This is a genomic window from Actinokineospora pegani, from assembly GCF_009745975.1.
GTDB lineage: Bacteria > Actinomycetota > Actinomycetes > Mycobacteriales > Pseudonocardiaceae > Actinokineospora > Actinokineospora pegani.
The window spans coordinates 1-112,679 of the sequence record NZ_WHOL01000113.1; the positions used below are offsets into that span (position 1 = coordinate 1).

The window sequence follows — 112,679 nt, forward strand, 5'->3', positions numbered from 1 at the left end:
ATCTCTCCCGCCACCCGCCCCCTCGTCCCCGCCCGGCATCGTTCCCGGCTCGGGTGGGCGGGTGCCGGTGCGGAGTGGGCTGAGTGCTCGAGCTTGATCTCTCCCGCCACCCGCCCCCTCGTCCCCGCCCGGCATCGTTCCCGGCTCGGGTGGGTGTCGGTGGTCGGCCGTAGGTTGACGGCGTGGCTGTGACCAAGACCCCGAAGTCGTCCTACCGCTGTGCCGAGTGCGGGCACGGTGTGGCCAAGTGGTTCGGCCGCTGCCCGGAGTGCCAGGCGTGGGGGACGCTGGAAGAGGTCGGCGCCCCGCGACCCGGGCTGGCCAGGGTCGCGGCCGGGGCGCCGTCCGCCCCGGCGCGGCCGATCAACGAGGTCGACGTCGAGGCCGCGCGGGCGGTCCGGACCGGTGTCTCGGAACTGGACCGGGTGCTCGGCGGCGGTGTCGTGCCGGGGGCGGTGGTGCTGCTCGCCGGTGAGCCCGGCGTCGGCAAGTCCACGCTGCTGCTCGAGGTCGCGCACCGCTGGGCCGAGGTCGTGACCAACGGGCCCACCCTGTACGTGACCGGCGAGGAGTCGGCGGGCCAGGTCCGCCTGCGCGCCGAGCGCACCGGGAACGTGCACCCGGAGATGTTCCTGGCCGCCGAGAGCGACCTGTCGGCCGTCCTCGGCCACGTCGACGCGGTCAAGCCGGGCCTGCTCGTGGTCGACTCGGTGCAGACGATGGCCTCGCCCGCCGTCGACGGGGCCGCGGGCGGTGTGACCCAGGTGCGCGCGGTGACCGCCGGGCTGGTCTCGCTGGCCAAGGAGCGCGCGCTGCCGGTGCTGCTGGTCGGCCACGTCACCAAGGAGGGCTCCATCGCGGGCCCGCGCGTCCTGGAGCACCTGGTCGACGTCGTCCTGCACTTCGAGGGCGACCGCCACTCCTCGCTGCGGATGCTGCGCGGGATCAAGAACCGGTTCGGCGCCGCCGACGAGGTGGGCTGCTTCGAACTCGTCGAGGGCGGCATCGTCGGCGTCCCCGACCCCTCCGGGCTGTTCCTCAACAAGCGCGAGACCGGCGTCGCGGGCACCGCCGTCACCGTCGCCGTCGAGGGCAAGCGCCCGCTGCTCGGCGAGGTCCAGGCCCTGGTCTCCCGCTCCCACCTCGGCACCCCCCGCCGCGCCGTCAGCGGCCTCGACTCCGCCCGCGTCTCCATGATCATCGCCGTCCTGGAGCGCAGGGGCGGCATCCGCTTGGGCGACTCCGACATCTACACCGCGACCGTCGGCGGCATGAAGATCCCGGAACCCGCCGCGGACCTGGCGGTCGCCCTGGCCGTGGCCACCGCCGCCCGCGACGTCGCGCTGCCCCCGGACCTCGTGGTGCTCGGCGAGGTGGGCCTGGCGGGCGAGGTCCGCCGCGTCACCGGGGTCCGCACCCGCCTGGCCGAGGCGATGCGGCTGGGCTTCAGCAAGGCCCTGGTGCCCGCGGATTCCGGGGACCACCCGCCGGGGATGCAGGTCCGAGAGGTGGCGGACCTGGCCACGGCGATGAACAACCTGGCGGTACTCAGGTCCTAAGAGGACACAAACCGCTCGGTCCCTCCTCCCGGGGCAGCACCCTGGGAGGAGGGACCGCGGCGGTCAGTTGGACAGCAACTGGGCGCAGCGGATCAGGCCCAGGTGCGAGTACGCCTGCGGGTGGTTGCCCAGCGAGCGCTCCGCGATCGGGTCGTACTCCTCCGGCAGCAGGCCCGTCGGCCCCGCCGCGTCGACGATCTGGGCGAAGAGGTCCTCGGCCTCCGGGCGGCGACCCGTCAGCAGGTAGGCCTCGATCATCCAGGCGGCGCAGAGGTGGAAGCCGCCCTCGTCGCCGGGGAGGCCGTCGTCGCGGTGGTAGCGGTAGACGGTGGAGCCGGTGCGCAGTTCGGCCTCGGTGGCGGTGACCGTCGAGACGAAGCGGGGGTCGGTGGGGTCGATGAGGCCGACCATGCCGATCAGCAGGGTGGCGGCGTCGAGGTCGGTGCCGTCGTAGGCGGTGGTGAACGACTTGATCTCGTCGTTCCAGCCGTTGGTCAGCACGTCCTCGGCGATCTGGGCGCGCAGCGGCTCCCAGGACGGCTCGAACTCGCGGCCGTAGGCCTCGCCGAGCTTGATCGCGCGGTCGATCGTCAGCCAGCACATGACCTTGGAGTACACGTGGTGGCGCGGGCGGTGCCGCTCCTCCCAGATGCCGTGGTCGGGCTCGTGCCAGCGGCGGGAGACGGCCTCGGTCATCGCGCACACCATCGCCCAGTCGCCGTCGGTGAGCGAGCCGCGCGCCTCGGACAGGGCCATCACCAGGTCGACGACCGGGCCGAACACGTCGAGCTGGACCTGCTGGTTGGCCAGGTTGCCGACGCGGACCGGCCGCGACCCGGCGTAACCGGGCAGCGTGTCGATCACGGCCTCCGGGCCCAGGGTGGTGCCCGCGATCGTGTACAGCGGGTGCAGCCGCTCCGGCCCGGCCACGGTCTCCAGGACGCCGTGCACCCAGCCCAGGAACGCCTCCGCCTCCGCGGTCGAGCCCAGCGACACCAGGGCCTTGGCGGTCATCGACGCGTCGCGCAGCCAGCAGTAGCGGTAGTCCCAGTTGCGGACGCCGCCGATCTCCTCCGGCAGCGACGTCGTGGCCGCGGCCATGATCGCGCCGGTCTCGCTGTGGCAGAGCCCGCGCAGGGTGAGCGCGGAGCGGGCCACCAGCTCCTTCTCCACCGGCGGCAGCACCAGCGTGTCCAGCCACTGCGACCAGTACCCGCCCGCGCGCGCCTTGCGCTCGGCCTCGGCCAGCGGGTGCGGCGACAGGTCGGCGGTGCCGCAGCGCAGTTCCAGCTCCACCGGCCGCTCCGGGGACAGCCGGATGACCGCGCGGGCGGTGTCCCACATGCCGTCGGAGACGATCTCCCAGGTCACACCGGGGGAGCGCAGCGCGATCGGGTCCGAGGTGCCCAGCACCCGGATGCCGTCCTCGGCGGCCTCCAGCCGGACCTGCACCTGCCCGAACTCCGGGCGCGGGGCGAACTCGACGACGACCGACGAGGTGCCGGTGAGCACCCGGGTCAGCTCGGTGCGGTACTCGGCGGAGTCGTGGTCGAGGTAGTCGGTGACCAGCAGGCCCGACCAGCGGGTCTCCACCGTCATGGTGCCCGGCAGGTAGCGCTGGCCCAGCGGCAGGCCGCCCTTCTCCGGGGTCACCGAGAAGTGGCCCGCGGTCAGGCCGCCGAGCAGGTCGGCGAACACCGCGGCCGAGTCCGGCTCCGGGTGGCACAGCCAGGTCAGGCGGGCGTCCGGGGTGACCAGGGCGACCGACCGCTCGTTGGCCAGCATCGACAGCCGCTCGATCGGCACGGCCTGCTCGCCGTAGAGCCAGTTGCGCCGCTCCTCCAGCAGGAACGCCAGCATCGTGGAGACCGAGGTCGGGTCGTCGATGCGGTACCCGGCCAGGGTGGCGCCGTCGCCGACCTTGACGCCCAGGTCCGGGCCGGAGAGCCGGGCGAAGGCCTTCTCGTCGGTCACGTCGTCGCCGACGAACACCGCGGCGGTCGCGCCGACCTGGTGGCGCAGCACGTCGAGCGCGTGGCCCTTGTCGGTCTGCACCACGGCCAGCTCGACCACGGCCTTGCCCTCGGTGACCTCGACGCCGTCCCAGGCGCACGGACCCGACCGGACGAGGTCGAGCACGCGCGCGGCGGTGGCCTCGTCGGCCCGGCGCACGTGCACGGCGATGCTGGCGGGCTTGACCTCGAGCTGCACGCCTGCCGCGCCGTCGACGAGCTTGTCCAGCTCGGCCTCGACGCGCTGGTGCAGCGCGCGGGCGCCCGCGTCGAGCGCGTGCACGAAGCCCACGTCGAACTCCGAACCGTGGCTGCCGACCAGGTGCACCTCGGAGGGCAGCCGCGACAGCGTCGCCAGGTCGCGCAGCGCCCGCCCGGAGATCACCGCCGTCGTGGTCTCGTGCAGACCGGCCAGCGAGCGCAGCGCCCCCACCGACTCGGTGTGCGGGCGCGCCTTCTCAGGGTCTTCCACGATCGGGGCAAGGGTGCCGTCGTAGTCACAGGCGACCAGCAGGCGCGGGGTGCGCGCGAGCTGAACGATCGCCCGGCGGAGGTCGGCGGGGAGGGCCTCGGCGGTCAACGCCATCTCCTTGGGGACATCGGTGTCAGGTGGACGGGCGCGCTAGTGGCCATGCTCCGGGTCCAGTGCGTCCAGGAACGAGCGCGCCCACCGGTCGACGTCGTGGGTCAGCACTTGTCGCCGCAGCGCGCGCATCCTACGGCGACCCTCGGCTGGATCGATCGTGAGGGCGGCGAGCATGGCTTTCTTGACACCGTCAAGATCGTGCGGGTTCACCAGGAAGCTGCTGGTCAGTTCCGCGGCCGCACCAGCGAACTCGCTGAGCACCAGGGCGCCGCCGAGGTCGTGGCGGCAGGCGACGTACTCCTTGCACACCAGGTTCATCCCATCGCGCACCGGCGTCACGAGCATGACGTCGGCCGCGGCGAAGAACGCCGCGAGCTCCGCGCGGCCCACCGATTGGTGCAGGTAGTGCACGACCGGACGCCCCACCCGGCCGAACTCGCCGTTGATCCGGCTGACGATCTGCTCGATCTCGCCGCGCATCCGCTGGTAGTGCTCGACCCGCTCGCGGCTGGGGGTGGCCAACTGCACCATCGCGACCTCGGACGGGTCGATCCGGCCCTCCTGCAACAGCTCCTGCAGCGCGAAGAGCCTGCGATCGATCCCCTTGGTGTAATCCAGCCGGTCCACGCCGAGGATGATCTTCTTGGGGTTGCCGAGGTCCTGCCGGACCTGCTGGGTGCGCGCGATCGTCTCCTTCTTGCGCGCCAGGGAGTCCAGCCCGGCCGAGTCGATCGAGATCGGGAACGCGCCGACCCGCACCGCGCGGTCGTCGAGCTGGATCACACCGGGCCGGGTGCGCACGCCGACCGCGCCCCTGGACGGCTCCAGGCCGAGCAGCCGCCTGGCCAGCCAGAGGAAGTTCTGCGCGCCACCGGGCCGGTGGAAGCCGACCAGGTCCGCGCCGAGCAGGCCGCGCACGATCTCCGCGCGCCAGGGGAGCTGCATGAACAGCTCGGTCGGCGGGAACGGTATGTGCAGGAAGAAGCCGATGCGCAGGTCGGGGCGCAGCTCGCGCAGCATCGAGGGCACCAGTTGGAGCTGGTAGTCCTGGATCCACACCGTGGCGCCCTGGGCCGCGACCTTCGCGCACGCCTCGGCGAACCGGTGGTTGACCTTGACGTAGGCCTCCCACCAGCTCCGGTCGAACACCGGCGTGGCGACGACGTCGTGGTAGAGCGGCCACAGGGTTCCGTTGGAGAAGCCCTCGTAGTAGTCGCGCACCTCGGTCGCGCTGAGGGCGACCGGGTGCAGCCGCATCCCGTCCTCGACCAGCTCGTCGAGCTCCACGTCCGCCACGCCCGGCCAGCCCACCCAGGCCCCGCTGTGGCTGCGCAGGAACGGGGCCAGCGCGCTGACCAGGCCACCGGGGCTGTGCTTCCACCGCTGCGTCCCGTCGGGCAGCCGTTCCAGGTCGACGGGGAGGCGGTTGGCGGCGACGATGAAGTCCGCGCCGTCGGTTCCGGCGCCGTTTGCGCTGCTCACGATGACCGAGCCTCCTGTCGAACCGGACCGGGTGGGGTCTTAGAGGCTAGTCGGCGCGCGCGGACCCCGCGTCCTGCGAGCGGGGACGGCGCTGCGTGCCATCTGTCACGTGGCCGCTCACTCCAGCCTGCGGCGCGTCGGGCGGAGGGGGCCGGACATGCGCGGGCCGGACAGCCTGCGCTCCAGCCTGCCCAGGCCCGACCGCACGGGCTGGGCCAGGTACTCGCCGAGGACCACGCCCGCGGCCAGCGCCAGCGCGATGGCCGCGGCGATCATCAGCGTCGGCAGGCCGGACACGGTGCGCTCGACGGCCAGTTGGTAGAGCGCGCGGTAGGTGGTGATGCCGGGGAGCAGCGGCACCATGCCCGACACCGCCACCACCAGCGGCGGCATCCGCAGCCGCCGCGAGATGACACCGCCACCGAAGCCGATGATGACCGCCGCCCCGGCCGAGGCCGCGATCGGGCCCGCGCCGGTCAGCGACAGCGTCCCGTAGCCCGCCGCGCCGATGCCGCCCGCCAGCGCCGAGACCAGCAGCGCCTTGGGCGTGGCGTAGCTGGCCAGGCCGAAGCAGCCCGCCGCCGCCGCCCCCGCGAGCGCCTGCACCGGCAGCCGCACCGCGCTGGGCGGCAGCGGGTCGGCCAGCGGGGTGTACTGCATGCCCAGCGCGGTGGCGACGTTGAGCGCGAGCACCACACCCGCGATCAGCCCCGCCGTCATCATCGACACTTCCATGGTGCGGCCCGCGGCGGTGACGTTGTACCCGGTGATGGCGTCCTGCACCGTCGACACGACCGACAACCCGGACAGCAGCACCGTGATCGCCGCGGCCACCAGCAGCGTCGGCCGGGCCGCGGGCACCAGCCCGCTGACGAACAGCGCCAGCGCCCCACCGGTCGCCAGTGCCCCGCCGACCACCTGCTGGAAGAAGAAGGGGAGCGCGCGCTTGTTCAGCACTCGCCCCACCCGGTCCACCACAGCGGTGATCAGCCCCGCGAACACCGCCATCAGCGGCGCCCCGCCGATCAGGACGGTGATCGCCACCGCCATCCCGGCCCACGCCGCCGTCGCCACCCACCGCGGGTACGGGTGGTCGGCCGAGGTCAGCCCGTTCAGCTCGATCTGCGACTCCTCGGCGGTGATCCGCTGCCCGGTGATCTTCCGGACCAGCACCTCCACCGCCTGCAGCCGCGTGTAGTCCAACGACCTCGACCGCACCACGCGCACCGACGTGATCGGGGCCTCCTCGGTCCCGCGCCAGCAGGTCACCGTGATCGAGGTGTAGATGACGTCCACCTCGCAGTGCGGCAACCCGAAGGCCTCCGCCACCGCGATGATCGTCGCCGTGACGTCCGAGGCCCCCGCCCCCGACGTCATCTGCACCTCCCCGATCCGCAGCGCGAGGTCGAGGACGAAGTGCACGGTCCGCTCCGCGGGCAGCGCGGGCCCGATCACCACATCCGCGTCCAGCGGCGAGACCACGTCGGTCGGCGCATCGCCGTCCGCCCCGCCTGCCTTGCCGTACTCCCCGCTCCCCCCAGCCCCCACCCGCCAAGGCGCCACCCGACCCCAGCGCCCGAATCGCAACCCCACTACGCCTCCCATCCGCTCACCGATCGGGTGGTCTCACCACAGCTCCCCAACGACCGTGTCCGATCCCGGCCCGCCCCGCAACCTCGCTCCCACCTCGCTTAGGATGACCCTCGACACCCGGTGGGTGTCGTGCCGCTATAGCTCAATTGGCAGAGCACTCGCCTTGTAAGCGAAAGGTTCGGGGTTCAAGTCCCCGTAGCGGCTCAATGCCTGCTCAGTCTCCTCCCACGACCAGCCCCGCTCCCAGGCCGAAATGCTCCTTTCGTCACCGTCACCGCCGCGTGCGGGAGCAGTTCTTTAACGCTTCGCCACGACAACCAGGGCTCGGGTATCGCTGACCGGTCACGGTGTGCAACATTCCGTGTGTTCTGGCGAAGTGGTCGGCGGTCGTGTGGTGGAGGTTGGCGTGAGTGTTCCGGTCGTTCGGGTGGGGGCCGCTACTGATGTGGGGGCGGTGCGGGCTGCCAACGAGGACGCGTTCCTGGTGACGGGGAGCGTGTTCGCGGTGGCCGACGGGATGGGCGGGCACGCGGCGGGGGACGTGGCCAGCGCGATGGCGGTGCAGGGCCTGCGCGGGCTCGACGCCGAGGTGGTGCGGCGGCCGGATGACGTGCGGGCTCGGTTGGTGCGGGTCAACGCCGACATCGTGGGGGCTTCGGTGCGCGATCCGGCGCAGGCCGGGATGGGCACCACCGTGACCGGGATCTGCCTGGTGGACTTCGCGGGGTCCGCGCACTGGGTGGTGTTCAACATCGGGGACTCGCGGGTCTACCGGTACGCCGGGGGCGCGTTGTCGCAGTTGACGACGGACCACTCGGAGGTGGCGGAGTTGATCGCGGCGGGGGAGTTGACCCCGGAGCAGGCGGCGGTGGACGTCCGGCGCAACGTGGTGACGCGGGCGCTGGGGTCGCACGTGGCGCCGGAGCCGGACCTGCTGGTGATCCCGCCGGGCGAGGGCGACCGGTTCCTGTTGTGCTCCGACGGGCTGACCGGGGAGGTGTCCGACGAGGTGATCGCCGAGGTGCTGGCGGGCGTGGCCGACCCGCAGGAGGCCGCCGAGCGCCTGGTGTCCGACGCCGTGGCGGCGGGAGGGCGGGACAACGTCACCGTCGTGGTGGTGGACCACGTCCCCGGGGCGGCGTCGGCCTGAGTCCGTCCACGGTGAACAGCACGCGAACCTGCGTGAGTTGACCGGGCCGTTATCGGGTTCGCGCAACATCTGACCCGCGCGGTGTGATTGACCGGGGTGACAAGCCGCGGTGGTCGTTCCGGACAGGGGAGACATCCTCGGGCTGGTGGCGGGCGACAACACCGACGCCTCCACCGTTCCCCCACCCAACCGCGTCCACCCCCCAGCTCCCGCCCGTCGTGGCCTTCATCCTCACCTGGATCGTCCTACCCCTGGCGATCACCGCCCTCGCCGGTGTCCTGGTAATCGCCTCGAAAGCCCTCCGCCGCAGCCGAAGGCGCACTCGGGGGACCTCCGTCGCCCGCGTCGCCGCAGGGTGGCGGGACATCCCCGACCGAGCCCGAGACCTGGGCAGGACAGTCCCCAAGGCCTCGCCCACCCCGAACAAGCCCGCGCCCTCGACGACCACGCGGTCCTCCCCCGGCGACGCCACGGTATTCGGCAGACCACGCTGCGGAGACATTTTGGTCCACTGTGGAGTCATTCCGCCGCCGAATGGGCGTCCACACCGACCGCCTCGCCCGCCTGCGCTGCGAACCTTCCGCTAACCCAGGAACAGAGCCGCCCAGCAACGCCAGTGTTGAGCGGCGAACTGCCCCCGGGGCCGCCTTGGAAATCCCAGGCGCTAGCGCAGGCTCACCACTACCTTCCCCTTGGCGTGTCCGACCTCCACCGCCGCCACGGCCTTCTCCGCGTCGTCGAAGTCCAGCACGTCCTCCACCTTCGGGTCGAGCTTCCCCTCGGCCACCAAGGAGGCGACCGCGTCCAGCACCCGGGACGTCCCGTCCCGCTCGACCAGCACCCCACCGAACTCGGCGGCGGTCGCCGGATCGCCCGCGGTCACCAGCTTCCCGCCGTCGAGCACCGGCGCCACCGCGCGCAGCCCGTCGCCGCCCGCGAGGTCGAAGATCGCGTTCACGGCGGGCATGACCTGGTGCACCCGCTGCACCACGCCCGGCCCGTACTCGACGAACGTCGCGCCCAGGGACTCGACCAGCTCCCGCTTGTCGGCGCCCGCCACGCCGATCACGTTGACGCCGCGGTCTCGCGCGATCTGCGCCGCGGCCACGCCCACGCCGCCGCTGGCGCCGTTGACCAGCAAGGTCTGACCTTCGCTGAGCCCGAGTTGCTCCACCGCGTCATAGGCCGTCGCGCCCGCCACGGGCAGCGTCGCGGCATCGGTGAACGACACCTTCGGCGGCTTGTGCGCGGTGCCTGCCGCGCTCAGCACCGCCAGTTCCGCGAACCCGCCGGACGACGGCGCCGTGTACCCGAACACCTCGTCGCCCTCGGTGAAGCCGCTGACGTCCTTGCCCACTCCCCGCACGACGCCCGCGACCTCTTGGCCCATCGTGGCCGGGAACTCGACGTCGCCCGCGAACTCGCGCATCAGCCCCAGCCGTGTCTTCCAGTCGACCGGGTTCACGCCCGCGGCCACGACCTCGACCAGCAGCTCGCCGGGCAACGGCTCCACCGCGTCCAGCTCTAGGAACTCCTGGACGTCGGCGCCACCGTACTCGCGGAAGCCGTATGCCCTCATGGTCTCTCCTCCTCGCTCGATTGCTCCGAACAGGCGTACCCAGCCGGTTCGGGTCCAATCGGTGAGGACGGGCGAACGGCCCCGGAGCTGGGGGGACCGCCGGGGCCGTTCACCCCCTGCATCGCGCGCAAGCCGAATCTGTTTCGCCTTGGTTCGAACCCCAGGCCGAGGAGGGGCGTGTGCACGACCACGACCCACCAGAGGAGCCCGCGGTGTGGGGGTCAGCGGTGGGCGTCGGCGGGGGCGGCGCAGCGGTGGCGGCCGAAGGGGACGACCAGCGGTGTGCCGGACAGCGGGTCGCTGATGACCTCGCAGCGCAGGCCGAACACGTCCTCGACCAGGGAGGCGGTGACGACCTGCCTCGGGTCGCCCTCGGCGACGACCTCGCCCGACTTCATCGCCACGACGTGGTCGGCGTAGCGGCTGGCCTGGTTGAGGTCGTGCAGGACCATCACCACCGTGCGCTCGCCCGCGTGGTTGAGGTCGGCGATGAGGTCGAGGACATCGATCTGGTGGGCCAGGTCCAGGTAGGTCGTCGGCTCGTCGAGCAGCAGGTACGGGGTGTCCTGGGCCAGGGCCATGGCGATCCACGCGCGCTGGCGCTGCCCACCGGAGAGCTCGTCGACGGCGCGGTCGGCCAGGTCGGCCATGTCCGTGGCGCCCAGTGCCAGGGCGACCGCGTCGGCGTCCTGCGCCGACCACTGCCGCAACCAGGTCTGGTGCGGGCTGCGGCCGCGGGTCACCAGCTCGCGCACGGTCATGCCCTCGGGCGCGGTGGGCGCCTGCGGCAGGATGCCGAGCTTGCGCGCCAGCTCCCTGGTGCGCATCCGGTGCACGTCCTGGCCGTCGAGGTGCACGACCCCGGCGGTCGGCGACAGCAGCCGCGACATGCCGCGCAGCAGCGTCGACTTGCCGCAGGCGTTCGCGCCGACGATCACGGTGACCTTGCCCTTGGGCACGACCAGGTCGACGCCGTCGATCACCGTGCGCTTCTCGTAGGCCAGTCGCAGCGCCTCGGCGCGCAATCCGTCCGTCATCGCATCCTCCGCCGAGCGTCCTGCGCGGGCCCGGCGGGACAACCGGGCCTTGGGCGAGCACTGAAGTGAGGTTAGCCTAACGAAAGGCCTGCCCCCCGGTCCCGCTGAGGAGAGTCAATGCGCGTGGTCATGTTCGGCTTCCAGACCTGGGGGCACCGCACCCTGCGGGCGCTGATCGAATCCGAGCACGAGGTCGTCGGTGTCGTCACCCACCCCAAGAGCGACGGGGTCAACGAGCGCATCTGGGGCGACTCGGTCGAGGACCTGGCCACCGAGCACGGCCTGCCGATCATCTTCCGCGAGCGGCCGGTGGACGAGGAGCTGCTCGACGAACTGCGCGCGCTGGACGCGGAGATCTTCGTCGCGGCCAACTGGCGCACCTACATCCCGGAGTCGGTCTTCACCCTGCCACCGCGCGGCACCCTCAACATCCACGACTCGCTGCTGCCCGCCTACGCCGGTTTCTCCGCGATGATCTGGGCGCTGATCAACGACGAGCCCGAGGTCGGCGTCACCGCGCACATGATGGACGCCACCCTGGACGCCGGGGACATCGTGCTCCAGCGCGCCTTCCCGGTCGGCCCCCGCGACACCTCCGGCGACCTGGTGCTCAAGTCGATGGACCTCTTCGGGCCCATCACCGTGGACGCGCTGGCCCTGATCGCCGAGGGCCGCCAGGACTTCCAGAAGCAGGACCGGACCAAGGCCAGCTTCTTCCACAAGCGCGCCGAGGAGGACCTGCGCATCGATTGGACCTGGTCGGCCGAGGAGCTCGACCGCTTCGTGCGCGCCCAGTCCGCCCCGTACCCCAGCGCCTTCTGCTTCCACCGGGGCAAGCGCCTGGAGATCGTCACCGCCGAGGTCTCCGCCGCCGTCTACGGCGGCACCCCCGGGCGCATCTTCTACCGCGAGGGCGACGGCGTGGCGATCGTCGCGGGCCCGGAGGCGCGGCGGGGCCGCGGCAGGGGGCTGCTGGTCAAGTCCGTCCGCACCGAGTCCGGCGAGGTCGTCTCGGCCGAGAAGTACTTCAAGCACATGGGCGGGTACCTCACCTCCCGCCCGTGACACCGCCGAACGGCCCAATGACCTGGTGTTTCCGGTGCGGCAGAACACAATCCGGTGCGCTGGGGGGACTCCCAACGGCGGTTCGTTTAGGTTAGCCTCACCTACGTTGAGCGTCGGTTACGGGAAAGGGTCTGGTGTGAGCAGCGAGGTGCGTGAGGTGCACGACCTGGTGGGCATCGGGTTCGGACCGTCGAACCTGGCCCTGGCGATCGCCGTCGACGAGCACAACCGGCGCGACCCGGGCGCCGCGCTGAACGCGGTCTTCCTGGAGCGGCAGGAGTCCTTCGGCTGGCACACCGGCATGCTCATCCACGACGCCACCATGCAGGTCTCGTTCCTCAAGGACCTGGTCACCATGCGCGACCCGGCCAGCGACTTCAGCTTCCTGTGCTACCTGCGCGATCGCGGCAGGCTGGTGGACTTCATCAACCACAAGACGATGTTCCCGCTGCGGACCGAGTTCCACGACTACTTCGAGTGGTGCGCGGCCAGGGTCGCCCGCCAGGTCCGCTACGGCCGCGAGGTCATCGCGGTCCGTCCGGTCGAAGTGGACGGTGAGGTGACCTGCTTCGACGTGGTGGCCAAGCAGGGCGACACCGCCGTGACCTACCGGGCCAAGGACGTCGTCGTGGCGACCGGCCTGCGGCCGCGGCTGCCCGCGGACGCGATGCCCTCCGAGCGGGTGTGGCACAACATCGAGCTGATGCACCGCAAGGACGCCCTCGTCGCCGCCGACCCCGAGCGGGTGCTGGTGGTCGGCGCCGGGCAGTCCGCGGCGGAGACGGTCGCGGAGCTGCACTCGGTGCTGCCCAACTCCACCGTCACCGCGGTGTTCGCCCGCTACGGCTACGCGCCCGCGGACGACAGCCCGTTCGCCAACCGCATCTTCGACCCGGCCGCCGTCGACCACTTCTACTCCGCGTCCGACGACGTCAAGCAGATGCTGCTCGACTACGCCCGCAACACCAACTACTCCGTCGTGGACATGGACCTGATCGAGGAGCTCTACCGGCGCGAGTACCGGGAGCGGGTCAGCGGCAAGCGCCGCCTCGACATCCGCAACGCCTCCCGGGTCACCTACGCCCGCGAGACCGACGAGGCCGTCTACGCCACCGTCGAGTTCCTGCCGACCGGCGAGGTCGAGACCCTGGAGTGCGACGCGGTCGTCTACGCCACCGGCTTCCTGCCCAGCGACGTGTTCACCCTCCTCGGCCGCGCCGCCGCGGTCTGCGAGCGCACCGAGGACGGCAAGCCGGTGCTCGGCCGCGACTACCGCATCGCCACCCAGCCCAACGTCAGCGCGGGCATCTACCTGCAGGGTGGCTCCGAGCACATGCACGGCATCACCAACACCCTGCTGTCCAACACCGCTGTGCGCGCGGGTGAGATCCTGGCGTCGGTCCTCGCCCCCGCCCGGGCCGAGGAGGCCGCGCCGGAGCTGGTGACCACCCCGTGACCGCCCGGCTCACCACGGTGGAAGGTGGGGCAGGGGTGAACGGAGTCCCAGCGCCATGGGTGCGCCGCTACACCAGGCAGCCGGGCGCGAGCCGGGTGGTGCTCTGCTTCCCGCACGCCGGGGGCGCCGCCAGCTCCTTCCGGGGCTGGGCCGACCACCTGCCGCCGGACACCGAGCAGTGGGTCGTGCAGTACCCGGGCCGCGAGGACCGGATCGCCCACCCGGTGATCGACGCGATGGACCCCCTGGTCGACGCGGTCGTGACTGAGGTCGTGCCCGCGCTGGCCGCGACCGGCGCCCGGGTGGTGCTGTTCGGGCACAGCATGGGCGCGTCGGTGGCGCACGAGGTCGCGCTGCGCGCCGCCGCCGAGCGGCCCGGCCTGGTCCAGCGCCTGGTGGTGTCCGGGCGGCCCGGGCCCGCGACCCAGCGCGCCAAGCACGAGCCGGTGCACCTGCGCGACACCGCGGGCTTGCTGGACGCGCTCGCGTGGCTGGGCGGCACGGTGCCGGAGGCGCTGGCGAACCCGCAACTGGCCGAGCTGCTGCTGCCGGTCATCCGCAACGACTTCCAGCTCATCGAGCGCTACCGCGCGAGCCGGGGCGTCCTCGACATCGACGTCGTCGCCATCACCGGCGACGACGACCCGTCGATGCCCGCCGAGGCCGCCGACGACTGGCGCGCCGCGACCACCGGCGCGTTCACCCGCCACACCCACCCCGGCGGGCACTTCTACCTCTACGACAACCTGCCGGAAGTCGTCGCCGAGACCCTCGGGTGACCGGACGCCGGTAGATTCGCCGCATGGCGACACTGGTGTCATTCCACGCCCACCCCGACGACGAGTGCATCAACTGCGGCGGCGTGATGCGCAAGGCCGCCGACGAGGGCCACCGGGTGGTCCTCGTCGTGGCGACGAGGGGCGAGGTGGGCGAGATCGTCCCCGGCGTCCTCGAGCCGGGTGAGCAGCTCTGGGAGCGCCGCGTGCGCGAGACCCACACCGCCGCCGAGATCCTCGGCGCCGCCCGCGTCGAGTTCCTCGGCTACGTCGACTCCGGGATGATGGGCGAGGCCACCAACTCGGCCGACAACACCTTCTGGACCGCCGACGTCGAAGAGGCCGCCAACCGCCTCGCCGCCATCCTCGTCCAGGAGTCCGCCGACGTCCTCACCGTCTACGACGACAACGGCGGCTACGGCCACCCCGACCACATCCAGGTCCACCGAGTGGGCCTGCGCGCCGCCGAACTGGCCGCGACCCCCCGCGTCTACCAGGCCACCTCCAACCGGGACCACCTCAAGGCGGGCTTCGCCGCAGCCCGGGCCGCGGGCGTCGAGGGCCTCCCCGCCGACGACTTCGACGACCTCGACATGGGCAAACCCGCCGCTGAGATCACCACCGCCGTGGACGTGTCGGCCTACCTCCCCGTCAAGCGCGCGGCGATGCGCGCCCACGCCTCCCAGATCGCGGAGGACTCGTTCTTCCTGGCCCTGCCGGACGAGGCCTTCGCCTTCGCCTTCGGAACGGAGTGGTTCATCCGGGTGGGCGCCGCCCCCGGCATCGCCGAGACCGACCTCCTGACCGGACTCTGAGCCAACCCCGGCTCCTGTCTCCGGAGCAGTGTGCCCAGCCGAAACCGCTGCGCCGCAACGCATCCACCCCAACGAGCAGCGCCCGCTGATCCCCCGGCCCGAGAACCCGGCGCCCGCTCGTCGTGCCCGCGACGCCCTCCGGGAGGTACCGTCAGAACGACATACCGGTCACGCGGCGCAGTGAGACCGCACCGCAGCGCAGCGGCTGCCCGCCGAACAGCCGCAGCAGCGGACTCAAACCATGAACACGGTCACAGGGTAACCCAGGGTTAACACACCCGTTGGTCAAGTACAACCGTACTGTTGGGCTTTTCACCCAGTTTTTCGGCTTCTCGCAGGTAACACCGCAGGTCGTCCGGGTGCATCGCTCGGCGGCAGTGGAACATCCTGTTACGTTCTCAAGGTATGTCCGGGATGACGAAAAACCACTCGATCGAACGGCCGTCCACTGAGGACGGCTCCGACCTGTGGCGAGTTGCCCGCGACTCGCGAACACTCGACCTGAACTCTTCCTACGCCTACCTGCTGTGGTGCCGCGACTTCGCCGACACGTCGCTGGTGGTCAAGGTGGACGGGGCGGTCGTGGGCTTCGTCATCGGCTTCATCCGCCCGACCGAGCCGGAGACGGTCGTCGTGTGGCAGATCGCCGTCGACGCCGACCAGCGCGGGCGGGGGTTGGCGGCGAAGCTGCTCGACCGGCTCGCCGCCGTGCTCGTCCCCCGCGGTGTGCGGAACCTGGAGACCACGATCAGCCCGGACAACGCCGCGTCCATCGCACTGTTCACCGCCTTCGCCCGCCGACAGGGCGCCGCCATCGACCGCACCGAGTTGTTCGGCGCCGGGCACTTCCCGGACGCGCACGAGGCCGAGGACCTGTACCGCATCGGTCCACTCGAGGCCCGCGTCCCCGCAACCGTCTGAGCCGCGGGCTCACTGGTCGACAAGACCGCGCAGGAAATCGCCAAGGGGAAACGGAGATCTTCGCATGAGCGTGTTCACGAAACTGGAGTCCGAGGTCCGCAGCTACTCCCGGGGCTGGCCGGTCACCTTCGACCGCGGCGTCGGCAGCGTGCTGCACGCCGAGGACGGGACCCCCTACCTCGACTTCTTCGCGGGCGCCGGGGCGCTCAACTACGGGCACAACAACCCGGTGCTGAAAAAAGCCGTCATCGACTACATCGAGCGCGACGGCGTGACGCACTCGCTCGACATGCAGACCGTGGCCAAACGGGACTTCCTGGAGACCTTCGACGAGAAGGTCCTCAAGCAGCGCGAGCTGGACTACAAGATCATGTTCCCCGGCCCGGCAGGCGCCAACGCCGTCGAGGCCGCGCTCAAGCTGGCCCGCAAGGTCACCGGCCGCGAGTCGATCGTCAACTTCACCAACGCCTTCCACGGCATGACGCTCGGCGCGCTCAGCGTCACCGGCAACTCGATGAAGCGCGGCGGCGCGGGCGTCCCGCTCGTGCACGCCACGCCGATGCCGTTCGACAACTACCTCGACGGCCAGACGCCGGACTTCCTGTGGTTCGAGCGCCTGCTCGACGACAGCGGCTCCGGCCTCAACGAGCCCGCCGCCGTGATCGTCGAGACCGTGCAGGGCGAGGGCGGCATCAACGTCGCGCGCGTCGAGTGGCTGCGCGCGCTGTCGGACCTGTGCAAGCGCCACGACATGCTGCTCATCGTCGACGACGTGCAGATGGGCTGCGGGCGCACCGGCCCGTTCTTCAGCTTCGAGGCCGCGGGCATCAAGCCCGACATCGTGTGCCTGTCCAAGTCCATCGGCGGCTACGGCCTGCCGCTGGCGCTGACCCTGCTGCGCCCCGACCTCGACGTCTGGGAGCCGGGCGAGCACAACGGCACCTTCCGCGGCATCAACCCCGCCTTCGTCGCCTCCACCGCCGCGCTCAACGAGTACTGGGGCGACGACCGGCTGGAGAAGTCGACGCTGGCCAAGGGCGAGCAGGTGCAGCGGGTGATGACCGAGATCGCCGAGGCGCACCCCGAGCACGCCCTCAAGCCCAAGGGCCGGGGCCTGGCCCGCGGTCTGCAGTTCGTCGACGGCGAGACCGCGTCCGCGGTCTGCGGCGCGGCGTTCGAGCGCGGCCTGCTGATGGAGACCTCCGGCCCCGACGGCGAGGTCGCCAAGGTCATGCCCCCGCTGACCGTCACCGACGACGAGGTCGAGCGCGGCATGGGCATCCTGGCCGACTCGGTCGCCACCGTCCTGCGCTGACCGGCGCGCTCGCGCCGGCACTGCCCGAACGAGAGGGAAAAGCACACGTGATTGTCCGGACGCTGGATGAGATCACCGACACCGACCGCGACGTGGTGACGCCGAACTGGCGCAGCAAGCGGATCGTGCTCGCCGGAGACGGCGTCGGGTTCTCCGTGCACGAGACCGTGCTGAAAGCCGGTACGGTCAACGACTTCTGGTACGCCAACCACATCGAGGCGGTGTTCATCACCGCCGGTGAGGGCGAGCTCCTGGACAAGGAGACCGGCGAGGTGCACCAGCTCAAGCCAGGTTCCATCTACGTGCTCAACGGCAACGAGAAGCACCAGGTGCGCCCCAGGACCGAGATCCGCACCGTGTGCGTGTTCAACCCCCCGGTGACTGGCCGCGAGGTCCACGACGAGCACGGGGTCTACCCGCTGATCGTCGAGGACGCGGTCTCGTAGCGAGCACCACCGCGCCGCCACCACCGCCAACCCGCGGTCCTCGACACAGGTCGGAGACGATGTCGGGCGGGGGCGAGGGGGTGCGCGGCAGGACAGATGAAAGGAGTATTCGTGACTGCTCTGGACACCAGGACTGACAGCGGGACCGATAGCGCGACCCAGGACAAGTACCTGACCCGCACCCCGTACCAGCTCGACCCCGTCGAGCGCGTCGACCCGACCGTGTGGTCGGGAGTCGACGGGCCGATCGACAGCGCGACGCTGGCGGCGCACGACAAGAACGGGTACTCGGTCTACCAGGACCTGCTCAGCCCTGGCGAGATCCAGGCCTACCGCGACGAGCTGTCGCGGCTGGCCGCGGACCCCGCGCTGCGGGGCGACGAGCGGACCATCGTCGAGCGCTCCACCGACGAGGTCCGCTCCATCTTCGAGGTGCACAAGATCAGCGACCTGATCGCCGAGCTGGTGCACGACCCCCGCGTGCTCGACCGCGCCCGGCAGGTTCTCGGTTCCGAGGTCACGGTGCACCAGAGCAGGGTCAACTACATGCCGGGTTTCAAGGGCCGGGGCTTCTACTGGCACTCGGACTTCGAGACCTGGCACGCGGAGGACGGCATGCCCGTGCCGCGAGCGGTGAGCATGTCGATCGCCCTCACCGACAACTACCCGTTCAACGGCGGGCTGATGGTGATGCCCGGCTCGCAGCGCACCTTCGTGCCGTGCGCGGGGGAGACCCCGGACGAGCACTACAAGGCGTCGCTGACCGAGCAGGAGATCGGTGTGCCCAGCCACGAGCACATCACCGCGCTCGCCTCGGTGCACGGGATCGACCAGTTCACCGGCCCGGCGGGCTCGGCGCTGCTGTTCGACTCGAACCTGATGCACGGTTCGGGCAACAACATCACCCCGTTCCCCCGGTCGAACATCTTCGTGGTGTTCAACAGCGTGCAGAACGCTCTCGTCGAGCCGTTCGCGGCGTCCGCGCCACGCCCGGAATTCATCGCCTCGCGACAAAGCGCTCCGCTGTCCAGGTGACCCACCTGTTATCTGGCGAGTGCGCGCTGTTATGTTGGTAACGGCCGGGGCCGCGCGTCCCGGCGCTCCACCACCGCTCGACCGGTGCCATGGCGGGGTTCCCGCTCGGGGTGGGTCCTGTCCAGGAACCGGTCGCGCTCGTGGAGTCCGGCCCCGTGGCCGCCGATATCGGGATCGGCGGCCACGGGGCCGAACCCGTTTTGGCGGCCGGTGACAACTGCGGGCGCCCATTCCCACTAAATCGCCTCCGCGCCGCCGGCGTCCCACCGAGCCGGGGAGACGGGTGGTGGTGGAAATCCCCGCGGTGATTAGGCCGTTGGGTTGACTCCGCCCACAACTACTGCCTGAAGGCGAGGCAAGCTCTAGGTTTGGGCCGGGGAGGAAGCCCGGACGGGGGTGGTGGGGATGGCGCACGAGTGGATCTCGCGCGGGGAGTCGACGAAGCCGGTGTTCTGCGTGCTGGGACCGGTGGGGGTGGTGGTCGGCGACCGGGCGGTGGTGCCGGGCGGGCCGGGCATCGGCGGCCTGCTGGCGATGCTGCTGCTCGAGCCCAACCAGGTCGTGCCGGTCGAGCGGATCGTCGACGTGCTGTGGGACCACGAGCCCCCGGCGACGGCGCGCACGATCGTGCAGGGCTACATCTCGCGGCTGCGCAAGTGGTTGTCCACAGTGGATGCCGAGGGCAGTACGCGGATCCAGACCAGCGGCGCGGGCTACCGGCTGGCCATCGACGAGGCGCAGATCGATGTGGCGCTGGCCAAGCGGCTGCTGGCCGACTCGCGCGGCAAGCCCGCCCGCGTGCGCGCCGAGCTGCTGGGCAGGGCGCAGTCGCTGTGGCGCGGCCCGGAGCTGTCCGACATCGCGGGCCGGGTGCGCGCGCCGGAGCTGGGCGAGCTGCGGCTGACGATCATCGAGGCCAGGCTCGACGCGGACCTGGAGCTGGGCCGCCACGACGAGGTGATCGGCGAGCTGGTGGCGCTGGTCGACACGCACCCGTTCCGCGAGCACCTGGTCGGGCAGCTCGTCCTCGCCCTCTACCGCTCCGGGCGCCGCGCCGCCGCGCTCGAGTTCTACCAGCGCTTCGCGCACCGGGCGGCCGGTGAGCTGGGCCTGGACCCGGGCCCCGGCCTGCGCGAGCTGCACAGCAGGGTCCTGCGCGACGACACCACCCTGCTCGAACCCCGCCCCGCGCCGGTGGTCACGCCCCGGCTGGGCGTGCTCGTGCCCGCGCAGCTCCCGCCCGCGCCGTCCGGCTTCACCGGCCGGGGCGAGGACCTGGCGTGGCTGGACCGGCTGTGCGCCTCCGGCGACGGCATCGCGCCCGTCGTCGGCGTGCTCGCCGGGGCCGCGGGCGTGGGCAAGTCCTCGCTCGTGGTGGTGTGGGGGGCCCGCTCGGCGGAGCAGTTCCCCGGCGGCACCCTGTTCGCCTCGCTCAACGGCTTCGACCCGGTGCACCAGCCCGCGGACCCGGCGGCCGTGCTCGGCCGCTTCCTGCTGGCCCTCGGGGTCGCCCAGGAGGACGTGCCGGAGGCCCGGGCCGACCGGGTCGCGCTCTACCGCACGCTGCTCGCCGAGCGGCGGGTGCTGGTGGTCCTCGACGACGCCCGCGACTCCGACCAGGTCCTGCCGCTGCTGCCCGGCGCCAGCACGTCGGTGGTGCTGGTGACCAGCCGCCGCAGGCTCGACGGGCTGCTGGCACTGGGCGCGCGGCTGCGCGTGGTCGACCCGCTGGCCCCGGCCGAGGCCGAGGCGGTGCTCGCCGACGCGGGCGCCGACGTCGCCGCGCCCAAGCTGGCCAGGCTGGCCCAGCTCTGCGGGTACCTGCCGCTGGCGCTGCGCATCGTCGGCGCCCAGCTCACCGGCAGTCCGCAGTGGTCGGTCGACGAACTGGTCGAGCGGCTGGCCGACGAGCGGACCAGGCTGGGCGCGCTGCGCGTCGCCGACACCGACACCGGGGTGCGCGCCGCCCTCGACGTGACCGTGGCCGCGCTGCGCCCGGACCTGGTGGCCGCGCTGCGCGCGCTGGGCGCGGTGCCGGGGCGGGCGACCGGTCCGCACCTGGTCGCCGCGCTCACCGGGACCGAGGTGGGCACCGCCCGCGAGCACCTGCGCGCGCTGGCCGCCAGCTTCCTGGTCGGCGAGCAGGCGCGCGACGCCTTCGGCGCCCACGACCTGGTCCGCCTCTACGCCCGCGACCTGGTCGCGGACCGCGCCGCCGCGCTCGGCGACGTGCTCGACTTCTACCTGGCCGCCGCCGACACCGCCCGCCGCCACCTGCGGGCCGCGGCCGACGGCCCGCGGATCGCGGTCCCCGCCGAGCTGCCGCTGCCGTCGCTGCCCGACCGCGACGCCGCGCTGGACTGGTTCGAGGCCGAGTGGCCCAACCTGCTGGCCGCGCTGGCCAAGGGCGCCGAGCTGGACCTGCACGACCGGGTGTGGCGGCTGGCGCGGCTGTGCGGGGAGTTCCGCCGGACCCGCCCGCGCCGCGACGACTGGGAGTGGCTGATCGGCCTGGGCCTGGACTCCGCGCGGGCCGCGGGCGACCGGCGCGGCGAGGTGTGGCTGCGGCTGAGCCGGTGCGTGCTGCTGAGCCGCTTCGGGCTGGAGGCCGAGCTGCTCGCCGACGGGGAGCGGGCGGTCGTCGTCGCCACGGAGCTGCGCGACCCGCTGCTGATGACGATGAGCTTCAACACCGTCGCCAGCGCCCACTACGGCCAGGGCAGGCTGGCCGACGCGCTCTCGGGCTACCGCAAGGCGCTGGAGCTGGCGACGGCCGCCGACTACCGGCTGGGCGAGGCCAACCTGCACAACAACATCGCGCAGGTGCACCGGATGGCGGGCGAGGCCGAGCGGGCCGTGCGGCCGCAATCGCTTGCGGTGGCGATGTACCGGGAGATCGGCGACCTCGGCTTCGTCGGCCTCGCCCTGGCCAACCTGGCCGAGCTCGAGCACCAACTGGGCAGGCCGGAGCCCGCGCGGGCGCACGCCGCCGAGGCCATCTCGCTCGCGGTGGACAACGAGCTCGGCCTCACCGAGGCGTTCGCCAGGGAGGTCATGGCCCGGCTGCACGAGGACGACGGCGACACCGAGGTCGCCCGCGCCGAGCTGACGCGCTCGCTGGAGCTCTACCGGGCCGCCCAGTCGCCCGCCGCGGCGACCGTCCAAGAGCGACTGGGGAAGCTCACTGGTCAGCCGTCCGTTTAGCGAACAGTTAGCCGACGTCCCAGTCGGACTGGAAGAGTTTTCCCCGGGCGCCGATCTCGCTGTCGACGGCGCCCGGGTGGCGACGAGTGGGGGCGCGCCACCGCAGGCCGGCCGGTGACACCCGGGGGGAGTGTCCCGGCCGGTCCGCACATCCGGGAACTCCGTCTAAGGAAGCGACTGTTCGCCCGCTACAGCGACGCCGTCCCGTAGGGCTGCAACTCCGGGCGCTTGGGCAGCAGACCGTCCCCAAGGGACTCCCCGCGGATCTGGCGGGCCACCCAGGGCAGCAGGTGCGTGGTGGTCCACGTCAGATCGTCCTGGCGCATCCGCAGCCAGGGCTTGGGCTCCTCCGGCGGCAGCGGCTCGCGCCAGTCCTCGGTGACCGGGATGCCGAGCACCTCGGCCGCGCGCAGGGCGATGCGCCGGTGCCCGTCGCTGGAGAAGTGCAGGCGGTCGTCGCACCAGGCCCGCTTGTCGTGCAGGACGTCCATCGACCACAGGTCGACCACGCGGGCGCCGCGGCGCTCGGCGATGGCGTGCAGGTGGCCGTTGTAGATGCCCACCTTGCCCCGGACGCGGCGCAGCAGCGGCTGCACCTTCGGGTCCGGCCCGGTGAACAGCAGCACCTCGGACCCGGCCGCGCGCAGCCGCGCCACGGCGCCGTCGAACATGCTCGCGACCTCGTCGACGTCGGAGCCCGGGGTGATCAGGTCGTTGCCCCCGCCGCAGATCGTGACCAGGTCCGGCGCGTTCTCCGCGGCCAGCGGCACCTGCTCGTCGACGATCTCGCGCAGCATCTTGCCGCGCAGCGCCAGGTTCGCGTACTGGAACCCGGGCCGCTGCCCGGCCATCGCGCCGGCCAGCCGGTCGGCCCACCCGACGCAGCCGCCCTCCGGTCCGTCGTCTCCCATGCCCTCGGTGAAACTGTCCCCGATGGCGACCCAGCTCTCCCACCCGTGCACAGGCACGGCCCTCCCTCGCTTCGCCTTGGAATCTCCTCCGGTTGCCCTACTCAACCAACTCGACAGTCTGCACTGGCATTCCCCGCCCGTGCCATGATCGTCCGGCGGCGCGGTCGGATCAGCTTAGGAAACGGGACCGACATAGACCACCCGTTTGACGGGGAACGCATGAGTATGGCCCCCTCGCCCCGCTCGCCCGCGCCCGGAGTCGGGCGACGCGAACCCGCCGCCACGGTCCGGCGTCCCGGCGGGGACCGTTTCGGCCCGTTCGGGATGTCCAGCCCCGAATGCGGTGGCCCGGAGGCGCGACGGCGCGGACCCCGGACAGAGCGGCCGGGCGATCGCGGTCGTTTCTGTTTCCCCTCAACGGTTCGCGCAGGCCCAAGGCGCTGGGCGGCCCGGCGTCCGGGACCGGGCCGCTGTCCCCGCAGAGCCGCGCCTGACCTGGTGTGACCGTCCCTGAGCAGCGCAAACGTTTGGAGCGGCAGCTCAACGGGATCACATCCCACATGGGCTACCTAACCCGGCGTCCGTGCGGCAGGCTGGGACCGTGACCGCTCCCACCGATTCGCTCGCCGACCTGCTCGGCGGAAAGCGAGGCGCGCTCGACGTGACAGCGCCGCCGCTGGCTTTCGCGATCGGCTGGCTCGCCGCCGGGCAGTCGATCGGCTGGGGTTCGGTCGTGGCGCTGGCCGTGGCGGCAGGCATCGCGGTGTGGCGCTTGTCACGTGGCGAGAAGATCGTGGCCGTCCTCGGCGGACTCGGCGCTGTCGCCGTCGGCGCCCTCATCGCCCTCTACACCGGCCGCGCCGAGGACTTCTTCCTCGTCCAGTTGTTGTCGAACGCCCTCAGCGCCCTCGCCTTCGCGCTGAGCATCCTCGTCCGCTGGCCGCTGCTGGGCGTCATCGTGGGACTGCTGCTGGGGCAGAAGGCCCGCTGGCGCCGCGATCCCGCCCTGGTGCGCGCGTACGGCAGGGCCAGTTGGGTGTGGACGGGGCAGTACCTGCTCCGCGTGCTCGTCTACGGCTACCTGTGGTGGTCGGCCCAGGTGGTCGCCCTGACCGTCGCCAGGGTCGCCATGTCCTGGCCGCTGTTCGCCGTCGTCCTGGCGGTGAGCGCGCTGGTGCTCCAGCGCAGCCTGCCCGAGGGCCACCCCGGCATCCGACACCCGCGGGCGGCCCGGGACTGATCAAGCCCCGTCGACCGGGTGCGGCATCGTCCCGAACGCCATCAGCCCGGCCAGCCAGGCCGCGCCCATCGCGCCGTCGTCGGCCGCCCGCGTGCTGTGCGCGCCCAGCAACTCCCGCAGCCGCGCCCCGACCGGGTTGTCGTCGGCGGCCACCGACCCCGCCAGGACGACCGGCCCCGACTCCCACGCCGCCTCGGCCTCCGTCGCCAGTGCCAGTGCCGCGCGTTCGACGATGTCCCCGGCCACCGGGTCCGCGCGCAGCGCGGTGACCAGCGGCGCGAAGGTGGCCAGGTGCACCGGCGGGTTGGTGTTGCAGGTGTGGATCAGCGTCCCGAAGTCGGCCACGCCCGCCTGCTCCAGCACGGCGGTGGGCAGCGCCCCCAGCGGCAGCCCGGACTGCAGCGCCCGCAGCGTCGCCCGCACCGCCTCGCGGCCGATCCAGTGCGCCGAGCCCTCGTCGCCGAGCAGCCAGCCGAAGCCGCCGCAGGTGCGCGCGCGGCGGCGGCCGGAGATGCCCATGGCGATCGAGCCGGTCCCCGAGATCACCACCGCGCCGTCCGGCGCGGCCGTCCCGGAGGCGAACGCCACCTCGGCGTCGGTCAGCACCAGCGGGGCCGCGGTCAGGCCCGCGCGGGCGAAGGCGGTGTGGAACAGCGCGGCCACGCCGGGGTCGACCAGCTTCGACGAGCCCGCCATGCCCACCACGCAGCCCTCGGCCGCCGCGCCGCGCAGCGCGCTCGCGATCGCCTCGCCCATCCTGGCCGCGGCGACCTGCGGCGGGTGCGAGTTCGGGTTGGCCCCGCCCGCCTCACCGCGGCCCAGGACCGCGCCCGCCCGGTCGACGGCGACCGCGCGGGTCCGGGTGCCCCCGGCGTCCACGCCGACGACCACGTCCGTGTTCACCCGATCCCCCCATTCGTGACTGGGCCGTTTGGCGTAACATCTGCCGTGCCCGCTCCGTTAAACCCCCTCGACGGAGCGGGCACCTTCTTGTCCGACGCCGCCGAGCGCGCCGGGGCCCGGCTCGACCGAGACCTCCCGCACCCGCAACTCCTCGTCGCACCCCGCGCAGCGCACCACCGCGTGCGTCGCCTGCCCGCAACCCCGGTGGCGCAGCACCGCGGGCGCGCCCGCGCCGCCGTCGAGCCACTGGTCGCCCCAGCGCATGATCGCGGCCAGCGCGGGGAAGAAGTCGCGGCCCATGTCGGTCAGCGCGTACTCGTGCCTGGTCGGGCGCTCCTGGTACTGGACGCGCCGCAGCACGCCCGCCTCGGTCAGCCGGTCCAGCCGCTCGGCCAGGGTGTTGCGGGCGATGCCCAGGTCGGCCTGGAAGCGGTCGAACCGGCGGGTGCCCAGGAACGCCTGCCGCAGCACGAGCAGCGTCCACTGGTCGCCGAGCAGGTCCATGGTCCTGGCGACCGAGCAAGGCCACTGCGCGAACGACGTCCTCCGCATCCGGGCAGTCTAGGCCGAGTCGACCGCGCTCAGCGGGTCCGCGTGACCTTGTCCAGCCCGCGGGGCTGATCCGGGTCGACCCCCCTGGCCAGCGCGAGGCGCAGCGCCAGCGACTGCACCGGCAGCACCTCGAGGATCGGCGCCACCTCCTCGGCCGTGCCCGGCAGCGGGATGTGCAGCGACTCCACCGCCGGGCGCAGCGAACCGACGCTGATCAGCTCGGCGCCGTGCGCGCGCACCCGCGGCAGGACCTCGCCCAGCGCCGTCCCGCCCGCCCCCGCGCTGCTGATCGCCAGCGCCGCCGTCTCGCCATCGATGGCGGCGACCGGGCCGTGCAGCAGGTCGGCGCCGCTGTGGGAGCGGGCGGACAGGTAGCTGGTCTCGGCCAGCTTGAGCGCGGCCTCCGCGGCGGTCGCCGACGAGTAGCCGCGGCCGGTGGTGATCATCCGGTCGACGAACCGCAGGCGCTCGGCGGCCGCGCCGGTGGCCGCCGCGGTGGACTCGAGCGCCTCGGCGGCGAGGTCGCCCAGCGCGGCGGCGTGCTCGCCGTCGCCGCCGCGCACCGCGTCGACCAGCAGGTACAGCGCCATCAGGGTGGCGCTGTAGGTCTTGGTCGCGGCGACGGCCAGCTCCGGGCCCGCGCCGATGTCGACGGCGAGCTCCGTGGTCCCGGCCAGCGGGGAGGCGGGCGTGTTGGTGACCGCGACGGTCAGCGCGCCCTGCTCGCGCGCCGCGCGGGTCGCCTCCACCAGGTCGGGGGAGCCGCCGCTCTGGCTCACGGCGACCCAGAGCACGCCCGACAGGTCGGGCCGCGCGCCGTAGAGGGTGGTCGTCGAGGGGGAGACCAACCCGCACGGGAGCTGGAGCAGCACCTCGCACAGGTACTTCGCGTACAGCGCGGCGTGGTCGCTGGACCCGCGCGCGGCCAGCAGGACGAAGCGCGGCGGGCGGGCGGAGATCCGCGCGGCCACCTCAGCCACCGCTGTCCGCTGCCGCGCCGCGGCGGACAGCAGCCCCGGCTGCTCGGCGATCTCGGCCCGCATCAGCCGTCCCGGCTCGTCCGCCATCCGTCCGCTCCTCGTGTGGGTGACCAGTGCAGGGAGAATAAGGTCTAGACCAATGTTACCAGCGTGCCACGCGTCGCGGGGGTTTGATCGCCCGTCGGGCGCCGGGCAGGGCATCCTGTAGGTGGACACACTTCTTGAAGGGACACCCATGCTCGAGACGTCCACGACCGACGCGTCGGACACGGTGGCGCGGGTGCAGCGCGAGCCCAAGTACTGGGGGCTCAAGCGCCACCTGCTCGACCTGCTCGGGTCCCTGCCGCCGGGCTCGCCGATCCCCACCGAGCGCGCGCTGGCCACGGAGTTCGACGTCTCCCGCACCACCGTCCGCCAGGCGCTGGCCGAGCTCACCGTCGAGGGCCGCCTGCTGCGCGTGCAGGGCAAGGGGACCTTCGCCGCCGAGCCCAAGGTCGCCCAGCGGTTGCAGCTTTCCTCCTACACCGAGGACATGCGCGCCCAGGGCCGCGAGCCGTCGTCGAAGCTGCTCGAGGTCTCCGAGATCACCGCCGAGGCCGACCTGGCCCGGCTGCTGGCCGTGCGCCCCGGCGCGAAGGTGCTGCGCCTGCACCGGCTGCGCCTGGCCGACGGCGAGCCGATGGCCGCGGAGACCACGCACCTGCCGCTGGGCCGCTTCCGCGGCCTGCGCCGCCACGTCAGCGGCGGCGGCTCGCTCTACGAGGTCCTGCGCGAGAAGTTCGGCGTCGAGATGGGGCACGCCGAGGAGACCATCGAGACCGCGCTGGCCGGACCGCACGAGGCCGACCTGCTCGGCGCCGACGTCGGCATGCCGATGCTGCTGCTGTCGCGGCACTCCTTCGACACCGAGGAGAAGCCGGTCGAGTGGGTGCGCTCGGTCTACCGCGGCGACCGGTACAAGTTCGTCGCCACGCTGAACCGGCCCTGAGCGCGCCCGGTGGAGCCCACCCGATCGGCTGAGCCGCTGCGCTGGGGCACCCCGGCCGCGCGGGCGGTCCTGGCCACCACGGTCCTCGGCTCGGGCATCGTCATGCTCGACGGCAGCGTCGTCAACGTCGCGCTGTCGCGACTGGGCGAGGACCTGGACGCCTCCGTGGCGGGCCTGCAGTGGGTGCTCGACGGCTACCTGCTGGCCCTGGCCGCCCTGATCCTCGTCGCGGGCTCGCTGGGCGACCGGTACGGCCGCCGCCGGGTGTTCGTCGTGGGGGTGGCCTGGTTCGGCGCGGCGTCGGTGCTGTGCGGCCTCGCGCCGTCGGTCGAGGTCCTCGTGGCCGCCCGCGTGCTGCAGGGGGTCGGCGGGGCGCTGCTGACCCCGGGGTCGCTGGCGATCCTGCAGTCGTCGTTCCAGCGCGCGGACCGGGCGCGGGCCATCGGCGCGTGGTCGGGGCTGGGCGGCATCGCCGCGGCCGCTGGTCCGCTGGTCGGCGGGCTGCTGGTGCAGCTCTGGTCGTGGCGGCTGGTGTTCCTGGTCAACATCCCGGTGGTCGTCGTCTGCCTGTGGCTGGCGCTGCGCCACGTGCCCGAGAGCCGCGACGAGTCGGCGGTCGGGCACCCGGACGTGCTCAGCTCGGTGCTGGGCGCGGTCGGGCTGGCCGGGGTCACCGGGGCGCTGGTCGAGGCCCCCGCGCGCGGCCCGGATTGGCTGGTCGTCGGCGCGGCGGCGGCGGGCGCCGCGGCACTGGCGGCGTTCGTCGTCCGGCAGCGGCGCGCCAGGCGCCCGCTGGTGCCCCCGGTGCTGTTCGCCGACCGCACGTTCGTCGTCGCCAACCTGCTGACCCTGGTCGTCTACGCCGCGCTGGGCAGCGTGCTGGTGCTGATGGTGCTGCAACTGCAGACCTCGCTGGGCTACGGGCCGACCGCCGCGGGCCTGGCGGGCCTGCCGATCACGGTGATCATGCTCGCCCTGTCCGCCCGCAGCGGCCGGGCGGCGGCGCGGCTGGGCCCCCGCTGGTTCCTGGTGGTCGGCCCGCTGCTGATCGCCGCCGGGATGCTGCTGCTGACCCGCGTGGGCCCCGGCTCGACCTACCTCGGGTCGGTGCTGCCCGCGCTGGTGGTCTTCGGCCTCGGCCTGGCCGCCGTGGTCGCCCCGGTGACCGCCACCGTCCTCGCCGCCGCCCCCGACCGGTACGCGGGCGTGGCCTCGGGGGTCAACAACGCCATCGCCCGGACGGGGAACCTGCTGGCCATCGCCGTGCTGCCCGCCGCGGCCGGGCTGACCGGCACGGCCTACCTGGACCCGGTGGCGATGACCGCCGGGTGGCGCACCGGGTTGGTGATCTGCGCCGTGCTGGCGGTCGCGGGCGGCGTGGTCGCCCTCGGGGTGCGGGGCAACGTGCTGGCGGGGGAGCCGGTCAGCCGATCAGCTCCCGGGTGAGACCGGGGTCCATGTTGCCGCCGCTGACGACCGCCACCGTCGTGCCGCCCGGCAGCTCCGCCGCGCGGTGCAGGTAGGCGGCGGTGGCGACCGCGCCGCTGGGTTCGACGACCAGGCGGGCGCGGCGGGCGAGCACGCCGACGGTGTCGCGGATCTGCTGCTCGGTGACGGTGACGATGCCGTCGACCAGGGCTTGCTCATGGGCGAAGGTCAGCGCGGAGGGCTGGCTGCGCAGGCCGTCGGCGATGGTCCGGTTGCGCTCGGCCACCGGCCACTCGGTCAGCCTGCCCGCGGCGAGGCTGGCGGCGGTGTCGGCCGCCAGCTCCGGCTCCACCGCCCAGACCTGGGTGCCCGGGGACTTGGCCTTGATCGCGGTGGCGACGCCGGAGATCAGCCCGCCGCCGCTGACCGGGACCAGCACCACGTCGGCGTGCAGGTCGGCGGCGATCTCCAGGCCGATCGTGCCCTGGCCCGCGATGACGTCCGGGTGGTCGAACGGCGGGATGAGCGCGGCGCCGGTCCGCTCGGCGATCTCGGCCGCGGTCGACTCGCGCTCGCCGACGGCGGAGAGGACCACCTCGGCGCCGTGCGCCCTGGTCGCCTCGACCTTGACCTTGGGCGTGTCGACCGGGACGACGATCCAGGCCCTGATCCCGAACATCCTCGCCGCGTAGGCCACCGCCTGCGCGTGGTTGCCGCTGGAGTAGGCCACCACGCCCCTGGCCCGCCGCTCGTCGGTCAGGTTCGCGACGGCGTTGTACGCGCCGCGGATCTTGAACGCGCCGATCGGCTGCAGGCTCTCCGGCTTGAGCCACAGTGGACGGTCGGGGTCCGCCCACGGGCAGGGCAGCAGCGGCGTGCGCACCGCCACCCCGGCGATCCGGGCGGCGGCGGCTTCAACGGCTTCGACGGAGACCAGTTCCACAACTCCATACTGCCGCACCCCGCAATGTCTACTGTGGATCAACGGTGTCATGCTCGTCACGTTCGGTGAACAAAAGCGGGCGCTCGGACGTCGTGCATGGGGAGTGCCGACAAGCGGAGCAGTGCGAAGTACAGCGTGGGGAACGGGAGTATGAGCGACCAGAAGGAGAAAAAAGAGGGCATCCGCCCGGCGCAGGTCGCCGCGGCGGCCTTGGCGGCGGCGACGGCCGCCGTGCTCGGATCGACACTCGGAGTAGCCGGAACGGTGGTCGGCGCCGCCATCGCCAGTGTGATCAGCACCGTCGGGGGCGCGGTCTACCTCAAGTCGCTGGAGCGGACCAGGGCGGGTGTGCAGACCGTGACGGCCAGGGTGACCGGTCGGGGGACGGTCGTCACCGAGACCGTCACCACGACCGTCGACGCCGGGGAAGACGGGCCCGAGTCCGACGCGGAGCCCCAGACGCAGCCGCCGTCGAAGCGCAGGCCCAAGGCCCTGGCGCTGGTGGCGGGCGGCGTCCTGGTCTTCGCGCTCGGCATGGGCGTGGTCACCGGCTTGGAGTTCCTGCGCGGCGAGTCGCTGGCGGGCGGCTCCAACACCACCGTGGGCGGACTGGTCGGCCGCAAGAACCCGGTCACGACCACGGTCGTGGTCCCGCAGGAGCAGACCCCCGAGACCGGCAGCGCCCCCGAGACCGCCGAGCGCACCACGACGGAGACCACCACGGTCACCGAGCCCGCGGAGCCGACCGAGGACTCGACCACGACAGCCCCGCCGAGCACCACGACCACCAGGCCCAGCGCGCCGTCGCCGTCGTCCGCCGCACCGACCAGCCCCGCGCCGTGATCAGCCGCGCAGCGCCGCCGCGAGTTCGGCCGCGGCGGCCCGCGGATCGTCCGACTCGGTGATCGCGCGGACCACCACCACCCGGCTCGCGCCCGCGGCGGTGACCTCGGGCAGGCGGTCGGCGTCGATGCCGCCGATGGCGAACCAGGGCCGGGTCGGCGCGGTCTCGGCGGTCGCGCTGACCAGTTCGAGCCCCGGCGCGGCCCGGCCGGGCTTGGTCGGCGTCGGCCAGCAGGGCCCGGTGCAGAAGTAGTCGACGCCCGGCTCGGTGCTCGCGGCGATGGCCTGGGTGAGGTCGTGGGTCGACCGGCCGATGGCCACGTCCTCGCCCAGCACGCGCCGGGCGGCGGCGACCGGCAGGTCGTCCTGGCCGAGGTGCAGCACGTCGGCGCCAGCGGCCAGGGCGACGTCCGCCCGGTCGTTCACCGCGAGCAGGGCGCCGTGCGCCGCGCACAGCTCGGCGATCACCGCCAGCGCCCGCAGCTCCGGCCCCGCCTCCAGCGGCGCGCCGCCGCGCTTGTCCCGTAGCTGCACCACGTCGACCCCGCCCGCCAGCGCCGCGTCGACGAAGTCGGCGAGGTCCCCCTGCCCGCCTCGGGCGTCGGTGCACAGGTAGAGGCGGGCGTCGGCGAGGCGTCGGCGGATCTGGTCGCCGTCAAGTCCGGGCATGGGCTTGAAGGTAGTACGGTGGGGGCTGGTCGCACGGGAGCCCGGGTCACGGGCTGAGAGGGAGCTGAGCTCCGACCGTCGAACCTGATCCGGGTCATGCCGGCGCAGGGAGCGTGGATGTGATGGACGAGCAGCGGATCGCCGTCGTCGGTGGCGGCGTGGTCGGGTTGGCCGTCGCCTGGCAGGCGGCGGTCGAGGGCATGCCGGTCACCGTGGTCGACCCGGACCCGGTCAGCGGCGGCGCGTCGTGGGTGGCGGCCGGGATGCTGGCGCCGGTCACCGAGTCGTGGCCGGGGGAGGAGCACGTGCTCGCCCTCGGCGCGGAGTCGCTGCGCCGCTGGCCGGGCTTCGCCGAGGACCTGCACACCCCGCCCGACCTGCGCACCGAGGGCACCATCGCACTCGCCCTGGACGCCGCCGACGCCGCGGACCAGTCCCGCCTCGCCGACTTCCTGGCCTCGCTCGGCCGCGAGGTCCGCAAGCTCAGCGGTCGCGAGGTGCGGGAGCTGGAACCCGGGGTGGGGGCCGTTCGCGGTGGCCTGCTCGTCCCCGGGGACCTGTCCGTCGACAGCCACCTGCTGCTGCGCTCCCTGCGCGAGTCGGCCGAGCTGGCCGGGGTGGAGTTCGTCACCCAGCGGGCGGAGTCGGTCGGGGACGGGGGCGTGACCCTCGCCGATGGCTCCACCGTGGAGTGCCGGGAGGCGGTCATCGCGGCCGGTGCGTGGAGCGCGGGGCTGCACCCGGCCCTGGACGGCCTGGTGCACCCGGTCAAGGGCGAGATCCTGACCCTGCGCGCCCGCCCCGGAGCGCTGCCGCCCCCCACCCGCACCCTGCGCGCCCGCGTCGAGTCCCGCCCGGTCTACCTGGTCCCCCACACCGACGGCCGCCTGCACGTGGGCGCCACCCAGTCCGAGGTCGGCCACGACACCGACGTCACCGCGGGCGGCATCCGAGACCTGCTCGACGACGCCGAACGCGTCCTCCCGGGCATCCGCGAATACGCCCTGGTCGAAGCGGTGGCAAGCGTTCGCGCGGGCAGCCGCGACAACCTCCCCCTCCTGGGCAGGCTCGCCCCCGGCGTCCTCGCCGCCACCGCCCACCACCGCAACGGCGTCCTGCTGGCCCCCCTCACCGCCGCCACCATCGTCGCCATCCTGCGCGGCAGAACACTGGACGAACACGCGGCCGCGGCGTCCCCGGACCGATTCGAGGGAGCCCGATGACGATTGAGGTCAACGGCGCCGAGCGCCAGGTGCCCGACGGCGCTGCGGTCGCTGTGGTGCTCGGCCATCCCGACCTGTTCACCCCCGCCACCGCCTGCTCGCTGTACGGAGCAGGCAGGCACGTACCTGGCCGTGTCACCGCGGCCGTCGGCCTTGGCCAGCCGAGCCTGCCGACCTCCGCCACCGCCGCGTCGCTCACCGGCCGGCCCATGCCGGGCACCGGACACGCGACCGCGGCGTCCCCGGACCGATTCGAGGGAGCCCGATGACGATTGAGGTCAACGGCGCCGAGCGCCAGGTGCCCGACGGCGCCACCGTCACCGTGGTGCTCCAGCACCTGAACCTGCCCACCTCCGGCACCGCCGTCGCGCTCAACGGGCAGGTCGTCCCGCGCGTCGAGCACGCGACGACGGTCGTGCCCGCCTGGGCGCGGTTGGAGGTCCTCACCGCTGTCCAGGGAGGTTGACGTGGACGATCCGTTGCGCATCGGCGATCGGGAGTACTCCTCGCGGTTGATCACCGGGACCGGGGGCGCGGCCAACCTCTCGGTGCTCGAACGCGCCCTCGTCGCCTCCGGCACCGAGTTGACCACCGTCTCCCTGCGGCGGGTCGACGCGGCCGGGGGCACCGGGGTGCTGGACCTGCTGCGCAGGCTGGGCATCGACCCGTTGCCCAACACCGCGGGCTGCCGCACCGCCGCCGAGGCCGTCCTCACCGCCCACCTGGCGCGCGAGGCGCTCGGCACCCCGTGGGTCAAGCTCGAAGTGGTCGCCGACGACCGCACCCTCCTGCCCGACCCGCTGGAACTGCTCGCCGCGGCGACCCAGCTCGTCGACGAGGGGTTCGTCGTCCTGCCCTACACCAACGACGACCCGGTGCTCGCCCAGCGGTTGGAGCAGGCCGGGTGCGCCGCCGTCATGCCGCTGGGCTCGCCGATCGGGACCGGGCTGGGCATCAACAACCCGCACAACATCGAGCTCATCACCGCCCGTGCCACCGTGCCGGTCATCCTCGACGCGGGCATCGGGACGGCCTCGGACGCCGCCCGGGCGATGGAACTGGGGTGCGACGCGGTGCTGCTCGCGACCGCCGTCACCCGGGCCACCGACCCGGAGAGGATGGCCACCGCCATGCGCCACGCGGTCACCGCCGGACGGCTGGCCGGGCAGGCGGGGCGCATCCCCCAGCGGTTCTGGGCCCAGGCCAGCAGCCCGCCGAGGTGAGCACCCCGCAGGAGGTATGTCCGAGTCCTGCAACAATGGGGTATGGCGACTGCGTCTGAGGGCGATGTGCCCGCGCGGCTGTACCTGGCGATCGGGCGGCTGTCCCGCTCCCTGCGCCGGTCCGGCAGCACCGGCATGGGACACGGCTCCATCTCGGCCCTGTCGACCCTGACCTACAGCGGCACGCTGCGCCTCGGCGACCTCGCCACCCGCGAGGGGGTGGCCGCCCCGACCATGTCCCGCATCGTCGCGGGCCTGGTCGAGTCCGGCTTCGTCCGCCGCGAACCCGACCCGGCCGACCGCCGCGCGTGGCTGGTGACCGCCACCGAGGAGGGCGAGCGCATCGTCTCCAGCGTGCGCAGCACCCGCATGCAGGAGCTGAGCAGGCGCCTGGACAAGCTCCCCGAGGCCGACCGGGACCTGCTGATCAACTCGATCCCGGTCCTGGAGGCCCTGCTGGTCGACAGCGCCGAGGGCTAGTCCTGCTGGGGGGCATCGGTCCGACACCGGCGCCCAGCGGGCAAGCGGACTCCACGGTGGAGTGCTTGCCCGCGCATGGCCGATGCGGGCGCTGAGCGGGTGCTTGGCAGATTCCCCGAGGCCGACCGGGACTGCTGATCAAGTCGATCCCGGTCTTGGAGGCCCTGCTGGTCGACAGCGCCGAGGGCTAGTCCTGCGGCAGGCGCCACAACGGGGTCACCGGTCCGACACCGGCGCCCAGCGGGTACGCGGCGCGCACGGACTCCACGATGAAGTGCTTGCCCGCGCGCACGGCCGACACCATGTCCGCGCCCTTCGCCAGCGACGCCGTGATCGACGACGCCAGCGTGTCGCCGCTGCCGTGGGTGTGCTTCGTGTCGAAGCGCGGGCCGATGAACTCCGTGAACTCGCTGCCGTCGTAGAGCAGGTCGAGGCACTCCGGGTCGTCCCAGAGGTGGCCGCCCTTGACCAGGACCCACTCCGGGCCGTACTCGAACAGCATCTTGGCGGCGTCGCGCTGCTGGGCGCGGGTGCTGACCTCGAAGCCGGTGAGCAGGCGGATCTCGTCGAGGTTGGGGGTGATGAGGGTGGCGCGGGGGAACAGTTCGGCGCGGTAGTGGTCCAGCGCCGTGTCGTGCAGCAGGGGGTCGCCGTGCATGGAGGCGGCGACGGGGTCGACGACGAACGGGGTCTTGCCCGCGCGGCCGATGCCGACCCGGTCGCAGGCCCCGGCGATGGCCTCGATGATCTCGGCGGTGGCGAGCATGCCGGTCTTCGCGGCGGCGACGCCGATGTCGTTGGCCACGGACTCGATCTGCGCGGCGACGACCTCCGGCGGGATGGTGTGCACGCCGGTCACGCCGAGGGAGTTCTGCACGGTGACGGCCGTCACGGCGGTCATGCCGTGCACCCCGCAGGCGAAGAAGGTGCGCAGGTCGGCCTGCAACCCCGCAGAGCCTCCGGAGTCCGACCCGGCGATCGTCAGCGTCGTCGGTGGCGCGGTGTTCATGGGTGTCATCATCCTCCCCGGGCGACCGCCGCCGGGGTCGCCCCCGGCGGCGGCCCGCACTACTGGACCACCGGCAGGTAGACCTTCCCGCCCTGGTCGGAGAACTCGCCGGACTTCTCCGCCATGCCTGCCTCAATGGCCTCCACAGAGGACAAGCCGTGCTCCTCGGCGTAGCGCCGGACGTCCTGGGTGATCTTCATCGAGCAGAACTTGGGCCCGCACATGGAGCAGAAGTGCGCCGTCTTGGCGGGCTCCGCTGGCAGCGTCTCGTCGTGGAACGCGCGCGCGGTGTCCGGGTCGAGCGCCAGGTTGAACTGGTCGGTCCAGCGGAACTCGAACCGCGCCCGCGACAGCGCGTCGTCGCGCTCCTGCGCCTTGGGGTGCCCCTTGGCCAGGTCGGCCGAGTGCGCGGCGATCTTGTAGGTGATCACGCCGGTCTTCACGTCGTCGCGGTTGGGCAGGCCCAGGTGCTCCTTGGGGGTGACGTAGCAGAGCATCGCCGTGCCCAGCCAGCCGATCTGCGCCGCGCCGATGGCCGAGGTGATGTGGTCGTAGCCGGGCGCCACGTCCGTCGCGAGTGGACCAAGGGTGTAGAACGGCGCCTCGCCGCACCACTCCTCCTCCAGCCGCACGTTCTCGGCGATCTTGTGCATCGGCACGTGGCCGGGGCCCTCGATCATCACCTGCACGTCCTTGGCCCGGGCGATGTGCGTCAGCTCGCCGAGGGTCCGCAGCTCGGCGAACTGCGCCTCGTCGTTGGCGTCGGCGATCGACCCCGGCCGCAGCCCGTCGCCGAGGGAGAACGTGACGTCGTAGGCGCGCAGGATGTCGCAGAGCTCCTCGAAGTGGGTGTAGAGGAAGCTCTCCCGGTGGTGCGCCAGGCACCACGCGGCCATGATCGACCCGCCGCGGCTGACGATCCCGGTGACCCGGCGCGCGGTCAGCGGCACGTACCGCAGCAGCACGCCCGCGTGCACGGTCATGTAGTCCACGCCCTGCTCGCACTGCTCGACCACCGTGTCGCGGTAGACCTCCCAGCTCAGCTCGGCCGGGTCGCCGTTCACCTTCTCCAGCGCCTGGTAGATCGGCACGGTGCCGATGGGCACGGGTGAGTTGCGGATGATCCACTCGCGGGTCTCGTGGATGCGCTTGCCGGTGGACAGGTCCATCACGGTGTCGGCGCCCCAGCGGGTCGCCCACACCATCTTCTCCACCTCGTCCTCGATCGACGACGACACCGCGGAGTTGCCGATGTTGGCGTTGATCTTGACCAGGAACTTCTTGCCGATGATCGACGGCTCGCACTCCGGGTGCCGCCGGTTGACCGGGATCACCGCCCGGCCCAGCGCCACCTCCGCCCGCACGAACTCGGGGTCGACGCCCTCGCGGGCGGCGACGAAGCGCATCTCCTTGGTGATGGTCCCGTTCTTGGCGTGCGCCAACTGGGTGACGGCGCCGTCGACGGGCGGCAGCCCCCAGTCCGCGCGCAGCCGTGGGAGTCCACTGTGGAGGTCGATGGTGGCGGTGTCGTCGGTGTACGGGCCGGAGGTGTCGTACAGGTCGAGGTGCTCACCGTTGGTCAGCGACACGCGCCGCTGTGGCACGCGCAGCCCGTCGCCCGCGTCGCGGTAGACCTTCGCCGACCCGGAGATCGGGCCGGTGGTCACGGCTGGGCGCACGGAACGGTCGTCGAGCGAGGTCAAGATTCCTCCCTACGCCGGCATTACCCGGTCAGGTTCATCGGTCGGCGGCGCCGGGTCCGTGGAATGGACACCAGCCGCCCTCTCAGCCCGCCATGGCGCGAGCTCCCGCGGTTCTCGGTATTCGGTTGTCATCCCGACCATAGCCACGGGGTCAACCCCGGCGGGTTCGCCAAGATCATCGTCAGCGCGCGCGTTCAGCCATTAGGGTTCGACGCATGGCCCAGCCGTACCCACCCGGCGCCAGACTCCTGGCCCGTCCCGACCAGGCGGCACCGTGCCCCACCTGCGGGACGCTGCTCGGCCGCGGCTACCCGGACTGCGCGGCGTGCGCGGAGACCGTGGACGCCTACTGGCTGGCCGACTGGGCCGCGCTGCTGTCCGGCAACGGTGTGGCCGAGGGCACCGCCGAGGAACGCGACCTCGCCGCGATGGTCCTCGCCGACGACCCCGGCGCCCACCCCTGGACCTGCGACGACTGGGCGATGCGCCGCACCTCCTGCCCCTACTGCCGGGCGGAGCTGGGCTCCGGCGCGCTCGACTGCCTGTCCTGCGCCAGCGCCGACCAGGCCCGCTGGGCCTGGGACCACACCGCCCCGCCGCAGGCCATGCGCCCCGACGAGCACGCCCTCCGGCTCACCGTCGCGGGCCTGCGCTCCGCCGAGCACCGCCGCCCCGGCGTCGTCGGCTTCTGGCGCCTGCTGCTGCCGTTCCTGCTGGTGGGCCGTGCCCCGACCAGGGAGGAGTCCAGGCGCGTCAGACTCCACCTGATGGCGGGCCGCGAAGACGAGCTGTCCGAAGCCGCCAGCGTCGAGGAGATGGCGGCGCTGCCCGCCCTGCCCTGGCGCGGCTGACTCAGCCGAACGGGTCTTCCTCGACAGCCGGGTTCCACGAGTTGCCCGGCACGTTCCAGCCATTGGACTTCAGCATCTTCTTCGCCGACCGGGCGTGCCGCCCCACCAGCCTGCTCAGGTACAGGTGCCCGTCGAGGTGGTCGGTCTCGTGCTGCAGGCAGCGCGCGAAGAACCCCGTCCCCTCGACCTCGACCGCCGCGCCCGTGACGTCCTGCCCGCTGACCTTGGCCCAGCTCGCCCGGCCCGTCGGGTAGGTCTCGCCGGGGACCGACAGGCAGCCCTCGAAGTCGTCGTCCGGGTCGGGCATGCCCTCGGGCAGCGCGCTGGTGGTCAGCACCGGGTTGACCACGACCCCCCGGTGCCGGACGCCCTCGTCGTCGGGGCAGTCGTAGACGAACACGCGCAGCGGGACGCCGATCTGGTTGGCGGCGAGGCCGACGCCGTGCGAGGCGGCCATGGTCTCGACCATGTCGTCGACCAGGGCGCGCAGGTCGTCGTCGAAGGCGGTGATGGGGGTCGTCGGGGTCGTGAGGACCGGGTCCCCCGCGATGACGATGGGCCGCACTGTCATGCCCGCAGATTATCGGGAACACGACGCGGACGCGCCGACGCGGTGACGATCTCAACTTGCCGTGACGTGGTGTAATGGCGCCGCAGAACGACAGCATGCCGAGGAGCGTGATGGACGCCGCCGAGCTGCCCGACGAGGGCGCTGCCCAGTCCGGGCTCAGCGACCGCGAACGAGCTGTCCTGGCGTTCGAGCTGCAGTGGTGGAAGTCGCCTGGTTCCAAGGAACAGGCGATCCGCGAGCGCTTCGGCCTGTCCAGCACCAGGTACTACCAGGTGCTCAACGAACTGATCGAGAAGAACGAGGCGCTCGAGGCCGAGCCGATGCTGGTGCGTCGCCTGCGCAGGCTGCGGGAGAGCAGGCAGCGCGCTCGGTCGGCGCGCAGGTTGGGGATGGACCCGCGATGACCACAGACCCGTCCGGCGCCACGCGCCCCGCCCGCCTGATCGGCCTGGCCCTCATGGGCGTGGCCGCCGTGACGGCGGTGATCGGCGTGGTGACCCTGGTCGGCGGCACCGGCGACACCAGCGCCGAGCCCGCCCCACAGTCCTCCCAGGTCGCCCCCGCCACCCCCACCAGCGGCGACCTGACCAGCTCCCCCGCCCCCTCCCTCTCCTCGTCGATCGAGGCCCCACCCCCCGTGACCACTCCGGACACCACGACCCCGACACCCCCCCTGACGTCCCCCCCGACGTCGACCCCCACCCAGGCCCAGCCCCCGGCCGAGCCGCCCCCCGCCCAGACCCAGCCGCCCGCCGCCCCACCCGAAGCCCGCGACCAGCCGGTCCGCATCTACAACAACAGCTTCGTCAAGGGCCTGGCCGAGCGCGCGGCCCAGGACATCATGTCCAGGGGCTGGCGAGTCGACGAAACCGGCAACTACAACGGCGGCAACATCCCCACCACCACGGTCTACTACCAGCCGGGCACCGGCCAGGAAGCCGCCGCCAACCAGTTGGCCAAGGACATGGGCATCCGCGCCGAACCCCGCTTCGACGGCATCGCGCACTCCAGCCCCGGGATCATCCTGATCGTCACCGAGGAGTACACCAAGTCCGGCAAGTAGCCCTGCGGCCGGAGCTGAGATCGGCTTTGGCTACTCGGTGACATGGGCTTGGGCGCCCGGGGTTTGTGCGGGCGTGGTTGACCAGTTGCGTGCTGGGTGGGTCAGCATCGCCTCCGTCGAATGCCACACCACCGCCTACCTCGGCTCGATCGAGGGCAGCGGCAGCGTGCCTCCGCGCCCACGCTCGGTCTCCTCAGTTCTTTGGTGCGGAGAACAAGCTCGGCGACAGGTTATCCAGAGGACTCCCCTCCCCCCTACGGGAACCTCGGCGCAAGGACGTTCCCCGGGAGGAATGGCTTCGAACCTGGCTCCGAGCGCGGCCTCGCGCCACTGTCGACCAAGCCCGACTGGCCCTGCGGGGATTCGGATACCAGGGCATCTCCGACGCGAGACTGGTCGTCGATGCGCGGCCTGTGGACTCGTGGTCACGGAGTTGGGATTCTGTCGCTGCGGTTGAGGTGGTCCTGCGCTCGGCCGGGGCGAGGCGTTCAAGCAGCGGGTGTTGTTGGCGCACCTGCTGTTCAAACGCGGGCGGGCGGCCCATTCCGCGAACGCCGTTCACGGTAGACCGTGCTCCTTATCCACGTTTCGAGCTGCCACCGGCGACCCACGCCGCAGGTGGGCCGCCAGTGACCGGTTGGCTGACTCCGACGAGCGGCTACCGATTGGCGTAAGCCTCCAACGCGGCCAACTGAGCCGGGTCCAACGACGGCCGCACAGCCCCCTTCGCCGCCTCCAGATGCTCCCGACTCACCACAGTCGCCTCCAACGACTCCCGCATCGCCGTCAACGCCGCCTCCCGGATCACCGCCGCGCAATCGGCCGCCGAGTACCCCTCCAACTCCGACCCGAACGCGACCAGGTCCACGTCCTCCGCCAACGGCGTGTTCTTGGCCGTAGCAGCCAAGATCGCCGCACGAGCATCCGCGTCCGGCGGCGGCACGTAGATCAACCGCTCCAACCGCCCGGGCCGCAACAGCGCCGGGTCCACCAGCTCCGGCCGGTTGGTGGCCCCCACCACCACGACATCGCGCAGCGGCTCCACCCCGTCCAGCTCGGTCAGCAGCGCGGCCACGATCCGATCGGACACGCCCGAGTCCGACGACTGCCCCCGGCGCGGCGCCAGGGCATCGATCTCGTCCAGGAAGATCAGCGCCGGGGCGGCCTCGGCAGCCCGCCGGAACAGGTCGCGGACGGCGCGCTCGGACTCGCCCACCCACTTGTCCATCAGCTCCGCGCCCTTGACCGACAGCACGTTGAGCTGGCCCGTCCCGGCCAGGGCGCGCAGCAGGAAGGTCTTGCCGCCACCGGGCGGGCCGTAGAGCAGCACGCCGCGCGGGGGCGCCACGCCCAAGCGGGCGAAGGAGTCGGGGTAGCGCAGGGGCCACAGGATGGTCTCGGTCAGCGCCTGCTTGGTCTCCACCATGTCGCCGACGTCGTCCAGGGTCATGCCGCCGGTGCGCAGCGACGACGACAGCGACGACGGGCGGACCGTCTGCAGCGCGCCGGTGAGGTCGTCGGTGCTGATCTGCGGCTCGGCGCGGTCGCGCAGGGCGGCGCGGATGGCAGCCTCGCGGCGCAGCGCGACCAGGTCGGCGGCGACGAAGCCGGGGGTGCGCTCGGACAGCGCCGCGTAGTCCACAGCGGACTCCACCGGCAGGTCGCGCAGCAGGACCCGCAGCAGCTCGGCGCGGACCTTGGCGTCCGGCAGGGCGATGGCCAGCTCGCGGTCGATCAGCTCGACGCCGCGCGCCCTGGGGTCCACCGCCTCCGGGTGCGCCGAGGTCGCCACCAGCGCTGTCTTGGGCAATGAGACCGCTGAGCGCAGGATGTCCAGGACCACGGTGGCCAGCGGCGGCGGGGAGGTCGCGGGCAGCAGGGCGTCGAGGTCGTCGACCAGCAGGACGGCGGCGCGGCCCGCGTCCGAGTGCTGCTTGAGCTCGCCGACGGCCGCGCGCAGCCGGGCCGCGGCGGCGTTGGCCTCCAGCACGGCGATCGTCGGCGCGACCACCTCCACCACGGCGGCGTCGCTGGCCTTGGCCACCGCCCGCACCAGGCTGGCCTTGCCGATCCCCTCCGGACCGGTCACCAGCACGCCGAGCCGGGGCGAGGCGCCGAGGCGTTCGAGCAGCTCGGGCCGGGTGAACGCCAGCTCGAACCACTCGCCCAGCGTGCGCGCCTGCTCCTGTGAGCCGACCAGGTCCGCCACCGGCAGCGGCTCCGGGGCCTCGACCGGCGCGGGCTGGTAGTCCACCGGCGCGGGCTCGGACACGGTCACCGGCGCGCCGCCGACCGGGACGGCCGAGCGCTCCCCGGTCCGCGCGCCGTCGCGCCAGCCCACCACAGTGGACGAGTGCACGGTGACCACGCCCGCGGGTTCCACGGCCGTGACCGTCACCAGCTCGTTCGTCCACGTCGACCCGATGGCCCGGGAGAGCTTGCCGCGCACCTCGCCCGCGTCGGTCCCCGGCGACAGGTCCTGCGGCAGCAGCGACACCGCGTCGCCGGTGGTGAGGACCTTGCCGACCAGCGCCAGCCGGATCGTCTCCGGGACCAGCGACGTCGACGCCAGCCGCGACCCGGCCAGCGTCACCGTCCTGGCCCTGGCGACCTCGACCGGGGCGACGACGAGTTCGGAGCCCTCGGTGATGCCGGTGTTGGACATGGTCACGTCGTCGACGAGCACCACACCGGGCGCCAGGCCGGGGTCGCCGACAGCGGCCAGCGCGGCGCTCACCCTGGCCCCGGTCAACTGCACCGCGTCCCACTGGCGCAGGTCCAGGGCGTCGAACACCTCCGGGTGCAGGCGCACGACACCACGGCGGGTGTCCAGCGCGGACGGGGTCAACCGGACGGTGAGCGTGATCTGGGGAGCCACACCGCCAAGTCTTCCACGATCGTCAGTCCTCGGTGGTGTTCCCCGGCCGCGACTGGCGGCGCAGACCCGGCCCGCGCCGGGGGCGGGGCCGCGATTGCGGCGGCAGCATCATCGGCAGCGGGTCGTCCGAGCCGCGCATCGGGCGGCGCACCGCCCGGCGGGCGGCCCCCGCGACCCGGCGCAGCGGCGGGCGCAGCCCCAGCCTGCGGTAGCGGCTGGCCCGGCGGATCGCCCTGCGCTCCTTGGACGGCACGTCCCACGCCTCCGGGTGGTTGGCCAGCCACGCGTTGCGCCGCACCGCGTACGGGATGTGCGCGAGGTAGGCGACGAGCACCACGGCCAGCGCGATCATCGGGTAGGTGATCACCACCGCGGCCAGCAGCGCCACGCCGACCAGCAGCGGCGCGACGGCGCGCGCGGGCACCTTCACCGTCTTGACCGACAGCGTCGGGATGCGGCTGATCAGCAGCAAGGCGATGGCGATCGTCCACACCATCACCACCGGCTCGGACTGCCACCAGTAGCCGTTGTCGCCGTACTCGATGGTGAGGATCATCGGCAGCAGGGCCAGCAGCCCGCCCGCGGGCGCGGGGACGCCGACGAAGAACTCCTTGGTGTACACCGGTTGCTCGGTGTCGTCGAGCAGGGTGTTGAACCTGGCCAGCCGCAGGATGATGCACACGGCGAAGATCAGCGAGACGACCCAGCCGACCCGGTCGCCGTCGAACCGCCAGGTGTAGATCACCAGCGCCGGGGCCACGCCGAAGGAGATCGCGTCGGCGAGCGAGTCCAGCTCGGCGCCCATCTTGGACGTCGCGTCCAGCATCCGGGCGATGCGCCCGTCGAGGCTGTCGAGCACCGCGGCCACCGCGATGGCGGCGATGGCGGCGGCGAGCTGGCCCTTGAGCGTGAACTGCACCGCCGAGAGCCCGGCGCACATGGCCAGGACGGTGATGGCGTTGGGCAGCAGCCGGACGCCGGGGGAGGCGGCCACTCAGGCCCCCGGCAGCTCGGCCAGGACGGTCTCCCCGCCGATGGTGCGCTGACCCGGCTCGACCAGCACCCGGCTGCCGCGCGGGACGTAGAGGTCGACGCGCGAGCCGAACCGGATCAGGCCGTAGGTCTTGCCCGCCTCGACCGCCTCGCCGTCGCGCACGTAGCAGAAGATCCGCCGCGCCACGAGCCCGGCGATCTGCACCACGGCGAGGTCGTGGCCGTCCTTCGTGCGCAGGTGCACGCTGTTGCGCTCGTTGACCTCACTGGCCGCGTCGAGGTCGGCGGAGAGGAACTGCCCTTGCTTGTGCACGGTCTTCACGACCTGCCCCGGCGCCGGGACCCGCTGCACGTGGACGTCGAAGACCGACAGGAACGCGCTGATCCGCACCATCGGCTCGGCTGGCAAGCCGAGCTCGGCGGGCGGCACCGCCTCGATCACGTGGGACACGGTCGCGTCCGCGGGCGCGACGGCGATGCCGGGCCGCTGCGGGGTCACCCGGGTCGGCTCCCGGAAGAACCAGGCCAGCCAGGCCGTGAGCACCCCGCCGCCCACTCCGAGCTTGCGCGAGAACTTCCGCAGCACCAGCGTCGTGCCGAGCCCGGCGAGGATGAACGGCCGCCCGCCCGGGTGCACCGGGGGGATGACGCTCTTGGACAACTCGACCAGGTGTTTGAGGGTTGACTGCGGGGCGGCGCTCATCGGCTGGGTGATTCCTCGCGGCTAGACCGGATTTTCACCCACGGTACCTCTGCGCTCACGGCCGCCGCACAGCCGGCGGAGGCGCGATCCGACCAGCCCGCCGCTCATCACCCGCCGGCCGCCGCGCGCGGGTACGGTTGTCGGGCCTTGGCGGGGTCGCGGAGGAGGCGGTGGAATGGTGGACGAGTTGGTTGTCGCGGGCCGGTACCGGTTGCTGGTCCCGCTCGGCTCCGGGGCGACGGCCGAGGTGCACAGCGCGCTCGACCTGCGCACCGACCGCCAGGTGGCGGTCAAGCTGTTCTCCGGCGACACCGAGGTCAGCGACCCGCGCCGGTTCGCGACCGAGGTCGAGGCGCTGACCAGCGTGTCGCACCCGAACCTGGTGGCGGTGCACGACGCGGGCGTCGACGACGGCACGGCCTACGTCGTGCTGCGGCTCGTGCAGGGCCGCACCCTGACCGACCGGCTCCACGACGGACCGCTGCTCCCGGGGGAGGTCCGCCGCCTGGGCGCGGTGCTCGCCGACGTCCTGGCCCACGTCCACTCGCGCGGCATCGTCCACCGCGACGTCAAGCCGTCCAACATCCTGCTCGACGAGTCGGGTGAGCCCCACCTGGTCGACTTCGGCCTGGCCCTGCTCGCGGAGGCCACCCGCCTCACCCGCAGCGACCGCATGGTCGGCACCGCCGCCTACCTGTCCCCGGAGCAGGTCCGCGGCGCCGAGGTGGGCCCCGCCGCCGACGTCTACGCCCTGGGCCTGGTCCTGCTGGAGTGCCTGACCGGGCAGCGCGAGTACCGGGGAGCCGAGGTCGAGGCCGCCGTCGCCCGCCTGCACCGTGCGCCGCTGATCCCCGCGGACCTGCCCGCGGACCTGGTCCGCCTGCTGTCGCTGATGACCTCGCTGACCCCACGCCGCCGGCCCAGCGCCGCCACCTGCGCTCAGACCCTGGCGCCCGCGTCGACGGCCATCGCCCCGCTCATCGCGCACCGCCGCTTCGCCAAGCCCGCGCTGGCCGCGGGCGTGGCCGTGCTCGCCGCCGCTGGGGCCGTCTTCGCCCTCACCGCGCCGTCCGCCCCCGGTCCGACGACGCCGCCCGTCGCCACGCCCACCTCGACGCCCGGGCAACTCGTACCGGCGATCCCGCCGCAGCGGTCAGCCGTCGCTGAGATCGTGCGGACACAGGAGCCGGAGCAGGCGCCTGCTCCCGTCGCGGACGCCGCCACCGTGCCGACTGCCCAGCAGGGCCCCGGCGAAGCGGGCAACAGCGGCCGCGTCCCGCCGGGCCAGGCGAAGAAGACCGAGAAGAAGAACCCCAAAGAAGACGGGTGAGCCCGCTGCGGGAACAGCGCCCGCGGTTGGACGAGAAAAACGGGGCACCCGATCGAACGCCTGCGCCCCCCGACGGCGCAGGCGCCCATCGGATGCCCCGTCGTGGAGCAGGCCGAAGTGTACGCGTCTGTTTATCGCTGGGCAACAGAGTGCGGACTGCGCGTCACGGTCGGTGATTTGCTCACCGGCGGCCACGCGGGTTGGGGACGCCGCGGACCAGGCGCAGGAGCAGCAGGAGCAGGACCGACCCCAGGGCGGCGACGCCGAGGCTGGGGAAGTCGAACTCGAAGGTCATCGACTCACCGGTCAGCAGGCGGTACACGAAGCCGCCCAGGGCGGCGCCGACCACGCCGACCAGGACGCTGACCAGGCAGCCCTGGGGTCTGCGGTCGCGGCCGCCGACGACCAGGTTCGCCGCCCAGCCGACGATCGCGCCGAACAGGACCCACGCGAAGAAACCCATGGCGACAGCCTACGAGGCGCTCAATCGAGCAGCACCACGTCCACCTCGTCGCCCTCGGCGATGGCCGTGGTGTCGGCGGGGACCTCGATGAGGCAGTTGGCGGCGGCGAAGGCGGCCAGCAGGTGGGAGCCGGGGCCGCCGACGGGGACGACGGCGACGCGGCCGGAGTCGTGGCGCGCGCGGCGGTACTGGACCTTGCCCGGCGGGGAGGTCAGCGCGACGGTGGTGCGGGCCCTGGCGCGGGGGCGGTCGAGGCGGGTGCGGCCCATCGCGGCGAGCAGGGCCGGGCGCAGGAACAGCTCGAAGGACAGGGCGGCGCTGACCGGGTTGCCCGGGAACGCCACCACGGGCAGGCCGTCGAACACCCCGCAGCCCTGCGGCCCGCCCGGCTGCATGGCCACCCGCACGAACTCGACGCCGTGCCCGGTCAGGGCGTCCTTGACCACCTCGTAGGCCCCCGCGCTGACCCCGCCCGAGGTCACCAGCACGTCCGCCCACCCGGCCCGCCCCGCCACCGCCGCCCGGAAGGCGTCGACGTCGTCCGGCACGGAGCGCAGCACCGCGGCCTCCCCGCCGACCTCCTCGACGGCGGCGGCGATCAGGACGCTGTTGGACTCGTAGATCTGCCCGAACTCCAGCGGCGTGCCCGGCTCCACCAGCTCGGACCCGGTGGACAGCACCAGCACCCTGGGCCGCCTGCGCACCGGCAGGGTCGCCGCGCCCACCGCGGCGGCGAGACCGAGTTGCGGCGGCCCCAGGACCGTCCCGGCGGCGAGCACGACCGTGCCCGCCACCACGTCCTCGCCCACCCGCCGCAGGTGCTTGCCCACGGGCACGGCCTGCTCGACCCGGACGGCCTCGGTGCCGCCGTCGGTCAACTCCACCTGCACCACGGCGTCGGCGCCGTCGGGCAGCGGGGCGCCGGTCATGATCCGCTGCGCCGTCCCCGGCTCCAGCGGGCGCACGGCGGTCCGCCCGGCGGGGATGTCGTCGGTCACCGGCAGGGTCACCGGGGCCGCCGCGGTGTCCTCGGCGCGCACCGCGTACCCGTCCATCGCGGAGTTGTCGAAGGGCGGCAGCGACACGCCCGCGACCACGTCCTCGGCCAGCACCAGCCCGCGCGCCCCGGCCAGCGGCACGTCGGTCACCGGCAGCGGGGCCAGCAGCCCCGCCACCTCGGCCCGGTACCCGCTCGGGGTGAAGGTCCTTTTCGCCACGACCCCCATCCTGCCCGCCCGCGTCGTGCCACACTGCGGTCCGGTCGATCGAGAATGGGGGAGCGAGCCGTGCAGGTCCGGACCCGGCACACGCCCGCCTTCGGTGTCGCCAGGCTCGTCCTGGCCCCGGGCGAGGCGGTCCAGGCGGAGTCGACCGCCATGCTCGCCACCAGCTACGGCGTCCACGTCGAACAACGCAGCCGCGGCGGCCGGGCGCGCTCCAAGCCCGCCCTGTTCACCGCGGGCCCCGAGGGTGGCTGGGTCGACCTGGCCCCCGCCTTCCCCGGCGACGTCCACACCATCGAGATGGACGGCTCCGCGGGCTGGTGCGTCTCCCGGGGGAGCTGGCTGGCCGTCACCGCCACCCTGCGCGCCGACTCCCAGTGGCAGGGGTTCCACACCCTGTTCGGGGCCGAGCACGGTTTCCTCGAGCACGTCTCCGGCTCGGGCACGCTGGTCCTGGCCTGCTGCGGGGCGCTGGACCAGACGACGCTGGGTGTGGGCGAGTTCATCACCGTCGACCCCGCCCATCTCCTCGCCTACAGCGACGGGGCCCAGGCCCGGCTCCGGGCGATGGCCCAGTCCGGCAGCCAGTCGGTGCGGACGGGGGAGGGGCTGCTGTTGGACTTCGCCGGTCCTGGGACTGTGCTGACCCAGACCCGCACGCCGCGGGCCCTGGCCGCGTTGCTGGCCCGCTAGCCGGGGCGCTGGATCGGGGTCCGACCCGTGCGTTTCACCCGACCGAACGCGGGAGCACGGCCACGGGCGTTAGGCTGCCGAGCGTGTCGGAGGACCTCACCGGGCGTCGCCTTGGCCATTACCGCATCGACGGGGTGCTGGGTAAGGGCGGCATGAGCGTGATGTACCGGGCCACCGACATCAGGCTCGGCCGCCGCGTCGCCCTCAAGGTCATCGCCGAGCACCTGACCGAGGACCCCGAGTTCCGCGAGCGCTTCGTGGACGAGGCGCGCAACACCTCGGCGATCGACCACGCGAACGTGGTGCCCCTCTACGACTTCGGTGAGGTCGACGGGCTGCTCTACATCGCGATGCGGCTGGTCGACGGGTCGGACATGGCCAGCCTGATCAAGGAAGGCCCGATGACGCCGCAGCGCGCGTTGGGCCTGCTCAGCCAGGTGGCCGAGGCGCTGGACAACCTGCACGAGCGCGGGCTGGTGCACCTCGACGTCAAGCCGGCGAACGTGCTGGTGACCACCCGGGAGTCCGCCACCGAGCACATCTACCTCGCCGACTTCGGCCTCACCCGGCGCGGCGCGACCGGGCACCGCACGCGCGGCGGTGACTTCCTCGGGTCGCCGACCTACGCCGCGCCCGAGCACCTGCGCGGTGAGCCGGTCGACGGCCGCACCGACCAGTACTCGCTGGCCTGCGTGCTGTTCGCCTGCCTGGCCGGGCGCCCGCCGTTCCAGGGGCAGGTGCCCGAGGTCATCCAGGGCCACCTCAACCGCGAGCCCCCGTCGCTGCTCGAGCACGTGCAGCAGCTCCCGCCCGCGATCGAGGAGGTCATCCGGCGCGGCATGGCCAAGAGCCCGCAGCAGCGCTACGCCACCTGCCGCGAGCTGGTCGCCGCCGCCCGCGGCGCCCTGACCAACGTGCCGCCGCGCCCGCAGCAGCAGCAGCAGCCGATGACCGCCCCCGTCCAGCAGGTGCACCACCAGCCGCACCCGAGCCAGCAGCAGCCCCGGCCGCAGCAGTTCCCGCCGAACCGCCAAGCGCCCTCGCAGGCCGACCCGGTGCGGCTGCGCCCGCCCGCGCCCGCGGGCAGCACGGCCTTCGGCGCGGAGAGGTCCGGCACGCGGTGGATCGCGCCGGTGCTGGTCGGCGTGGTCGCGATCACCGCGATCGTGCTGGTCGTGGTGTTCCTCGCCGGCTCCGGCGGGGACGGTGGTGGCGGTGGCGGGGAGTCCCCGGCGCCGTCGATCCCGGTCGGCACCGGGGGCGGCGAGCCGTCCGACGGGCCGAGCAGCACGCGCCGGACGCTGCCCCCGTCCATCACGATCATCCCGACCGGCTGACCCGTCCAGGGGCCTTCGACCTGCATTTCTTGCACTCGACCCTGTCGAGTGCTAAACCTGCATTGGCACTCGGGCACGTCGAGTGCCAACCGCAAGGTCGGGATAGGTGAGGCCGGCACGACGCCGGTCGTCCGTCGCGGGCACCGCCTGGCCGCAGGTGTTTCCAACAGTGGAGGACCACACCGTAATGGCCAAGTTGATCGCGTTCGACGAGGAAGCTCGTCGCGGCCTTGAGCGCGGACTGAACATCCTCGCCGATGCCGTCAAGGTGACGCTGGGCCCGCGCGGCCGCAACGTCGTGCTGGAGAAGAAGTGGGGCGCGCCCACCATCACCAACGATGGTGTGTCGATCGCCAAGGAGATCGAGCTCGAGGACCCGTGGGAGAAGATCGGGGCCGAGCTGGTCAAGGAGGTCGCCAAGAAGACCGACGACGTCGCTGGCGACGGCACCACCACCGCCACCGTGCTCGCGCAGGCGCTGGTCCGCGAGGGCCTGCGCAACGTCGCCGCCGGTGCTGACCCGCTGTCGCTCAAGCGCGGCATCGAGCAGGCCGTCGAGGCCATCATCGAGCAGCTCCACAAGTCCGCCAAGGAGATCGACACCAAGGAGCAGATCGCGGCCACCGCGTCCATCTCCGCGGGCGACACCACGATCGGCGAGCTCATCGCCGAGGCGCTGGACAAGGTGGGCAAGGAAGGCGTCATCACCGTCGAGGAGAGCAACGCCCTCGGCATGGAGCTCGAGCTCACCGAGGGCATGCGCTTCGACAAGGGCTACCTGTCCGGTTACTTCGTGACCGACGCGGAGCGCCAGGAAGCCGTCCTCGAGGACCCGTACATCCTGCTGTACGGCTCGAAGATCTCCTCGGTCAAGGACCTGCTCCCGCTGCTGGAGAAGGTCATGCAGTCCGGCAAGCCGCTGCTGATCATCTCCGAGGACGTCGAGGGCGAGGCCCTGGCCACCCTGGTGGTCAACAAGATCCGCGGCACCTTCAAGTCCGTCGCCGTCAAGGCGCCCGGCTTCGGCGACCGCCGCAAGGCCATCCTGCAGGACATCGCGATCCTGACCGGCGGCCAGGTCATCTCCGAGGACGTGGGCCTCAAGCTGGACAACGCCGACATCTCGCTGCTGGGCCAGGCCCGCAAGGTCGTCGTGACCAAGGACGAGACCACCGTCGTCGAGGGCGCTGGCGACACCGAGCAGATCGCGGGCCGGGTCAACCAGATCCGCGCCGAGATCGAGAAGTCGGACTCCGACTACGACCGCGAGAAGCTGCAGGAGCGCCTGGCCAAGCTCGCCGGTGGCGTCGCCGTCATCAAGGCGGGTGCCGCGACCGAGGTCGAGCTCAAGGAGCGCAAGCACCGCATCGAGGACGCGGTGCGCAACGCCAAGGCCGCCGTCGAGGAGGGCATCGTCGCCGGTGGTGGCGTCGCGCTGCTCCAGGCCGCCGAGGCCGCCTTCGCGGGCCTGAAGCTGACCGGCGACGAGGCCACTGGCGCCAACATCGTCAAGGTCGCCGTCGAGGCCCCGCTCAAGCAGATCGCCGTGAACGCGGGCCTCGAGGGCGGCGTCGTGGTGGAGAAGGTCAAGGGCCTCCCCCAGGGCCACGGCCTCAACGCCGCGACCGGCGAGTACGAGGACCTGCTCGCCGCGGGCGTGCCGGACCCGACCAAGGTCACCCGCTCGGCCCTGCAGAACGCCGCGTCGATCGCCGCGCTGTTCCTCACCACCGAGGCCGTCGTGGCCGACAAGCCCGAGAAGGCCGGTGCCGCCCCCGCGGGCGACCCGACCGGCGGCATGGACTTCTGATCCACGTCTGAGGGTTTTTTCACTCCGGAGGCCCCGGACCGCGATGCGGTCCGGGGCCTCCGGCTGTGTCTGGACCACGGGCCCGACGCGCACGCGGGTGGCTCGGTGGCGCGGAAGGGGGAGCGCGCGTTATTCTCGGATTTCTGCGCGCATGAAAAAAGACGCCCAAAATTGGCGTCCTGGATTTGATGATAAATCAGTTGGAGGGCGATTGTCAACCGAGATCGGCGTCGAGCAGGAATACGTCTCGATGCTGTACGCGCGCCTGGACGGGCTGCGTGCGGCCGCTGACCGCAGGCTGGCCACCGCGTTGGCGGAGAAGAGCAGCAGCACCACGTCGATGACCCAGCGCGACGCCGAGGTGGCCCACCACAGCACGGCGCTGGCGCAGTACGGCACCGTCGAGAATGGACTGTGCTTCGGCAGGCTGGACTTCACCGACGCCGGTCCGCGCTACATCGGCCGCATCGGGCTGTTCGACGAGCAGGGCGACTACGACCCCCTGCTGATGGACTGGCGCGCCCCCGCCAGCAGGCCGTTCTACCTCGCCACCGCCGCCAACCCCGACGGCGTGCGCAGGCGCAGGCACATCCGCACCTCGCGCAGGCGGGTCACGGCCATCGACGACGAGGTGCTCGACCTCGCCAACGGCCAGGACGCGCACGAGGGCGTCACCGGGGAGGCGGCGCTGCTCTCGGCGCTCAACGCCAGCCGGACCGGCCGGATGTCCGACATCGTCGAGACCATCCAGGCCGAGCAGGACGAGATCATCCGCTCCGGGCTGACCGGTGTCCTGGTCGTGCAGGGCGGGCCGGGCACCGGCAAGACCGCCGTCGCGCTGCACCGGGCCGCCTACCTGCTCTACACCTTCCGCGAGCAGCTCTCCCGGCGCGGAGTGCTGGTCGTGGGGCCCAACCAGACCTTCCTCAAGTACATCGGGCAGGTCCTGCCCTCGCTCGGTGAGACCGGCGTGCTGCTGCGCACCGTCGGCGAGCTGTACCCGGGCGTGCGCGCGAGCAGACCCGAGCACCCCAGGGCCGCCGAGATCAAGGGCAGCCTGGACGTCCTCGACGCGCTGCGCCGCGCGGTGCACGACCGGCAGGTCGTTCCGGACGAGCCGGTGGTGCTCGTGGTCGAGCGCGAGGAACTGGTGCTCGACGGGCCGACCGTGCTGGCCGCGCAGGACCGGGCGCGCCGCTCGCGGCTGCGGCACAACGCCGCGCGCCCGTTGTTCGCCGAGGCGATCGTCGCCGCGCTGGCCAAGCAGGAGGCCGACCGGCTGGGCGCGGAGTTCCTCGAGGAGGGGGACCTGGCCGACATCCGGCGCGAGCTGGCGGCCGACGACGAGGTGCGGGCCGCGATCGAGGAGCTGTGGCCGGAGCTGACCCCGCACAAGCTGCTCACCGACCTCTACGCCGACGAGTTCCGGCTCGAGTTCGCCTTCCCCGACCTCGACGCGGGCGACCGCGCCCTGCTCCGCCGCTCCCCGGGCTCCGGCTGGACCGAGGCCGACGCGCCGCTGTTGGACGAGGCCGCCGAGCTGCTGGGCATCGACGACCGGGTCAAGCGGGCCAAGGCCGCCCAGCGCCGCCGCGACGAGGAGGACTACGCCCAGGGCGTGCTCGACATCCTCCAGATGCAGGACGACGCCGACCCCGACATCCTCACCGCCTACGACCTGATCGACGCCTCCCGACTGGCCGAGCGCAGCGAGGAGGAGGACCGCCGCACGGCCGCCGAGCGCGCCGCCGTCGACCGCGACTGGACCTTCGGCCACGTCATCGTCGACGAGGCCCAGGAACTCTCGGCGATGGCCTGGCGGGTGCTGATGCGCCGCTGCCCGACCCGCTCGATGACCCTGGTCGGCGACGTCGCCCAAACCGGCGACCTGGCAGGCTCAAGCGAGTGGTCGGACATCCTCGGCCGCTACGTCGAGGACCGCTGGCGCCAGACCGAGCTGACCGTCAACTACCGCACCCCCGCGGAGATCATGGTCGTCGCCGCGGCCGTGCTCGACGAGCTGGGCACCACGCTGACCCCGCCCTCATCGGTCCGCGAGACCGGCATCGACCCCTGGCGCGTGCAGACCGACGACCTGGCGGGCGAGGCGGTGCGGCTGACCCGCGAACTGGCCGAGAACTCAGGAACCACCGCGGTCCTGGTCCCCGAATCGCTGGTCGACGAGATCGGCGACGCCGTGGCCGCCGCCGTGCCCGGAGCGGCGGTGGGGGAGCACCCGGAGCTGGAGAGCGCGGTGACGGTGCTGACCGTGCGCCAGTCCAAGGGCCTGGAGTTCGACTCGGTGCTGCTGGTCGAGCCCGCCACCGTGCTGACCGAGTCCGCACGCGGCATGAACGACCTCTACGTGGCCCTGACCCGCGCCACCCAACGCCTCGCCATCGTCCACACTGGACAAATCCCGCCAGTGCTGGACACGGTCAAGGCGTGATCAACTGCGCTAGCTCTGACGGTACACCCTGCCGGAACTTCGTCTCGTCGAACTGGGCGTCGCCGGTGAAGGTCACCCCGCTGAACCGTGCTTCGCCGGTGAAGGCCGCTTCGTCGAAGCAGGTGCGCGCGGCAAAGGTCGCCCCCTCGAATTCGGCGTTGCCGGTGAAAGACGCGAGGGCGAACCTGGTGAAGCCGGTGAAGGTGGCCTCGCCGAAATCGGTGAAGCCGGTGAAGGCCACCTTCATGAACTCGACATCGCCGGTGAAGGTCGCATGGCCGAATCCGGCGTAGTCGGTGAAGGTCGCGTCCTCGAAGCCGGCGTCGCCGGTAAAGGTCGTCAACGTGAACTCGGCGCCGCCGGTGAAGGTTGCGCCGCTGAATTGGGCTTCGCGTACGCGGCACCGGGAAAGGCTGAAGTCGATGAGGATGGCCCTGGTGAGGTCGAGGTCGATATCGCTCCAGAACGTCGCGTTCGGTTTGTCGAGGTTGTGGCCGGGGACGAGGTGGTGGGAGAGGATGCGTTGCGCGGTGATGCGGACTTCGCGTTCCTGGACGCTCTCGCGGTGCTCGGTGCCCTCGGCGGCGCTGGGGAGGGTGAAGGGCATGCGCAGGTAGGCGCACAGCACGTTGACGATGGTCTGCCGCTGCTCGGCGTGGTCCTGGGCGAGCCGTTCCAGGGCGTAGAGTCCGCCGAGGCGGACCGGGGCCTTGTCTGAGCCGAGTTGCTCGACCGCCTTGGTGTAGAGCTCGGTGATCCGCTTGGCCAAGGAGTCCTCGCGCTGCAACTCATAGGCGCGGGCCACGTCCTCCTGGTCCCGCTCCTTCTGCCGCAGCCCGACCTCGGTCGAGTGCTGGCGCCGCCACGCCAGGTACAGCGCGAACAAGCCACCCCCGCCCAAGCCGAAGCTCAGCCCGGTGCGCAGCGCGTCCAACCGCGCCGTGACCAGCTTGTCCCCGCTCAACCCGGCGGTCCCGGCCCACCACAGCCACACCGTCAACGCCAGGGTGGCCGCCGCGATCGCGACGGCCACCCTGCCGATCAGCTTCTTCGACAACGGGGGCATCGGGGAATCCGTCACCCCCTCATCATCGCCTGAGAGGCCGCGCCTCGGAGCCGGTTACGCCAAGGAGATCGCGACCGCCTCGAGGTGGTTCATGGTGGTCTGCATGCCTGCCTCCATGCCCGAGGCGATGTGGAAGTCCCGGTGCTCGACGCAGGTGTGCTGCACCAGCACCGACAGCGTGGTGCGCCCGTCGACCTCGGTCAGGGTCAGCGTGTTGACCGCCTCGCCCTCCGGGGCGCCCTCGAACACCTCGGTCGACACGATCCGCTCGTTCGGCACGATCTCCCGGTACTCGCCGTGGAAGCCGACCACGAGCCCGCCCTCGGCGGTCATCACGTAGCGCCACCGGCCGCCGACGCGCAGGTCGATCTCCGCCGAGTCGACCTTGCCCAGGTCGCCCGCCCACCAGCGCTCGACCAGTTCCGGTGTCGTCCACGCCCGGTAGACCAGGTGCTTGGGCGCGTCGAACTCGCGCGTGATGAGGATCTGGGTGTCGCTCGGGAGCGTCACCACTGCCGTGCCCTTAGTCGCCATCGCCATGTCCCGTCTCCGCTTCCTTGAGTTCCGCCAGCACGTCGTCGAGGGCGTCGAAGCGCTTCGACCACGTGGTCTCGTACTTGCTGACCCAGTCGTGGATGGCGCGCAGGGGTTCGCCGTTGAGCCGGTAGAACCGCTGCCGCCCGTCCTCGCGGACCTCGACCAGGCCGACCTCGCGCAGCACCCGCAGGTGCTTGGACACCAGGGGCTGCACGACGCCCATCGCCTCGACCAGGTCGCCCACCGACCGCTCGCCCGCGGCGAGCAGGTCGAGGATCTCCCGCCGCCTCGGCTCCGCGACGGCGTTGAACGCGTCCGCTGTGGTCGCTGCCCTCGCCATGCCGGGAACATTACATACCCATATGGGTATGCGTCAACCCCGAGGCTGACCCTGAGTCGGAAATCCGGGCTCGGCCCTGATGGCAGGCGGCGCTGGACAGCGCAGGCTGGGGGCATGACGAACTACAGCGACACCGAGGTCCGCAAGCTGCGCCGCAGCCGCACCGACAAGATGGTCGCCGGGGTCTGCGGTGGCTTGGCCAAGCAGTTCAAGGTCGACGCCGCACTGCTGCGGATCGTCCTCGTCGGCGCGACCCTGCTCGGGTTCGGCACCGGCGCTGTCATCTACCTGGCCTGCTGGCTGCTCATGCCCGAGGAGGAGCCGCCCGCCTACTGACGCCCGGGTGGCCGAATGCTGCCACGGCCTGAATCTGCCGCGTTCGCGACGTATCCCGGGCCGGGGGCCGGTCTCTTAGTGGATGTCTGGAGAAACCGAGCGCCAGGGGGGGAAGCCGTGACCGAAGCCGTCTTGCCCTGGTCGAGCGTCGCGGTCGCCGGCGTTCGGGGCGTCCAGGGGCAGCGCACCGGAGTTCGGGGGGAGGCCGGGGGGACCGGCCGAGTCGAACAGATCCCGGTGTGAGCGCGCCGCCGGGGACCGGGTGGGTCGGGGGGACCTGCCCGGGACCGGGGGCACTTCCGCGCGCCATGCCCCGCGGGGACACTCTTAGGGGGTGCCCGGTCGCGTCTTCGCGCGCGGTCCGGGCGCCACCTGGGAGAATGTCCCCGGACAACGGACTGTGAGGTGGGCGCGGTGATCAGCGTGGTGGGGACCGACCCGCCCTGGAACGGGCTGCGGGGCGCCGAGAGGCACGCCGCGTGCCTGCTCGCGGCGCGGGAGGGCGACCGGACCGCGCTCGGCGTGATCGTGGCCGAGCTGTCCCCGCTGGTCTGGCACATCGCCAGGGGCGTGGGGCTGGACCGGGCCGCGGCGGAGGACGTCACCCAGCAGGTGTGGCTGTCGCTGCTGCGCAACCTGCACAGCCTGACCGAGCCCAGGGCGCTGGTCGGCTGGCTGGGCATCACCGCCAAGCGGGAGGCCGTGCGCACGCACAAGCGGACGGTCGCCCAGGTCGAGCTGACCCCGGAGGCCGCCGACCAGGTGGTCAGCAGCGAGCCGATGCCCGAGACGGAGTTGCTGCGCGGCGAGCGGGACCGGAAGCTGTGGAAGGCGTTCCACGCCCTGTCCCAGCGGTGCCAGGAGCTGCTGCGGCTGACCGTGCTCGACGGCCGCGCCGAGTACACCGGCGTGGCCGAGGCCATGAAGATGCCCAGGGGCAGCATCGGTCCGACCAGGGGCCGTTGCCTCAAGAACCTGCGCGACCGATACGAGGATGGGGACGGTGGCACGTGAACAACGAAGACGGGCGTGACGAGGACCTGCCCCCGGGCGAGTCCGCGCGCTGGCTCGCCGAGGTGGCGCACCTGGTGGACGACCTCGACCCAGTCCCGCCCGGCCTGGTCGAGCTGTGCCAGTTCGCCATCGACATCGAGGGCCTCGACGACGAAGTGGAGTTCGAGGCCCTCCGCCTCGCCGACGGCGCCCAGCTCGCTGGCGTGCGCGGCGACAGCCCCGGCGCCATCACCTTCTACGTCGGCGACCTCACCGTCATGGTCAACATCACCCGCACCGGCGAGCACCAGCGCATCGACGGCTGGCTCGTCCCCGCGGGCGAGCACGGCGTCGAGGTCCGCGTGGTCGACCACGACACCGCCAACACCACCGCCGACGAGGGCGGCCGCTTCGTGCTGACCGAGGTCCCCCGCGGCACCACCCAGATCCGGGTCAACCTCGCGGGCGGGCGCCCGCGCACCGTGGTGACCCCGGCGATCGTCTTCTGACCGGTCTCAGGCGGGCAGTCCCGGGGTGTGCAGCCACTTGGTGAACAAGGGGTCCAAGGGCTGAGCGCTGTGCCGCTGCGCCAACTCCACGAACCCCGCCGTGGTCACCACCGAGTGCCGGTAGGTCTCAGTCCACTCCCGCAGCAGCGCGAAGAACGCCGCCGTCCCCATCTCCGCCCGCAGCGCGTGCAGGGTCAACGCCCCCCGCTGGTACACCCGGTCGTCGAACAGGTCCGCCACCCCGGGGTCGGCCAGCACCAGGTCCTGCCGCTGCGCGGCCACCGTCCGCCGCGCCCGCCGCGCGTGCAGCTCCACCGACTCCCCGCCCGAAGCGGCCGACCACAGCCACTCCGCGTAGGTGGCGAAGCCCTCGTTGAGCCAGATGTGCCGCCACTCCGCGACCGTCAGGCTGTTGCCGAACCACTGGTGCGCCAGCTCGTGGGCCACCAGGTTCTCCGACCCCCGCCGCCCGTCCACGTGGTTGGTCCCGAAGACCGACAGCGACTGCGCCTCCACCGGGGCGTCCAGCTCCGCGTCCGCGACGACCACCGTGTACCCGGCGAACGGGTACGGCCCGAACAGCTCCGAGAAGACCTCGATCATCTGCCCCTGCCTGCCGAAGTCGTGCTGGGCGGCCGTGCGCAGCCGGGGCGGCACCACGAAGCGCTGGGGCACCGGGGCGCCGCCCGCCAGCAGGGCGTACCGGCCGATCTGGACGCTCACCAGGTAGGTCGGGGTCGGGGCGGCGAGCTCGTACTCCCAGCGGGTCGTGCTCGCCGAGGAGCGGCGACCGCGCGGTTCGCCGGTCACCGCGACGTGGTAGGCCGAGGCGGTGGTGACGGCGATGGCGTAGGTGGCCTTGTCCGAGGGGTGGTCGTTGCAGGGGAAGAACGACGGGGCGCCGATGGGTTGGCTGGCGACGATCACGCCGTCGTCGAGGTAGTCCCAGCCGAGCTCGCCCCAGCGGCTCGGGACCGGGGTGGGGGAGCCGCCGTAGCGGACGTCGACCTCGACCGGGGCGCCCGCGGCCAGTGCCCGCTGCGGGGTGATGACGAGCTTGGCGCCCCGGTGGGCGTACTTGGCCGCCTTGCCCGCCACCGTGACCCGGGCCGTGCGCAGACCGCGGAAGTCGAGGGAGATGCGGGAGAGCGCGCGGTCGGGCACGATCACCAACCGCGCCCGACCGGCCAGGCGGCCCGGCCCCACCCGGTAGTCCAGGTCGAGGTCGTAGTGCTCCACCCGGTAGCCGCCGTTGCCGTGCAGGGGCAGGTACGCGTCGTGGGACATGCTGGGTCCCGCTTCCCCCGCTCTCATCCCCCCATCTAATCAGCGGGATATCGCCGCCGTGTCACGCGTGCGGCCACGCGGCGGTCGGGTTGCCCTGCCAGCGCGAGCCCTCCGGCACCGACTCACCCCGCATGACCAGCGACGCCGGACCCACGGTGGTGCGCTCGCCGATGGTCGCGCCGGGCAGCGCGATCCCGTGCGGCCCCAGGGTGGCGCCCGCGGCGATGGTGACCGGGGACATGGACATGATCCGGTCGTGGAACAGGTGGGTCTGCACGACGCAGCCCCGGTTGACCGTCGCCCCGTCGCCGATCGAGACCAGGTCGGACTCGGGCAGCCAGTAGGTCTCCACCCACGCGCCGCGACCGATCCGCGCGCCCATCGCGCGCAGCCACGACGACAGCAGCGGGCTGCCCTGGGTGGCGGGCACGAACCACGGCACCGCCAGCACCTCGACGAAGGTGTCGGCCAGCTCCGTGCGCCAGACGAACGAGCTCCACAGCGGGTGGTCGACCGTGCGGAAGCGGCCCACCAGCGCCCACTTGGCCAGCATCGCCACCTCGCACGCCGCCACGCCCGCGCCGAACAGCAGCACGCCGCCCAGCAGCAGCCCCAGCCACGGGCCCAGCCACAGGAACCCGGCGGCCACCAGCACGGCGAGCGCGCCGCTGGCCATCACCGGCAGCACCCGGCACAACTCGACCAGCGCCCGGGCGATGACCAGCCGCCTCGGCGGGGCGAACGTCTTGCTCTCGTCGGCGGACTCGACGGTGCGCGGCAGCTTCATCGGCGGCATGCCCAGGTACGACGAGCCCGCCTTGGCCTTCTTCGGCGTCGAGGACAGCACGCCGACCAGGCCGCGCTTGGGCACCGCCCGACCGGGCGCGGTCATCCCCGAGTTGCCCAGGAACGCCCGCTTGCCGATCTTGGCCTGCTCGATGCGCAGCCAGCCGCCGCCCAGCTCGTAGGAGGCGATCATGGTGTCGTCGGCCAGGAACGCGCCGTCGCCCACGGTGGTCATCGACGGCAGCGCCAGCACGGTCGACGCCTCGACCCCGCGGCCCACCTTCATGCCCAGCGCGCGCAGCCACACCGGCGTGGCCAGCGAGGCGTAGAGCGGGAACAGGCCGACCCGCGCCAGGTCCATGACCCGCTCGGTGGCCCAGGCCTGCCAGGCGACCCGGCTGTGCACGGCGTGCGAGCCCGGCCGCAGGCCGATCGCCAGCAGCCGCACGGACACCAGGACCATCAGCGCGTAGGCGCCCAGCCAGGCCAGCGTCGCCAGCGGCACGGCGGGCAGCGCCGAGCCGAGGGCCGCGGGCAGGTCGGCGGACCCGGCGACGAACAGGCCGAGGACGGCCAGCGCGGGCAGCGCGGCCAGCGCCGGGACCAGGCTCAGCAGCATCGACGTGGCCGCGTAGACCAGGACCCAGCGCTTGCGCCGCGGCGGGCGCTCGGCGAACGTGGGCGCCTTGCCGACGCGGGTAGCCGGCGACCCGGCCCACCGCTGCCCGGCGGGCACCTCGCCGCGCACGCCGGAGCCGGGCGCGACGTCGGCGCGCTTGCCGATCCGCGCCCCGGGGAACAGGGTGCTGCGGGAGCCGACGGTCGCGCCCGCGCCGACGTGGATCGCGCCGATGTGCAGCACGTCGCCGTCGAGCCAGTGCCCGGACAGGTCGACCTCGGGCTCCACCGCCGCGCCGCGGCCCAGCTTGAGCAGGCCGGTGACCGGGGGCAGCGAGTGCAGGTCGACGTCGTCGCCGATCTTGGCGCCGAGCGCGCGGGCGTAGCGGGCCAGCCACGGCGCGCCGGCCAGGTTGGTCGCCCCGGACAGCTCGACGACCCGCTCGGCCGCCCACAGCCGCAGGTGCACGCTCCCGCCGCGCGGGTACTCGCCCGGCCCGACGCCGCGCAGCAGCAGCCTGGCCGCCCCGGCGGCGGTCGCCATCCGGCCCAGCGGCGAGAGGAACACCAGCCAGCCGACCGCGACGAACCACCACGACACCGTCGGCAGCCAGGTCAGGGCCCCGGTCAGCGCCAGCAGGTTGCCCAGCGCGGCGAGCACCACGGCCCAGCGCGCGCCGACCAGCGTCAGCAGCGGGATGGTCGCCAGGACCTGGATGGCCTGCGCCCCGCGCGGCGTCGGCGCGATGACCCGGTCGGACTGGGTGCTGGCCGCCGTCGCGTCGACCAGTTCGGCCAGCCCGGCCAGGGTCGGGTGCTGGTAGAGGTCGGCCACCGCGATGGCCGGGTGGTCGGCGCGGATGCGCGAGACGAGCTGGGCGGCGGTCAGGCTGCCGCCGCCGAGCGCGAAGAAGTCGGCGTCCGGGGAGGTGATCGGCGCGCCGAGGATGTCCTGCCAGAGCCCGGCCAGCCAGGTCTCGGTGGTGGTCAGGGTGTCCGTGCCGACCTCTTGCACGGCGAGGTCCAGCGGCCAGGGCAGCGCGGCCCGGTCGACCTTGCCCGAGGTGCGGGTGGGCAGCGAGTCGACCTCGGCCAGCAGCGGCACCAGCGCGGCGGGCAGCGCCTCGCGCAGCCGCTCCACCGCCGCGGCCTGGTCGTACCCGGCCCGCGGCACGACGTAGCCGACCAGGAGCTGGTTGCCCGCCGCGGTCGTCTGCACGGCGGCGGCGGCGCCCGCCACCGCGGGCAGCGCCTGTAGCGCGGCGTCGACCTCGCCCAGCTCGATCCGCCGCCCGCCCAGCTTGACCTGCTCGTCGGCGCGGCCGAGGAACAGCAGGCCAGCGGGCTCGGCGGTGACCAGGTCGCCGCTGCGGTAGGCGCGGTCCCAGCCCATCGCGGGCAGCGGCGCGTACTTCTCGGCGTCCTTGACCGGGTCGAGGTAGCGGGCCAGGCCCGCGCCGCCGATGACGAGCTGGCCGCTGGCGCCCATCGGCACCGGCTCGCCCGCCTCGTCGACCACGGCCAGCTCCCAGCCGTCCAGCGGCAGCCCGATGCGCACCGGGCCCTCGCCGGTCAGCAGGGCGGCGGTGGCCACGACGGTGGCCTCGGTCGGGCCGTAGGTGTTCCACAGCTCGCGGCCCTCGACGGCCAGCCGGGCGGCCAGCTCGGGCGGGCACGCCTCGCCGCCGAAGATCAGCAGCCGGACCCGCGCCAGCGCCTCGGCGGGCCACAGCGCGGCCAGCGTCGGCACCGTGGAGACCACGGTGATGCCCCGCTCGACCAGCCACGGGCCCAGGTCGACACCGGTGCGCACCAGCGCGCGCGGCGCGGCGACCAGGCAGGCGCCGTGCCGCCAGGCCAGCCACATCTCCTCGCAGGAGGCGTCGAAGGCGACCGACAGCCCGGCCAGCACCCGGTCGCCGGGGCCGATCGGCTGCTCGGGCAGGAACAGCTCGGCCTCGGCGTCGACGAACGCCGACGCGCTGCGGTGGGTCACCGCGACGCCCTTGGGCTTGCCGGTCGAGCCGGAGGTGAAGATGATCCACGCGTCGTGGTCGGGGGTGGGCTCGCCCGCCGGGTTCGCGCTGGTCGCCAGGGCCGTGATGGCCCGGTCCGCGCCGATGACGGCGGTGACGCCCGCCTCGCCGAAGACCAGCTCGGCGCGCTCGTCGGGGTCGTCGAAGTCGACCGGGACGTAGGCCGCCCCCGCGGCGAGGACGCCCAGGATGGACACGTAGAGGTCGGCGGTGCCCGAGGGGGCGCGCACGCCCACCCGGTCGCCGAGGCCGACGCCGTGGGCGCGCAGCGCGTCGCGCACCGAGGACACCTCGTCCAGCAGCGCGGCGTAGGTCAGGACCGTGCCGCCGTCGTCGACCGCGTCCGCGCCGGGGTGGCGGCGGGCGGTGGCGGCGAGCACGTCGAGCAGGGTGCGCGGGGCGCTCTCCGGGCCGGACCGGAACACGGCCAGGCCGCGCTCGACGGCGACGTCGAACGGGTCGGAGGCGTGGAGCAGGGACGGCGTGTGGTCGACGACCGTCATCGCTGCGTTCGCATTTCTCACCTTTTCGGTGTTCAAGGACAAGCCTGACCAGCGCACATTACCGGTGGTCACGAGGCTGAGGCGGGCTTTGCCGGGCTGTTCGTGGCATGTTTCACACCAGTGGGTTACGTGTAACAGGCTGTGTTTTCAGACGATTGTTGATTTCGTTCTCCGATATCTGTCTTGATCATGTTTGTGCGCAGGGGATTCACTTGATATCGGTAGGCGATATCGAAGCCTGATATCCTGAGTCGATGGATGTGGTCAAAGACTTCCGGAACGGGGCGCTGCGGCTGCGGGTGCTGCACCTGGCGGGCAGCGGCGAGCCGCACGGCGCCGTGCTGTCCGCGCACCTGGCCGCCTCCGGCCACCAGGTCTCGCCGGGCACGCTCTACCCGCTGCTGCACCGCCTGCAGGAGGCAGGCCTGCTGAAATCCCGCTCGGAGGTCGTCGACGGCAGGCGGGTGCGCCGGTACCGGAGCACCAAGCGCGGCCGCCGCGCGCTGGCCGACTGCCGCGCCGTCCTGGCCGCGCTGAGCGAGGACGTGGCCGCCGAATAGAGAATCAGGACATGCGCGACGTCCTGGACGAGCTGACCCGGCGGCTGGCCGCGGGCGAGCCCGTCGCCGTGGCCACCGTGGTGGCCACCTTCTCCTCCGCCCCCCGCCCCCCGGGAGCGTCCCTGCTGGTCACCGCCGACGGGACGGTGTCCGGCAGCGTGTCCGGCGGGTGCGTCGAGGGCGCCGTGTACGAGCTGGCCCGCGAGGTCCTCGACACCGGCCAGCCCGTGCTGCGCCGCTACGGCGTGTCGGACGACGACGCGTTCGCCGTGGGGCTGACCTGCGGCGGGACCATCGACATCTTCGTGGAGCGGATCGAGCCGGGCGCGCTGCCCGGCCTGGCCGAGTCGGTCATCGCCCGCGAGCCCGTCGCCGTGGTGGTCGTGGTCGAGCACCCCGAGCTGACCGGCGAGCGCCTGCTCGTGTGGCCGGACCGGGTCCACGGCACGACCGGGGCCGCCAGGGTCGACGCGGCGGTGGTCGACGACGCGCGCGGCCTGCTCGCCGCCGGGCGCACCGGCACCCTGCACTACGGCCCCGACGGCCAGCGCCGGGGCGAGGGCCTCTCAGTCTTCGTCAACGCCTTCGAGCCCCCCGCCCGGATGCTGGTGTTCGGCGCCATCGACTTCGCCGCCGCCATGTCCCGCATGGGCGCCTACCTCGGCTACCGGGTGACCGTCTGCGACGCCCGCCCCCTGTTCGCCACCCCCGCCCGCCTCCCGTCCGCCCACGAGGTCGTCGTCGACTGGCCGCACCGCTACCTGGCCGCCGAGATCGAGGCGGGCCGCACCGACCCCCGCACGGTCGTCGCCGTCCTCACCCACGACCCCAGGTTCGACGTCCCCCTCCTGGAGGTCGCCCTGCGCGCCGACCTCGCCTACGTCGGCGCCATGGGCTCCCGCCGCACCCACGACGACCGCGTGTCCCGGCTGCGCGAAGCAGGCATCACCCCCGCCGACCTGACCCGCCTGTCGTCCCCCATCGGCCTGGACCTGGGCGCCAGGACCCCCGAGGAGACCGCCGTCTCCATCGCCGCCGAGATCATCGCCCTGCGCTGGGGCCGCGGCGGCGAACGCCTCCGCGAGCTGACCGGCCGCATCCACGGCTAGACCGTGTCCGGAAAGCCCACGTTCGCGGCAGCCGCACCGAACACGGCCTAGCCGCGCAGAAACCGCCGATCGCTCGCGCGCACCTCATCCGGCGGCCCCGCCGCCCGGAGGACGACGTCCAGGGCCCGGTCGATGTCGCTGGCGTACGGGTTGGCGAACCACGCCATGTTCGCCTCCACGACGGCCGGTGCGCGGTCCGGCCCCGCGAGCCCGACGTCGACCACGACCGCGCTCGGCAGGGTCGCGCCCGCGTCGTCCACCAGGTCCTCGACGAATCCGCGGACCCGCGGGTCGTCCAGCGGGCGCTGGTCGGCCCGGCCGAGCGCGGCGTACTGCGAGCCGGTGTGGACCTCGCCGTCGAGCAGGTACAGGCGGAACTCGACGGCGAAGTCGACGATCTCGCTGACCAGCACGGGCGTGTCCGGCGGCAGGTCCGCCGTGGTGGCGGCGAGGGCTGTCCCGTCCGGGTAGACCGCCGCGGGGAAGTCCTTGGAGCTGGGCGGTTTGACGAAGGCGGGTCGGTCGAGGGCGTGGGCCCGGTCCAGCGGCACCAGCCGGACCTCCCGGCCGGTGAAGCGCCGGGGCAGGTCGACCAGCCAGGTGTCCGGCGGTTCGAGCAGCGCCACACCGAGGCCCGCGCCCGCGTGGTCGGCGAACAGCGGACCGCCGTAGTAGTGGCGGCGGCCGGGGGTGTCCAAGGTGCCGATGGTCATGCCCCGCCCCCGCGCGGCGGCGGCGAGGCGCGCCGCGGCGGTGGTGGGCGACCTGCGCATCACCAGCACCCGGTGGTCGCGCGCTGAGTGCTCCACAGCAGGGACTCCGCTCAGTCGCTGACGCCGCTGTGCGCCACGACCTTGGTGATCTGGCCGAAGACCAGCAGCTCACCCGGCACGGCGTTGCGCTTGCCGAACTCCTCGGCCCGGTCCGAGCCCATGTAGCGGGCGGCGAGCCGGATGCTCCACGGCAGCATCTCGTCCACGTCCTCGCTGATCCGCGCCTCGGCGTGGAACAGCACGTAGGCGAACGGCTCCTCCTCCAGGTCCACGCACAGCGCGAACCGGGCGTCGCGGCGCAGCGCCTTGCCCTTGAGCGTGCCCGCGCCGGTCATGAAGACCAGGCGGTAGCCGTCGACCAGGAACCACACCGGGGCGATGTGCGGGGAGCCGTCCTTGCGGGTGGTGGCGAGCTTGCCGGTGCGGGTGCCGTGGTTGGCGAACCCGGTCCACTCCGCCTGCGTCATGGTGTGCATGGCGCCAGCCTTCCCCAGGGCAGGATGGGGCGCATGCTCGTGTACTCGATCCCCATGCGGTCCCGGTTCCGCGGCATCACCGTGCGCGAGGGGCTGCTGCTGCGCGGAGCCGCCGGGTGGGGTGAGTTCTGCCCGTTCGAGGACTACTCCGACGCCGAGTCGGCGCCGTGGCTGCTCAGTGCCCGCGAGGCCGCCGACGAGGGGTGGCCGGAGCCGGTGCGCGACCGCGTGCCGGTGAACTGCACCGTTCCCGTGGTGAGCCCGGCGCGGGCGGCGGAGATCGTCGCGGCGTCGGGCTGCGCCACCGCCAAGGTCAAGGTCGCCGACCCGGGGATGGCGCTGGCCGAGGACCTCGACCGGGTGGCGGCGGTGCGCGAGGCGCTCGGGTCCGGTGGGCGCATCCGGGTCGACGCCAACGGCGCGTGGGACGTCGACACGGCTGTCTCGGCGATCAAGGCGCTGGAGCGGGCGGCCGGGGGCCTGGAGTACGTCGAGCAGCCGTGCGCGTCGGTGCCGGAGCTGGCGGCGGTGCGGCGGCGGGTGTCGTCGCCGATCGCGGCGGACGAGTCGATCCGGCGGGCCGAGGACCCGTTGCGGGTGGCGGTCGCGGGGGCGGCGGACATCGCGGTGGTGAAGGTGGCGCCGCTGGGCGGGGTGCGGCGGGCGTTGGCCGTGGCGCAGGCGTGCGGGCTGCCGTGCGTGGTGTCGTCGGCGGTGGAGAGCAGCGTGGGGCTGGCGGCCGGGTTGGCGCTGGCGGGCGCGCTGCCCGCGCTGGACCACGCGTGCGGGCTGGCGACGACGTCGTTGCTGGTCGGGGACACCGTGGCCGAGCCGTTCGTGGCCGAGGGCGGCTACCTGCCGGTGCCGCGCACCGCCCCCGAGCCCGACTTCGCCGAGGCGGGCGCGGACGTCCGGCGGCGCTGGCTGGACCGGCACGACCGGGTGTCCGCGCTGGTCGCCACCGATCAGTAGGGTCGGCCCATGCGTTTGATCGAGGACTGGCCGGTCGACAACGCCGCCGCGGCCGTGGTGCGCGGCGGCGAGGTCGTGGACAGCCACGGCGACCAGGGGCGGCGGTACCCGCTGGCCTCGGTGACCAAGCCGCTGTCGGCCTACGCCGTGCTCATCGCGGTCGAGGAGGGCGCCCTGGAGTGGGACCAGCCCGCCGGGCCCGAGGGCGCCACCGTGCGCCACCTCATCGCCCACACCGCCGGCTACGCCTTCGACTCCCGCGCCGTCCAGGCCGCACCGGGCGCCCGCCGCATCTACTCCAACGCGGGCTTCGCCGTCCTCGCCGACACCCTCGCCGAGGCCTCCGGCATCGCCTTCGCCGACTACCTGGCCGAGGCCGTCTTCGCCCCGCTGGGCATGACCGACTCAGCCCTCGAGGGCCCGGCGGGCTCCGGCGCGGTGTCGACCGCCGCCGACCTGGCCCGCTTCGCCGCCGAATTGCAGAACCCCACCCTGGTCAGCGCGGGCCTGGTGGCCGAGGCGACCCAGGTCGTCTTCCCCGACCGCGACGGCGTGCTGCCCGGCTACGGCAGCCAGAAGCCCAACGACTGGGGCCTCGGCTTCGAGATCAAGGACGGCAAGGCCCCGCACTGGACCGCCGAGGGCAACTCCCCGCGCACCTTCGGCCACTTCGGCCAGTCCGGCACCTTCCTGTGGGTGGACCCCCAGGCGGGCCTGGCCTGCGCCGCCCTGTCCGACCGCGCCTTCGGCCCCTGGGCGATCGAGGCCTGGCCCCCGTTCAGCCAGGCCGTTCTGGACGACAACCCCGCCTAAGCGGGCACCCCGGGCGACGCGGGCGGGTCGGAGTCCGGAACCGGGTCGGGCTCGGCGTGGTCGCCGAGCGCGCGCTCGGCCAGCTCCTTGGCCTCGTCGATCGTGTGCTGGCTCTTGTCCAGCAGGCGTCCCTCGGTGTCGCGTTCGACCGGCTGCTCACTCATGCCCGACAGGTACCCGGCCCCGTCGTCAGCCAACCTCGGGGATCGGCGGGCCGAGCAGGTCGTCGGCGTCGCAGATGCGGTAGGCGTACCCCTGTTCGGCCAGGAAGCGCTGGCGGTGCGCGGCGTAGTCGGTGTCCAGGGTGTCGCGGGAGACGATCGAGTAGAAGTGCGCCTGGCGGCCGTCGGCCTTGGGGCGCAGGATGCGGCCGAGGCGCTGGGCCTCCTCCTGGCGCGAGCCGAAGGTGCCGCTGACCTGGATCGCCACCGTGGCCTCCGGCAGGTCGATGGAGAAGTTCGCCACCTTGGACACCACCAGGGTGCGCAGCTCCCCGGAGCGGAACCGGTCGAACAGCTCCTCGCGCTCCTTGTTCTTCGTCGACCCCTGGATGACCGGGCAGTCCAGCGCCACGCCCAGCTCGTCGAGCTGGTCGAGGTAGGCGCCGATGACCAGCGACGGCTCCTGCGGGTGCCTGGCCAGGATCTGCCGCACCACCGGGATCTTGGTCGCCGCCGTGGAGCACAGCTTGTAGCGGTCCTCGGCCTCGGCCACCGCGTACTTCAACCGCTCGTTCTCGGTCATCGTCACCCGGACCTCGGTGCAGTCCGCGGGCGCGATCCAGCCCTGCTGCTCGATGTCGCGCCACGGGACGTCGTAGCGCTTCGGGCCGATCAGCGAGAACACGTCGCCCTCCCGGCCGTCCTCGCGGACCAGGGTGGCGGTCAGGCCCAGGCGGCGGCGGGACTGCAGGTCGGCGGTCATCCGGAACACCGGCGCGGGCAGCAGGTGGACCTCGTCGTAGACGACCAGGCCCCAGTCGCGGGAGTCGAACAGCTCCAGGTGCCGGTACTCGCCCTTGGACTTGCGGGTGATCACCTGGTAGGTCGCGATGGTGACCGGGCGGATCTCCTTGCGCTCGCCGGAGTACTCGCCGATCTCCTCCTCGGTCAGCGACGTGCGGGCGATCAGCTCCCGCTTCCACTGCCTGCCGGAGACGGTGTTGGTCACCAGGATCAGCGTCGTGGCCTCGGCCTTGGCCATCGCCGCCGCGCCGACCAGCGTCTTGCCCGCCCCGCAGGGCAGCACGACCACGCCGGAGCCGCCCGCCCAGAACGAGTCGGCCGCCATCCGCTGGTAGTCGCGCAGCGCCCAGCCGTCCTCGGCGAGCTTGATCGGGTGCGCCTCGCCGTCGACGTAGCCCGCGAAGTCCTCGGCGGGCCAGCCCACCTTGAGCAGCATCTGCTTGAGCCGCCCGCGCTCGCTGGGGTGCACCACGACGGTGTCGTCGTCGATGCGCTCGCCCAGCATCGGGGCGATCTTCTTGTTGCGCAGCACCTCCTCGAGGACCGCGCGGTCCAGGGAGGCCATCGTCAGCCCGTGCACGGGGCTGTTCTGCAGCGTCAGCCTGCCGAACCGGCCCATCGTGTCCACGATGTCGATCAGCAGCGGCTGCGGCACCGGGTAGCGGGAGAAGGTCGACAGCGCGTCGACCACCTGCTCGGCGTCGTGCCCGGCGGCGCGCGCGTTCCACAGCGCCAGCGGGGTGATCCGGTAGGTGTGCACGTGCTCCGGGGCCCGTTCCAGCTCAGCGAACGGCGCGATCGCGGTGCGGGCGTCCCGGGAGCTGGGGTGGTCGATCTCCAGCAGCAGGGTCTTGTCGGACTGCACGATCAGCGGGCCGTCGGTCACGGTTGCGCTCGCTCCCTCACTCGACTGCGACAGCACAGTGTGCCAAACATCCCGGGAAGCCTGCTCGTCGCTGATCCGCGCCCGCCCGCTAGCGTGCCACCGGAACCCGCTGGAGGCTGCCTTGAGCGACGACGCGCGCGACGAAGACCTCATCCCCGCCCTCTCCGACACCGACCAGCCCGCCCCGCCGAGCAGGCGCAAGGTGCTGTTGTCCTGGTGGGCCATCGGGATCAGCACGCTGGCGGTGTTCGTCCTGGCCTTCCTGGCCCTGCGCTACCTGATCCCGGACGGTTCCGACGAGGCGACCTGCGCCGTGGTCCAGGGCGCGGACGAGGACGCCGCGCTGACCGAGCTGGACTGCTCCGACGACGCGGCCACGTGGCGCGTGGCCACCACCGGCGACGCCGCGGGCGGCTGCGCCGAGGGCGCCTACCGCGAACTGCGCTCCGGCAGCACGCTGACCTGCCTGATGCCCAACTTCCAGGCGGGCCGCTGCTACGCCCCCGACGACCCCAACCGCGCCTTCGTCGTCACCGACTGCGCAGACCCCGACGCCATCCGGGTCACCGAGGTGTTCGAGGGCTCGACCGACACCACCCGCTGCCCGGACGGCAACGGCCTGGGCTACCCCGACCCGCCGGTCGCCTTCTGCCTGGAGACCACGGGCGCCTGACCCCCGCTCCGCACCGCGCGAAAGGGCTGGTTGCCCACCCACACCGCCAGGACGCGCGTTAGATTGCACCGCCTGAACGCGACCTCCGCGAGCGGCGCCCCTCCCCTTGCTCACCGATGCCGAAGGTGCACCCCGATGTCGAACCCGCAACCACCGGACCCCGACCGGCAGGGCCCGTCCCCGCACACCCCGCCCGGTGGTCAGCCGCACCCCGGCTTCGGTCAGCAGCACCCCCAGACCCCGCCGCAGGGTCAGCCCATGTACGGCCAGCAGCCACCGCAGGGTCAGCCTGGGTACGGGCAGCAGCCACCGCAGGGGCAGCCCATGTACGGCCAGCAGCCGCCGCAGGGGCAGCCTGGGTATGGGCAGCAGCCCCCGCAGACCCCGCCGCAGGGTCAGCCTGTACATGGGCAGCCCCCGCAAACCCCGCCGCAGGGTCAGCCCGGGTATGGGCAGCAGCCGCCGCAGGGCCCGCCCAGTGGTCAGTCCGTGCACGGGCAGCCCCCGCAGACCCCGTCAAGCGGCCAGCCCGCCTACGGCCAGCACCCGCCGCAGACCCCACCGGAGGGACAGCCCGTGTACGGGCAGCCCCACCCCGGCCAGCACCCGGGCACGCCCCCCGGCGGCCAGCCGCAGTACGGGCAGGCCGGCCCGGAGGGCCAGCAGTTCGGCGCCACCGCGCCGCCGGTGGGCCAGCCCTACCCCGGCCAGCCGCAGGGCGAGCCCGGCCAGTCCCCGCCGTACGCGCAGCCGCCGATGTCCGAGGTGCCGCCCGGCCAGGTGGGCAAGGGCGCGAGGAAGCGCAAGCTGATCGGCGCGGTGGTGGTCCTCGCGCTCGTCGTGGTCGCGGGTGTGGTCGGCGTGGTGTCGTTCACCAAGAGCCCGGCCAGCGCCGACGCGGGCGACTGCATCAAGGTCAACCGGGGCGGCTCGACCAGCGCGGACGTCGACAAGATCGACTGTGCCGACCCGGCGGCGGTCTTCGTCGTCGGCAAGAAGCTCGACAGCGCCAAGGCGACCTGCCCGGACGGCGACTACCAGCAGTACACCAGCAGCGGTCGCGGCTCGGACTTCTCGCTGTGCCTGGTGGTCAACGCCAAGAAGGGTGACTGCTTCGACGACATCGTCATCGCGGCCCAGGCCAAGCGGGTCGCCTGCTCCGGCGCCGAGCACGAGGTGCTCGAGGTCGTCGAGGGCCGATCCGAGCCCGACGCCTGCGCGGGCGCGCTGAACACCAACGACGGGCTCATCTACACCGAGCCGCCCCGCGTGATCTGCATGGAGGAGCGCAGGTAGGCAGCGGCCCGCCGCAGGTTGCGATTACTCCATTCGTGTGACATGGCGCGGTTCTGCCAGTTACGTTCTCACCGCGAGTGACGAAATTCGGCGGCGAACGCTGCCCCCTGACACCCGAGGTGCCTTCCTATGACCACGCAGCCGCCCCCTGACCAACCGCCGCCGGGCCAGCAGCCCCCGCCCCAGGGGCAGCCGTTCCAGGGGCAGCCACCGCACGGTCAGCCCTTCCCGGGGCAGCCCGGCCAGCCCACGGCGCCCCAGCAGCAGCCGCCCAAGAAGAGGAGTTGGAAGACCAGCCTGGCCGTGCTGCTGGTCCTCGGGCTCGTCCTCGGGGGCGCCTACATCTGGCAGCAGACCAGCACCCCCTCCGGCGCGGAGGTGGGCGAGTGCATCAAGGTCAACCGGGCCGAGGCGGACGACGCGGACGTCGACAAGATCGACTGCTCCGAGCCGGGGGCCGTCTTCGTCATCACCAAGCGCAGCGAGAGCTCGGTCGGCCGCTGCCCGGAGGGCGACTTCCTGCAGTACACCAGCCGTGGTCGCGGCGGCGCGGGCTACGGGCTGTGCCTGGCCCTGAACGTGGAGAAGGGCGACTGCCTCAACGACCTGGAGTCCGCGGAGAAGGCCGCCAGGGTCGACTGCGCGGGCGCCCAGTACGAGGTGCTCGACGTCCTCGACGGTGAGACGGAGAAGACGAAGTGCCGTGAGGTGGGCGCCGACACCGCGTTCGCCTACTCGGACCCGGCGAAGGCCATCTGCATCAAGATCAACGCCTGACACCCGGCGAAGGCCCCCGGCGCACCGAGCCGGGGGCCTTCGCGCGAGGTCAGTGCTCGACCGGCACCGAGCGCTGCTGGGGCACGCCCTGCAGCAGCCCGGCCACCCGCGCCCGCAGCTCGACGAACTCCTCGCTGGCCCGGGTGGTGATCTGGTCGCGCTCGGCGCCCAGGTCGACGGTCAGCTCCGCGACCACCGTCGCGGGCGACTTCGACAGCACCAGCACTCGGTCGCCCAGGTACACGCTCTCGTCGATGTCGTGGGTGACCAGCAGGACCGTGGTGTCCTGCTCGCGGCGCACCCGCAGCAGCAGGTCCTCCAGCTCGAACCGGGTCTGCGCGTCGACCGAGGCGAACGGCTCGTCCATCAGCAGCAGCGCCGGGCGATAGGCCAGCGCGCGGGCGATGGCCACCCGCTGCTGCATGCCGCCGGAGAGCTGCCACGGGTACTTGCGGCCCGCCTTGTCCAGCCCGACCGACGCCAGCGCCTCGGCCGCCCGCGACGCGCGCTCGGCCCTGGCCAGGCCGCGCAGCGGGAACTCGACGTTGCGCTGCACCGACAGCCACGGGAACAGCGAGCGGCTGTAGTCCTGGAAGACCACCGCCAGGTCGGCCGGGACCCCGTCGACCGGGGAGCCGTGCAGGCTGACCGCACCCCTGGACGGCCTGACCAGCCCGGCGATGGTGCGCAGCAGGGTCGACTTGCCGCAGCCGGACGGGCCGACCACGCAGACCAGCTCGCCCGCCCCGACCGAGAAGCCCAGCGCGTCGATGGCGTCGTGCGCGCCGTCCTTGCCCTGGTAGGTGTGGCCGAGGTCGGTGACCTCGAGCATCGGCCCTGCCTTCGACAGGTCTGTCACGTCAGCCTCCGGTGGCGAGGGTCTTGGCTTCGGGGGAGTGGCCCGGCTGCCAGGCGAGCGCCCGCCGCTCGGCGAGCAGCAGCAGCGTGTTGAACAGGTAGCCGAGGATGCCCAGCAGCACGATCCACGCCCACATCGCGGGCAGCGCGTAGTCGCGCTGGGCCTGCACGAGCTGGTTGCCGACGCCGTTGAGCGAGCCGATCAGCTCCGAGATGACCATCAGCACCAGCGCGATCGACAGGCTCAGCCGCAGCCCGGCGAACACCTTCGGCAGCGCCGAGGGCAGCACGACGCCCAGCAGCCACTGCGCCCGGCTGAGCCGGAACGCGCGCGCGGTCTCGACCTTGGTCGCGTCGACCGAGCGGGCGCCGTCGACGGTGTTGAGCAGCACCGGCCACAGCGCGCCGAAGGCGATCGTCGGGAGCTGCATCGAGGTCACCCCGATGGTCGCGGCGAAGAACGGCACCAGCAGCGGCGGCGGGATGGACCGGATGAAGGTGAACGCCGGGCTCAGGTAGGCCATCGCGGTCGCCGACCGGCCGAGCAGGACGCCCAGCGCGACCCCGACGACCGCGGCGGTGGCGAACCCGGCCAGCATCCGGCCGACGCCGGGCACCACGTGCTCGCCGAACAGCGGGGAGAACCACAGCTCCCCGGCCGCCTCGGCGATCGTGGTCGGCGGCGGGAAGAACACGTCGTCGGCGGCGCGGGCGAGCAGTTCCCAGACCAGGACGGCCACGGCGAACACGACCCAGCGCTGGCCCGCCTCCTTGAGGAGCCTCACCGTTCACCCCCGCGCGCGTTCCACCCGAACAGGCGGTCGTTGAGCTTCTCCAGCCCCGCGTTCGCCGCGTAGCCGATGACCCCGGCCAGCACGGTCCCGGCCAGCACGACGTCCATCTGAGACGCCCCGGCGCTGGCCTCGAGCACGAGCTGGCCGAGGCCGATCGTGCCGCCGGAGAACAGCTCCACGCTGACCACGACGGCCAGCGACATGGCGAAGGTGAGCCGCACGCCGGTCAGCACGAACGGCGCCGCGCTGGGCAGCGCCACCCTGGTCAGCACGCCGAGGCGGCCGACCCCGAACGCCCGCGCGGTCTGCACGTGCAGGGGGTCGAGCTCGTCGAGGGCGTACATCGTGTTGAACAGGACCGGCCACAGCCCGGCGAAGGTGGCCAGCACGATCTTGGTGTCCGGGCCGGTGCCGAAGGTCAGCAGGGCCAGCGGGATCAGCGCCACGGCCGGGATCGGCCGCAGGAACTCCACCACCGTCATCATCGCCCTGCGCACCCAGGACACGCTGCCCAGCAGCAGCCCGGCGGGCACCGCGATCAGGACCGACAGCGCGACCGCGATCAGGGTCGCCAGCACGGTGGCGATCACCGCCCGCAGGAACCCCACGTCGCCGAGCAGCCGGACCAGGGTGGGCAGGACCACCGAGGGTGGCCGCAGGTAGTACTCCGGGACCAGGCCGGTCCGGCTGGCCGCTTCCCACACGAGGAAGAGGCCGACCAGACCGACCAGCCCGGCGGTGAACCGAGGACCGCGCCGCACGTCACTTACCGGCGGTGCCCGCGTTCGGGATCATGGTGGCCACGTCCAGGGCGCCCTGGATCACCCCGAAGTCCTTCATCAGGTTCGCCACCCGCTGGATGCGGGTGGGGACCAGCGAGGTGGGGTAGGTCGACATCGTGACCAGCTTGGCGGTCTGCTCGTCGACCTTGGCGTACTTGACGAACATCGGCTCCATCTTGGTGCGGTCGGTCGCCTCGGCCTGCGCCCGCGACAGCCCGCGCTGGAAGGCGGCGAGCGTGTTGGGGCTGGTGGTGGCGAACTTGCCGTTGCCGCTGACCGCGGTGTAGCCCGACATCGGGATCTCGGCGGTGGGGCCGGTGGCGCAGTCGAACACCGGGACCGCGCCGAGCTGCTTCTGCGCGGTGGTCACCCACGGCTCGGCCAGCACGGCGCCGTCGACCTCGCCGTTCTGCATGGCCGTGATCATGTTCGGGAACGGCATCTCGACCCACTGGATCGACTCGTGCGCCACGCCCAAGGTCTTGAGGACCGAAGACGGCGCCAGGTCGCTGATGCTGCGGCGGGCGGTGAGCGCGATGCGCTTGCCCGGGATGTCCTGCGGGGTCTTCAGCGAGGAGTTCGGCGGGGCCACCACGACCAGGTGGCCGGGCTTGGCGGCCAGCGCGTCGGCGACGATCTTGAAGTCGGCGACCTTGGTGCTCTGCGCCTGCAGCACCGCGGGGTAGGTGGTGAAGGCGATGTCGAGGTCGCCGTTGAGCACGCCGCTGATCCCAGCCGGACCCGAGGCCATGACGACCGGCTCGACCTCGACGCCCTCCTCCTTGAAGTAGCCTTGCTCGACGGCCCGGTAGAAGGGGGCGGCGTCGACGACCGGCAGCACGCCGACCTTGATCTTGGCCTTCTCCACCGCGCCGGTGCCCGAGGCGTTCGATCCGCCCGAGTCGTCACCGCCGAGCAGGCCGCACCCGCTCACGGTCGCGAGCAGGGTCATCGCCACGGCGGCGATGGGCAGGCGGGCACGGGCCCGGCCGCGGGCAAAGCGTCGAAGCATTGGAGCCTCTCCTCGTAGGAGCACACGGGTTTGTCTGAGGTGCAGTTCCCCCTGGACACCGAGACGCACTGTAGAGACTTGGCATGCGGGTCACAATGAGTACGCACTAGGTGCCTAGTGGTGAACCCTCTCACTGAATCAGGTGGTTCAGTTAACCCGTGTGGGCGAACTCGAGATGACTTCTGACCTGGGGTTTACTGAACGTAACTGTTGTCTCGAAGCGGGCAACCGTTTTACTCCATACGGGTGATATCCCCCCTAATGTAAACAGCGTTTACTAACTGGACTCGAGCACTGGGGTCCGACTGACTTGGATACCCATCTGTGACTGTCCCCTGGAAGGCTTACATCGTGGCGGGGACTTCGCTACCTTCTGTGCTCACAGTCGGGGGTACGCTCTAGCAGGCAGCAGCGGGGCCGTCATGGTCCTGGCCCGGAGGCGTCCCATGCTGTGTAGTTGTCCGTGAGAGCTGGCCTCCGACTCGACGGGCTACTGGCTCAGATGCAGGGAGAGTGCTGGCAGTGCCCGACCACACCGGAGGGCCCGCGACGTCCGAGGCGGAAGCGGGTGCCGCGGCCAAGGCGAGGAGCTCCGGTCGCAAGATCGTCGAGGGCGGTCCGCGCTGGCGGCTGCGCAACTGGCGGCTGCGCACCAAGCTCATCGCGGTCCTGCTCGTCCCGATCATCACCGCCATCGCGCTCGGCGTGCTGCGCACCGCCAACGAGCTCGACCGGGCCAGCACCTTCGGCGACGCCTCGTCCTCCATCGCCGCCACCCTCGACGTCGTCGCCCTCGTGCACGACCTGCAGGGCGAGCGCAACCTCGTCGTCTCCTACGTGGCAGGCGGCCGCAGCGGCGACAAGGCCACGATGGACGCCCAGATCCAGCGCACCGACTCCAGCCTGACCAAGCTGAGCCAGGCCGCCGAGGACGCCACCACCAGCAACGCCCCGCTGCTCGACGACCTGGTCGTTCGGCTCAACGCGGTCAGCGCCGTGCGCGACGCCGCGCTCAACAGCGCCTACCCCGACGTCGCGGTCTACCAGGCCTACACCGGCCTGCTGGAGAACGTGCTCAGCGCGGGCGCGGAGTTCACCTCCACGCTGGCCCAGCCGGAGATCTCCCGGCTCGGCGCCGCCGCGCTGGCCATCGTGCAGGCCAAGGAGTTCCAGGGCAGGCAGAACGCGATCCTGCTGATCGCCGCCGCCCGCGACTCCTTCCCCGCGGGCATGCTGCAGCAGGCCCGAGCCGCCTCGGCCAGCTACGACGCGGCCATCACCAACTTCCGGGCCAACGCCGACGCGAACGAGGCCCAGTTCTTCGCCGACACGTTCTCCGGCGCCGAGGTCGACGACCGCGAGCGGATCGTGGTCACCGCGTTCAACGACGCCGACCGCGGCAACCCGCTGACCATCGACCAGGCCCGCCTGGTCAACGACGCCCGGGTCACCGCGGAGGCCATGCGCCGCGTCGAGGTCTCGCTGCTCGGCGCGCTGCGCAGCAGCGCCCAGAACTCCGCCAGCGACGCGGCCTTCGTGGCCTGGCGCGACGCGGCCATCGTGCTGCTGGCCATCCTGGCCGCGCTCGGCGTCACCGTCCTGGTCGCGCGCTCGCTGCTGGTCCCGCTGCGCGTGCTGCGCCGCGACGCCCTGGACGTGGCGAACCGGCGGCTGCCCGAGACCGTCCAGCGCATCCTCGCCGACCCCGACCCGGTGGAGGCGTCCAAGTCCGCCGTCGACCCGGTGCCGGTGTTCACCCGCGAGGAGACCGGCCAGCTCGCCCGCTCCTTCGACGCCGTGCACGACCAGGCGGTCCGGATGGCGACCGAGCAGGCACTGCTGCGCGACAACATCAACTCGATCTTCGTCAACCTCTCCCGCCGGTCGCAGACCCTGGTCGAGCGCCAGCTCTCGCTGATCGACCGGCTCGAGCAGGACGAGCAGGACCCCGACCAGCTCGCCAGCCTGTTCGAGCTCGACCACCTCGCGACGCGCATGCGGCGCAACTCGGAGTCGCTGCTGGTGCTGTCGGGCTCCGGCCTGTCCCGGCAGCTCTCGCGCCCGGTGCCCGCCTCCGAGGTCGTCGGCGCCGCGGTGTCCGAGGTCGAGCAGTACGCCCGCATCGAGGTGCTCAGCGCCCCGGAGATCGCCGTGCAGGGCCGCGCGGTCTCCGACCTGGTCCACCTGATCGCGGAGCTGCTGGACAACGCGACCTCGTTCTCCGAGCCGGAGAAGAAGGTCTACGTGCGGATGGCCACCACCCGGAAGAAGGAACTGGCCGTCCAGATCACCGACTCCGGCGTGGGCATGAACGCCGACGAGATCGAGCAGACCAACGCCCGCCTGGCCGACCCGCCCGACCTCGACGTCGCGGTGACCCGCCGGATGGGCCTGTACGTGGTCGCCCGGCTGGCCAAGCGGCACGACATCAAGGTCCGGCTGCGCGACAACGAGGACGTCGAGGGCGGCCTGATCGCCCGCATCACCGTCCCCGCCGCGCTGGTCACCACCGGCGCGGGCGGCAACGCCATCCAGCAGACCGCGGGCTTCGGCGACACCGCTGTCAAGGCCAGCGGAATCGCGGGCGCCTTCGGCGGGTCCAACCGCGCGGGCTCCGCGCGCACCGAGGGCGGCGTCATCGCCGAGTCCCCGGTCGAGCGCTCCGCCGACGACCTCGCGGGCTTCCCGTCCTTCGAGCCGCAGTGGGGCGGCGGCAGCATCGAGGACACCGGCGGCTGGGGCCCGCCCGCCGACCCGGAGGAGGTCGCCTCCCGGCTCAACGGGCACGGCTTCGACTTCTCCGGCGGCCAGCTCACCCCCGCGGGCGAGGACGACGAGGCCGCCACCACCACCGCCGAGCCCGACCAGCGCCCGGCTCCCGACTTCGGCACCCCGCGGCGCCCCGAGCTCGAGGACAGCGGCTACGACCTGTTCGGCGCCACGCTGCCCGACCACGACGCCCAGCCCCCGGCCGACAGCCCGACCCGCGCCGCGGGCATCGGCAGCGCCTTCGGCGGCCGGACCAACGGCCACGCCCCCGGCGACCGCGAGCCGGAGCCGGAGTCGTTCTCCGGTTCCTTCGACCGCCCGCTCGAGTCGGAGCCGGACCGGTCCGAGACCGACGCCTACGCGCCGTTCACCTCCTGGCAGCACAGCGCCCCGGCCGAGCAGGCCCCGGTCGACCGCGGCCTCGACGCCCCGACCGAGCGGCTGCCGATCTACGAGGCCGTCCTGTCCCAGTGGTTCGAGGCGACGGACTCCGGGTCCACCCCGCACCCGCTGGCGGGCGCTGAGCCCGAGCAGGCGGCCACGCCCCCGGCGGCCCAGGCCGATTACGCCGAGGGCGAACAAGACACCCCCGTCGAGGCGCAGGCCACCGAGGCCGAGACCGCGCGGGCGGCAGCCTGGCAGTCGCCGGGCGACGACGGGTGGCAGCGGGCACGGGCCCTGCTGGACACCCCGGCGGAGACCATTACCACGGCGGGCCTGCCCAAACGCGTCCCCAAGGCGCACCTGGTGCCCGGCTCGGCGGCGCCCAAGGAGGAGGCCGCCGACGACTCAGCGGCGGCGCCCCCGCTCCCACCGCGCACCGCGGACGCCGTCCGCGGGCGCATGTCCAGCTTCCAGCAAGGTGTGAGGCGGGGGCGGCACGCCCTCGTGGACGCCTACCCTGGAGACCAGACCGGTTCATCAGACGAGAGCCGCCAAGACGAGGAGCAGGAGTGACGACCGCGTCCGTACACCAGCCCGGCAGCTTCGGGTGGCTCATCACCGATTTCGTCCGTCAGGTCCCTGGCGCGGCGCACGCCGTGGTGGTGTCCGCCGACGGGTTGCTGCTCGCCGGCTCCCAGGGCCTGCCCCGCGACCGCGCCGAGCAGCTTTCCGCGGTCGCCTCCGGCCTGGTCAGCCTGACCGCGGGCGCCGCGCGCTGCTTCGAGGCGGGCGGGGTCAACCAGACCGTGGTCGAGATGGACCGCGGCTACCTGTTCCTGATGTCCATCTCCGACGGCTCCTGCCTGGCCGTGCTCGCCGCACCGAACTGCGACATCGGCCTGGTCGCCTACGAGATGACCCTGCTGGTCGAGCGAGTCGGCCAGCAGATGACCCCCGAGCTGCGCGCCCAGCTACAGGGCACGCAGCGCCGGTGATCGAGCGGGTGAGCACGCGATGAGCGGCGAGCGGAGGCTGACGGACATGTCCGAGCGCGGGTGGGAGGACCTCTCCGGGACCGAGTTCGGCGAACCGCCGAACCGGTTCGACATCGACGGGTTCCGGGCCAGGCTGTTCGGCGGGCCGAGCGCCACCCTGTACGGCGACTCGAGCATGGCCGCGGGCATCCCGTCCCAGACCGACTGGGACAGCAAGGAGATCCCCGCCGTGGCCGAGTTCCAGCCCGAGTACGAGCAGGACGACTACGAGCCGGTCCACGCCTCCCGCCGCGGGCAGGCCCAGGGCTACGAGCAGGCCGGGTACGAGCAGGGCTACGAGTCGGACTTCGCCGAGGAGTACGAACCCGAGTTCGCCGCGCCGGTCGCCCCCGCCCCCGCACCCGCACCGGCTCCGACCAGCGCGAACTTCTACGACCCGGCACCGCACGAGACCGGGTCGCTGGTCCGCCCGTACACCAAGACGGGCGGGCGCACCCGCTCCGACTACGATCTGGCGATCGAGGCGCTGGTCTCCACCAGCGACCGAGGCCGGTCCCCGGACGCCACGGTCCGCCCTGAGCACAAGTCCATCTGCGGGTTGTGCATGGACACCCGTTCCGTCGCCGAGGTCGCCGCGCACCTGCGGCTGCCGCTGGGCGTGGCGCGGGTGCTCATCGGCGACCTGGCGGGCATGGGGCTGGTCTCGATCCACCAGAGCGGCATGGTCGTCGGCGACCGGCCGTCGATCGAATTCATGGAAAGGGTGCTCAGTGGGCTCCGCAGGCTCTAGTCCCCTCAGCGCGCGGGGGGCCGCCCCGCAGCCGACGACCTCGGCCAAGATCGTCGTCGCCGGTGGTTTCGGCGTCGGCAAGACCACCCTGGTCGGGTCGGTCTCCGAGATCGTGCCGCTGACCACCGAGGCCGTCATGACCGAGGCCAGCGTGGACGTCGACGACCTGTCGTCGACCCCGAACAAGGTCACGACCACCGTCGCGATGGACTTCGGCCGGGTCTCGCTCGACTCGGACCTGATCCTGTACCTGTTCGGCACCCCGGGCCAGCACCGCTTCTGGTTCATGTGGGACGACCTGGTCCGCGGCGCCATCGGCGCGATCGTCCTGGTCGACACCCGCAGGCTCGCCGACGCTTTCGCCTCGATCGACTTCTTCGAGGACCGCGGCCTGCCCTACGTCATCGCGCTCAACTGCTTCGACCGCGTCCTGCACCACCGCATCGACGACGTCCGCGACGCCCTCACGGTCGAGCCGACGGTTCCGATAGTCACCACCGACGCCCGCGACCGCGACTCCACCAAGGAGACGCTGATCACCCTCGTCGAGCACGCCATGCAGCAACGCATGTCCCGCGCGGTCTGATCTACCGCCTGAGCCCCGGTCGCCCTCACAGGTGCCCGGGGCTCTCGCGTCCACACCACCGGCAACCCCCAGCAGCCGAGCGTCACACGCGTTCACCAAGCGGGGGTTCACGGCACTGGACCCAGAACGGAGCGGGGGACGCCCGAGGGTCGATCCGGCGAGCGGATCTGCCTGATCGCCCGGACGTCCTCGGCGGGCTGGGGCATCACCGCGTTCACCACCTGGTCGCCATCGAAGCTGCGCGCCTGCGGCGTGTCCTGGCAGGCCACCTCCACGGCGCCCACCTCCGCCGGCGCCACGCCCGAGACGGGCTCCGCGTCAGGACTCCTCAACCAGGGCCGCGCTGGTGATCCGGTGCAGGGGAAAACGGCGGATCTCGTCGCTGGCGGGGTCTCGGCCTTCCACTATCCCGCCGCCGGTGCGGAGGGGTTCGACGACGTGTTGGCTCGCCACGCCGTGGGCGTCCACCAGGCCCAGCCAGACCGCTCGGCCGGTCCTGGCCGCGTCTTGGAGGAGGGTCAGCGTCTCCGCGGTGCCGGTGCCCGTTCCGGAACCACCGCGCGGGGAGACCGTGCGGCCCCGGCGGCTCTCGGCTGCCCGGTCGCCCGCGCGCATGGCGGCGACGACGTCGAGGAGTTGGTCGGCGCCGGGGGTGCGGGGGAGGGTGCGGCGCAGGGCGCGTGCCGGGGTCTGGATGCGGCGGCCCGTGGGGCGCAGGTCGACGACCTGGCCGTCGGTGCCCTCGGCGGCGGGGGCGAAGCCCGCGGCGCGCAGGTCGTCGAGGATGTCGAGCAGGGGCAAGGGGCTGACCAGGACCGTGGGGGCGATCTTGCGCAACTGCAGGCCAGCGGCGACGGGGCTGGCGGCGACCTCGGCGATCAGCGCGGGGTCGTCGCAGCGCAGGAACGACGACGTGGAGCCGCCGCGCAGCCTGCCGTGGCGGCGGGCGACGTCGTCGATCAGGTAGTCGAGGGACTGCGGGACCGGGGTGCGCGAGCGGGTGCGGAACAGCTCGTGCAGGTCCTCGGCGGTGCGGCCCGCGTCCAGCGCCCGCCGCACCGAGGTCTCGCTGACCCGGTACACCGTGGCGCTGCCCGCCGACTCCACGTCGGCCGTCTCGGTGATCAGCGCGGCCAGGTGCGGCTCCAGCGGGCCGGGGGCGACGACGGTCAGGTCGGCCTGCACCAGCACGTGGTCCACCGGCTCCGGCAGCGCGTCGGCCATCCGCCTGGCCGCCGCCTGCGCGCCATCGTCCAGCAGCGCCCGCCCCGGCCCGCTCAGCGCGCCCAGTGCCACGACCCCCAGCAGCGTCGCCTCGGCCACCGTCCAGCGCACCATGTCATCGCGCAGTCGCCCGCCGCGGCGCGGCGCCCGCCAGGCCAGCAGCGCCGCCAGCTCGTCCGCGTCGACCACGGCGACCCCCGCGCGGAGCTGCGCCAGCGCCTCCAGCACGCGCAGCCGCTCCACCGGGGCCACCGGCCTGCGCAGCTCGTCGGACAGCGGCGCGAGCAGCCGGTCCTTGGGGTCGCGCATCCCGCCAAGGCCGGGCACGCGCGGCAGGTCCAGCCACGCGGCGGCCAGCGTGGCCCACCGGTTGGCGGGCGCGGCGGCCAGCCACAGGTCGGCGTGGGTGGTCGGAACCCACTCCGGCGACGTGGTCTCGCTGTCGGCCACCAGCGACGCGGCGGCGGCCACCTCGACCAGCACGGTCGTGTCCCGGTCGGAGAGCTCGACGGCCTTGGCGACCTTCTTCAGGTCCCGCACGCCCAGCCCGCCGGACTTGAGCACCGGCGGCGAGTCGGCCGACCACAGCCTGATCAGCGTCTCGGTGTGCCGGACCACCTCCAGCGCGGCCCCGGCGGCGGTGGAGTCGATCAGCGCGGCCTTGCGGGTGGACGTCCGCAGCACCGGCTCGGTCACTGAGACGGTCCTGGTCGACGGGGCGGGCCCGCCGCGCAGGGCCGCGCCCACCTGGCCGGGCAGCTCCACGGTCTCCGCGTCCAGCCGGACCAGCAGCCCCCTGGCCAGCAGCCGCTGGATCGGGGTGACGGCCTTTCCCAGCGGCACCACGACCGCGGCGTCCTTGGTGCGCCCGATCGGGCGGCTCGCGGCCAGCGTGTCGAGGACCTTGCGCTCGTCGTCGGGCAGCCCGGCCAGCAACCCGGCGACGTCGACCCCGTCCAGGCCGGGGGCGGGCCGCCCCAGACCGGCGGCCGGGCTCCCGGCCTCGCGGGCGGCGGGCGGCAGCGCCACGGCGTCGTCCGGGCCCCAGGCCAGAGCCACCGCCCGCATCTTGGCGACGGCGCTGCCCACCTGCGCGGCGGTGACCTCGGGCGGCAGGTGGCCGACCACCCGGCTCAGCGGCGCGGGCGCCCGGTCGGCGTCGGCGGCCAGCAGCGCGTCCAACACCGCCAGGGTCAGCGTGTCGAGGCCCTCCGCGGCGCGCGCCACCGAGGCGCGGGTGCCCGCCCGGGACGCCAGCACGGCGGTGTCGGCCGGACGGGGGGTGGCCAGGTCGGGGCGGGCGCGCAGCAGCGCGGCGAGCTCCTCGTCGTCCCTGGCTCGCAGCCAGTCGGTGAGCGTGGTGCCGGACACCCTGACCACGGTATACGGCTGGTCGTTCCGCTAATCTCAGCACCAGGACGTGTTGTGGGGCCGCGTCCGGCGCGACTATCGCGAACACGGGCCCCCGCAACGCGGCCAAGCCCGACGAAGCTGCCGGACTTAGGAGGATCGATGGCGAAGGTCACGAAGAAGGACCGCGTCGACCCGGAGTGGCGCCACCCCGAGGACGGCTCGCACGCCGTGTCCGAGCTGCACTCCGACCGGCAGGGCGCGCTCTCGCCCTTCGGCGACACCACGTTCCCGTTGGAGAGCACCCCTTACGTGCACCCGGTCACCGAGATCAACAGGTGATCATCACACCGCGATAAACGCCCTGGCGGCGTTTATCGCGGTGTGACAGCGTTAAGCTCGCCCAGACCCCTGAACGACGCAGTCTGGAGCGCGCCGACATGCCTGTCCCCGGCCCTGGTTACTCGATCACCGTCCGGGTGGAGGCACCCCCGTCCGCCAGCGCGGCGGGCGACCTGACCAGCGCGGTCGGTCGCGTCGGCGGTGTCCTCACCGCGTTCGACGTCGTGGAGTCGCACGCTGACAGCGTCGTGGTCGACCTCACCTGCAACGCGACCTCCGCGGAGCACGCCCGCGTCATCACCGACGCGCTCGGCGACCTGGACGGCGTCGAGGTCCGCAAGGTCTCCGACCGGACCTTCCTCATCCACCTCGGCGGCAAGATCGAGATCAGCAACAAGGTCCCGCTGCGCAACCGCGACGACCTCTCCCGCGCCTACACCCCCGGCGTCGCGCGCGTCTGCATGGCGATCGCGGAGAACCCCGAGGACGCCCGCCGCCTGACCATCAAGCGCAACACCGTCGCCGTGGTCACCGACGGGTCGGCGGTGCTGGGCCTGGGCAACATCGGCCCGGCCGCCGCGCTGCCGGTGATGGAGGGCAAGGCGGCGCTGTTCAAGAAGTTCGCGGGCGTCGACGCCTGGCCGGTGTGCCTGGACACCCAGGACACCGAGGAGATCATCCGCGCGGTCGAGCTCATCGCCCCGGTCTACGGCGGGGTGAACCTGGAGGACATCGCCGCGCCGCGCTGCTTCGAGATCGAGGCCAGGCTGCGCGACAAGCTCGACATCCCGGTGTTCCACGACGACCAGCACGGCACCGCCATCTGCGTGGTCGCCGCCCTGCGCAACGCGCTGCGGGTGGTCGACAAGAGCCTCGCCGACTGCAAGATCGTGGTGTGCGGGGTGGGCGCGGCGGGCTCGGCGATCATCCGCCTGCTGCTGCAGCGCGGCCCCGGCGACGTCCTGGCCGTCGACGTGGACGGCATCGTGCACGCCGGCCGCGGCGACACCGACGCCAACCTGCGGTGGGTCGCCGCCAACACCAACCGCGACAGCACCTCCGGCTCCCTGCACGACGCCCTGGTCGGCGCGGACGTGTTCATCGGCGTCTCCGCCCCCGACCTCTTCGGCGCCGACCAGGTCGCCACCATGGCCGACGACGCCATCGTGTTCGCCCTGGCCAACCCCGACCCGGAGATCGACCCCATCGAGGCCCAGCGCCACGCCGCCGTGGTCGCCACCGGCCGCTCGGACTACCCCAACCAGATCAACAACGTCCTGGCCTTCCCCGGCGTCTTCCGCGGCCTCCTCGACGCCCAGGCCCACACCATCACCGACCAGATGCTCCTGGCCGCCGCCGACGCCATCGCCGACGTGGTGGACGGCGACCGCCTCAACGCCTCCTTCATCGTCCCCAGCGTCTTCGACGCCGCAGTTGCCCCCGCGGTGGCCGAGGCCGTCCGCAAGGCCACCACCGCCACCAACTCAGCCACCACCTGACGCCATCCGCAGTCGCCACGACCGGCCCGCGCGGCGTGAGTAGGCTCGGCGTCGTGGGTGAACTGAGCCATGTGGACGCCTCTGGCGCCGCCCGGATGGTCGACGTCTCGGGCAAGGGCGTGACGGTGCGGCGGGCCGTGGCCTCTGGGGTTGTCAGGACGACCGAGGCCGTCGTCGAGTTGTTGGTGCGGGACGGTCTTCCCAAGGGGGACGCGCTGGCGACGGCGCGCATCGCGGGGATCATGGGTGCCAAGCGCACGCCCGACCTGATCCCGCTGTGCCACCCGATCGCGCTGTCCGGGGTGCGGGTCGAGTTGGAGCCGGTGGGTGCGGAGGTGCGCATCACCGCGACCGCCAAGACCACCGACCGGACCGGGGTCGAGATGGAGGCGCTGACGGCGGTGGCGGTCTGCGGCCTGACCCTGCACGACATGATCAAGGCTGTCGACCCGGCCGCCGTGCTCGACGCGGTCCGGGTGGAGAGCAAGGACGGCGGCAAGACCGGGTCGTGGACGCGGTGACGCGGACGGGGCGGGTCATCACGGCGTCCAACCGGGCGGCGCGCGGGGTCTACGAGGACAAGACGGGGCCGGTGATCGCCGCCTGGCTGCGCGGGCGCGGGGTCGAGACCCCCGACCCCGTCGTCGTGCCCGACGGCGCCCCCGTCGAGGCGGCCCTGCGCGACGCCGTGGCCGACGCCGTCTCGGTCGTCATCACCACCGGTGGCACGGGTGTCACCCCCACCGACCGCACTCCCGAGGCCACCCGCGCGGTCCTCGACCACGACATCCCCGGTCTCGCCGACGCCATCCGCGCCGCGGGCCTGCCCGAGGTGCCCACGGCCGTGCTGTCCCGGGGCCTCGCTGGTGTCGCGGGCAGCACCCTGGTCGTCAACCTGCCCGGGTCCAGCGGCGGGGTGAAGGACGGTCTCGGCGTGCTCGACGGGGTCCTCGACCACGCCCTGGACCAGTTGGCGGGCGGCGACCACCAGTCCGCGCCGACCACGCCCGCCGAGGTGCTGCGGGCCGAGGTCACCGACAGCCCGATCTCCGTCGACGACCACGCCGCCCTGGCTTCCCACCGCGCCGCGGGCGCCGTCGTCACCTTCGCGGGCGTCGTGCGCGACCACGACGGCGGCAAGGCCGTGGTCTCCCTCACCTACGAGGGCCACCCCTCCGCCGCCGCCGTCATCGCCGAGGTGGCGGCGGAGATCGCCACGACCTCCCCCGGCACCCGAGCCCTGGCCGTCTCCCACCGCATCGGCCCCTTGGCCATCGGCGACACCGCCCTCGCGGTCGCCGTGTCCGCCGACCACCGCCGCGCCGCCTTCGACACCTGCGCCCGCCTGGTCGACGAGGTCAAGGCCCGCCTGCCCATCTGGAAGCACCAGCACTTCACCGACGGCACCGACGAGTGGGTCAACTGCCCCTGACGGGCCCCGGCCGTCCTCCGCGTCGTCCGCTCGCCGCCCAGTCGCCTCCCACGACCATGTTCGACCGCAGCCGCACGCCCACGCGGACGTTGCGCAGCCAGGTGCGGGCGACTCAGTGCGGGCGACTCAGAGGGGGCTTGGTGATCGCAGACAGGCCGATGGCCCCCGACCAGGTGGGTCGGGGGCCATCGGAACAGCGGTGAACCTACTTCGTGACGATCTTGTGGCCAACGAGGATGAGGTTCGGGTTGCTGATGTAGTCCTTGTTCTTCTCCGCCAGCACCTGCCAGCCGCCCTCGACGGACTGCGCGATGGCGATCTTGGAGAGGGTGTCGCCCGCGACGATGGTGTAGTCGCCCGCCGGGTTGGACTTGGTGACGCCCGAGGTGGTCGCGGGGGCCGGGGTCGCCTGCTGCTTCTTCGCCGGAGCGGTGGTGCTCTTCTTCGGCGTGGTCGACTTCTTCTGGGTCGTCGACTTCTTCTGCGTCGTGGCGGACTTCTGCTCGGACTTGCCGGACGACGACGAGGACGCCGCCGAGCCCGCCTTCTTGCCGCAGACCGGCCATGCGCCGATGCCCTGGGTCTTGAGCACGTTCTCCGCCACGCGGATCTGCTCCGCGCGGCTGGCGTTGTGGGCCGAGCCCGTGCCGCCGTTGGCGCGCCAGGTGTTGGGGTGGAACTGCAGGCCACCGTAGTAGCCGTTGCCGGTGTTGATGGCCCAGTTGCCACCGCTCTCGCACTGGGCGATGGCGTCCCAGTTGACCGAGTCCGCCGAAGCCGGGGCGGCCATGGCGGCGAACGGAACGCCGACTGCGACACCGGTCACGATGGCGCGGGCGATGGTGCGCTGGGTGCTGGACGGCTTGCGGTGCTTGCCTCGGTACGACATTGAGAGTCTCGCCTCCCGTGCCTGCGCGCTCAGATGACGCGGCGGGTTGGTCGGCGCGTGGCCGGCCTAGCCGAGTCTGTCCTCGGCGCCACTCCCGCTCACGGTCACCCGTGAACCGGTGTGGTCCCTCGCCCCTGTCCGGAAGTCGCTTTCGCTCGGGGTTGGTTCCCAGGAGCCCGCCGGACAGGGCTTGGCACTACGTGCTCCCGGGTCGTGCAGGTCTAGCCGCGGTCGGTTTCGGGTCCGACCGAAAGCGACGGTACGTAACCGCTGAGAGGAACCCAAACTCGAAGAGTAGTGACCGTCGTCACGGTAACAACCGGCTATCGGTCACGATCGAGGGTAAAAGCCCAGCTAAACGCCGTGCACTTGGCTGTTACCGGCCCGTGTCCTACCCGAGATAATTCACTTTCAGTGAGAGTTGGCGCACCTCTCCGGGCGGTCCGATCGGCCAAATGGGCACCCCCGGCGCCACCTCCTCAGCCCCCGGCGAAGGGGGGGAGGACGTCCAGGATCGCCACATCGGGGAGCCTGGTGTCGCGGTCGCGCACGGCCACCTCGTCCAGCAGGAAACTCGCCGACGCCAACACCCGGACCAACCCCGGCCCGCGCGCGGCCCCCAGCGCCACCAACGCCTCAGCCACTGTCGCGCCCTCCGGCAGCGTCACCGTCTCTTCCGCGATCCCCGCCGCGGCGCGCGCGCCCGCGAAGTACCGCACCTTCACCTCGGTCACCGCGACCTCACCCTCCGATCGAGCTCATCGGCCGGTCGGGCTGCGTGAACCCGCCGCCGTCGATTCCGTGCCCCGCCGCCTTGGCCCACATCGCGCCCCGCCACACCCCGGCCAACTCCTCGTCGGAGGCCCCACCGCGCAGCGGCGCCCGCAGGTCTGTCTCCCCGGTCGCGAACAGGCACGACCGCAGCGCCCCGTCCGCGGTGAGCCGCGTGCGGTCGCACGCGGCGCAGAACGGCCGCGTGACCGACGCGATGACCCCCACGTCGCCCGGGCCGCCGTCGACCAGCCAGCGCTCCGCGGGGGCGGCCCCGCGCGCCTGCGGGGTCAGGTCGTACTCGGCGCTGAGACGGGCGAGGATCTCCTCGGCCGTCACCATCTCCCCGCGGTCCCAGCCGTGCTGCGGGTCGAGCGGCATCTGCTCGATGAACCGCAGCCGGTAGCCGTGCGCCAGGCAGAAGCGCAGCAGCGGCACGGCCTCGTCGTCGTTGACCCCGCGCATCAGCACGGTGTTGACCTTCACCGGCTCCAGGCCCGCCTCCCGCGCCGCCGCGAGCCCGGCCAGCACGTCGGCGAACCGGTCGCGCCTGGTCAGCTCCGTGAACCGGGCCGGGTCCAGCGTGTCGAGCGAGACGTTCACCCGGTCGAGGCCCGCCGCCCGCAGTGACCGCGCGCGCCGCGCCAGCCCGATCGCGTTGGTGGTCATGGAGATGCGGGGCCGCGGGTCCAGCGCCGCCGTTGCTTCGATGATCCCCTCCAACCCCCGGCGCAACGTCGGCTCACCCCCGGTGAAGCGGATGTCGGTGACCCCCAGGGCGGTGACCGCGATCCGGATCAGCCTGGTCAGCTCCGCGTCGGACAGCAGGTCGCCGCCCGGCAGCCAGTCCAGGCCCTCGGCGGGCATGCAGTAGGTGCAGCGCAGGTTGCAGCGGTCAGTCAGGGAAACCCGCAGGTCCGTGGCCACCCGCCCGAACCGGTCCACCAGCTCGGGGGTGTCCGGTCTGCGCGTGGCGTTCGGGACGGCGGGAAGGCCCAGGTCAACGGGGATGCTCACCACTTCCAGGGTAGTCGCCGGAGTGGCTGTGGATCGCTTTCGTGAAAGCGTCTGCGCCTTCGATCGTTCAGTCACACCGCACTTGCGACAGTATTGTCTTGTACATGCCGCACTATCGGTTCTCTGAGGCCGCGCGCCTGCTCGGTGTCAGCGATGACACAGTGCGCCGCTGGGCCGACGCCGGGCACCTGCCGGTGGCCACCGACGCCGCGGGCCGCAAGGTCGTCGAGGGCGCCGCGCTGGCCCGCTTCGCCCGCGACCAGGCCGCCACCGTCCCGGACCCGACCGGGGGCGCCAGCTCCGCCCGCAACCGGTTCGTCGGCCTGGTCACCTCGATCACCGCCGACACCGTCATGGCCCAGGTGGAGATCCAGTGCGGCCCGCACCGGGTGGTGTCGCTGATGAGCGCCGAGGCGGTGCGCGAGCTGGGGCTCGCCCCCGGTTCGCTGGCCGTCGCGGTGGTCAAGGCGACCAACGTCATCGTCGAGACCCCCTGAAGGAGACGCATGCGCAAGCTCGCCCTGGTCGCCGCCGCGGCACTCGCCCTCGCCGGGTGCGGCTCGATCGGGGCGGCGAAGACGCTGACCGTCTTCGCCGCCGCGTCGTTGACCGAGTCGTTCACCGCGCTGGCGGAGGAGTTCGAGGCCGACAACGCGGGCGTCGAGGTCGTCGTCAACTTCGCCGGGTCCTCCGCGCTGGCCCAGCAGATCGGCGAGGGCGCGGCCGTGGACGTGTTCGCCTCCGCCGACGAGGGGAACATGGGGAAGGTCGCCGACCAGGTCCTCCCGGCCCAGGTCTTCGCGACCAACCGGCTCGTCGTCGTCACCCCGCCCGGCAACCCGGCCCGGGTCGCGGGCCTGGCCGACCTGGCCAGGGACGGCCTGGCCGTCGTGCTCTGCGCGCCGCAGGTGCCGTGCGGGTCGGCGTCGGTGCGGGTCGAGGAGGCCGCCGGGGTCGACATCCTGCCCGTCAGCGAGGAGCAGGACGTCAAAGCCGTGCTGACCAAGGTGCGCCTGGGCGAGGCCGACGCCGGGCTGGTCTACGTCACCGACGCCCAGGCCGCGGGGGACGAGGTCGGCGTGATCGACTTCCCCGAGTCGGAGGGGGCCGTCAACCCGTACCCGATCGCCATGCTCGAGAACGCGCCGCAGCCCGGCCTCGCCGCGAAGTTCCTCGCGCTGGTCACCGGCGCCGACGGCCAGGCCGAGCTGGGCCGGGCCGGGTTCGGCACGCCGTGACCAGACCGGTCCGCACCGGCCTGCCGGTCCTGCTGTGGGTGCCCGCCGTCGCCGCGCTGGCGCTGGTCGTGCTCCCCGTGGTGGGCCTGCTGGGCCGGGCGGACCTGGCGGCGCTGCCGGGCAAGGTGGCCGGCCCGGGCGCGCTCGCGGCGCTGCGGCTGTCCGTCGAGACGGCCGCTGTGTCCACCGCGCTCTGCCTGGTGCTCGGCGGGCCGTTGGCGGTCGTGCTCGCCCGGTCCCGGGTCCGGGGTGTGCGGCTGCTGCGGGCGGTGGTGCTGCTGCCGCTGGTGCTGCCGCCCGTCGTCGGCGGGTTGGCGTTGCTGTACCTGCTGGGGCGCAACGGGTTGCTCGGATCGCAGCTCCCCGGCGTCCGCATCCCCTACACGACGGCCGCCGTGATCATCGCGCAGACGTTCGTCGCGATGCCGTTCCTGGTCGTCGGGCTCGAGGGGGCGTTGCGCACCGCGGGGGAGCGGTACGAGGCGGTCGCGGCGACGCTCGGCGCGCGGCCGTGGACGGTGTTCCGGCGGGTCACGGTCCCGCTGGTGCTGCCCGCGGTCGGGTCGGGGCTGGTGCTGTCGTTCGCGCGCGCGTTGGGTGAGTTCGGGGCCACGATCACCTTCGCCGGGTCGCTGGAGGGTGTCACGCGGACCCTGCCGTTGCAGGTGTACCTGCTCGCGGAGACCGATGTGGACGGTGCGGTGGCGTTGTCGTTGCTGCTGGTCGTGCTGGCCGTCCTGGTCATCGCGGTGGCCCGGCCGCGCGCGGTCGAGGGCCTGCGGTGAGCGGGCTGCGCGTCGAGGTGGAGGCGTCGAGGGGGCGCTTCCACCTGGGGGTGTCGCTGCGGGTGGGACCGGGCGAGGTCGTCGCCGTGCTGGGGCCCAACGGGTCGGGCAAGTCGACCCTGCTCGCCGTCGTCTCCGGACTCCTGCGGCCTGACAGCGGCGTGGTCGAGGTCGGCGGGCGCGCGGTGACCGACCTGCCGCCAGACCGCCGCCGCGTCGGCCTGCTCGCCCAGGACGCGCTGCTGTTCCCGCACCTGACCGCGGAGGCCAACGTCGCCTTCGGACCCCGGTCGCGCGGGGTGGGCAAGCGGGCCGCGCACGCGGCGGCGCGGGACTGGCTGGCCCAGGTCGGGGCCGCCGAGTTCGCCGACCGCAGGCCATCGGCGCTGTCCGGCGGCCAGGCCCAGCGGGTCGCCCTGGCCAGGGCCCTGGCCGCCGCCCCGGACGTGCTGCTGCTCGACGAGCCGTTCGCCGCGCTCGACGTGGACGCCACCCCGGCGCTGCGCGGCGTCGTCCGGCGGGTGCTGGGACGGCAGACGGCCCTGCTGGTCACCCACGACCCGCTCGACGCCCTGGCCCTGGCCGACCGGGTCGTGGTGCTGGGCAGCGGCGCGATCGTCGAGCAGGGGCCCACCCGCGAGGTGCTGTCCCGCCCGCGCACCGCCTTCACCGCCCGCATCGCCGGGCTCAACCTCATCCCCGGCACCGCCGTCCCCGGGGGCCTGCGCACCGCCGACGGCGCCCTGGTCGCCGCCGCCACCCCGGGCCCGGTCGACGAGCCCGCCGTCGCCGTCTTCCGCCCAGCCGACGTCTCCGTGCACCCCGGACCGGTCGACGGCAGCCAGCGCAACACCGCGTCCGCCCAGGTCAGCGCCCTGGAACCGCACGGCGACACGATCCGCGTCCGGCTCACGGGCCCCGGCTGGGCCGCCGGTCTCGCCGCCGACCTGACCCCCGCCGCCGTCGCCGACCTGGCGCTGGAACCGGGCAGCCGGGTGCACATCCGGGTCAAAGCGGTGGCCGTGGCCGTCCACGGGAGCGCGGGCGGCTCGGCGTGGGTAGCGTCGCGGGCATGGTGTGGACGTACCTGATGGACATGGACGGGGTGCTGGTGCACGAACAGCACCCCATCCCGGGCTCGTCGGAGCTGATCGCCGAGCTGACGGCCGGGGACAACCCCTTCCTGGTGCTGACCAACAACTCCATCTACACCCCGCGCGACCTGCGCGCCAGGCTGCTGCGCACCGGCTTGGACGTGCCGGAGAAGTCCATCTGGACCTCCGCGCTGGCCACCGCCCAGTTCCTGCGGTCGCAGCGGCCCGGCGGCTCGGCGTTCGTCATCGGCGAGGCCGGGCTGACCACCGCCCTGCACGAGGTCGGCTACATCCTCAACGACACCGACCCGGACTACGTCGTCCTCGGCGAGACCCGCACCTACAGCTTCTCCGCGATCACCCGCGCCATCCGCCTCATCGAGCAGGGCGCCCGGTTCATCGCCACCAACCCCGACGCCACCGGCCCCAGCCGGGAGGGCTCGCTGCCCGCCACCGGCGCCGTCGCCGCGCTGATCGAGAAGGCCACCGGCCGCGCGCCCTACTACGTCGGCAAGCCCAACCCCCTGATGATGCGCTCGGGCCTGCGCTCCCTCGGAGCCCACTCCGAGAACACCCTCATGATCGGCGACCGGATGGACACCGACGTCCTCGCGGGCCTCGAGGCGGGCCTGCGGACCATCCTCGTGCTCACCGGCATCTCCGGCGCCGACACGGCCGAGCGTTTCCCCTATCGGCCCACCCGGGTCATCGAGTCGGTGGCCGAACTCGTGGGCCGAACGGCCGATCCGTTTCCCGCCGGGTGATCATCCCAGGTCACAGGAGGACGCGCGCTGCGCACGCGTTCGGCGACTCGCCTATCGTCACGGGTGTGGAGCACGACCCCGCTGAGACAGCGCCCGAGCCGGAGGCGCCCGAGACGTTCGTGGTCGGCGACGTGCACGGCCACCGCGCCGAGCTGGTCGCCGCCCTGCACACCCGAGGCCTGGTCGACCCGGACGGCCACTGGACCGGCGGCCCCCGGCACCTGTGGTTCCTCGGCGACTTCGTCGACCGCGGCCCCGACGGCATCGGCGTCATCGAGCTGGTCATGGCCCTCGCCGCGCAGGCCGCCGAGGCGGGCGGCCAGGTCCAGACCCTGCTCGGCAACCACGAGATCCTGCTCCTGGGCATGCACAAGTTCGGCGACGAGGAGGTCCCCTCGGACTTCGGCCCCCGCAGCTTCGCCCGGAGCTGGGAGATGAACGGCGGCCTGCGCTCCGACCAGGACGCCCTCACCGACGACCACGTGGCCTGGCTGACCTCCCGCCCCGTGGTCGCCCTGGTCGGCGACGACCTGCTGATGCACTCGGACACCACCGAGTACCTCTTCTGGGGCGAGGACATCGAGACGGTCAACACCACCGTCTCCGACATCCTGCACTCCGACGACATCGTCGAGTGGTGGGAGCTCTGGCGCCGGATGACGACCCGCTACGCCTTCCGCGGCCCCGCGGGCGAGGCGGCGGTGGACGAGCTGCTGGCCGCCTACGGCGGGACCATGGTGATCCACGGGCACTCGGTCATCGCCGACGCCCTGGGCGTCCCGCCCGCGCTGATCGATGGTCCCTACGAATACGCGGGCGGGAAGGCCTTGGGCATCGACGCCGGGTTGTTCGTCGGCGGGCCGTGCCTCATCACAAAGATCCCGTGGGAGTCGACCCTGTGGGCGGAAGAGGACGACTGACTGTTTCATTAGCTGAGACAGCCTCCCCTTCGGTTCGTAGGATGCCTTCGATGGTCGGAGTGATCGTGGGGGGAGTTCGGATGACCACGGGTGGAAACGTGCCTGGCGACATAGCTGCCATCGGCTCGGCGATGAGCGGCTTCCTGGCTGCCGCATCGAGCGGCCAGTTCGCCGTCAACGACCACGGGGGCAAGCCACTGCTAGAGGCGATAGCCAAGATGCGCGACTGGCTCGCTTTCAAGCAGGGTGAGTTGACGGTTCTTGAGCAGGAGCCGATGTTGGGTGGTACCAATGCCGCTCGGGTGATGAAGCCGTATGTGCTGCAGGTGGCTACTGATGCCCAAGGTTTCATCACCCAGTTGGTCGCCTTCGACAAGGCGCTCGAAGAAGCGGAAGCCGCCATCAAGGTAGCGATGAGCAACTATCGTGAAGTAGACGAAGCGAGTGCGCGCTCGTTGGGGACATGATGGGATGACTGTGCGAAGCAAGGGGATCTCGACTGCTGTTGGTTCACTGCTGAGTGCGTTGGCGTTGGTGGGGTGCTCGGCTGAGGTGGTTGGCAACCCCGTTGAGGGGCCTGCGTCGAGCCGGGGGGCAGGAGGAACGAGCACATCGTCTCCGACATCTTCGGCGGGCAGCGCGGAGCCGGGATCAATCGACCCGTGCGCACTGCTGACAGACGAGGCGAAGTCCGCGGTGTTCGCGAATGAGGAGCCCAAGCGGAGCGAGTTGCCCTCTTCGCTGCTCTGTCAGTGGATTGTTCGAGACGACCCGGTTGTCGACGACAGGTACACCCTGGGGGTCGTGTTCTTCCCGGAAGCAGGGCTGGACCGAGTGGTCGCCAACGGCGAGAAGATCCGGCTGACGCTGGGCGCGCGACGGGCCGTCCAGTCGCTGCGGGGGGCTGGTGGTGGCTGTGCGGTGTCGATCGAGGTGACCCCGACGTCGCGGGTGGATGTGCAGACGACTGGGCAGGACGGGCGGGCTCTGTGTCCGGCGGCGAAGCGGGCGGCGGAATTGGTGGAGCCCGAGATTCCGTGACCCGAGCGCCTGCTCAGCGCCGGTAGCCCGCGGGCACGTACTGGTCCGACGGCACGATGACCGAGCCCAGCGGCACCAGGCTGACCGGGATCAGCTTGAAGCTGGCGATGCCCAGCGGGATGCCGATGATCGTCACGCACAGGGCGATGCCGGTGATGATGTGGCCCAGGGCCAGCCACCACCCCGCGAACACGATCCAGATGACGTTGCCCAGCACCGAGGCCGCTCCCGCGTCGCGGCGGGACTCGATGGTGCGGCCGAAGGGCCACAGGGCGTAGTTGGCGATGCGGAAGGACGCGAGCCCGAAGGGGATCGTCACGATGAGGACGCAGCAGATGATGCCCGCGATGGCGTAGCCCACCGCCATCCAGAAGCCGCAGAGGACGAGCCAGATCAGGTTCAGGATGAGTCGCACGTGTCCAGTGTCCAGGAAAACCGGGCGGTTCGCGGGCAGACCCGTCGTGAGCGGGCGCGTTCGCGCGGGGGGCAAACGGACTAATTCCCCGGGGAGAGTCGTTCGCCCGAAACATGCTGTGCCGCAACGGATTGGCGTTCGATGACAAGAAATGAACCAGAATCGGATTTGTGGCGTCCACCTCTTTGACACTTTCCGCACCTGCTGACAGCGTGATCGCATGACCACCTTCCGAGCACGGCTTCCCTACGCCGAGGCCGCGAAGGCGCTGCTGCGCGACACTCTGTTCGACGCGGCCGGTGAGCTGCTGCGCGACAAGGGGTGGTCGGACCTCACGATGGCCGACGTCGCGGCGGCCGCCGGCGTGAGCAGGCAGACCCTGTACAAGGAGTTCGGCAGCAGACCCGCCTTCGCCCAGGAGTACATCCTCCGCGAGGTCGACCGCTTCCTCGCCGCGGTCGAGGAGGCCGTGCGCGCCAACGCGCTCGACCCGCGAGCCGCGGTCACCGCCGCCTTCGAGGTCTTCCTGGCCGCGGCCGCCGACCAGCCGCTGGTCAAGGCCATCGTCGCGGGCGACGGCGGCGACGGGCTGCTGAACCTGGTGACCAACCAGGCGGGCCCGGTGCTGTCCGCGGCCACGGCCCGGCTCACCGCCTGCCTCAAGGCCACCTGGCCGCAGGTCGAGGAGGTCGAGCTGCGCTTCGTCGCGGAGAACCTGGTCCGGCTGGCCGTCAGTCACGCCGCGTCCCCGACCGCCCAGCCCGCCCGCGGCGTCGCCGCCGTGTTCGGCCCCTACCTCGACTCCCTGGTCGGCGCCCAGCGATGATGGCCGGATGAGCCTGGCCGTCGGCTTCGACCTCGACATGACGCTGATCGACGCCCGCCCCGGAATGGCCGCCGCCATGAACGCCCTGGCCGCCGAGTCGGGACTGGCGCTCGACGGGGAGCACTTCGCCGCCAACCTCGGCCCCCCGCTGGACATGGTCCTGCGCGGGTTCGAGGCCCCGGAGGAGCGCATCCCCGCCCTGATCACCCGCTTCCGCGAGCTCTACCCCACGACGGTCATCCCCTCCACGCTGCCGCTGCCCGGCGCGGCCGAAGCCCTCGCCGCCGTGCGGGCCCGAGGTGGCCGCACCCTCGTCGTCACCGGCAAGTACGGCCCCAACGCCCAGCGCCACCTCGACGCCCTCGGCTGGACCGTCGACGCCCTGGCGGGTGAACTGTGGGCCGAGGCCAAGGCCGAAGCCCTGCGCGCCCACGGCGCGACGATCTACGTCGGCGACCACGAAGGCGACGTCCGGGGCGCGAGGGCGGCGGGGGCCCTCTCAGTCGGAGTCCCCACCGGCCCCCTGACCGCCGACGCCCTCCGCGCCGCAGGCGCAGACGTGGTCCTCGACTCCCTCTTGGACTTCCCCGCCTGGCTGAACACCCACCTGACCCTGGCGTCCTGACCCCAGTCCCCGCGCTCTACGACCGGCGATTCCGAACGGTGTCCCACACCGCCAGCATGAGACCGATCGGAAACGCCATCGACACCGCCCACAACCACGGCGCGTGCACCCCGGCCATGCTCATCACGAAGATCGCCACAACGGCGACCAGGCCGATGCCGAAGAGCGCGAGGGCAGCGTTGAACACCACCGTGCGGCGAGCGGGTGCGGTCATGGGGTCAGGATAGATACCACCGCTCAGGTAACGCCCGGGTGGTGGTGAGGCGAACATGACCTCGGGCCCCACTGTGGCATAGGCTTGCGGGACGCGTCCAGGGCACGCCCCCGGGCGCGTTCGTCTTGTGCGGCTGTTGGTCGCCGCGCGAGGTGGGGGAGTCATGACGACGAGGGAACGGTGAGACAGGTGCCGACCGGCAAGGTCAAGTGGTACGACTCGGAGAAGGGTTTCGGGTTCGTCACGCAGGACGAGGGCGAAGACGTCTACGTCCGCTCCTCCGCGCTGCCCGCCGGGGTCACCGGCCTCAAGGCGGGCCAGCGCATCGAGTTCGGCGTCGCCGACGGGCGCAGGGGCCCGCAGGCGCTGTCGGTGCGGCTGGTGGACGCCCCGCCCTCGGTGGTGGAGGCGCGGCGGCGACCTGCCGAGGAGCTGCACGGGCTGGTCGAGGACATGATCAAGATGCTGGAGTCGACGATCCAGCCGGACCTGGCCCGCTCGCGCTACCCCGACCGCAAGATGACCAAGCGGATCGCCGAGGTCATGCGCGCGGTCGCCCGCGAGCTCGACCCGTAGCCGGCTAGGCCGGGGTCTCCATGTCCCAGTACGCGGAGACCACCGGCTCGATCCCGTTCAGGAACACGACCTCCTGGACCGACACCAGCAGCAGCTTGCGGGAGCCCGGCGGCAGCGCCAGCGTGTACGCGTGCTGGCCGTCGCCGGGCAGGAACAGCTCGCTGCCGCCGTCGACGCGCTCGCCCGCGGCGTCGAGGTAGGAGAAGCTGACCGACCAGGCGTGGTCGCTGAGCTGGGCCGGGACCGAGATCTGCACCGGCTCGCCCGGCCGGACCGGCAGCCGCACCAGGGCCGCCTCGTCGCGGACCTCGCGCCCGTTGGCGACGTCGAAGCGCACCCGCGGGCCGGTCGCGACGGACTGGCCGTCGGCGTAGAAGGTCACTTCGGGCTGGCTGGGGGCGGCGCAGCCGACGAGGGCGGCGGCGCTGGCCAGGACCGTGATCAGGACTCGACGCACACCGCTGACCCTACGGGCCGCCGCGCCGCTCGCCGGGTCCGGGCCGGACGGGCCTGCTCACCGCCCTGGGGCGGGCGGGCCGCTCGCCGCCGAGGCCGGGGATCAGCGACGCCCCGCGCCTGGTCAGCAGGGTCTGGGTGAGGCCGACGGCGAGCATCGCGGTCACCACCAGGAAGCCGACCCACCAGATGGGCGGCAGCAGCACGCCGGTCGCGCCGCCGAACACCCAGCCCAGTTGCAGCACCGTCTCCGAGCGGCCGAACGCCGAGGCCCGCGACTCCTCCGGCAGGTCGTCCTGGATCACCGCGTCCAGGCTGTTCTTGGCCAGCGCGGAGGCGACCGCGCCGACCAGGCCCACGAGCGCGGCGGTGACGATCCCGGCCACCACGGTGGCCAGCACGGTCGACACCAGCGCCCCGACCAGGCAGCCCAGCACCACCTGCTCCGGGTTGCCCACGTGCACCCGCGCGCCGATCGCGTTGCCGATGAAGCTGCCCGCGCCCGCCGCGCCCGCGATGACGCCGAGCAGCAGGATCTGCTGGAACGGGTCGCTCTCGTTCTGCCCCCGGACGGCGAACGCCGCGAACATCATCAGGAAGCCGGTCAGCACCCGGATCGTGCCGTTGCCCCAGAGCGAGACCACCACGTGCCTGCCCATGGGCTGCCGCTTCGGCTTCGACGGCGCCGCGCTGATCGAGGCGGGCACCTCGCCCTCGGTGACCTCGACCCACGCCGGTATCCGCAGCGCCTGCGCCGCCCCGAGCGCGCTGATGGCCACGCAGAACCACAGCGCGCCCGATGACCCGAACAGGTTGGCCAACCCGGCCGCGACCGCGCCGAACACACCACCGGCCACCAGGCCGAACACCGTCAACCGGGCGTTGGTCTTTGCCAGGGTGATCTCCGGTGGCAGCACCCTCGGGGTGATCGCCGCCTTGAGCACGGTGAACGACTTGGACAGGACCATCTTCGACAACGCCGCCGGGTAGAGCAGCCAGTCGTCGAAGTGCATCGCCATCACCAGGCACGCGATCGCCTGCCCGAGCGACACCGCGCACATCGCCAGCCGCCGACCCCGCTGCAGCTTGTCCAGCAGCGGCCCGATGACCGGGGCGACCAGCGCGAACGGGGCGACGGTGATCAGCAGGTAGAGCGCGACCTTGCCCTTGGACTCGCCGCTGGCCGCGGAGAAGAACAGCGTGTTGGCCAGCGCGACGGCCATCGCCGCGTCGCTGGCGTAGTTGAGCATCGTGGCGTAGGTCAGCGCGGTCAGGCCGGACTTGTCCGCGCCGTCGGCGTTGGCGGCCTTGCGGAACGCGCCGACGGCCTTCGAGGTCAGTTGCCTGCTGCGCAGCGCGGTGACGCGGGTGACGGTGAGCTTCTTCGGGTACTGCGGGGCGCCCGCGCGGTCGGCGGGCTGCTCCCGCGGGTCCTGGTCCCGGGGGTCGCGTGGCGGCTCCCGGTGGTCACGGTCCCGATGGTCACGGTCTTGGTAGTCGCGGTCCGCGTAGCCCTGGTCGCGGTAGCCGCGGTCCCGGCGGTCGTCGCGGGGCTGCCGGTCGTAGTCGGGCTGGTCGTAGCGCTCTCGGGCGTGGGACTCGCGTTCGTAGGAGTCACGGGGGCGCCAGTCGCGGTCGTCCCGTTCGTCGCGGTAGCCGTGCGGGCGGCGGGGGTCGTTGTGGAAGCGGTCGTCGCCGCGGGAGCGGCGGCGCTCGAGGTCGCCGTAGGTCTCGTAGTGGTCGCCGGGCTCGGGCAGCGGGCGCGTCGAGCCGCGGCGGGGCTGCTCGGTCCAGCCGAGGGCGCCGCGCCGCTGCGGCGGTGGCTCGTCGCGGCGGCGTTCACGGGGTTCGGCCCGGGGTTGGTCGGGGCGCGCGGGCGTCACCCACGGCCTGCGACCGCGGCGGGGCCTGCGGTCGGGGTGGTCGTCTTCTGGGCCCGAGCGGAACACACCGCTCATCCTGCCGTACCCAGGTCCCGCTCAGCAGCGGGACGGGCAGGTCAGGCCGATCACGTCGCGGGTGCGAGGCGGACCCGGAACAGGGCGGGCCACAGCTTCCCGGTCACCAGGAACTCGTCGGTGCCGGGCACGGCGGCGATCCCGTTGAGCACGTCGACGCCCTGCTGCTCCGCGCCGGTCAGCAGCCCGGACAGGTCGGCGGACCCGGTCACCCGGCCGGAGCCGGGATCGATCCGCACGATCCGGTCGGTTTTCCACACGTTCGCGTAGACGGCCCCGTCGACGCACTCGAGCTCGTTGAGCTCGCCGACCGGCGTGCCGCCGTCGACGACCCGCACCTCGCCGGTCGGGGCGAAGGTGGCCGGGTCGCGGAAGGTCAGCGTGGCCGACCCGTCGCTCATCACCAGCCGGGCCCCGTCGTGGCACAGACCCCAGCCCTCGCCGGTGTAGGACACCCGCCGCCGCTCGGCCAGCGTCGCCCGGTCGCGCTCGATGGCGACCCCGTTCTGCCAGGTGATCTGCCAGATCCGGTCGCCGACGACGGTGATGCCCTCGCCGAACAGCTCCGGCGGCAGCGCCACCTCCGCCCGGGGCGCGCCGGTGGCCGGGTCCAGCGCCCGGATCCGCGACTGGCCCGCGAGGCCGGTCCCCTCGTACAGCGTGCCGTCGGCGATCTCCAGGCCCTGGGTGAACGCCGTCGGGTCGTGCGGCAGCCGGGCCAGCACCTCGACCCGCATCGTCGCAGGTCCCGAGGTCGCGGCGGGGGCCGGGGCGGCGTGCGCGCACCCGCTCGTCGCGATCAGCAACAGCGCGGTGGCGACGGTCAGGCGGGCGGTCACCGGCCCAGCCTGACACGGCTGCGCGGCCCGTTCGACCCGTGGGGCACAATCACCCGTGATGACCTCGACGCGAGCACCAGAAGCCGAGACCGATCCCGCCCTGACAGCGGCGGTCGACTTCGCGCGCGCCGCCGCCGCCGAGTCCGCGGGCGGTGAAGTGGGCGAGCACGTGGCCGTGGTGGCGGAGGACGCCGCCTCGGTGACCCACCTGTTCGAGGCGGGCCTGCCCGGCTATCTGGGCTGGCGCTGGGCCGTCACCGTGGCCAACGCCGGGCGCGGCGAGCCGGTGACCATCAGCGAGGTCGTGCTGGTCCCCGGCGAGGACGCCATGGTCGCGCCGCGCTGGGTGCCGTGGAACGAGCGCGTGCGCCCCGGCGACATGGGCGTCGGCGACCTGCTGCCCACCGAGGCCGACGACCCGCGCCTGGTCGCGGGCTACGTGGCCAGCGACGACCCCGCCGTGGAGGCGGTCGCGCTGGAGGTCGGCCTCGGCCGCCCGCGCGTGCTCTCCCGCGAGGGCAGGCTCGACGCCGCCGACCGCTGGCGCGGCGGCGACTTCGGCCCCGGCGCGGACATGGCCCGCGGCGCCCCCGCGCACTGCGGCACCTGCGGCTTCTACGCCTCGATCGCCGGGTCGCTCGGCGCGGCGTTCGGCGTCTGCGCCAACGAGGTCGCCCCGGCCGACGGCCGGGTGGTGCACGCCGAGTACGGCTGCGGCGCGCACTCCGAGGCCGAGGTCGAGCAGGTCAGCCCGGTCCTGGTCACCGAGCTGATCTACGACGACTCCACCGTGGACGTCGAGGTCAACGAGCGCGCCGAGCAGGTGCCCGACGGCGAGGAGCTCGAGACCGTCGCCGAGGTGCCCGAGGTCGACGAGGCCGCGCCCGCCGAGCGCACCGACGGCCCGGCCGAGCAGTCGCCGGAGGCCGCGGCGGTCGCCGCCGTCGAGCAGGCCGAGGCCGCGCCGGAGGACTCCGGCCAGCCCACCGACACCACCGGGTGAGCGCCGCCGACCCGTTCGGCACCGAGGCGCTGCGCGCGTCCGTCGTGACCGCGTGGGCCTCGTCGCCGACCCGCTTCCGCGAGGACGCCAACGCCGAGGAAGACCTCTACCTCGGCGGCTACCGCGACCGCCTGCTCGTCGAGCTGGCCCAGAACGCCGCGGACGCGGCCGGGCAGCGCGGCACCCTGCGCGTCGACCTGGTCGACGGCGAGCTGCGCGCGGCCAACACCGGGGCCCCGCTCGACGCCGACGGCGTGGCCGCGCTGGCCTCGCTGCGCGCCTCGGCCAAGGGCCCCAGCCAGGGCGTCGGCCAGTTCGGCGTCGGCTTCGCCGCGGTCCTGGCCGTCACCGACGCCCCGCGCGTGGTCACCGCCGCGGCCGGGGTCGCCTTCTCCGCCGAGCGCACCCGCGCCGAGCTGTCCGCCTACCCCGACCTGGCCACCCGCGCCGACGAGCGCGGCGGGCGGGTGCCGGTGCTGCGGCTGGTGTGGCCGACGACCGGCGAGGCGCCGCCGGAGGGCTTCGCCACCGAGGTCCGGCTGCCGCTGCGCGCGGGTGTCGACGGCGACGCGCTGCTGGCCGACTTCGCCGCCCAGGCCGAGGACGTGCTGCTGGCGCTGCCCGGTCTGGACCGCATCGAGGTCGGCGGCCGGGCGTGGTGGCGCGAGGACGGCGACCGGGTGCGCGTGCACGGCCCGGACGGCGTCGCCGACTGGGTGGTGCACCGGGTGTTCGGCGTGCTGCCCGACGAGGTCGTCGCCCAGCTCGGCGTCGAGGCCCGCGAGCGTCCTGAGTGGTCGGTGAGCTGGGCCGCGCGCGTCGACGCCGACGGCGTGCCGCTGCCGCTGCCCGAGGGCGTGCTGCACGCGCCGACCCCGACCGACGAGCGGCTTTCGCTGCCCGCGCGGCTGATCGCCACCCTGCCGATCGAGCCCTCGCGGCGGCGGCTGCGCCCCGGCCCGGCCGCCGACGCGGTGCTCGCCGCCGCGGCGCGGGCCTACCCCGCGCTGGTCGGGCAGGTCGCGCCGGAGCACCGCACGGCCCTGGTGCCGGTCATCGGCTTCCCCTTGTCCGAAGTGGACGACAAGCTGCGCGAGCTGGTGCTCGCCCGGCTGCGCCAGGCGGTCTGGCTGCCCGCCGCGGGCGACGCCGAACCCCGGCTGCTCGCCCCCGCGCGCGCCACCGTGCTCGACGCCGAGGGCGCGGGCCTGGCCGACCTGGTCTGCTCCGTGCTGCCCGATGTCGCCGCCGGGTTCCTCTCGGCGCGCCAGCACACCGCCGCGCTGGCCGCCCTCGAGGTCACCAGGCGCGGCCTCGGCGACGTCGTCGAGGCCATCACGGGCGTGGCCCGCCCGCCGTCTTGGTGGCACGCCCTGTACTCCGCGCTCGCCCCGGTGGTCGAGACCGACGCGACCGCGCGCACCGAACTGGGCGCGCTGCCGGTCCCGCTGGCCGACGGCCGCACCCTGCCCGGCCCGGCCGGGTCGATCGTGGTCGACGACCCGGAATTGCTCGACCTGCTCACCCGCGCCGAGGTCGGCGCGCTGCGCGTCGTGCACGCCGAGGCCGCGCACCCGGTGCTCGAACGCCTCGGCGCCCGCCTCGGCGGCCCGGTCGACCTGCTCGACGCCGGGGGCCTGCAGGACGCCGTCGAGCGCAGCCTGGACGACGTCGAGTCCGGTGTGGACTCGCCGGGCCTGGTCCCCGTGGTGCTGCGGCTGGTCCGCGACGCCGGGGTGCGGCCGGGGGAGCGCGCGTGGCTGGGCGCCCTGGCCCTGCCCGACTCCGTCGGCGACTGGCGCCGCGCCGACGAGCTGATGCTGCCCGGCTCCCCGCTGCTCGACCTGCTCGACGAGGACGCCCCGGTCGGCGTGCTGTCGGCCGAGCTGGCCACCGAGTGGCCCGACCACGTGCTGTCCGCCCTGGGCGTGCTCGACGCGTTCGCCCTGGTCGACGACGACGCCCCCACCGGCCCCGACCACGGCCTGGCCGACGAGGCCCAGTGGTGGGACGCCCGCGCCGAGCCGCCCACCCGCGTGCTGGCCGTCCGCGACCTCGACCTGGTCACCGACGACGCCTGGCCGCGCGCGCTGGCCCTGCTCGCCGCCGAGCCGGACACCTGGCGCGCCCTGCTCGCCCCCGACGGCCACACCGGCTGGTGGATCGCCCGCAACGCCCTGCTCGGCGGCCACCCGCCCACCCACTGGCGCCTGCCGGCGGCCACCGACCTCGACGGCCTCTACGACGTCGTCCCCGACCTGGGCCTCGACCCCCGGGTCCTCGCCGCCATCGGCGTCCGCGCGGAACTGGCGGTCCACACCGCCGAGGACGCCGAGGACCTCCTCATCCGCCTCGGCGACCCCGACCGCGCCCTGCACCCCGGCGCCGTCCTGCGCACCCACGCGGCCCTCGCCGAGGCCATCGAGGACTTCGACCCCGCCGACGTCCGCCTGCCCGAGAACACCCGCACCCTCTCCGGCACCGTCGCCCCCGACTGCGTCGTCCTCGACGCCCCCTGGCCCCTGGCCGTCCTGGGCGAAGACCAGGTCGTCTCGGCCGGACCCGACTTCGCGTTGGCCGAGCCCCTGGCGGAGCTGCTGGACCTGGAGCTGGCCACCGAGGTCCTCGACGCCGAGGTTGTTTCGGTCGGCGAACCGGTGGCCTGGTCAGAACTGGGCGCGGTCGCCGCCGCCTGCGAGCTCCTGGGCGTGGAACCCCCGCTCGGCAGCGCGGTCGTCCACGACAAGCTGGTGGTCCGCACGGACACGGGCGACCACCCGACGTCGTGGTGGGTGACCGAGGACGGCGTCCCGCACTGCGAGGACACCCCGGAGGCCCTGGCCCGGGCGCTCGCGTGGACAACGGACCGCTGGGACCAACGCCACCTGCTCACGGCCCTCATCGAGGAACCGTCCCACTACCTCACCTAGGCCGCGTTGTGGGAGTCCGTGGTCGCGACAGCCGCGCTGCCAGGGACCACCCGACCACGACTCGCACCGAACGAGACCCCAGCACGACCCAACGCCCCCACGGCCAAGCCGCACCCCCGCCGCGCACGCCCCGCCACACCTCTGGTGGGCGTCCCAGGACCCGGGGGCCGCGAAAGCGGGGGTAGTCGATCTTGCCTGTGGACAACTCGGGCCCCGTGGACAACTCGAACTCCAGCGAGCGCGAGTGGCCCACGGCCTGCCACGCGGACCAGACTGGTTCAGTCGAGGCGTTGCGCCGTGCGCGAACCGCGGTCGACAGCGCGCTGCTGCCAGAGCATGACCCCGGCCCCTAGAATCCCCATCGCCACACCGGACAGCGCCGTCCACAGCCAGATCGGTGGCGTCCGGTCGAAGCCGTAGTGGGCGACGAGCAGGACGACCGCTGCGACCATCCACCCGCCGGTGCACAGGTATACGACGGGGGCGAGTGCCAGCAGCCTCCGCGGGAGCGGGGGAGTGGGGCGCAGGTGCCCCGGTCGCTCGTCTGACGGTCCGGCCACAACCGGGAGGCTACGGCATGGCCACCGAGACCACGCCCGAGGCGGCCGAGCCTGGCGCGCGGAGTCCGATCGACCGGTTCTTCCGGATCAGCGACCGCGACTCCACGATCGGCAGGGAGGTGCGCGGCGGGGTCGTCACCTTCGTGACGATGGCCTACATCGTGGTGCTCAACCCGCTGATCCTCGGCAGCTTCTCCGCCGACGACGCGGGGGCGCACACGGACCTGTTCGGCGACATCCTGCCGGTCGGGCAGGTCGCGGCGGCGACCGCGCTGGTGGCCGGGGTAATGACGATCCTGTTCGGGATGGTGGCCAACGCCCCGTTCGCGCTGGCGACGGGGCTGGGCATCAACACGCTGGTCGCGGTGTCGATCGCGCCGCAGATGACCTGGCCGGAGGCGATGGGCCTGGTCGTGGTGAACGGCGTGGTGGTGTTGCTGCTGGTGCTGACCGGGGTGCGCAAGGCGGTGTTCAACGCCGTGCCCGCACCGCTCAAGTCGGCGATCGCGGTCGGCATCGGGCTGTTCATCACCATCATCGGGCTGGTCGACGCCGGGTTCGTCCGCAGGGTGCCGGACGCGGCGGGCACGACCGTCCCAGTCGGACTCGGGATCGACGGGTCCATCGCGTCGTGGCCGACGCTGGTGTTCGTGGTGGGCCTGGTGGCCATGGCGGTCCTGGTGGCGAAGAAGGTGCGCGGGGCCATCCTGATCGGCGTGCTGGGGACGACGGTGTTCGCGATCGTCCTCGAGGCCATCGTCGACGCCGGGCCGTCGCAGGGCACCAACCCCAAGGGGTGGAACCTGGGCTACCCCGGCCTGCCCGACTCGTTCTTCTCGCTGCCGGACCTGTCGCTGGTCGGCGAGGTGTCGTTCGGCGCGTGGGGCCGCATCCCGGCGCTGACCGCGGCGCTGCTGGTGTTCACGCTGGTGCTGACCGACTTCTTCGACACCATCGGCACCATGACCGGCCTGGGCAAGGAGGCCGACCTGCTCGACGAGGACGGCCAGCTCCCCAACACCAACAAGGCCCTGTTCGTCGACGGGGTCGGCGCGGTCGCGGGCGGCGTGGCGTCGACGAGTTCCAACACCGTGTTCATCGAGTCGGCGGCGGGCATCGCCGAGGGGGCCAGGACCGGCCTGGCGAACGTGGTCACCGGCCTGCTGTTCCTGGCGGCGATGTTCTTCACCCCGCTCTACCAGGTCATCCCCATCGAGGCCGCCGCCCCGGCGCTGGTGGTCGTCGGCGCGATGATGATGGCCCAGGTCACCGACATCGACTTCACCGACTTCAGCAACGCCCTGCCCGCCTTCCTGACCATCGTGGTCATGCCGTTCACCTACTCGATCGCCAACGGCATCGGCGCGGGCTTCGTGACCTACGTCGTCCTGCAACTGGTGACCGGCAAGGCCCGCAGGGTCCACCCCCTGATGTGGGGCGTCGCGGTCGCCTTCGTCGTCTACTTCGCCATCGGCCCCATCGAGGCGGCCCTCAGCTCCTGACGGCGGCGGGGCCGGTCACCCCGAGGATGTCGGCGATGTGGCCCCCGGCCGCCGCGCCGCCCTCCTCGGCCAGCTCCACGAGGTCGGTCAGCGCCCGCACGCACGGGTGGAACGCCAGGTGCGGCGCGCTGACCGGCCTCCCGTACCCCTCGCTGAACCACTCCTGCTCGGCCGCCCCCACCAGCCGGTCGGCCAGCACGCCCCCGCCCAGCACGAACATCACGTCCCACTCCGGCCGCGCCGACACCGCGTCGTCCCAGTCGATGAGCGACACCGTCCCGTCCGCGTGCGCGAAGGTGTTGCCCAGGTGCGGGTCGCCGTGGCACACCCCGCGCGGCCCGGCGGGCAGTCCGGCCAGCTCCACCGCCCGCGCCCGCAGGTCCCGCACCACCGGGTGCCCCCGCCACCGCGTCGCCTCCAGCCGGGCGAGCAGCGCACCCAGGTCGTGCCGGTCCTCCGGCAGCCCGGCCCGCCGCGGCGCCGAGTGCACGCGCCGCAGGAGACCGCCCAGGCTGCGCCAGTGCTGAGCGGTCATCTCGGCCTCGACCCCGAGCACGCCGCCGTTCCAGCGCGAGACCGCCATCCACCGGCCGTCGCGCACCGAGACCGGCTCCCCGTCCACGGTCCGCACGCCGTCGCCGAGCCCGACGTGCTCGGCGACCAGGGCGCCGCACTGCCCCACCCCCACCTTCACGGCGAGGTCCAGGCCGTCCGCCCGCACCCGCCAGGTCGCCCTGGTCACCGGTTCGACCCGGTCCGCCCGAACCCCGAACGCGTCCGCCAGCCACTCGTCGATCACGCGCCCATGGTCGCCCAGGTGTGATGTGCGCGTTAAGAGGTGGAGACGATTTGTTTGCTGAGCTAAGCTAACAAACTGTGTCGGACAGTGGGCAGCGCGGACTCACCAGTCGGTTGCGGCTGGCGGTGGTGCGGCTGAACCGCAGGTTGCGGGCCCAGCGGACCGCGGACGACCTCTCGCTCACCCAGCTCTCGGCGCTGGCGAGCCTGGCGAAGTGCGGGCCGATGTCGGCGGGGCGGCTGGCGGGTGTGGAAGGGGTGCGACCGCCGTCGATGACCAGGGTCATCGCCGCGCTGGAGGAGGCCGGGCACGTGAGCCGCGGAGTCAACCCGGACGACGGTCGGCAGGCGATCGTGGGGCTCACCGACACCGGGCGGCAGCGGGTCGCGGCGGACATCAGCGCGCGCGAGGCCTGGCTGGACCGCAGGTTGGCCGAACTCGGCCCGGCTGAACGGGAGATCCTCGACCGGGCCGCGGAGATCATCGACAGGATGGCGGGGAACAAGGACTAGATGCGGACCTACGCGGGTGACACCCGAGAGCAGCGACCCCACGACGACACGACCCTCTCGGACACCGGCAGGCCGAGGTCCCCCGAAACCCCAGCGCCCGAGCAGGGCATGTTCTCGTCCCTGCGGGTGCGCAACTACCGGCTGTTCGCCACCGGCCAGGTCGTGTCCAACGTGGGCACCTGGATGCAGCGCATCGCCCAGGACTGGCTGGTCCTGGTGCTCACCGACAACAACCCGGTCGCCCTGGGCATCGCCGCCGCGCTGCAGTTCCTGCCGACGCTGATGTTGTCGCTGTGGGCGGGGGTGCTGGCCGACCGTTTCGACAAGCGCAAGATGCTGATCGGGGTGCAGGCGGCGATCGCGATGAGCGCGCTGCTGCTCGGGCTGCTCGACGTCACCGGCCTGGTCCAGGTCTGGCACGTCTACCTGTTCTGCTTCGTCCTGGGCGTGTTCACCGCCGTCGAGGTGCCCACCCGGCAGTCGTTCGTGGTGGAGATCGTCGGCCGCGACCAGGTGACCAACGCCGTCGCGCTCAACTCGACCAGCTTCAACCTGGCCAGGATCGTCGGCCCGGCGATCGCGGGCGTCATGATCACCCTGGTCGGCACCGGCTGGCTGTTCCTCGGCAACGCCGTGCTCACCGTCGCCGTCATCGTCGGCCTGGTCATGATGGACCCGGCGAAGCTGCTCTCCGGCCCCCGTCTGCAACGGGCGAAGGGGCAGTTGCGCGAGGGGTTGCGCTACGTCTGGGGCAGGCCGGACCTGATGACGGTCATGGTCCTGGTGTTCTTCGTCAGCACCTTCGGGATGACCTTCTTCGTCAGCCTCGCGGTGGTGGCCGCGAACGTCTTCCAGCGGGACGCGGCAGGCTACGGCCTGCTGTCGACGACGCTGGCCATCGGCACCCTCTGCGGCGCCCTGCTGGCCGCTCGCCGCTCCGGGCAGCGCCCGCGCACCCGGCGGCTGCTGCTGGCCGCGTTCACCTTCGGCGTGCTGGAGGTCGTCGCCGGGCTGATGCCCAGCTACCTGACCTTCGCGCTGGCGCTGGTGCCGGTGGGCTTCGCGGTGATGACCTTCATGACCACGGCGAACACCACCGTGCAGTTGGCGGTGTCGCCGGAGATGCGCGGCCGGGTCATGGGCCTGTACATGCTGGTCTTCCTCGGCGGCAACCCGGTGGGCGCGCCGTTGACCGGGTGGCTCGCCAGCAGTCTGGGCGGGCGCTCGCCGCTGTTGGTCGGCGGGACGGTCGCGGCGCTGGCCGCAGTGGTCTGCGGTGTGGTCCTCGCCCGTCGTGGCGGGGTCCGACTGCCGGCCCGGGTGCGCGGTCTGCGGGTGCTGCGTCCGGGCTGAGCTGGGCAAAGCTGGAGGGCGTCACCCGGGCGGGTGGCGTCCTCCGGTGTTTTCCGACGAGGGTCTTGCGTCCCGAGTGAAGTAAGGCTAACCTAAGTCTTGTCCGCTTCGTGGTGGGAGCGGCAGTCAGTTCGGGAAACAGCGAGGCCCCCACTCCCAGCGTCCGGGAGTGGGGGCCTCGCACTTCCCGGCGAGGGGCTTGTCGGAGCATCCCCGCCGAGTTCTCTGCGCCCTACCGCGCGGCGGGCGGCGTCAGGCCGACGAAGCCGCCGGAGCGGGCGGCCTCGAAGCGGGTGGCCACGTCGTTCCAGTCGACGATGTTCCACAGGCTGTTGATGTAGTCGGCCTTCACGTTCTTGTACTGCAGGTAGTACGCGTGCTCCCAGGTGTCGAACACCAGCAGCGGCGTGGTGCCGATGGACAGGTTCGAGTGGTGGTCCTTGAGCTGCTGGGTGATCAGGCGGTTGCCGACCGGGTCCCAGGCGAGGATGCCCCAGCCCGAGCCCTGGATGGTCGTGGCGGCCGCGTTGAGCTGCGCGCGCAGCTTGTCGAAGGACCCGAAGTCCTGGTCGATGGCCGCGGCGAGCTCGCCGGTCGGCTTGTCGCCGCCGTTCGGGCTCAGGTTTTTCCACCACTGGATGTGCAGGGTGTGCCCGGCCAGGTTGAAGGCCAGGGTGGTCTCGAGGCCGACGATCGAGCCGAAGTCGCCGGAGTCCCGGGCCTCGTCGAGCTTCTCCAGGGTGTCGTTGACACCCTTGACGTAGGCGGCGTGGTGCTTGCTGTGGTGCAGCTCGTTGATCTGCCCGATGATCGCAGGCTCGAGTTGCCCGTAGTCGTAGTCCAGCTCGGGCAGGACGTAGGGAGCCACGCGCGTACCTCACTTCGTAATCGCAATTAGGTCTTACTTGCAACCTACTCGCAAGAAGTGCGGAGCGCCCGGCACCCCGGGGTGTGGGATGGGTCGCCCCGGTCAGGTGAGGATGATGAAGGGCAGTGCCAGCCAGCTCACGGCCAGGCCCGCGGCGACCCCGGCCGCCACCCAGCGCCAGACCACCACCCGGCGGGCCAGCCAGACCGAGGGCGCCAGACCGGCGGTGATGACCACGTTCGACACCAGCGCCAGCAGCGCGTTGGTCTCGCGCAGGGTCGCGGCCAGCCCGATGACCGCCACACCGCTGATCACCATGGCGAACACCGCGACCGTCGACCCGGTCGACCAGGGCGCGGGCTCGGCCGGGGGCGGCGGCGCCGGGCGCGGGGGGTCGGGGACCAGGTGCGTGACCTCGCCGCTGACCGGGTCGACGTAGGTCACCGGCACGCCCATCACCGCGGCGATCCGCCCGGCGAGCTGCGCGCCGCGCCGGGAGACCATCGGCGCGGCCGAGTCGGCCTCGCCCCGGTCGACCGCGGTGGCCACCCTGGCCCACTCGCGCAGCGCCCCGGTCAGGTCGTGGCCCAGCGGCAGCGAGTCCGGGTCGACCTCCCGGACGGCCGCGCCGTCGTGGCCGACCAGGACGGGACGGTCATCCCTGATGCGCAGTTCCACCGGCGTCCCCTCCGAGTCCGAGTGCGTAGAAGGCGACCGCGCCCGCGGTCGCCACGTTGAGCGAGTCGACCTCGCGCGCCATCGGGATGCGCACCGCCGCGTCGGCCGCCGCGATCGCCTCGTCGGTCAGGCCGGGGCCCTCCGAGCCGAGCAGCAGCGCGACCCGCCCCCCGTTGTCCACTGAGGACAAGGGGACCGAGTCGGCCCTCGGGGTCAGCGCGAGGACGCGGAAGCCCGCTGCCCGCAGCCGCGCCAACCCCTGCGGCAGCGGGTCCAGCGGGGCGAACGGGACCGCGAGCACGTGGCCCATCGACACCCGGACGCTGCGCCGGTAGAGCGGGTCCGAGCAGCCGGGGCCCAGCAGCACGCCGTCGACGCCGAGCGCGGCGGCGTTGCGGAACAGCGACCCGAGGTTCTCGTGGTCGCCGACGCCCTCCAGCACCGCGAGCGTGCGGGCCGACGCGGTCAGCTCGGCCAGCTCCGGCGGGGCGGCGCGGTCGGCGGCGGCCAGCACGCCCCGGTTGAGGTGGAAGCCGACGGCCGCGGCCATCACCTCCGCCGTGGCGACGTAGGCGGGCGCGTCCACCCCCGCCAGCTCCTCGGCCAGCGCCTCGACCCGGCGCCGCACGCCGAGCAGCGCGCGCACCGGGTACCGGGAGGCCAGCAGCCGCTGCACGACCACGACCCCCTCGGCGATGACCAAGCCGCGGCCGCCGGGCCGGTCCGGCCTGCGGTCCGCGGTCGACAGGTCCCGGAAGTCGTCCAACCGGGGGTCGGCCGGGTCGTCCACCTCGATCACCTGCGCCACCCGCGCAGTCTCGCACGTCCGCTCGCGCGCTTCAGCGGGTGACGATCTCGTTGCCGAGTGTCACTCACGTATCACGCAGTGCACTAATTTGGGCGCTGGCAGCGCGCTGTCCGCCGTGCGAGTGTTGGTCACCCGGGGGCGGACGGGGAGGGGCGAAAGTGGGCCAGGACGTGCGATCCGATGCGGGAACCCAGGCCGACCGCGAGCGGCACCGGCACAAGCTCCGACGCGGCCTCGCCGCCCTGCGCCGGATGCTCGACGAGGGCGGGTTCGCGCCCGCCCCGCCGACGATGGGGCTGGAGATCGAGTTCAGCCTCGTCGACGCCGAGCACCGGCCCGCCATGCTCAACCGCGTCGTCCTGGAGAAGCTGGACGACCCCCGGTTCACCACCGAGCTCGGCCAGCACAACCTCGAGCTGAACGTGCCGCCGCGCCCGATCACCGGCGACGAGCCACTCGGCCTGGAACGCGAGCTGACCGAATCGCTGGCCGAGGCCGCGGGCCGGGCCGAGGACACCGGCGCGGCCCTGGTCATGATCGGCAGCCTGCCCACCCTGCGCGCCGAGCACTTCGACGCCCGCTGGCTGACCGCCGACCCCCGCTACCGCCTGCTCAACGAC

General features: G+C 72.9%; 110 protein-coding genes, 1 tRNA gene and 1 riboswitch (1 of these 112 running past the window's edge). Of the genes, 64 read left to right on the plus strand and 47 right to left on the minus strand.

Annotated features, from left to right (window positions below):
* Positions 1-182: 182 nt before the first annotated feature.
* On the plus strand, positions 183-1,559 hold the full coding sequence (gene radA, locus GCL84_RS22310) for a DNA repair protein RadA (protein ID WP_235926590.1): 1,377 nt from the start codon (positions 183-185) through the stop codon (positions 1,557-1,559).
* 63 nt (positions 1,560-1,622) lie between these two features.
* On the opposite strand, the gene otsB is transcribed toward radA, so the two are convergent.
* The 3 genes from otsB to GCL84_RS22325 all read right to left on the minus strand — a co-directional run bounded on the left by otsB (position 1,623) and on the right by GCL84_RS22325 (position 7,187).
* Complete coding sequence (gene otsB / locus GCL84_RS22315; RefSeq protein ID WP_156757490.1) at positions 1,623-4,151, minus strand: trehalose-phosphatase; 2,529 nt, start codon at positions 4,149-4,151, stop codon at positions 1,623-1,625.
* Between the two features lie 42 nt (positions 4,152-4,193).
* A complete protein-coding gene (locus GCL84_RS22320) occupies positions 4,194-5,639 on the minus strand; it encodes an alpha,alpha-trehalose-phosphate synthase (UDP-forming) (protein WP_235926592.1) in 1,446 nt (481 codons plus the stop codon).
* A 117-nt stretch (positions 5,640-5,756) separates the two neighbouring features.
* Positions 5,757-7,187 carry a threonine/serine exporter family protein gene (locus tag GCL84_RS22325; protein WP_407924420.1) on the minus strand — a complete coding sequence of 477 codons (1,431 nt, stop codon included), beginning with the start codon at positions 7,185-7,187 and terminating at the stop codon, positions 5,757-5,759.
* 176 nt (positions 7,188-7,363) lie between these two features.
* Between GCL84_RS22325 and GCL84_RS22330 the strand changes: the two genes are divergently transcribed.
* Both GCL84_RS22330 and GCL84_RS22335 read left to right on the plus strand, forming a co-directional pair.
* A tRNA-Thr gene (locus GCL84_RS22330) sits at positions 7,364-7,436 on the plus strand.
* 202 nt (positions 7,437-7,638) lie between these two features.
* On the plus strand, positions 7,639-8,382 hold the full coding sequence (locus GCL84_RS22335) for a PP2C family protein-serine/threonine phosphatase (RefSeq protein ID WP_235926593.1): 744 nt from the start codon (positions 7,639-7,641) through the stop codon (positions 8,380-8,382).
* 664 nt (positions 8,383-9,046) lie between these two features.
* On the opposite strand, the gene GCL84_RS22340 is transcribed toward GCL84_RS22335, so the two are convergent.
* Positions 9,047-9,961: an NADP-dependent oxidoreductase gene (locus tag GCL84_RS22340; RefSeq protein ID WP_156757494.1), complete on the minus strand. Its 915-nt coding sequence runs from the start codon at positions 9,959-9,961 to the stop codon at positions 9,047-9,049.
* A gap of 221 nt (positions 9,962-10,182) precedes the next feature.
* A complete protein-coding gene (locus GCL84_RS22345) occupies positions 10,183-10,998 on the minus strand; it encodes an ABC transporter ATP-binding protein (protein ID WP_156757495.1) in 816 nt (271 codons plus the stop codon).
* A gap of 117 nt (positions 10,999-11,115) precedes the next feature.
* Between GCL84_RS22345 and GCL84_RS22350 the strand changes: the two genes are divergently transcribed.
* The 9 genes from GCL84_RS22350 (at position 11,116) to GCL84_RS22390 (ending at position 22,031) form a co-directional block, all read left to right on the plus strand.
* Positions 11,116-12,063: a methionyl-tRNA formyltransferase gene (locus GCL84_RS22350; RefSeq protein ID WP_156757496.1), complete on the plus strand. Its 948-nt coding sequence runs from the start codon at positions 11,116-11,118 to the stop codon at positions 12,061-12,063.
* A gap of 136 nt (positions 12,064-12,199) precedes the next feature.
* Positions 12,200-13,519 carry a lysine N(6)-hydroxylase/L-ornithine N(5)-oxygenase family protein gene (locus GCL84_RS22355; RefSeq protein ID WP_156757497.1) on the plus strand — a complete coding sequence of 440 codons (1,320 nt, stop codon included), beginning with the start codon at positions 12,200-12,202 and terminating at the stop codon, positions 13,517-13,519.
* 35 nt (positions 13,520-13,554) lie between these two features.
* Positions 13,555-14,298, plus strand: coding sequence for a thioesterase II family protein (locus tag GCL84_RS22360; RefSeq protein ID WP_197523447.1), 744 nt, complete (start codon positions 13,555-13,557; stop codon positions 14,296-14,298).
* A 23-nt stretch (positions 14,299-14,321) separates the two neighbouring features.
* Positions 14,322-15,110: a PIG-L family deacetylase gene (locus GCL84_RS22365; RefSeq protein ID WP_156757499.1), complete on the plus strand. Its 789-nt coding sequence runs from the start codon at positions 14,322-14,324 to the stop codon at positions 15,108-15,110.
* A gap of 414 nt (positions 15,111-15,524) precedes the next feature.
* Positions 15,525-16,031: a diaminobutyrate acetyltransferase gene (ectA, locus tag GCL84_RS22370; protein ID WP_156757500.1), complete on the plus strand. Its 507-nt coding sequence runs from the start codon at positions 15,525-15,527 to the stop codon at positions 16,029-16,031.
* Between the two features lie 64 nt (positions 16,032-16,095).
* Positions 16,096-17,346 (plus strand): diaminobutyrate--2-oxoglutarate transaminase, encoded by a 1,251-nt coding sequence (gene ectB, locus GCL84_RS22375; RefSeq protein ID WP_156757501.1) that lies wholly within the window; start codon positions 16,096-16,098, stop codon positions 17,344-17,346.
* Positions 17,347-17,393: 47 nt separating this feature from the next.
* Positions 17,394-17,792 carry an ectoine synthase gene (locus GCL84_RS22380; RefSeq protein WP_156757502.1) on the plus strand — a complete coding sequence of 133 codons (399 nt, stop codon included), beginning with the start codon at positions 17,394-17,396 and terminating at the stop codon, positions 17,790-17,792.
* Between the two features lie 111 nt (positions 17,793-17,903).
* A complete protein-coding gene (thpD, locus tag GCL84_RS22385) occupies positions 17,904-18,827 on the plus strand; it encodes an ectoine hydroxylase (RefSeq protein WP_407924421.1) in 924 nt (307 codons plus the stop codon).
* Positions 18,828-19,232: 405 nt separating this feature from the next.
* Positions 19,233-22,031 carry an AfsR/SARP family transcriptional regulator gene (locus GCL84_RS22390; protein ID WP_156757504.1) on the plus strand — a complete coding sequence of 933 codons (2,799 nt, stop codon included), beginning with the start codon at positions 19,233-19,235 and terminating at the stop codon, positions 22,029-22,031.
* Positions 22,032-22,219: 188 nt separating this feature from the next.
* On the opposite strand, the gene GCL84_RS22395 is transcribed toward GCL84_RS22390, so the two are convergent.
* Positions 22,220-22,993: an SGNH/GDSL hydrolase family protein gene (locus tag GCL84_RS22395; RefSeq protein WP_156757647.1), complete on the minus strand. Its 774-nt coding sequence runs from the start codon at positions 22,991-22,993 to the stop codon at positions 22,220-22,222.
* A gap of 550 nt (positions 22,994-23,543) precedes the next feature.
* On the opposite strand from GCL84_RS22395, the gene GCL84_RS22400 reads away from it, so the two are divergent.
* Positions 23,544-24,182 (plus strand): DUF3159 domain-containing protein, encoded by a 639-nt coding sequence (locus GCL84_RS22400; protein ID WP_156757505.1) that lies wholly within the window; start codon positions 23,544-23,546, stop codon positions 24,180-24,182.
* On the opposite strand, the gene GCL84_RS22405 is transcribed toward GCL84_RS22400, so the two are convergent.
* The 3 genes from GCL84_RS22405 to GCL84_RS22415 are packed head-to-tail and all read right to left on the minus strand — an operon-like array spanning position 24,183 to position 26,704.
* Positions 24,183-25,085 (minus strand): N-acetylglucosamine kinase, encoded by a 903-nt coding sequence (locus GCL84_RS22405; protein ID WP_156757506.1) that lies wholly within the window; start codon positions 25,083-25,085, stop codon positions 24,183-24,185.
* A gap of 57 nt (positions 25,086-25,142) precedes the next feature.
* Positions 25,143-25,637, minus strand: a complete 495-nt coding sequence (locus GCL84_RS22410) for a winged helix-turn-helix transcriptional regulator (protein WP_156757507.1) — start codon at positions 25,635-25,637, stop codon at positions 25,143-25,145.
* Positions 25,638-25,666: 29 nt separating this feature from the next.
* The gene (locus GCL84_RS22415) at positions 25,667-26,704 is read right to left on the minus strand and encodes an SIS domain-containing protein (protein ID WP_235926595.1); all 1,038 of its coding nucleotides are present in this window, start codon (positions 26,702-26,704) and stop codon (positions 25,667-25,669) included.
* 148 nt (positions 26,705-26,852) lie between these two features.
* On the opposite strand from GCL84_RS22415, the gene GCL84_RS22420 reads away from it, so the two are divergent.
* Entirely contained in the window at positions 26,853-27,605 is a 753-nt protein-coding gene (locus tag GCL84_RS22420) for a GntR family transcriptional regulator (RefSeq protein WP_156757508.1), read from the plus strand.
* Positions 27,606-27,614: 9 nt separating this feature from the next.
* Positions 27,615-29,051, plus strand: a complete 1,437-nt coding sequence (locus tag GCL84_RS22425; protein WP_268891392.1) for an MFS transporter — start codon at positions 27,615-27,617, stop codon at positions 29,049-29,051.
* On the opposite strand, the gene GCL84_RS22430 is transcribed toward GCL84_RS22425, so the two are convergent.
* On the minus strand, positions 29,029-29,976 hold the full coding sequence (locus GCL84_RS22430; protein ID WP_156757509.1) for a threonine ammonia-lyase: 948 nt from the start codon (positions 29,974-29,976) through the stop codon (positions 29,029-29,031). The genes GCL84_RS22425 and GCL84_RS22430 overlap by 23 nt on opposite strands.
* Before the next feature lie 150 nt (positions 29,977-30,126).
* On the opposite strand from GCL84_RS22430, the gene GCL84_RS22435 reads away from it, so the two are divergent.
* Positions 30,127-30,819, plus strand: a complete 693-nt coding sequence (locus GCL84_RS22435) for a hypothetical protein (protein ID WP_156757510.1) — start codon at positions 30,127-30,129, stop codon at positions 30,817-30,819.
* Here GCL84_RS22435 and thiE read toward each other — a convergent pair whose 3' ends face one another.
* Positions 30,820-31,488: a thiamine phosphate synthase gene (thiE, locus tag GCL84_RS22440; protein WP_156757511.1), complete on the minus strand. Its 669-nt coding sequence runs from the start codon at positions 31,486-31,488 to the stop codon at positions 30,820-30,822.
* A 23-nt stretch (positions 31,489-31,511) separates the two neighbouring features.
* Positions 31,512-31,616: riboswitch (TPP riboswitch) on the plus strand.
* On the opposite strand from thiE, the gene thiO reads away from it, so the two are divergent.
* From thiO to GCL84_RS22465, 5 genes are all read left to right on the plus strand, one after another.
* On the plus strand, positions 31,611-32,711 hold the full coding sequence (thiO, locus tag GCL84_RS22445; protein WP_156757512.1) for a glycine oxidase ThiO: 1,101 nt from the start codon (positions 31,611-31,613) through the stop codon (positions 32,709-32,711). It overlaps the preceding riboswitch by 6 nt.
* Positions 32,708-32,980, plus strand: coding sequence for a hypothetical protein (locus tag GCL84_RS22450; RefSeq protein ID WP_156757513.1), 273 nt, complete (start codon positions 32,708-32,710; stop codon positions 32,978-32,980). Before thiO ends, GCL84_RS22450 begins: the two co-directional genes overlap by 4 nt.
* Complete coding sequence (gene thiS / locus GCL84_RS22455; protein ID WP_156757514.1) at positions 32,977-33,177, plus strand: sulfur carrier protein ThiS; 201 nt, start codon at positions 32,977-32,979, stop codon at positions 33,175-33,177. The genes GCL84_RS22450 and thiS overlap by 4 nt, the downstream gene beginning before the upstream one ends.
* A gap of 1 nt (position 33,178) precedes the next feature.
* On the plus strand, positions 33,179-33,934 hold the full coding sequence (gene thiG, locus GCL84_RS22460; protein ID WP_156757515.1) for a thiazole synthase: 756 nt from the start codon (positions 33,179-33,181) through the stop codon (positions 33,932-33,934).
* Positions 33,935-33,976: 42 nt separating this feature from the next.
* Positions 33,977-34,414 (plus strand): MarR family winged helix-turn-helix transcriptional regulator, encoded by a 438-nt coding sequence (locus GCL84_RS22465; RefSeq protein WP_156757516.1) that lies wholly within the window; start codon positions 33,977-33,979, stop codon positions 34,412-34,414.
* Positions 34,415-34,601: 187 nt separating this feature from the next.
* Here the strand turns inward: GCL84_RS22465 and thiD are convergent, their stop codons facing one another.
* A complete protein-coding gene (gene thiD / locus GCL84_RS22470) occupies positions 34,602-35,423 on the minus strand; it encodes a bifunctional hydroxymethylpyrimidine kinase/phosphomethylpyrimidine kinase (protein ID WP_156757517.1) in 822 nt (273 codons plus the stop codon).
* A 59-nt stretch (positions 35,424-35,482) separates the two neighbouring features.
* Positions 35,483-37,126 carry a phosphomethylpyrimidine synthase ThiC gene (gene thiC / locus GCL84_RS22475; RefSeq protein ID WP_156757518.1) on the minus strand — a complete coding sequence of 548 codons (1,644 nt, stop codon included), beginning with the start codon at positions 37,124-37,126 and terminating at the stop codon, positions 35,483-35,485.
* 215 nt (positions 37,127-37,341) lie between these two features.
* Here thiC and GCL84_RS22480 point away from each other — a divergent pair, with 215 nt between their 5' ends.
* Positions 37,342-37,977, plus strand: coding sequence for a hypothetical protein (locus GCL84_RS22480; RefSeq protein ID WP_156757519.1), 636 nt, complete (start codon positions 37,342-37,344; stop codon positions 37,975-37,977).
* Between the two features lies 1 nt (position 37,978).
* On the opposite strand, the gene GCL84_RS22485 is transcribed toward GCL84_RS22480, so the two are convergent.
* Positions 37,979-38,548 (minus strand): peptide deformylase, encoded by a 570-nt coding sequence (locus GCL84_RS22485; RefSeq protein WP_156757520.1) that lies wholly within the window; start codon positions 38,546-38,548, stop codon positions 37,979-37,981.
* A 110-nt stretch (positions 38,549-38,658) separates the two neighbouring features.
* Here GCL84_RS22485 and GCL84_RS22490 point away from each other — a divergent pair, with 110 nt between their 5' ends.
* A complete protein-coding gene (locus tag GCL84_RS22490) occupies positions 38,659-38,952 on the plus strand; it encodes a DUF3263 domain-containing protein (protein ID WP_156757650.1) in 294 nt (97 codons plus the stop codon).
* Positions 38,949-39,611, plus strand: a complete 663-nt coding sequence (locus GCL84_RS30725) for a LytR C-terminal domain-containing protein (RefSeq protein ID WP_156757521.1) — start codon at positions 38,949-38,951, stop codon at positions 39,609-39,611. Before GCL84_RS22490 ends, GCL84_RS30725 begins: the two co-directional genes overlap by 4 nt.
* A gap of 658 nt (positions 39,612-40,269) precedes the next feature.
* Here the strand turns inward: GCL84_RS30725 and GCL84_RS22500 are convergent.
* The 3 genes from GCL84_RS22500 to GCL84_RS22510 are packed head-to-tail and all read right to left on the minus strand — an operon-like array spanning position 40,270 to position 44,185.
* Positions 40,270-42,489 (minus strand): AAA family ATPase, encoded by a 2,220-nt coding sequence (locus GCL84_RS22500; protein ID WP_156757522.1) that lies wholly within the window; start codon positions 42,487-42,489, stop codon positions 40,270-40,272.
* 22 nt (positions 42,490-42,511) lie between these two features.
* Entirely contained in the window at positions 42,512-43,429 is a 918-nt protein-coding gene (gene pssA / locus GCL84_RS22505) for a CDP-diacylglycerol--serine O-phosphatidyltransferase (protein WP_156757651.1), read from the minus strand.
* Between the two features lie 54 nt (positions 43,430-43,483).
* Positions 43,484-44,185, minus strand: a complete 702-nt coding sequence (locus GCL84_RS22510) for a phosphatidylserine decarboxylase (RefSeq protein WP_156757523.1) — start codon at positions 44,183-44,185, stop codon at positions 43,484-43,486.
* A 175-nt stretch (positions 44,186-44,360) separates the two neighbouring features.
* Between GCL84_RS22510 and GCL84_RS22515 the strand changes: the two genes are divergently transcribed.
* The gene (locus tag GCL84_RS22515) at positions 44,361-45,515 is read left to right on the plus strand and encodes a serine/threonine-protein kinase (RefSeq protein ID WP_156757524.1); all 1,155 of its coding nucleotides are present in this window, start codon (positions 44,361-44,363) and stop codon (positions 45,513-45,515) included.
* A gap of 181 nt (positions 45,516-45,696) precedes the next feature.
* Here GCL84_RS22515 and GCL84_RS22520 read toward each other — a convergent pair whose 3' ends face one another.
* Positions 45,697-45,978 carry a GlsB/YeaQ/YmgE family stress response membrane protein gene (locus tag GCL84_RS22520; RefSeq protein WP_156757525.1) on the minus strand — a complete coding sequence of 94 codons (282 nt, stop codon included), beginning with the start codon at positions 45,976-45,978 and terminating at the stop codon, positions 45,697-45,699.
* A gap of 20 nt (positions 45,979-45,998) precedes the next feature.
* Entirely contained in the window at positions 45,999-47,204 is a 1,206-nt protein-coding gene (gene moeA / locus GCL84_RS22525) for a molybdopterin molybdotransferase MoeA (protein ID WP_156757526.1), read from the minus strand.
* A 60-nt stretch (positions 47,205-47,264) separates the two neighbouring features.
* On the opposite strand from moeA, the gene GCL84_RS22530 reads away from it, so the two are divergent.
* From GCL84_RS22530 to GCL84_RS22545, 4 genes are all read left to right on the plus strand, one after another.
* Positions 47,265-47,894 carry an AIM24 family protein gene (locus GCL84_RS22530; protein WP_156757527.1) on the plus strand — a complete coding sequence of 210 codons (630 nt, stop codon included), beginning with the start codon at positions 47,265-47,267 and terminating at the stop codon, positions 47,892-47,894.
* Between the two features lie 83 nt (positions 47,895-47,977).
* Positions 47,978-49,231: a serine/threonine-protein kinase gene (locus GCL84_RS22535; RefSeq protein ID WP_156757528.1), complete on the plus strand. Its 1,254-nt coding sequence runs from the start codon at positions 47,978-47,980 to the stop codon at positions 49,229-49,231.
* A gap of 187 nt (positions 49,232-49,418) precedes the next feature.
* Entirely contained in the window at positions 49,419-51,041 is a 1,623-nt protein-coding gene (groL, locus tag GCL84_RS22540) for a chaperonin GroEL (RefSeq protein WP_156757529.1), read from the plus strand.
* A gap of 250 nt (positions 51,042-51,291) precedes the next feature.
* A complete protein-coding gene (locus GCL84_RS22545; protein ID WP_156757652.1) occupies positions 51,292-53,490 on the plus strand; it encodes a HelD family protein in 2,199 nt (732 codons plus the stop codon).
* On the opposite strand, the gene GCL84_RS22550 is transcribed toward GCL84_RS22545, so the two are convergent.
* From GCL84_RS22550 to GCL84_RS22560, 3 genes are all read right to left on the minus strand, one after another.
* On the minus strand, positions 53,480-54,547 hold the full coding sequence (locus tag GCL84_RS22550; protein ID WP_197523449.1) for a pentapeptide repeat-containing protein: 1,068 nt from the start codon (positions 54,545-54,547) through the stop codon (positions 53,480-53,482). The genes GCL84_RS22545 and GCL84_RS22550 overlap by 11 nt on opposite strands.
* A gap of 63 nt (positions 54,548-54,610) precedes the next feature.
* Positions 54,611-55,096 (minus strand): SRPBCC family protein, encoded by a 486-nt coding sequence (locus tag GCL84_RS22555; RefSeq protein ID WP_197523450.1) that lies wholly within the window; start codon positions 55,094-55,096, stop codon positions 54,611-54,613.
* Entirely contained in the window at positions 55,080-55,433 is a 354-nt protein-coding gene (locus GCL84_RS22560) for an ArsR/SmtB family transcription factor (protein WP_156757530.1), read from the minus strand. Before GCL84_RS22560 ends, GCL84_RS22555 begins: the two co-directional genes overlap by 17 nt.
* 114 nt (positions 55,434-55,547) lie before the next feature.
* On the opposite strand from GCL84_RS22560, the gene GCL84_RS22565 reads away from it, so the two are divergent.
* The 3 genes from GCL84_RS22565 to GCL84_RS22575 all read left to right on the plus strand — a co-directional run bounded on the left by GCL84_RS22565 (position 55,548) and on the right by GCL84_RS22575 (position 57,271).
* Positions 55,548-55,769 (plus strand): PspC domain-containing protein, encoded by a 222-nt coding sequence (locus tag GCL84_RS22565; RefSeq protein ID WP_156757531.1) that lies wholly within the window; start codon positions 55,548-55,550, stop codon positions 55,767-55,769.
* 414 nt (positions 55,770-56,183) lie between these two features.
* Positions 56,184-56,783, plus strand: coding sequence for an RNA polymerase sigma factor (locus GCL84_RS22570; RefSeq protein ID WP_235926598.1), 600 nt, complete (start codon positions 56,184-56,186; stop codon positions 56,781-56,783).
* The gene (locus tag GCL84_RS22575) at positions 56,780-57,271 is read left to right on the plus strand and encodes a carboxypeptidase regulatory-like domain-containing protein (RefSeq protein ID WP_235926599.1); all 492 of its coding nucleotides are present in this window, start codon (positions 56,780-56,782) and stop codon (positions 57,269-57,271) included. The genes GCL84_RS22570 and GCL84_RS22575 overlap by 4 nt, the downstream gene beginning before the upstream one ends.
* Positions 57,272-57,277: 6 nt before the next feature.
* Here GCL84_RS22575 and GCL84_RS22580 read toward each other — a convergent pair whose 3' ends face one another.
* Both GCL84_RS22580 and GCL84_RS22585 read right to left on the minus strand, forming a co-directional pair.
* Positions 57,278-58,558 (minus strand): M1 family metallopeptidase, encoded by a 1,281-nt coding sequence (locus tag GCL84_RS22580; RefSeq protein ID WP_197523451.1) that lies wholly within the window; start codon positions 58,556-58,558, stop codon positions 57,278-57,280.
* A 61-nt stretch (positions 58,559-58,619) separates the two neighbouring features.
* Complete coding sequence (locus GCL84_RS22585) at positions 58,620-62,501, minus strand: Pls/PosA family non-ribosomal peptide synthetase (protein WP_156757533.1); 3,882 nt, start codon at positions 62,499-62,501, stop codon at positions 58,620-58,622.
* A 254-nt stretch (positions 62,502-62,755) separates the two neighbouring features.
* Between GCL84_RS22585 and GCL84_RS22590 the strand changes: the two genes are divergently transcribed.
* Positions 62,756-63,061 carry a PadR family transcriptional regulator gene (locus GCL84_RS22590; RefSeq protein WP_156757534.1) on the plus strand — a complete coding sequence of 102 codons (306 nt, stop codon included), beginning with the start codon at positions 62,756-62,758 and terminating at the stop codon, positions 63,059-63,061.
* Between the two features lie 11 nt (positions 63,062-63,072).
* Positions 63,073-64,170, plus strand: a complete 1,098-nt coding sequence (locus tag GCL84_RS22595; RefSeq protein WP_156757535.1) for an XdhC family protein — start codon at positions 63,073-63,075, stop codon at positions 64,168-64,170.
* A 47-nt stretch (positions 64,171-64,217) separates the two neighbouring features.
* On the opposite strand, the gene GCL84_RS22600 is transcribed toward GCL84_RS22595, so the two are convergent.
* Both GCL84_RS22600 and GCL84_RS22605 read right to left on the minus strand, forming a co-directional pair.
* Positions 64,218-64,979 (minus strand): ATP-grasp domain-containing protein, encoded by a 762-nt coding sequence (locus GCL84_RS22600; protein ID WP_197523452.1) that lies wholly within the window; start codon positions 64,977-64,979, stop codon positions 64,218-64,220.
* A gap of 14 nt (positions 64,980-64,993) precedes the next feature.
* Complete coding sequence (locus GCL84_RS22605; protein WP_407924422.1) at positions 64,994-65,410, minus strand: PPOX class F420-dependent oxidoreductase; 417 nt, start codon at positions 65,408-65,410, stop codon at positions 64,994-64,996.
* A 42-nt stretch (positions 65,411-65,452) separates the two neighbouring features.
* Here GCL84_RS22605 and GCL84_RS22610 point away from each other — a divergent pair, with 42 nt between their 5' ends.
* Together GCL84_RS22610 and GCL84_RS22615 are read left to right on the plus strand one after the other, a co-directional pair.
* On the plus strand, positions 65,453-66,391 hold the full coding sequence (locus GCL84_RS22610) for an o-succinylbenzoate synthase (protein ID WP_156757537.1): 939 nt from the start codon (positions 65,453-65,455) through the stop codon (positions 66,389-66,391).
* 9 nt (positions 66,392-66,400) lie between these two features.
* Positions 66,401-67,204 (plus strand): serine hydrolase domain-containing protein, encoded by an 804-nt coding sequence (locus GCL84_RS22615; RefSeq protein ID WP_156757538.1) that lies wholly within the window; start codon positions 66,401-66,403, stop codon positions 67,202-67,204.
* On the opposite strand, the gene GCL84_RS22620 is transcribed toward GCL84_RS22615, so the two are convergent.
* On the minus strand, positions 67,201-67,368 hold the full coding sequence (locus GCL84_RS22620) for a hypothetical protein (protein ID WP_156757539.1): 168 nt from the start codon (positions 67,366-67,368) through the stop codon (positions 67,201-67,203). The two genes, GCL84_RS22615 and GCL84_RS22620, sit on opposite strands and share 4 nt — an antisense overlap.
* Before the next feature lie 25 nt (positions 67,369-67,393).
* Entirely contained in the window at positions 67,394-69,055 is a 1,662-nt protein-coding gene (locus GCL84_RS22625; RefSeq protein WP_156757540.1) for a DNA repair helicase XPB, read from the minus strand.
* Positions 69,056-69,176: 121 nt separating this feature from the next.
* Here GCL84_RS22625 and GCL84_RS22630 point away from each other — a divergent pair, with 121 nt between their 5' ends.
* The 3 genes from GCL84_RS22630 (at position 69,177) to GCL84_RS22640 (ending at position 71,801) form a co-directional block, all read left to right on the plus strand.
* Entirely contained in the window at positions 69,177-69,728 is a 552-nt protein-coding gene (locus GCL84_RS22630; RefSeq protein ID WP_156757541.1) for an LppU/SCO3897 family protein, read from the plus strand.
* Positions 69,729-70,304: 576 nt separating this feature from the next.
* Positions 70,305-71,024, plus strand: coding sequence for an LppU/SCO3897 family protein (locus GCL84_RS22635; protein ID WP_156757542.1), 720 nt, complete (start codon positions 70,305-70,307; stop codon positions 71,022-71,024).
* 129 nt (positions 71,025-71,153) lie between these two features.
* Positions 71,154-71,801, plus strand: coding sequence for an LppU/SCO3897 family protein (locus GCL84_RS22640; RefSeq protein ID WP_156757543.1), 648 nt, complete (start codon positions 71,154-71,156; stop codon positions 71,799-71,801).
* Between the two features lie 49 nt (positions 71,802-71,850).
* On the opposite strand, the gene GCL84_RS22645 is transcribed toward GCL84_RS22640, so the two are convergent.
* From GCL84_RS22645 to GCL84_RS22660, 4 genes are read right to left on the minus strand one after another with little or no spacing between them, the layout of a single operon-like run.
* Positions 71,851-72,633, minus strand: a complete 783-nt coding sequence (locus tag GCL84_RS22645; RefSeq protein WP_156757658.1) for an ABC transporter ATP-binding protein — start codon at positions 72,631-72,633, stop codon at positions 71,851-71,853.
* Positions 72,634-72,661: 28 nt separating this feature from the next.
* On the minus strand, positions 72,662-73,444 hold the full coding sequence (locus GCL84_RS22650) for an ABC transporter permease (protein ID WP_156757544.1): 783 nt from the start codon (positions 73,442-73,444) through the stop codon (positions 72,662-72,664).
* Positions 73,441-74,214, minus strand: coding sequence for an ABC transporter permease (locus GCL84_RS22655; RefSeq protein WP_235926600.1), 774 nt, complete (start codon positions 74,212-74,214; stop codon positions 73,441-73,443). Before GCL84_RS22655 ends, GCL84_RS22650 begins: the two co-directional genes overlap by 4 nt.
* 1 nt (position 74,215) lies before the next feature.
* Positions 74,216-75,247 carry an ABC transporter substrate-binding protein gene (locus GCL84_RS22660; protein WP_156757545.1) on the minus strand — a complete coding sequence of 344 codons (1,032 nt, stop codon included), beginning with the start codon at positions 75,245-75,247 and terminating at the stop codon, positions 74,216-74,218.
* A 522-nt stretch (positions 75,248-75,769) separates the two neighbouring features.
* On the opposite strand from GCL84_RS22660, the gene GCL84_RS22665 reads away from it, so the two are divergent.
* Genes GCL84_RS22665 through GCL84_RS22685 form a run of 4 tightly spaced genes read left to right on the plus strand, consistent with a single transcriptional unit; the run spans position 75,770 to position 80,771 of the window.
* Positions 75,770-78,973 carry a sensor histidine kinase gene (locus GCL84_RS22665; RefSeq protein WP_197523453.1) on the plus strand — a complete coding sequence of 1,068 codons (3,204 nt, stop codon included), beginning with the start codon at positions 75,770-75,772 and terminating at the stop codon, positions 78,971-78,973.
* Positions 78,970-79,395, plus strand: coding sequence for a roadblock/LC7 domain-containing protein (locus tag GCL84_RS22670; protein ID WP_035289023.1), 426 nt, complete (start codon positions 78,970-78,972; stop codon positions 79,393-79,395). The genes GCL84_RS22665 and GCL84_RS22670 overlap by 4 nt, the downstream gene beginning before the upstream one ends.
* A gap of 19 nt (positions 79,396-79,414) precedes the next feature.
* Positions 79,415-80,185: a DUF742 domain-containing protein gene (locus GCL84_RS30290; RefSeq protein WP_235926601.1), complete on the plus strand. Its 771-nt coding sequence runs from the start codon at positions 79,415-79,417 to the stop codon at positions 80,183-80,185.
* Positions 80,166-80,771: a GTP-binding protein gene (locus GCL84_RS22685; RefSeq protein ID WP_156757547.1), complete on the plus strand. Its 606-nt coding sequence runs from the start codon at positions 80,166-80,168 to the stop codon at positions 80,769-80,771. Before GCL84_RS30290 ends, GCL84_RS22685 begins: the two co-directional genes overlap by 20 nt.
* Before the next feature lie 107 nt (positions 80,772-80,878).
* Here GCL84_RS22685 and GCL84_RS22690 read toward each other — a convergent pair whose 3' ends face one another.
* A complete protein-coding gene (locus GCL84_RS22690; protein WP_156757548.1) occupies positions 80,879-81,046 on the minus strand; it encodes a hypothetical protein in 168 nt (55 codons plus the stop codon).
* A gap of 43 nt (positions 81,047-81,089) precedes the next feature.
* The gene (locus tag GCL84_RS22695; protein WP_156757549.1) at positions 81,090-83,366 is read right to left on the minus strand and encodes a helicase-associated domain-containing protein; all 2,277 of its coding nucleotides are present in this window, start codon (positions 83,364-83,366) and stop codon (positions 81,090-81,092) included.
* Positions 83,367-83,507: 141 nt separating this feature from the next.
* Between GCL84_RS22695 and GCL84_RS22700 the strand changes: the two genes are divergently transcribed.
* The 4 genes from GCL84_RS22700 to GCL84_RS22715 all read left to right on the plus strand — a co-directional run bounded on the left by GCL84_RS22700 (position 83,508) and on the right by GCL84_RS22715 (position 86,618).
* A complete protein-coding gene (locus GCL84_RS22700; RefSeq protein ID WP_156757550.1) occupies positions 83,508-83,687 on the plus strand; it encodes a hypothetical protein in 180 nt (59 codons plus the stop codon).
* Positions 83,688-83,785: 98 nt separating this feature from the next.
* Positions 83,786-85,186 carry an NAD-dependent malic enzyme gene (locus GCL84_RS22705; RefSeq protein ID WP_156757551.1) on the plus strand — a complete coding sequence of 467 codons (1,401 nt, stop codon included), beginning with the start codon at positions 83,786-83,788 and terminating at the stop codon, positions 85,184-85,186.
* A gap of 53 nt (positions 85,187-85,239) precedes the next feature.
* The gene (gene moaC, locus GCL84_RS22710; protein WP_156757552.1) at positions 85,240-85,707 is read left to right on the plus strand and encodes a cyclic pyranopterin monophosphate synthase MoaC; all 468 of its coding nucleotides are present in this window, start codon (positions 85,240-85,242) and stop codon (positions 85,705-85,707) included.
* Positions 85,704-86,618, plus strand: a complete 915-nt coding sequence (locus GCL84_RS22715; protein WP_156757660.1) for a molybdenum cofactor biosynthesis protein MoaE — start codon at positions 85,704-85,706, stop codon at positions 86,616-86,618. Before moaC ends, GCL84_RS22715 begins: the two co-directional genes overlap by 4 nt.
* Positions 86,619-86,823: 205 nt before the next feature.
* On the opposite strand, the gene GCL84_RS30855 is transcribed toward GCL84_RS22715, so the two are convergent.
* From GCL84_RS30855 to moaA, 3 genes are all read right to left on the minus strand, one after another.
* The gene (locus GCL84_RS30855; protein ID WP_156757553.1) at positions 86,824-87,507 is read right to left on the minus strand and encodes a transglycosylase family protein; all 684 of its coding nucleotides are present in this window, start codon (positions 87,505-87,507) and stop codon (positions 86,824-86,826) included.
* 479 nt (positions 87,508-87,986) lie between these two features.
* On the minus strand, positions 87,987-88,241 hold the full coding sequence (locus tag GCL84_RS22725) for a MoaD/ThiS family protein (RefSeq protein ID WP_156757554.1): 255 nt from the start codon (positions 88,239-88,241) through the stop codon (positions 87,987-87,989).
* Between the two features lie 7 nt (positions 88,242-88,248).
* The gene (moaA, locus tag GCL84_RS22730) at positions 88,249-89,289 is read right to left on the minus strand and encodes a GTP 3',8-cyclase MoaA (protein ID WP_197523463.1); all 1,041 of its coding nucleotides are present in this window, start codon (positions 89,287-89,289) and stop codon (positions 88,249-88,251) included.
* Positions 89,290-89,399: 110 nt separating this feature from the next.
* On the opposite strand from moaA, the gene GCL84_RS22735 reads away from it, so the two are divergent.
* The 8 genes from GCL84_RS22735 (at position 89,400) to GCL84_RS22770 (ending at position 95,137) form a co-directional block, all read left to right on the plus strand.
* Positions 89,400-89,792 carry a TOBE domain-containing protein gene (locus tag GCL84_RS22735; RefSeq protein ID WP_156757556.1) on the plus strand — a complete coding sequence of 131 codons (393 nt, stop codon included), beginning with the start codon at positions 89,400-89,402 and terminating at the stop codon, positions 89,790-89,792.
* Positions 89,793-89,801: 9 nt separating this feature from the next.
* Positions 89,802-90,533 carry a molybdate ABC transporter substrate-binding protein gene (gene modA / locus GCL84_RS22740; RefSeq protein WP_156757557.1) on the plus strand — a complete coding sequence of 244 codons (732 nt, stop codon included), beginning with the start codon at positions 89,802-89,804 and terminating at the stop codon, positions 90,531-90,533.
* 20 nt (positions 90,534-90,553) lie between these two features.
* Positions 90,554-91,318, plus strand: coding sequence for an ABC transporter permease (locus GCL84_RS22745; RefSeq protein WP_156757661.1), 765 nt, complete (start codon positions 90,554-90,556; stop codon positions 91,316-91,318).
* Positions 91,315-92,409, plus strand: a complete 1,095-nt coding sequence (locus GCL84_RS22750; protein WP_156757558.1) for a sulfate/molybdate ABC transporter ATP-binding protein — start codon at positions 91,315-91,317, stop codon at positions 92,407-92,409. Before GCL84_RS22745 ends, GCL84_RS22750 begins: the two co-directional genes overlap by 4 nt.
* Positions 92,391-93,176, plus strand: a complete 786-nt coding sequence (locus tag GCL84_RS22755) for an HAD-IIA family hydrolase (RefSeq protein ID WP_156757559.1) — start codon at positions 92,391-92,393, stop codon at positions 93,174-93,176. Before GCL84_RS22750 ends, GCL84_RS22755 begins: the two co-directional genes overlap by 19 nt.
* 65 nt (positions 93,177-93,241) lie before the next feature.
* Entirely contained in the window at positions 93,242-94,096 is an 855-nt protein-coding gene (locus GCL84_RS22760; RefSeq protein ID WP_235926602.1) for a metallophosphoesterase family protein, read from the plus strand.
* A 50-nt stretch (positions 94,097-94,146) separates the two neighbouring features.
* A complete protein-coding gene (locus tag GCL84_RS22765) occupies positions 94,147-94,563 on the plus strand; it encodes a hypothetical protein (protein ID WP_156757560.1) in 417 nt (138 codons plus the stop codon).
* 4 nt (positions 94,564-94,567) lie between these two features.
* On the plus strand, positions 94,568-95,137 hold the full coding sequence (locus GCL84_RS22770) for a DUF3558 domain-containing protein (RefSeq protein WP_156757561.1): 570 nt from the start codon (positions 94,568-94,570) through the stop codon (positions 95,135-95,137).
* 13 nt (positions 95,138-95,150) lie between these two features.
* On the opposite strand, the gene GCL84_RS22775 is transcribed toward GCL84_RS22770, so the two are convergent.
* Positions 95,151-95,552, minus strand: a complete 402-nt coding sequence (locus GCL84_RS22775) for a YccF domain-containing protein (protein WP_156757562.1) — start codon at positions 95,550-95,552, stop codon at positions 95,151-95,153.
* Between the two features lie 220 nt (positions 95,553-95,772).
* Here GCL84_RS22775 and GCL84_RS22780 point away from each other — a divergent pair, with 220 nt between their 5' ends.
* Positions 95,773-96,378, plus strand: coding sequence for a TetR/AcrR family transcriptional regulator (locus GCL84_RS22780; RefSeq protein WP_156757563.1), 606 nt, complete (start codon positions 95,773-95,775; stop codon positions 96,376-96,378).
* 7 nt (positions 96,379-96,385) lie between these two features.
* Positions 96,386-97,003 carry an HAD family hydrolase gene (locus GCL84_RS22785; protein WP_156757564.1) on the plus strand — a complete coding sequence of 206 codons (618 nt, stop codon included), beginning with the start codon at positions 96,386-96,388 and terminating at the stop codon, positions 97,001-97,003.
* A 16-nt stretch (positions 97,004-97,019) separates the two neighbouring features.
* Here the strand turns inward: GCL84_RS22785 and GCL84_RS22790 are convergent, their stop codons facing one another.
* Positions 97,020-97,217 (minus strand): hypothetical protein, encoded by a 198-nt coding sequence (locus GCL84_RS22790; RefSeq protein WP_156757565.1) that lies wholly within the window; start codon positions 97,215-97,217, stop codon positions 97,020-97,022.
* Between the two features lie 189 nt (positions 97,218-97,406).
* On the opposite strand from GCL84_RS22790, the gene GCL84_RS22795 reads away from it, so the two are divergent.
* Positions 97,407-97,793 (plus strand): cold-shock protein, encoded by a 387-nt coding sequence (locus tag GCL84_RS22795; protein ID WP_156757663.1) that lies wholly within the window; start codon positions 97,407-97,409, stop codon positions 97,791-97,793.
* A 4-nt stretch (positions 97,794-97,797) separates the two neighbouring features.
* On the opposite strand, the gene GCL84_RS22800 is transcribed toward GCL84_RS22795, so the two are convergent.
* Genes GCL84_RS22800 through GCL84_RS22810 form a run of 3 tightly spaced genes read right to left on the minus strand, consistent with a single transcriptional unit; the run spans position 97,798 to position 101,046 of the window.
* On the minus strand, positions 97,798-98,250 hold the full coding sequence (locus GCL84_RS22800; protein ID WP_156757566.1) for a DUF2771 family protein: 453 nt from the start codon (positions 98,248-98,250) through the stop codon (positions 97,798-97,800).
* 10 nt (positions 98,251-98,260) lie between these two features.
* A complete protein-coding gene (locus GCL84_RS22805) occupies positions 98,261-100,207 on the minus strand; it encodes an MFS transporter (RefSeq protein ID WP_156757567.1) in 1,947 nt (648 codons plus the stop codon).
* A gap of 50 nt (positions 100,208-100,257) precedes the next feature.
* A complete protein-coding gene (locus GCL84_RS22810) occupies positions 100,258-101,046 on the minus strand; it encodes a glutaminyl-peptide cyclotransferase (RefSeq protein WP_235926603.1) in 789 nt (262 codons plus the stop codon).
* Positions 101,047-101,104: 58 nt separating this feature from the next.
* Between GCL84_RS22810 and GCL84_RS22815 the strand changes: the two genes are divergently transcribed.
* Both GCL84_RS22815 and GCL84_RS22820 read left to right on the plus strand, forming a co-directional pair.
* On the plus strand, positions 101,105-102,049 hold the full coding sequence (locus GCL84_RS22815; protein WP_156757568.1) for a DUF3027 domain-containing protein: 945 nt from the start codon (positions 101,105-101,107) through the stop codon (positions 102,047-102,049).
* A complete protein-coding gene (locus GCL84_RS22820) occupies positions 102,046-104,979 on the plus strand; it encodes a sacsin N-terminal ATP-binding-like domain-containing protein (RefSeq protein WP_156757569.1) in 2,934 nt (977 codons plus the stop codon). The genes GCL84_RS22815 and GCL84_RS22820 overlap by 4 nt, the downstream gene beginning before the upstream one ends.
* Positions 104,980-105,257: 278 nt before the next feature.
* On the opposite strand, the gene GCL84_RS22825 is transcribed toward GCL84_RS22820, so the two are convergent.
* Positions 105,258-105,539: a DUF2530 domain-containing protein gene (locus GCL84_RS22825; RefSeq protein WP_235926605.1), complete on the minus strand. Its 282-nt coding sequence runs from the start codon at positions 105,537-105,539 to the stop codon at positions 105,258-105,260.
* A 17-nt stretch (positions 105,540-105,556) separates the two neighbouring features.
* On the opposite strand from GCL84_RS22825, the gene GCL84_RS22830 reads away from it, so the two are divergent.
* A complete protein-coding gene (locus tag GCL84_RS22830) occupies positions 105,557-107,041 on the plus strand; it encodes an NCS2 family permease (RefSeq protein ID WP_156757570.1) in 1,485 nt (494 codons plus the stop codon).
* On the opposite strand, the gene GCL84_RS22835 is transcribed toward GCL84_RS22830, so the two are convergent.
* Positions 107,031-107,840, minus strand: coding sequence for a phosphotransferase (locus GCL84_RS22835; protein WP_156757571.1), 810 nt, complete (start codon positions 107,838-107,840; stop codon positions 107,031-107,033). The genes GCL84_RS22830 and GCL84_RS22835 overlap by 11 nt on opposite strands.
* Before the next feature lie 77 nt (positions 107,841-107,917).
* On the opposite strand from GCL84_RS22835, the gene GCL84_RS22840 reads away from it, so the two are divergent.
* Both GCL84_RS22840 and GCL84_RS22845 read left to right on the plus strand, forming a co-directional pair.
* Positions 107,918-108,352: a MarR family winged helix-turn-helix transcriptional regulator gene (locus tag GCL84_RS22840; RefSeq protein WP_156757572.1), complete on the plus strand. Its 435-nt coding sequence runs from the start codon at positions 107,918-107,920 to the stop codon at positions 108,350-108,352.
* Between the two features lie 108 nt (positions 108,353-108,460).
* Complete coding sequence (locus GCL84_RS22845; RefSeq protein WP_156757666.1) at positions 108,461-109,705, plus strand: MFS transporter; 1,245 nt, start codon at positions 108,461-108,463, stop codon at positions 109,703-109,705.
* 232 nt (positions 109,706-109,937) lie between these two features.
* Here GCL84_RS22845 and GCL84_RS22850 read toward each other — a convergent pair whose 3' ends face one another.
* The 3 genes from GCL84_RS22850 to GCL84_RS22860 all read right to left on the minus strand — a co-directional run bounded on the left by GCL84_RS22850 (position 109,938) and on the right by GCL84_RS22860 (position 112,059).
* A complete protein-coding gene (locus tag GCL84_RS22850) occupies positions 109,938-110,573 on the minus strand; it encodes a superoxide dismutase (RefSeq protein WP_156757573.1) in 636 nt (211 codons plus the stop codon).
* 102 nt (positions 110,574-110,675) lie between these two features.
* Positions 110,676-111,251, minus strand: coding sequence for a DUF2537 domain-containing protein (locus tag GCL84_RS22855; protein ID WP_156757574.1), 576 nt, complete (start codon positions 111,249-111,251; stop codon positions 110,676-110,678).
* Positions 111,229-112,059 (minus strand): TrmH family RNA methyltransferase, encoded by an 831-nt coding sequence (locus GCL84_RS22860; protein ID WP_156757575.1) that lies wholly within the window; start codon positions 112,057-112,059, stop codon positions 111,229-111,231. The genes GCL84_RS22855 and GCL84_RS22860 overlap by 23 nt, the downstream gene beginning before the upstream one ends.
* Before the next feature lie 158 nt (positions 112,060-112,217).
* Between GCL84_RS22860 and GCL84_RS22865 the strand changes: the two genes are divergently transcribed.
* A protein-coding gene (locus tag GCL84_RS22865) for a glutamate--cysteine ligase family protein (RefSeq protein WP_156757576.1) crosses the window boundary here: on the plus strand, positions 112,218-112,679 show its 5' end (the start). 1,038 nt of this gene lie beyond the right edge of the window; only the first 462 of its 1,500 coding nucleotides appear in the window; the start codon lies at positions 112,218-112,220; its stop codon lies beyond the right edge, outside the window.

Excerpts from the sequence above, each read along its gene's own strand:
- GCL84_RS22340 (WP_156757494.1), bottom strand. The coding sequence starts at position 9,961 with ATGAGGGCATACGGCTTCCGCGAGTACGGTGGCGCCGACGTCCAGGAG.
- GCL84_RS22345 (WP_156757495.1), bottom strand. The coding sequence starts at position 10,998 with ATGACGGACGGATTGCGCGCCGAGGCGCTGCGACTGGCCTACGAGAAG.
- GCL84_RS22350 (WP_156757496.1), top strand. The coding sequence starts at position 11,116 with ATGCGCGTGGTCATGTTCGGCTTCCAGACCTGGGGGCACCGCACCCTG.
- GCL84_RS22365 (WP_156757499.1), top strand. The coding sequence starts at position 14,322 with ATGGCGACACTGGTGTCATTCCACGCCCACCCCGACGACGAGTGCATC.
- ectA (WP_156757500.1), top strand. The coding sequence starts at position 15,525 with ATGACGAAAAACCACTCGATCGAACGGCCGTCCACTGAGGACGGCTCC.
- ectB (WP_156757501.1), top strand. The coding sequence starts at position 16,096 with ATGAGCGTGTTCACGAAACTGGAGTCCGAGGTCCGCAGCTACTCCCGG.
- GCL84_RS22390 (WP_156757504.1), top strand. The coding sequence starts at position 19,233 with ATGGCGCACGAGTGGATCTCGCGCGGGGAGTCGACGAAGCCGGTGTTC.
- GCL84_RS22410 (WP_156757507.1), bottom strand. The coding sequence starts at position 25,637 with ATGCGGAGGACGTCGTTCGCGCAGTGGCCTTGCTCGGTCGCCAGGACC.
- GCL84_RS22415 (WP_235926595.1), bottom strand. The coding sequence starts at position 26,704 with ATGGCGGACGAGCCGGGACGGCTGATGCGGGCCGAGATCGCCGAGCAG.
- GCL84_RS22420 (WP_156757508.1), top strand. The coding sequence starts at position 26,853 with ATGCTCGAGACGTCCACGACCGACGCGTCGGACACGGTGGCGCGGGTG.
- GCL84_RS22435 (WP_156757510.1), top strand. The coding sequence starts at position 30,127 with ATGAGCGACCAGAAGGAGAAAAAAGAGGGCATCCGCCCGGCGCAGGTC.
- thiE (WP_156757511.1), bottom strand. The coding sequence starts at position 31,488 with ATGCCCGGACTTGACGGCGACCAGATCCGCCGACGCCTCGCCGACGCC.
- thiO (WP_156757512.1), top strand. The coding sequence starts at position 31,611 with ATGGACGAGCAGCGGATCGCCGTCGTCGGTGGCGGCGTGGTCGGGTTG.
- GCL84_RS22450 (WP_156757513.1), top strand. The coding sequence starts at position 32,708 with ATGACGATTGAGGTCAACGGCGCCGAGCGCCAGGTGCCCGACGGCGCT.
- thiS (WP_156757514.1), top strand. The coding sequence starts at position 32,977 with ATGACGATTGAGGTCAACGGCGCCGAGCGCCAGGTGCCCGACGGCGCC.
- GCL84_RS22465 (WP_156757516.1), top strand. The coding sequence starts at position 33,977 with ATGGCGACTGCGTCTGAGGGCGATGTGCCCGCGCGGCTGTACCTGGCG.
- thiD (WP_156757517.1), bottom strand. The coding sequence starts at position 35,423 with ATGAACACCGCGCCACCGACGACGCTGACGATCGCCGGGTCGGACTCC.
- GCL84_RS22480 (WP_156757519.1), top strand. The coding sequence starts at position 37,342 with ATGGCCCAGCCGTACCCACCCGGCGCCAGACTCCTGGCCCGTCCCGAC.
- GCL84_RS22485 (WP_156757520.1), bottom strand. The coding sequence starts at position 38,548 with ATGACAGTGCGGCCCATCGTCATCGCGGGGGACCCGGTCCTCACGACC.
- GCL84_RS22490 (WP_156757650.1), top strand. The coding sequence starts at position 38,659 with ATGGACGCCGCCGAGCTGCCCGACGAGGGCGCTGCCCAGTCCGGGCTC.
- GCL84_RS30725 (WP_156757521.1), top strand. The coding sequence starts at position 38,949 with ATGACCACAGACCCGTCCGGCGCCACGCGCCCCGCCCGCCTGATCGGC.
- pssA (WP_156757651.1), bottom strand. The coding sequence starts at position 43,429 with ATGTGCGCCGGGCTCTCGGCGGTGCAGTTCACGCTCAAGGGCCAGCTC.
- GCL84_RS22510 (WP_156757523.1), bottom strand. The coding sequence starts at position 44,185 with ATGAGCGCCGCCCCGCAGTCAACCCTCAAACACCTGGTCGAGTTGTCC.
- GCL84_RS22515 (WP_156757524.1), top strand. The coding sequence starts at position 44,361 with ATGGTGGACGAGTTGGTTGTCGCGGGCCGGTACCGGTTGCTGGTCCCG.
- GCL84_RS22520 (WP_156757525.1), bottom strand. The coding sequence starts at position 45,978 with ATGGGTTTCTTCGCGTGGGTCCTGTTCGGCGCGATCGTCGGCTGGGCG.
- moeA (WP_156757526.1), bottom strand. The coding sequence starts at position 47,204 with ATGGGGGTCGTGGCGAAAAGGACCTTCACCCCGAGCGGGTACCGGGCC.
- groL (WP_156757529.1), top strand. The coding sequence starts at position 49,419 with ATGGCCAAGTTGATCGCGTTCGACGAGGAAGCTCGTCGCGGCCTTGAG.
- GCL84_RS22545 (WP_156757652.1), top strand. The coding sequence starts at position 51,292 with ATGCTGTACGCGCGCCTGGACGGGCTGCGTGCGGCCGCTGACCGCAGG.
- GCL84_RS22555 (WP_197523450.1), bottom strand. The coding sequence starts at position 55,096 with ATGGCGATGGCGACTAAGGGCACGGCAGTGGTGACGCTCCCGAGCGAC.
- GCL84_RS22560 (WP_156757530.1), bottom strand. The coding sequence starts at position 55,433 with ATGGCGAGGGCAGCGACCACAGCGGACGCGTTCAACGCCGTCGCGGAG.
- GCL84_RS22565 (WP_156757531.1), top strand. The coding sequence starts at position 55,548 with ATGACGAACTACAGCGACACCGAGGTCCGCAAGCTGCGCCGCAGCCGC.
- GCL84_RS22580 (WP_197523451.1), bottom strand. The coding sequence starts at position 58,558 with ATGTCCCACGACGCGTACCTGCCCCTGCACGGCAACGGCGGCTACCGG.
- GCL84_RS22585 (WP_156757533.1), bottom strand. The coding sequence starts at position 62,501 with ATGACGGTCGTCGACCACACGCCGTCCCTGCTCCACGCCTCCGACCCG.
- GCL84_RS22590 (WP_156757534.1), top strand. The coding sequence starts at position 62,756 with ATGGATGTGGTCAAAGACTTCCGGAACGGGGCGCTGCGGCTGCGGGTG.
- GCL84_RS22595 (WP_156757535.1), top strand. The coding sequence starts at position 63,073 with ATGCGCGACGTCCTGGACGAGCTGACCCGGCGGCTGGCCGCGGGCGAG.
- GCL84_RS22605 (WP_407924422.1), bottom strand. The coding sequence starts at position 65,410 with ATGACGCAGGCGGAGTGGACCGGGTTCGCCAACCACGGCACCCGCACC.
- GCL84_RS22610 (WP_156757537.1), top strand. The coding sequence starts at position 65,453 with ATGCTCGTGTACTCGATCCCCATGCGGTCCCGGTTCCGCGGCATCACC.
- GCL84_RS22615 (WP_156757538.1), top strand. The coding sequence starts at position 66,401 with ATGCGTTTGATCGAGGACTGGCCGGTCGACAACGCCGCCGCGGCCGTG.
- GCL84_RS22620 (WP_156757539.1), bottom strand. The coding sequence starts at position 67,368 with ATGAGTGAGCAGCCGGTCGAACGCGACACCGAGGGACGCCTGCTGGAC.
- GCL84_RS22640 (WP_156757543.1), top strand. The coding sequence starts at position 71,154 with ATGACCACGCAGCCGCCCCCTGACCAACCGCCGCCGGGCCAGCAGCCC.
- GCL84_RS22645 (WP_156757658.1), bottom strand. The coding sequence starts at position 72,633 with ATGCTCGAGGTCACCGACCTCGGCCACACCTACCAGGGCAAGGACGGC.
- GCL84_RS22660 (WP_156757545.1), bottom strand. The coding sequence starts at position 75,247 with ATGCTTCGACGCTTTGCCCGCGGCCGGGCCCGTGCCCGCCTGCCCATC.
- GCL84_RS30290 (WP_235926601.1), top strand. The coding sequence starts at position 79,415 with ATGAGCGGCGAGCGGAGGCTGACGGACATGTCCGAGCGCGGGTGGGAG.
- GCL84_RS22700 (WP_156757550.1), top strand. The coding sequence starts at position 83,508 with ATGGCGAAGGTCACGAAGAAGGACCGCGTCGACCCGGAGTGGCGCCAC.
- GCL84_RS22705 (WP_156757551.1), top strand. The coding sequence starts at position 83,786 with ATGCCTGTCCCCGGCCCTGGTTACTCGATCACCGTCCGGGTGGAGGCA.
- GCL84_RS30855 (WP_156757553.1), bottom strand. The coding sequence starts at position 87,507 with ATGTCGTACCGAGGCAAGCACCGCAAGCCGTCCAGCACCCAGCGCACC.
- GCL84_RS22735 (WP_156757556.1), top strand. The coding sequence starts at position 89,400 with ATGCCGCACTATCGGTTCTCTGAGGCCGCGCGCCTGCTCGGTGTCAGC.
- modA (WP_156757557.1), top strand. The coding sequence starts at position 89,802 with ATGCGCAAGCTCGCCCTGGTCGCCGCCGCGGCACTCGCCCTCGCCGGG.
- GCL84_RS22755 (WP_156757559.1), top strand. The coding sequence starts at position 92,391 with ATGGTGTGGACGTACCTGATGGACATGGACGGGGTGCTGGTGCACGAA.
- GCL84_RS22765 (WP_156757560.1), top strand. The coding sequence starts at position 94,147 with ATGGTCGGAGTGATCGTGGGGGGAGTTCGGATGACCACGGGTGGAAAC.
- GCL84_RS22770 (WP_156757561.1), top strand. The coding sequence starts at position 94,568 with ATGACTGTGCGAAGCAAGGGGATCTCGACTGCTGTTGGTTCACTGCTG.
- GCL84_RS22780 (WP_156757563.1), top strand. The coding sequence starts at position 95,773 with ATGACCACCTTCCGAGCACGGCTTCCCTACGCCGAGGCCGCGAAGGCG.
- GCL84_RS22785 (WP_156757564.1), top strand. The coding sequence starts at position 96,386 with ATGAGCCTGGCCGTCGGCTTCGACCTCGACATGACGCTGATCGACGCC.
- GCL84_RS22790 (WP_156757565.1), bottom strand. The coding sequence starts at position 97,217 with ATGACCGCACCCGCTCGCCGCACGGTGGTGTTCAACGCTGCCCTCGCG.
- GCL84_RS22805 (WP_156757567.1), bottom strand. The coding sequence starts at position 100,207 with ATGAGCGGTGTGTTCCGCTCGGGCCCAGAAGACGACCACCCCGACCGC.
- GCL84_RS22815 (WP_156757568.1), top strand. The coding sequence starts at position 101,105 with ATGACCTCGACGCGAGCACCAGAAGCCGAGACCGATCCCGCCCTGACA.
- GCL84_RS22830 (WP_156757570.1), top strand. The coding sequence starts at position 105,557 with ATGGCCACCGAGACCACGCCCGAGGCGGCCGAGCCTGGCGCGCGGAGT.
- GCL84_RS22845 (WP_156757666.1), top strand. The coding sequence starts at position 108,461 with ATGTTCTCGTCCCTGCGGGTGCGCAACTACCGGCTGTTCGCCACCGGC.